Below are 113,807 nucleotides of genomic sequence, written 5' to 3' on the forward strand. Positions count from 1 at the left end.
CAACACGCCACGGTCCACACCCGGAATTCAGTCCTCAGACCACTCATCCGGGCCACTCAACAAGGGACCGCCACCTCACGAAAGATTGAGGTTAGACCGGCCGCTCGCCCTGGAGGAGTTGTGGACGATGTCAACGAAGCTCGAGGGCTCGGTGTTGGCGAGTACTGACAGGTCGTCGGCACGAACAGTCCGTCCAGACCGTTTCTTCCAATTATTTACAACTGCGCGAACGCCAGTGTTTGGGCTTCCGTAACGGGCGCGAATAGAGAAGATCGCATCGATCAATGCTGCCTCGATCTCGCCGGGCCAACCGCCTGGCCATTCGGCGAGGTCGTATCCAACATTCTCGGCAATGTACTTGTCGAGCATCGCCACTTTCGCAGTCATTCGGCGTCCAATCGTCAGTGGAGGGTGTTTTGAGGTATTTCGGCTCAGTCGTCGAACTGGGAAACCCAATTTCTGGTAGCTACGCGGAATCCGAGCTGTCGAGCAAGATCGGGATACTTCTGGGCGATCGCCTTGTGAATTGTTTTCGGCTGGCGGCCAGCGCTTCTGAGCTCCACTAGCTGGTTAAAAGCCAGCATCTCGAATGCAGCGGCGTCGACGTGGGGGACAACCTCGGTGTATCCGATGATGGCGTCCGCGCCGGTCTCTTTGCAGAACTGAGTCAACGAGCGCTCGCTGCTGTCTAGTGCACCGCACGCAGCGAGAAATACCACTCGCCCCGCGCACGCCTCCCGGAGCTTGGCGCGAAGTGAGTCGAGACCGAACATCTCTCCTCCGATGTCGAGCATCTCAGGTTCCCCGTGGAAGCCCAGGTAGAGGTATTCATAATCGCGGTACGCCCTCCCTGCCCAGTTCTCAAGATGCAATGCGAGCTCCGACCAGGTGTTGACATTCCGGTGGTGCAGCTGGAGCACTTGCATGCGCGCGAGATAGTCGAATACCGGCTCGACTGTCATTGGACTGGTTGGGTCGTCGTTCCAATCTCCTTCGAGGCACAGCACTCCGGGCAGCTTGTTCTTTGGCAATGACTTCTCCAACTGTATGTAGGATTCCCCTGTGTGATCGACGCCACCTCGTGAGGTGTTACCAATCTCCGCCGACGCCTGATTGACGAAACGGGGGAGATGGCCACTGGCTACCGGAACGGCTCCCACACCGCGTCTTGCCAGTCACGAGCGAAGGCCGAGAACAAACCAAGCTCAAGGCGCGCTGCGACAGTGATCGAACCTGTCGAACCAGTGCGGCACTTATGCACGATGATGTCGGCCTCATTCGAACGTGGATGGTCCGTGTATCGGAGGTCGGGTCGTTCCACTCCGATGACGGTGTCGGCGACTCGAGCGAGTGCGTCGAAGGCCGGGTCGTCGGGAAGAAGATTGGTGCCCGACGTGGCGATGATAGGCACATCGAGGCGCAGGGCGACCGCCTTCAGCGCCTGAGCGGCGTCGACGAGCTGCGTCGTGAGCAGTGGGGTACCGGCGAAGCTCGTCAGCGGATCGACGGCGATCAGCCGGGGAGCGCTGGGAGTTGGGCCGAGGCGTTCGACGTCGTCGATCAACTCGTGAAGACCGACGCACGAGGTTTCGATCCGAAGCGGCGCGTCGGCGTTCTGCTGTGTCCAGGCCGCTGCTCTGGGCCATTCCGCGTGATCGCATTCAGCGCTCAGGAGCACGCGCCAAGGCACTTTGGTCTGAGCGGCAACGATGTGGTTGGCAATATCACGCTCGGGTCGATCCGCGCAGTAGAGCGTTGTGGCCCGTCGTTCGCGAAAAACATTGCAGCGCAAGGATGTCAGAAGGAAGCTCGAAGTTCCAACGCCGGGCTCACCGCAGACGATTGTGACGCTGCCTGGCCGGTATCCGCCGAGCAGATTGTCGAGTTCATCGAAACCGGTTGCGAGTGGAGTGATGTTTGGTGTGCAGTTCGGATCGAGCGATGTGGTCCACCGGCGATCGGACGTTGCTCGATGCTCGCGGGGTGTCATGGCAGGAACGTAGCTGAGCGGTACGACATTGCCGATAAGCGAGGCGATCGTAGGCGAGGATGTTGTTCGGCGGTAGGAGGTCTGAGACGGCAGCGTAACTAACTTCGCAAGCGGACTTGAGTGCGCACAACGTAGATCGCTACACCGATCGCGAGCACCGCGACGCCGGAGACGACGGATGCACGCGGCAACGTGAAGGCGAGTACGACGCATCCGACGGCCCCGACAAGCGGAATCCAGCGTGCGGGTCGGCCTTCGGTGGGTGACAGGGTCCACGCGGAGGCGTTCGCGATGCAGTAGTAGGTAAGGACTCCGAATGAGGAGAAACCGATCGCACCGCGGAGGTCGACGGTGGCGGCGAGGACGGCAACAATCGCGCCGACGGCAACCTCGGCGCGGTGCGGGACACGGTATTTCGGGTGAACGGCCGCCAGCTGAGATGGGAGATGGTGATCGCGAGCCATGGCGAGGCCGGTGCGCGAGACGCCGAGGATGAGCGACAGCAGCGAGCCGAGCGCGGCGACCGCACCGCCGACGCCGACGATGACGACCATCGCGGGGACGCCGCTCGCCCTGGCCACGTCGGTCAGCGGTGCCACTGACGCTGCCATCTGCTCCGGACCCAACACCGCGAGCGATGTCGCCGCAACGATCGCGTACACCGCCAACGTCATCGCCAGCGCTATCGGGATGGCCCGGGGGATGGTGCGCGTCGGGTCGCGGACCTCCTCGCCGAGGGTGGCGATTCTGGCGTAGCCGGCAAACGCGAAGAACAGCAGCCCCGCGGCCTGCAGGACGCCGTAGGCCGAGAAGTCCGAGGAGATCGCCAGCCGATCCGAGTGCAGCGCACCGGAGCCCGCCGCCGAGACGACGAGCGCCGCCAAGACTGCGAGCACCGCGACGACAATCACCCGGGTCAGCAACGCCGACTTCTGAATCCCTCGGTAATTCACCGCAGTCACAGCGACAACTGCGGCGACCGCGACGGCTCGGGCGTACTCGGGCCACACGTACGCACCGACCGTGAGTGCCATCGCCGCGCAGGACGCGGTCTTGCCGACCACGAAGGCCCAGCCCGCGAGATATCCCCAGAACGGGCCGAGTCGTTCGCGGCCGTAGACGTAGGTGCCGCCCGACTGTGGATACCTGGCAGCCAGCCGTGCCGACGACATCGCGTTGCAGTACGCAACCACAGCAGCGATCGCCAGCCCGATCAGCAGTCCGGTACCTGCAGCCGCGGCCGCCGGCGCCAACGCCGCGAAGATGCCTGCGCCGATCATCGATCCCAAGCCGACGACGACCGCGTCACCGACCCCTAGCTTTCGTTGCAGCGTGGGCTGGTCCGCCATTCGTTCACTACCTCGATAGGTCCACTCCGACGCCCGCTACGATATTCGACCCCACCGGGATCGCAAGACGGGTATCAGCCCTCGTCACTCGCGGTGGCGGAGGACGACGGTCCGGCTGCATCGTCCGAGGATGAGGAGTCATCGGAGCCCTCGGCGTCAGAACTGCCGGACGGGGCGTCACCAACAGAACTGGTGGTCGACGTACCGGCACCGCCGCCGTGTGACGAAGAGGTGCTGCCGTCGGTTGCGGTTGAACCGTCAGCGCCGGATGACCCGGTCGATTCTGCTTCCCCGGAACCATATGAATCCCCGTCGGAAGACGTTGCTGTGCTCTCGGTTTCGCCACTCGAGTCACCGCCCGCTGTAGACGCCGACTCGCCGGTCGACGACGGCTCGGTCGTCGGGGCTGTGGCCACACCAGTGGCCGGCACATCCGCACCGGCGCGAGACTCGCCGACGCTGCCAGCCGTCGCCTCGGAGGCGTCTCCGGGCGTACCGGCTGAATCTGTGGAGTCGACCTCGGCCACCGCGGCCGACACCGAAGCGAGAAGAGCGTTGACGGTTGATGCGTCAACGGACGCGTCGGCGTCGGAGTCGTTGATCGTGGGGACGTCGATGCCGGCCAACGGAGGCCCTGAGAGGGTTGGTCGGAGCTGACGGAGGACTCTTCAGAGGCAATGATCGCGCTGGGTTCCTGTCGCCTGTCGCGGCGCGCTTGATTCCGTCCACCGAGGGTGTCGAGTTCGTCGACACGAGCCCAGTTCCGCGGCATCGCCCTCACGCAGCCATCAGAACTCCCACTTCGCCGGCCGGTCCACCGAGAACTCGCGCGATCGACGCTACGCCAAAGCACACGCCATACCGAGTGCCATCATTCGGTTCGCTGACATCAGCAACACGCAGACTCAGAGGGCATGCCACAAACGTCCTGATTCTGACCCGAATCGACTCGTTTCATGCCGAAACCGGCCGAGATCAGGACGTTTGATGTCGTAGGCGCTGGTGCTCGGCGCAGCCGGAATGGCTCTCGCGTTATTCCGAGTTAGTGGCCTTTTCCGGAATGACGGGGTTTGATGCCTGGTGGCTCCTGACCACGCCCCACGCGATGAGTCCCTGACCAAACGTGTACGTGGCCATGACCGCGGCGCTGCCGAGGGTGCCGGGGAGGAGGTCGGGGAGAAAGATCCGCACAGGATCGTGTCGGAGACGAGGAAGAAGACGCCGCCGGCCGCGATGATCGGTCCGCACCGGCTCGCGAATGCCGCGGTGCCGCCGAGCACCAACCCGTACACCGCGACCGGCCCTGCGAGACCACCCAGGTGCGGCCACAGCACGGCGACCATCGCGATCCACCACGCGATGTAGATGAGTGCCCAGCGTGGAAAGGGTTGCTGCTGTAGGTGTTTCGCGAACAGCCAGATGTAGAGGAGATGCGCGACTCCGAAACAGGCGAGCATGGGTGGCAACTCGTCGTCGAACGGGAAGAAGGTGGCGGCGCCGTCGCCCAGCCAGGAGAAGGCAATCGCGCCGAGCAGCAGCCAGGTCACCGCGGGTGCGAGCTCGTCCGCGGCCGGCTCATGGCTTGCGAGGGTAGTCGGATCAGTTACGGGCGGGCAGGTTTTCCCTTGCCCACGAAGCCAACTGGTTCAACGCGGGGATGAGGGCTTCGCCCCGCGGGGAGAGGCGGTAGGTCACCGACACCGGAGGGCCGTCGTCGAGGGTCCCGAGATCATGACGCTGCAGACCGACACCCACCGACCTGCGACTGCCGGTGCTCGACGAGCAGGGCAGGGCGACTCTGTTCTACGACGCACGCACGGCCAACAACTTCGCCGATACGCCGGTCACCGACGCCGAACTCGACGAGCTCTGGAACCTGGCGAAATGGCCGCCGACCGGGGCGAACACGCAGCCGCTGCGAGTGGTCTTCGTGCGCTCGGCCGAGGGCAAGACGCGGCTGCTGCCGCACATCAGCGAGGGCAACGTCGCGAAGGTGGAGTCCGCGCCGGCCACCGCGATCCTCGCGCTCGATACGCGCTTCCACGAGCACACCGCGGAAACCCTCCCGTTCCGGCCAGAGATGCAGGACATGCTCGAGGCCGACGAGCCGATGCGCCTGGCCATGGGTCAGTTATCGGCGACGCTGCAGGCCGGCTCCTTCATCATGGCCGCGCGGGCCGTGGGTCTCGCCGCCGGACCGATGGGCGGATTCGACAAGGACGGCGTCGATGCCGAGTTCTTCCCCGACGGCCGCTTCACCTCGCTGCTCGTGGTCAACCTCGGACACCCCGGTGAGAACCCCTGGTTCGATCGTCTGCCGCGGTTGCAGCACGACGACGCGGTCAGCTACGCCTGAGGCCGACGTCTCGTCAGGTCCCGCCCGTCCGGGACCGGGCGACGCGCCGCTCCCGACTGTGTGCGAGCGCCCGCGGGTAGCCGCTGGGCACCGGCAGGAGTCCGGCGGGCAGGTCCGCGGGCGGCGGAAGGGGCGGCGCCTTCAACGCCGCCGACAGGATCTCGACGCGTTGCTCGCCGGTGAGCAGGCCTGCTGAGAAAGCCTCGTCGACGGCGGGCAGCAGCTCGTCGGTGTACGGATAGGCGCTGAGCATCCGGACCGCGTACGCGGTGCGATCGGGATCGGCGAGTTGGGCGGTGAGGCTGCGGACCCCGGACGGCGTCTCCGCGATCAACGCCCCGGCAGCTGCGTCGCCGGTGATGATTCCGCGCGCGATCTCCACATGCCGCTGGACGTCGAGCCGCGACGGGTACGGCCCCTCGGCGTACACGCCGCGCGCGGTACGCAGAAAGGAGTCGCGCTCCTGGCCGTTGAGCGGCGCGAGGAGATCCGCGCACCAGATTTCGAGGAACTCGGTGAGCGATTCGGGGAGGCGGTGTCGGGGCAGGAGATGTCCTTCGGCTCGGAGTGCAACTCTCACAGGACGATCGATGTCATACCCTGCGGCCCTTGCGGTGCTCGGTCAGCAGCGCGGCTGCCGGTTTGGCGTATCCGCGCTGCGGGGCGGTCAGTTTCACGCCGTCGAGGTCGCGGTAGATCTTCTCGGTGAGGCTGGGGTGGACCCGGACGACTCGCTTCGTATCGATCCACAACAGTCCCGCGTCGAAGAGGTTGTGCACGTCGGCGCGCAGCAGCAGTCCGTTCTCCAGACGGTTGCGGTGGATGCTGTCGAAGTCGGCGATGTAGGCCGCCTGCAACAGCGAGGTCTCGGAGCTGCCGGTGATGGCGCAGCGAGAGTCATAGGCGCGCAACAGTTCATCGCGGAAGGCGAACTCGCCCTGGCGTGCGGACAGGGCGATGCCGTGGCGGAGCCGGCCTGCCGCGCCGGGGCCGTCGGAGATGCCCGCGGTGGGTGCGAGCTTCCGGAGGCCCCGCACCTCGGTGGCGTTGAGGAGATACGGGCTGCGGCGCAACGGGCTCTCGATGATCTCGGGCTGATCGGTCATCGACGCGAGGCGCCGGCTGATGGCCCAATCGAACTGGATGCCGTAGGTCCAGATACGTTCGCTGCCGTCCTGCCCGGAGAACTCCAACGGCGACACCACCTCGCCGTACCCGACGAATCTGCCCACGGGATTGCCCTCGTAGATCCACACCCGATCGCCGAGGCCGAAGCCCCGGCGCCGCATGTTGATGCTGAGACGCTGCTCGGTACGCGGGGCGTCGAGGAAGTACTCGGTCGGGGAGACGTCGAACGGCCACGACGGACGGTCGGGGTGCACATAGTGTGCGTAGTCCGTCATCGCGGTGGCCTCGCTTCCTCGCAACCTTCTCGGGTCGCGACGCGCGACGCCGCGTCAATTACACCCCGTCTAGCTCAGCAGACTAGCGAGCGGTACCGAATCGTCGGCGAGTTTCTCCACATCGACGGCCTGTTTCGCGACGATGAGCTTCTTGATGTCGTCGAGTTGATCCCAGATGTTGACCTGCATCCCGGCCAGGACGTGCTTGTCGTCGTCGAGCCAGAGGACGACGAATTCGCGTTTGCCGACGTCGCCGCGGAAGACCACGGAGCTGTATCCCGTTGAGAGACCGGCATATTCCATCCCGAGGTCATACTGGTCGGTGAAGAAGTAGGGGAGATTGTCGTACTCCTCGCTGCCGCCGAGCAAGTTGGCCGCGGCGACGGCGGGCTGATTGAGCGCGTTCGCCCAGTGCTCGGTGCGGACGCGCCCGCCGAGGATCGGGTGCTCGGCGTTGGCGATGTCCCCGACGACGTAGATGTCGGGATCGCTGCTCCGCAGACCCGCGGAGACGAGGACGCCGCCGCCGTCGATATCGAGACCGGCGGACTCGGCGACCTCCAGGTTGCCCACCGCGCCCGCGGCGACGAGGACGACGTCCGCGTCGACGGTGAGCTCGCCGTCGAGATCGAGGCCGGTGGCCTTGCCGCCGTCGGTGAGGATGCCGTTGACGCCGATGCCGGTGTGGAACGTGACACCGTGCTCCTTGTGTAGGTCGAAGAAGACCTGCGCGACCTCGTCGCCGAGGACATGGCCGAGGGGAAGATCGGAGCGTTCGACGACGGTGACCTCGGCGCCGCGCTCGCGGGCGCTCGCCGCGACCTCCAGGCCGATCCAGCCGCCGCCGACGATCGCGACCCGGGTGCCCTCACCGATGGCGTCGCGCAACTTCTCCGCGTCGTCGATGGAGCGCAGGTAATGGACACCCTCGGCGTCGGAGCCGGGGATGTCGAGGTGGCGCGATCGGGAGCCGGTGGCGAGCAGGAGTTTGTCGTAGGAGACGGTCGAGTTGTCCGGCAGGGTCACCGTCTTCGACGACGAGTCGACGCCGATCACCTCGGTGCCGGGGCGCAGGTCGATCTTGTTGTCGCGGTACCAGTCATTGTCGTGGACGGTGAAGTCCTCGAGCGACTTCTTCCCCTGGAGGAAGTCCTTGGAAAGGGGCGGGCGCTCATACGGCAGGTGGTTCTCCGTGCCGAACAAGACGATGTCGCCGTCGAAGTCCTTCTCCCGCAACGCTTCTGCGGCCTTGGCTCCGGCGAGTCCGCCGCCGATGATCACGATGGTTGGCATATGTGCCTCCCTGATTGCGTGGTGACCCGCGCCCTGGACTCGATCGCGGGGAAATCCGTGCGTGTTCCCCACCCTACGCGCGCCGATTTCCTACCATGTGACCCAGCGCACAAGCTCAGTGTACGGTTGTGCACAGATGGGAGGAGGCCCGTGAACCTACTCAAATGGAGCAAGCGGCCGGCGGAGGGCGTGGAGGCCAAGAAGCCGCAGGTGAACATCGTGCGAGGACTCATCGCCCGAGCCACCACCCCGTTGCTGCCCGACGACTATCTGCACCTCGTCAATCCGCTGTGGAGCGCGCGTGAACTGCGCGGGCAGGTGGAGGACGTGGTCCGCGAGACCGAGGACTCCGCCACCGTCCGCATCCGTACCGGCTGGGGCTTCCCCGACTCGTACAAGCCCGGACAGTACGTCGGCATCGGCCTGCAGGTCGACGGCCGCTGGCATTGGCGCTCGTACTCGTTGACGTCGATCGGCGATCAGGAGAACAGCGTCATCACCGTCACGGTGAAGGCCAACCCGGACGGCTTCCTCTCCACCCACCTCGTCGACGGCGTCCAGCCGGGCACCATCATCCGCCTCGCCGCACCCAAGGGCGACTTCCACCTGCCCGAGCCGGTCCCGGACTCCATCCTCTTCCTCACCGCAGGCAGCGGCATCACCCCGGTGATGGCGATGCTCCGGCATCTGAAAAACGCGACACCGCATCCGGATATCGTGCACATCCACTCCGCGCCGACCCGGGAGGACGTCATCTTCCTCGACGAGTTGGAGTCGCTGGCCCAGGAGTTGCCCACCTACGATCTGCACCTGCGTCTGACGCGCCAGGACGGCAAGTTCGATCTCGCCGACCTCGACGCGGAGGTCCCCGGCTGGCGGGAACGGGCCTGCTGGGCGTGTGGACCGGTCGCCATGCTCGACGACGTCGAAGAGCGATTCGACGACGCCGGGATCCGGGATCACCTGCACATCGAACGCTTCGCGATCGCCCGCACCGACGTGGGTGGTGAAGGCGGCACCGTCACGTTCACGCGATCGGACAAGACTGCCGAGCTCGACGGAGCCACCACGCTCCTGGAAGCCGGTGAAGATCTGGGCATCGCGATGCCCTTCGGATGCCGCATGGGCATCTGCCAAACCTGTGTCGTCGAGCTCACCGGCGGCTACGTCCGCGACCTGCGGAACGGAAACGAACATCGAGAAGGGGACCGCATCCAGACCTGCATCAGCGCCGTCTCCGGCGAATGCACCCTCGACCTCTAGGAGATTCATGGCCATCACCGATATCGACGAGTACGCCCACCTGACCTACGCAGACGTCGAGGCCCTCGGCGCCGAACTCGACGCCATCCGCCGCGACATCGAGGAATCCCGCGGCGCCGCCGACGCGAAGTACATCCGGCGCACGATCACCTTTCAACGGTCCATGGCCGCCGGCGGCCGTCTGGCGCTGATGTTCAGCAACCGAAAGCCGATGTGGCTCTTGGGGACAACGATGCTCTCGGTCGCGAAGATCGTCGAGAACATGGAACTCGGCCACAATGTCATGCACGGCCAGTGGGACTGGATGAACGATCCGGAGATCCACTCCTCGGATTGGGAATGGGACACCAACTGCCCGTCGGTGCAGTGGAAGCACTCGCACAACTTTGTCCACCACAAGTACACCAACGTCGTCGGGATGGACGACGACGTGGGCTACGGCATCCTGCGGGTCACGCGCGATCAGCCGTGGGAGTGGTGGAACATCGGCAACTCGGTCTACAACCTGCTGCTGGGCACCTTCTTCGAAACCGGTGTGGCACTGCATCATCTGGAGACGGAGAAGCTGCGCAACGGGGAGAAGAGCTACGCGCAGGCGGCGAAGGACCTGAGGGTGATCGGCCGCAAGATGGGCAAACAGGCGGCCAAGGATTACCTGATCTTCCCAGCCCTCGCCGGCCCGAACTGGAAGACGACGCTGACGGCGAACTTCACCTCGAACATCGTGCGCAACTACTGGGCGTACATGGTCATCTTCTGCGGACACTTCCCCGACGGTGCGGAGAAGTTCACCGTCGACGAGTACGAGAACGAGGATCAGCCCCGCTGGTATCTGCGACAGATGTTGGGATCAGCCAACTTTCGGGCCGGACCGGTGATGCGGTTCATGAGTGGCAACCTCAGCCACCAGATCGAGCATCATCTCTTCCCGGATCTCCCCAGCAACCGGTACGAGGAGATCGGGGTGCGGGTGCGGCAACTGTGCCAGAAGTACGATCTGCCCTACACCACCGGGTCGATCCTGCATCAGTACGCGCAGTCCTTTCGGACCATCGCGAAACTCTCGGCGCCCAACGCCATGCTGAAGGCCACCTCCGACGACGCCCCGGAGACGGCGTCGGAGTTGCGGTTCAACGTGCGCGATGGCATGGCCAATCACTTCGGCGTCGACCCGGCGACGGGCAAGCGCCGTGGCCTGCGGACCGCACTGCGCGAGCTGCGCGAGAGCAAGGTGAGGGCCGCCTGAGCAGTACAGACACCCCAAAGTGGTGTGTTTGCGCTGAGGGTTACCGCCACCGCAGCAACTCCAGCGCGGCGGCGATGTCGACGAGGTTGTCCGCGAGGGGGCGGGGGAGCAGTTCGTCGGCGCGCGCGAGCCGGCGGATGACCGTGTTGCGGTGGGTGTAGAGCACTTCGGCGGTCCGGGAGGTGTTGCACTGCAGCGAGATCCACGTGCGGATGGTGGTGATGAGCTCATCGCCGGCGTCGGCGAAGTCGCCGAGGGTGTCGGTGAGGAAGTCGTCGGCGGCTCCGGGATCGCTGGTGAGCAGGGAGACGAGGCGGATCTCGTCGTAGTGCGCCACGTGGTGTGTCTCGGACAGACGAGACATCAGGCGCTGCGTCGTCAACGCCTGAAAGTGGCTGCTGCGGAATCCGTCCACGCCCTCACCGGGGCGGCCGACCGCGATGCGGACGCCCGGGTAGGGGTGCCGGCTGGGGTCGTCGACGGTCGGGTCGTCGAATGTTGTTGTCGGCAGCCACATCCAGCGGGAGCCGGCGCTGGAGACGATGGTGAGCGGGCGGCTGCTGCCGTTGCCGCGGGTGATCTCGTCGACGGCGGCGTCGAGGTGACCGGCGGCATCGGCCTCGTGACTCCACACCACCAGCGCGAGGTGCGATCCGACGAGCCGGTAGCCGAGCTGCACTTCCGCGCGGGCGAGCGGGATGGGTGCGCCCTCGAGGATGAGGGCCACGGCTTCTCGTCGTTCGGCGTGGGTGCCGCGTTCGAGCTCGTCGCGCTCGGCGTACATCTGCGCGGACATGCCGTCGACGGCGTCGTCGATGAACAGCGACATGGATCGTGCGGTGATGCCGAGGAGATCGCGGAGTTCCGACGCGTCGTCGGTGAGGGTGAAGCAGATCTCCATCCAGCGCTGCCACGCGATGGCCTGGCCGGTACGGAAGGCGTCGAGGGCCGCTTGATCGAGGCCGCGGCGCACGAGGTCCCGGGCGGTGCCGAGGATCTCCGACGACGCCTCGAAGGTGACGCGTTCACCGGGCCGGCTGATGTTGGCGACGGTCCAGTGCAGGGCGTTCGCGAGGTTCGTGGTGCGGATGCCGTCGGCGAGGACCGGGTCGTCGTTGATGGCGCTCATCCGGACACCGGCCAGTGAGGCGTCGTGCAGGTCGTCCTGCCACCCGGCTGCGTTGGCCAGCGCCACCTCGGCGGCTTCCCTGATCAGCTCACGGATGCGGGGTGAGGGTGTCGGCCAGGGAGCGGTCATGTGGTGCAGTATGCACCATCCTGTCCTTCATAAGGGGGCGTATCGTTGCTGGCATTGATCGACTGCGTCGAGCATTCTGGATGACAACGCGACAACGCTCGTTGACACACAGTTGGCGAGCCCCGGAAGACCAGCCCAGGAGGCGACCATGTCCGCTGCTACCGCTCCCGTCGAGGAAGTCGACGTCCTGATCATCGGTGCAGGCATCTCCGGCATCGGCGCCGGGCGCTACCTCACCACCGAACTCCCGCAGAAGACCTTCACCATCGTGGAGGCGCGCGACGTCTCCGGCGGCACCTGGGAGCTGTTCAAGTACCCCGGCATCCGCTCGGACAGCGATCTGCACACCTTCGGCTACGAGTTCAAGCCGTGGACCGACCGGCAATCCATCGCCGACGCCCCGCGCATCCTCGACTATCTCCACGAGACGATCGCGGAGAACGGCCTCACCGACAAGATCCGGTACGGGCACAAGGTGATCTCGGCGAACTGGTCGTCGGCGGGCGCGCGTTGGACCGTCGAGATCGACCGCGCCGACGGTGAGCGCATCCAGATCACGGCGTCGTGGATCTTCAGCGGCGCGGGCTATTACAACTACGACGAGGGATTCACGCCGGAGTTCGCCGGCCGTGATGACTTCACCGGGCAGATCATCCACCCGCAGCACTGGCCGGAGGATCTCGATTACACCGGCAAGAAGGTCGTCGTGATCGGTAGTGGCGCAACGGCTGTCACGATTCTGCCGTCGATGGCCGCGAAGGCCGGGCATGTCACCATGCTGCAGCGCACCCCGACCTACATCATGCCCATCCCACGCGAGGATCCGTTCGCGAACCTGATGCGCCGCATCCTGCCGGAGAAGCCGGCGTACGCGATCTCCCGGGAGAAGAACATCGCCCAGCAGCGGCTCGTCTACGAGTTCGCGCAGCGCTTCCCGACGCTCGCCCGCAAGGCGATCCGCACCGTCAACAAGAAGTTCCTGCCCAAGGGCTACGCGGTGGACGAGCACTTCAACCCGCCGTACAACCCGTGGGATCAGCGCCTGTGCGCGGTGCCCAACGGTGACCTGTTCAAGACGCTGCGTGAGGGATCGACGTCGATCGTCACCGATCGGATCACGAGGTTCACCGAGAAGGGCATCCTGCTCGAGAGCGGCAACGAGCTCGAGGCCGACATCATCGTCACCGCAACGGGTCTCAACATCCAGCTGCTCGGCGGGATGGATCTCTACCGCGACGGCGAGAAGATCGACATGACCAAGAACGTCGCCTTCCGGGGCCTGATGTTCTCCGGTGTGCCGAACCTGGCGATCGCCATCGGCTACACCAACTCCTCGTGGACGCTGAAGGTCGGACTCCTCTGCGAGTACTTCTGCCGCGTCCTGGCCTACATGGACGCCAACGGGTACGACGCCGTGGAACCCGTTGCGCCCGAAGGGATGCAGACGCGTCCGCTGCTCGACTTCGGAGCCGGCTACGTCAAGCGTGCGCTGGACCGGCTGCCGCAGCAGGGTGTCGACGAGCCGTGGACGATGTCGATGAATTACTACGCCGACCGCAAATCGCTGCGGAAGGTCGCCGTCGACGAGTCCGAGCTGCACTACAGCACGAGCGCCGGTGCCTCGGAGAAGAAGCCGACGCTGACGGCTGTCGGGGCCTGATCCCGTCAGCTCCCCGACGTCACCACGGTGCGGCGGAGTCGCTGCAGCACCGGATCGGGTAGCGGCACCGCCTCCACCAGCCGGCGCGTGTAGGTGTGCGCCGGCGCGGTGAGAGTGATGGTGGCATCGCCGGATTCGACGACACGACCGTTGCGGAGTACGACGACGCGGTCGGCGACGCGTTCGATGACGGCGAGATCGTGGCTGATGAACACCGCCGCGAACCCGAACTGCTGCTGCAGGTCGGAGAACAGTTCCAACACCCGCGCCTGCACGGACACGTCCAGCGCGCTGGTCGGCTCATCCGCGATCAGCAGCGCCGGATCCACCGACAGCGCACGCGCGAGGGCGACCCGCTGACGCTGCCCGCCGGAGAGCTCATGGGGGAGTCGGGTGGAGAACGATCGGGGAAGGTGTACCGCGTCGAGGAGTTCGTCGATGCGGTGGGCCTTGTCCTCACTGCTGCCGATGTTCTGGATCTCGAGGGGTTCGCGGATGGATTCGCCCACGGTGAACCGCGGGTCGAGAGACGCCGTCGGGTCCTGCGGGACAAACGCGAGTCGACGACGGGTGCGGCGGAGTTCGGCCCTCGACGCACGCTCGAGATCCTGGCCGTCGACGTAGATGTGCCCGGCCTGCAGCGGGAGCAGTCCGCCGATGGCGCGGCCGAGAGTTGTCTTGCCGGAACCGGATTCACCGACGACGCCCAGCACCTCGCCGGGCGAGACCGCCAGCGATACATCGTCGAGCGCCACATGTGCCCGCGCGCCGTGGCGGCCGGGATGGGAGACGGTGACGTTCTCGACCAGCAGGATCGGTGAGGGGGCGGGCTCGCCCGAAGCGGTGGGCTCGGCGTCGTCGAGGATGACCGGTTCGAGTCCGGACGCGTCGCGCGCAGCGGCGTCGTCGAGGGTGGGGAGCTTGGGGACCGCCGCGAGGAGCTGACGCGTGTACGGCGCCTGCGGGTTGCTGAAGAGGGTGAAGACCTCGCCGGTCTCGACCACCTCGCCGAGCTGCACCACGACGACGCGATCGGCGATGTCGGCGACCACCCCGAGGTTATGGGTGATGAGCAGGATCCCGGCGTTCGTCCGATCCCGCAGGCGCAGCAGCAGATCCAGGATCTCGCGTTGCACGGAGACGTCGAGGGCCGTCGTCGGCTCATCGGCCAACAGGAGTTCGGGTTCACCGGCGAGTGCCAGGGCGATCACGACTCGCTGCTTCTGGCCACCGGAGAGTTGGTGCGGGTAATAGTCGACGCGGCTCTGTGGATCGGGGATCTCCACGAGGCGCAGGAGTTCGACGGCGCGCTCGCGGGCGGCCTTTCGGGAGATGCGTCCGTGTGCCCGAAGTGCCTGATGCAGTTGCCATCCGATCGTGCGAACCGGATTCAGCGCGGTCTGTGGTTCCTGGAAGACCATCGCGACGTGGGAGCCGCGGATACGGGTGAGTTCCGCCTCGTCGAGGACGAGGACCTCGCGGCCGTCGACGCGCACCGACCCGGTGGCCTTCGCCGTCGACGGCAGCAGGCCGATGGCCGCCAGCGCCGTCATCGTCTTGCCGGAGCCGGACTCGCCGACCAGGGCGACGATCTCACCGCGGTCGACCTGCAGACTGATGCCGGCGACGGCCGGGCGCGGATAGTCGAAGGAGACGTGCAGATCGTCGACGACGAGCGCGGGTGTGGTTGTGTCGCTGGACATGTCACTGCCTCCGGGCTCGGGAGATGGACTGGGCGATGAGATAGAAGCCGAGGACCAATGCGGAGATCGCGATGAGCGGGCCGACCGAGAACCACGGATTGGTTTCCAGGTAGCCGTTGCCGGAGGCGAGGATCGATCCCAGCGACGGCGTCGGCGCGGTGATGCCGATGCCGATGTAGCTCATCGCGCCCTCGATGAAGACCGCGAGCGACAGGGACAGCGCGAGCTGGACCCCGAGGGCCTCCACGGAGTTGGGCAGCACGTGCTTGCGCAGGATGCGCCAGTTGGTGGCGCCGGCGACGCGGGCGGCCTCCACATACGGCATTTCCCGGACCTTCAGGACCGAGACGCGGGTGAGGCGGCCGAACACCGGGATCTCGGCGAGGACGATGACGACACCGATGGTGAGCGCGCCGGGACCGAGGATCGCGGTCAGCGCGATGCCCAGGACCAGCGCCGGGAAGGCGAGCACGACGTCGAAGATGCGTTGGGTGACAACGTCACTCACGCTGTGCGAGACGGAGATCAAACCGGCCAGCGTGCCCAGGAGGGCGCCGATGGGCACGGCGAGGAACACGATCAGGACATCGACGCGGATGCCGTAGAGGACGCGGCTGAAGACGTCGCGGTTGACCTCGTCGGTGCCGAACCAGTGGGTGCTGCTCGGCGGCAGCAGATATGCGCCGTCGATCTGTTGATCGGGGGCGAACGGTGCGAGCAGCGGCGCGGCGATGCCGGCCACGACGACGATACCGACGAGGATGAGTCCGGCGAGACCCTGTCCGCGAACGAGGCTGCGCCACAGCGGGATACGTCGGGTCTTGGCGAACCGGTCGTCGGGACTCTCCGGGATGAGGCCCGGAGTGATGTCGTCGCCGAGGGTCGTGTCGGTGCCGCGGGTGTCGGCTGCGGAGACGCCATGTCATTTACCTGCCAATCGGATACGCGGGTCGAGCCAGGCATGCACCACGTCGGCAGCCAACTGCACGACGACGAACACCGTCACCGACAGCAGGATGAGGACCTGGACGAGGGGATAGTCACGGGTGAAGATGCCCTGCTCGGTGAGCAGTCCCAGACCGGGCCAGCCGAAGATCGCCTCGACGAGGATGGCACCGCCGAGCAGTGATCCGACGATCAACCCGAAGGCGGTGAGCGTGGGCGGCAACGCATTACGCAGCGCGTGACGGAGCACGATCTCCGTATGCGAGATGCCCAGCGAGCGTGCGGTGGTGACGTAGGGCTGGCGCAGTTCGGTCTGCAACGCCTCGGTGAGGAAGCGCGCGAGCATCGCCCCGGCGGGTAGCCCCAGGGTGATGGCGGGGAGCAGTGCGTACTGCGCGGAGATCTGCAGGCTGTCGGTGAAGCCGTGCGGCGGGGTACCGCCGGCGGGCAGCAAACGCAGGTGCACACCGAAGACGAAGATCAGGACGGTCCCGACGACGAAGGTCGGTAGCGCGATGGCCGCCGCGTTGACACCGGTGACCAGTGCGTTGAGCTTCGGACTACGACCGATGGTGACCGTCAGCGACAACACCAGCGCGACGATGATCGCGACGACCAACGCCGATAGCGTCAGCACCAGCGTGTTCACGAGTCCGTACCCGATGAGATCGGAGATGGAGCCGCCCACCTGATAGCTCTGCCCGAAGTCGAGGGTGACGACGCCGCCGATCCAGGCGGCGTACTGGGCGAGGAAACCCTTGTCGAGGCCGAGGTCATGCCGAATCGCCTGCAGCTGTTCGGGAGTGGCGTCGGGACCGGCGAGGGCGGACTCGGGACCGCCGGGGATGAGCCGGAGGATCGCGAAGATCAACACCGACGCGATGAACAGCACCACCAGGGCGGTCGGGATTCTGCGCAGCAGATAGCGGGTCATGGATCAGTCCTTCGTTCCGGTGCTGCTCAGGTACGTCTCGCCGAAGTGCAACTGATTGCGGCGATCCCACTCGACGTTGCCGACGGCGGGGCTGGTGGCCACCTTCTGGAAGACGACGCCGATCTCCACGAGGAACAGATCACGCAGCAGGACGTCGGAGAGCCGTCGGTACGCCTCCTTCGCGGGGGGCGAGTCACCTCCGGGTGCGGTCCAGCCGGCGGTCGCGGCGGCGGTGTACTCGTCGTTCTGTTAGTTGGAGGAGTTCTTCGTCGCGTTGAACGGGTAGGCGGAGACGGCCAGCGTCGACGGGGTGAACTGGGCGAACCCGTGCTGCAGCAGCCACAGTCCCTCGAACTTGCCGCCGATCAGCTTCTCCGACTGCTGGGTGTTGTCGTTGGGGACGAGGCGGGTGGGGATGCCGATGTCGCGCAGATTGGATTGCACGATCTCCGCGATGACCCGGTCATTGCCGAGGGTGGAGTAATCGATGGTCAGCTCGGGCACCTCACCGACCTGTGCGACAAGCGCTTTGCCCTTCTCGACGTCGCGCCGGTAGGTGCTGTTCGCGGCGTCGTCGTAGGCCGGGGACCATTTGGGCCACGGCAGGTTCACGACGTAGCCGCTGCCGCGGAAGACGTCGTTGATGATGCGCGGGCGGTCCAGTGCGAAGGCGATGGCCTGCCGGACGCGCACATCCTTCAGCGCCGGGTTGGCGACGTTGAGGCCGAGGTACTCCTGCGATTCGGCTCCGGTGAGGGTGACGTCGCGGAAACCGTAGCGTTCGGTGGCGAGTTGCTCGTCGTGATAGCCGAGGCCCTCGGCGACGTCGAGTTGCCCGGTGCGCAGCCGCGTGTACAGCGACTGCTTGTCGGTGGCGATGGAGAACGTCACCGTGTCGAGTGGCGCCCGCGTGCCCCAGTAGGAGTCGTTGCGGACCAACGAGACCGACGAGTTGGGTGTCCACTCGCCGAAGCGGAACGGGCCGGTGCCGTTGAACTCGGTGCCCGCCTTGAGCTGCGGGAGGGTCTGCGGATCGATGATCGGGGCCGAGTCGAGGAGATCGAAGATGTTGCTGAGCGGATGCTCGAAGAAGAGAACCACCCGGTGCGGATCGGTGGTGTCGTAGCCGGTGATCGCGGCGGCGGTGCGCTTGAACTGCGGCGTCCAGGGACCGCTGAGATAGGCCTTGATGGAGCCTTCCACGTCCGACGACACGAACTCCCGGCCGTCGTGATACCTCACGCCCTTGCGCAGATCCAGCGTCAGGGACCGGGCATCGGGCGCGAGCTGCCACGCGGTGGCCAATCCGGGTTCGACGGTCAGATCGTCTTTCGCGTAGTGGGTCAGGGTGTCATAGACATTCGCGACGACGTGCCCGTTGAGGGCGCCGGTGCCGATCTGCAGGAAGGTCTTGGGGGAGAGATCCCGCAGGACGCCGACGCGCAGGTTGCCGCCGGTGGGTACGGAGTCGCCGGATCGCAGCGTCGTCGACGATGCCTCGCGTTGTTGGGACACCGCCGACTGACAGCCGGTCGCGGCCAGCACGGTGAGAACCGTGAGGACGAGAACGGCGAGGGGATGACGACGGTGTGACCGGCGCATGGAGAGATCCTCCGATGGTCGGGGGGGATGGGCGGAGTTCAATCTAACGGCGCTGCTGCACGGAGTATCGGGATAGATTCAGCAAGCCTTTAACCGGTTTTGCGCACGACGATCGGAAGTGTTGAACAGTGCGATCGGGCACCGCGAAGGTGGGGAGAAGCCCGCTCGCAAAGGCTATGTCTCGTAAAGGAACCCGATGCCGTCTGACAGCCAACCCCACGCCACCACCCCGCCGCCGTACGCGCGCGGGTACGAGGAGTTCGGTGGGACGGTGGGGCGGACGAGTTCGGTCTCCCAACCGTGGTGGCCGCAGGAGCCGACGGCGCGTCGGGGAGCGCCCAACGTCGTCGTCGTCCTGGTCGACGACATGGGCTTCTCCGACGTCTCCCCGTTCGGCGCCGAGATCGACACGCCCAACATCGATCGTCTGGCGCGCAATGGATTACGGCTCTCGAACTATCACACGACGCCGGTCTGCTCGCCGGCGCGGGCGGCGCTGCTCACCGGGCTCAATCCGCACCGGGCGGGGTACGGGAGTGTCGCGAACTCCGATCCGGGCTTCCCCGGGTTGCGGCTGCAGCTCGCCGACGATGTGCTCACCCTCCCGGAGATCCTGCGGGACAACGGATATGCGACGTATGCCGTCGGGAAGTGGCACCTGGTCCGCGATGCGGACATGGGGCCCGGCCGCACCCGCGCGTCCTGGCCGCTGCAACGTGGATTCGACAGCTACTACGGATCGCTGGAAGGGCTCAACTCCTTCTTCGCGCCGAATCAGCTGATCGCCGACAACTCCGTCGTCGACGTCGACTCCTACCCCGACGACTACTACGTCACCGACGAACTCACCGATCGTGCCATCGGCCAGATCAAGGCGTTGCGGGCGCAGGATCAGGACAAGCCGTTCTTCCTCTACTTCGCGCACATCGCGATGCACGGGCCGCATCAGGTCAAGGAGGCCGACCTCGCCAAGTACCGCGGCAGATATGAGGCGGGATGGGATGAGATCCGGCGGGAGCGGTTCGCGCGGCAGGTCGAGGCGGGCCTCTTCGATCCGGGCACGCCGATCGCCGAGCGCAATACCGAGCCCGGCTACGACGCCCCGCCGTGGGACTCACTGGAACCCGAAGAGCAGCAACGCTTTGCGCGGTATCAGGAGGTCTACGCGGCGATGGTGGACAGCGTCGACCAGAGTGTCGGGCGGATCGTCAACACGCTGGAGGAACTCGGCGAGCTGGATAACACCATCATCGTGTTCACCTCGGATAACGGGGGCACCGCGGAGGGTGGGCCGGTCGGCACCCGCTCCTATTTCGCGCAGTTCGTGCACAGCCCGGTCCCCGAGGACTGGGAGCGCGACGTCCCGCACGACGAGGAACTGATCGGGTCGTCGACGCTGGGTGTCCACTATCCGCGCGGGTGGGGCCAGACGTCGAACACGCCGTTCCGCTTCTACAAAGGGCAGACCTTCGCCGGCGGGGTGCGGGTGCCGTTCATCATCTCGTGGCCCGAGGGCATCGCGCGTGCCGACGACGACAACGGCGTTCGACGACAATTCGCCTACGTCACCGATCTCGCGCCGACGCTGCTCGATCTCATCGGCGCGCAGACGCCGACGCACCGCCACGGACGACCGGCGCAGGAACGAGACGGGGTGAGCATTGCCTCGGTGCTCGCGGATGCATCGGCCGAGTCACCGCGTCGGGAACAGTACGCGGAGTTCGGTGGGCATCGCGGGTTCTATCGGGACGGGTGGAAGCTGTTGTCCCGCAGCGAGAATCCTGCGCAGGTCGACGATCCGCGGTGGGAACTCTACGACGTCCGGTCCGATCCGGCGGAGACGCGCGACGTGGCGTCCGAGCACCCGGACCTCGTCGCTGAACTCGCTGCGGGGTGGGAGGAGGCGGCGTGGCGGAACACGGTGTTCCCGCTGTTCGACTCGCCCGCCGATCAGGCCCGACGCCGCCCGGATGAGGATCGCTACAGCGATCCGGTCCGGTTGCTCGCCGGCACACCGACGTTGGAGCGGTACCGGTCATCGCGGTTGATCGCGTACCGCGACTTCGAGGTGATCGCGGAGTTCGACGAGTGGGATGGCGCCGTCGCCGCGGGTGCGGCGGAAGGGGTCGTCGTCGCACATGGGGATCCGCAGGGCGGGTATCTGCTCGCGGTGGAGGACGGCGCCGTCGTCCTGGTGTACAACGCGTATGGCCGGGTCCAGCGGGTCAGCGCCGAGTTGCCGGCTCATGTCTCGCGGATCACGTTGCACGCCAGTGCTTCTGCGGATGCCCGGTGGGATTTCACGGTGTCGGTGACGACGGTGGACGGCGGGGCGTCGGTGGTGGCGAAGCTGGATCGGCAGGTGCAGTTGGTGGGTATGGCGCCGTGGACCGGGATCTCGGTGGGACTCGACGCGCGGGGCCCGGTCGATGCGGAGCTGCGGCGTCGTCGAGGTGTTTTCCGCTTCGGCTCCGCTCTGCGTGCCGTCACCTACCGCCCCGGCGACGTCCGCGTCCCCGCCGCCGCCCGCCGCGCCATCGACGCCGAGGCGGAGGCGTTGGCCGACTGACACCCACTCAGGGTATTTCTCAGCGTGAGGAATACCCTCGCGAGTCGAAAAGTCCAGTGGTGCACTGGGTTCGAACGATCTATACAGCCACCGCACGAATCGTACGAACAAGGAGAACCACATGACGCTGGCACAGGTGGAGGCACGGACGGACCGGGAGGCCCGGGCGCAGCAGGTGTACCGGGAGGCCGGGATCATCGTGGACAAGCTGTCGGAGAACATCGGTGCGCGCATCGGAGGAGTCACGTTGGGCGGCAATGTGCCGCTCGAGCAGGTCGAGGCGATCCGTTTGGCGCTCGCGGTGAACAAGGTCATCGCGTTCAGCGATCAGGGTCATCTCGACGACGGTGCGCAGTACGCATTCGCGTCGTTGCTGGGCGAGCCGACGGCTCCGCATCCCACGGTGACCTCGCGCGGCGATCAGCTGCTGACGATCGAGGGCGCGGCCAACAGCTGGCACAGCGACGTGACCTTCGTCGACCGGATTCCGAAGGCGTCGATCCTGCGTGCCATCACGCTGCCCTCCTACGGCGGTGCCACCACCTGGGCGTCGACCGTCGCCGCCTACGAGCAGCTGCCGGAACCGCTGCGCGCATTGGCCGAGGAGCTGTGGGCCACCCACACCAACCTGTACGACTATGTGTCGCAGAAGGAACCGTCGGGCGGCGTCGACGTCGCGGACAAGGCCGAGCACTACAGGGAGTTCACCAGCGACGAGTACCGCACGCTGCATCCGGTGGTGCGGGTGCATCCGGAGACCGGTGAGCGCAGCCTGCTGCTCGGGCATTTCGCCAAGGAGTTCAAGGACCTGAAGAGCTCGGAGTTCCAGTACCTCTACGATCTCCTGCAGGCGCGGATCATCAAGCTGGAGAACACGGTTCGCTGGAACTGGAGCCTGGGCGACGTCGTCATCTGGGATAGCCGCGCGACCCAGCACTACGGCATCGCGGACTTCGGCAACCAGAAGCGTCAGCTGCACCGCATCACACTCGCCGGCGACATCCCCGTCGATGTCGGGGGCCGGACGAGCCAGGTGCTGCAGGGAGACGCCGCACACTACTCCGGCATCGAGGCCTCCCGTCGCCTCGCGGTCTACGCCGACTGACGTCGCGCCTGCGCGCGGTGATCAGCTCAGCTGACCATCGCGCGCAGTGCCGGATCGCACCACGCATGCAGGAGCCGACGGAGATCGTCGTCGTCGCGTGTCGCTTCGGTGAAGAGCACGACCGACACGGCGAGCAGCGTCGTCAGCTCCGCGATGTCGTCCATGTGATCGGCGAGGCTCGGCTCGAGGTCGGCGATGGGCGTGAGCATCTCCCGGGTGACAGGTAGCGCGCGCGCCATCATGCCGTCGTCGAAGAGGGGATTGGCGGTCTGGTCGTGGAGGAGGGTGGACAGCGTCGGGTCACCGCGGGCGATGGCCCGGCCGGCGACGATCAGTTCGACGACGTAATCGGCCGGGGTACTCATGCCCGAAAGTCGCTCGCGGAGTTGATCCATCATGCCCAGGGTCAATTCGACGAAGGCCTGCGAGACCATGTCCTCGCGGGTACCGAAGATGGAGTAGACCGTCTGCCGGGAGACGTGCGCCTTCTCGGCGACGGCGGCAATCGTGATTCCCTCGAACCCGCTGTCGGCAATGAGATCGAGCGTCGCAGTCAAGATGCGGGTCCGTGATCTCATGCCCCTCATTATGGCTGTCGCCTAGGGTGGGTGAGGACGAACGAGAACACGCCCGCCACCCGAGAGGTCTGACATGTCTCCGCCGGCCATCGCGATCGACGGTCTCACCAAACGTTTCGGCTCGGTCACCGCCGTAGACGATCTGTCCTTCACCGTCGCCCCCGGCCGGGTCACCGGTTTCCTCGGTCCCAACGGCTCCGGCAAGACGACCACCCTGCGGATGCTGCTCGGGCTGGTCGCGCCGACGGCCGGTACCGCCCTCATCGGCGGGCAGCCGTACGCATCCATTCGCCAACCGGCACAGATCGTCGGGGCGGCGCTCGAGGCGTCGAGCTTCCACCCCGGCCGTACCGCGATCGGTCACCTCCGTGTGCTGGCACCGCAGGTCGGGGTCACCGATGCGCGGTGCCGCGAGGTCCTCGACTTCGTCGGACTCTCCGACGCCGTGGAACGCCGCATCGGTGGCTTCTCCATGGGTATGCGCCAGCGCCTCGGGCTCGCGACGGCGTTGCTCGGCGACCCGGACATCGTCGTCCTCGACGAACCGGCCAACGGACTCGATCCGCAGGGCATCGTCTGGCTTCGGCATCTGCTGCGCTCCATCGCCGCCTCGGGACGCACCGTCCTCGTCTCGAGCCACGTCCTCGGGGAGGTGCGCCACACCGTCGACGACGTGGTCGTGATCAGCGCCGGGCGCCTCATCCACGCGTCGTCGTTGCAGCAGTTCGAGTCGATGGCCGAGCGTGGCGTCGGTGTCCGGACGCCTGCCGGAGGAGGGTTTCGACGGCTCGCCGTCGAGCAGGGATGGCGGATCGCGCCGGGTGCCGATCCGGCGACGCTGCCGCCGGGGATCGAGGACATCTACGTCGCCGACGTCGCGCCCGCGCAGGTCGGCGCGGCCGCCTTCGCGGCGGGCATCGAACTGCACGAACTCACCGAGCGCGGCGCCGATCTGGAGACGGTCTTCCTGCGTCTCACCGCGCCGGCGGCAGGGGTGGCGGCAGCGGGGGTGCCCGCATGACGAGCGCACTGATCGCGGAGTACCGCAAGTTCTTTTCGACGCGGATGTGGTGGGTGCTGCTGCTCGCCATGGTCGCGTATCTCGGATTCATGGCGCTGGTCATGTCGTTCTCGATGACCTCGGAGATGCCCGGCGAACAGGGGCCACAACTGTCCGGGGCCGATGCGGCCCGCACCGTCTACTCGCTGACCTCACCCATCGGCTACGTCTTCGCGTTGGTCGTGGGCAGCCTCGCGGTCACCAACGAGTTCCGCCACAAGACTATTACGACGACGCTGCTCGTCGGCCCCGATCGCAATCAGCTGATCGGCGCCAAACTCATCTCGTCGATCCCGATGGGACTCGCCTACGGCATCGTCGCGACGGCGGCGGTGGTGGGCATCGGCGCGCCGATGCTGAGCTTCCTCGGCGACGGCGCGTTCCTCGGTGAGGGCGAGACCATCACGCTGCTGCTGTTCTCGGTGGTGGTATTCGTCCTGTGGACGGCGATGGGCGTCGCCTTCGGGACAATGGTGCCGAATCAGGTCGCGGCGATCGTGATTCTGCTGGCCTTCACGCAATTCGTGGAACCGATCGCCCGCGTCGGACTCGGTTCCTTCGACGCGACGTCGTCGATCGCGAAATTCCTGCCCGGGGCCGCGGCCGACGCCACGCTGGGCACCAGTTTCTACGGCGCAATCGGCGGGACGAGTGGTGATTTGCTATCTCGACCGACTGGTGTGCTGGTGATGATTGTCTACATTCTACTGTTCGCCACAATTGGCAGAATGACCACGTTCCGGCGAGATATTGCATGATTTCGCACCGAATCTAATCCCAAAAGAGGGAATTCCCTCACCCGAACAGCTCGTACTTGGACATCGAATGTGTACGTGATACATCATCGATATATGACTTCAGCGAATGTGGGGCCAGCTGAAGCAGTCATCCGGGTCGGGGTGGTCGACGATCACGAGTCGATCATCAGGGGAGTGCGCACGCTGGTCGACGAACAATCGGACATGCGATGTTCCGCGTGGGCGACGACGGTGGCGAGCCTGATCGACACCGGCGCACCCATTGACATCGCGGTCCTCGACCTGCGTCTCGAGGACGGATCGTCGCCCGAACAGAACGTCGAGGCGCTGCGCGAGGCAGGTGTCCCGACGCTGGTGTACACCTCCGGGGACGAGCCGTACCTGGTGCGTGCCGCGGCATCGGCGGGTGTGCTGGGGGTGCTGCGCAAGAACATGAAGGAACGCGAACTCGTCGACGCGCTGCGGCAGGCGGCGGCGGGCGAGCCCGTCCCGACGATGGACTGGGCCGCCGCGATCGACGCCGATCCCGGTTTCGTCGACCTCTCACCCCAGCTGCGACGGGTGCTGGAACTGTATGCGGCCGGCGAGTCCACCGCGGGTGTGGCCGCCGCACTCGGGCTCTCCCGGGAGACGGTGAGCGACTACGTGAACCGCATCCGGGCGAAGTACAGCGCGGTCGGGCGTGCGGCGCCGACGAAAGCGGATCTCTACAAGCGGGCGATCGAGGACGGATGGCTGCCGATTCCACGCCGCTTCCGTCGCTGAACAGCGGACCGATCCCGGCACTCAGCGAGACCGGCACGATCTCGTCGTTGACCGCCGTCGCCGAGCGGCTCGACGAGACGGCCGGTCGCAAACTCATGCGGCAGGCGTCGGTGTTCATGGGGATCGGCTACCTGACCTTCGCCCTGCTGCTCATCCCGACCATCCGCTCGTCCTTCGCGGTGATGGACGCATGGTGGAACGTTGTCGCCATCCCGTTGGTCTTCGGGACGGGAATCGCGATGGCGGCGTTCGGGTTCCGCGGTTCGGTGCGCACCATCAGGATCGTCGCCGCGATCGCGGTGATGGGGTATCTGATCTCGATCGCGCTGTGGTGGTTCGGCTGGAACGGCGTGCAGATCGACCTGAGCTCGGGGATCTGGCTGGGACAGCTGCCCGGGCTGATCGGTGTGGTCGCGGCAATCGGACTGAACCGGCCGATCCTGATCTTCGGCCTGCTGTGCGTGATGATCGTCGCCACCGACGGCATCAATCAGGTGGTGCGCACGCCGGCCATGAACATCCCGATGCTGCCCGATGTCGTGTGGTCGGTCGCCTACTGTCTGGTCTACTTCGCGGCGGCGGTGATGGCACTGCGCACCATCGAGATCTTCGACAAGGAACGCTCCGACGCATTCGCGACCATCCGGGAGACCGCGGCCGCATCGGCCCGCGCCGATGAACGACGACGCTTCGATCAGCTCACCCATGAGGCGGTCATGGCGACCCTGCTCGCCGCCGCGCGGCAGGGCCGCACCCCATATCTCGCGCTGCGTGCGCGTAGCGCGCTCGACGACATCGACTGGCTCGCCCGAGGCAACGCGGCCGAGCACCATCCGATCCCGGTGGGCATAGCCGTCGCCCAGATCCGTGCCGCTGTCACGATGCTGCTCCCACGCCTGAAGTTCGCCACCGACGTCCATCCCGACGACGCGTCGTCGCAGTTCCCGGTGGGTGTCATCCGCACGATCACCGCCGCCGCCGCCGAGGCGGTCCGCAACAGCAAACGGCATGCGGGACCGGATGCGACGGTGGTCGTGTCGGCGCACGCGGTCGCAGGGAATCTGCGTGTCGAGATCGCCGACAACGGTGCCGGATTCGATGTCTCCGCACTTCCGGGTGACCGGATGGGTGTGCTCGGGTCCATCCGCGGTCGCATGGACCAGTTGGCCGGCGCGGAGGCCGAGATCATCTCGGTGATCGGGCGGGGCACCGTCGTGCGGCTGTCCTGGACGGCGCCGTCATGACCGCCGGACCGGCCCGAATCCGGGACGCGCCGTGCGCGCCGGTGCCGCAGTCGCCGTCGAACCTGCTGGACCTGGTCGGGATGCGGTCCCGCGGGCTCTGGATGATCATCGGGTTCTTCTCCGTGGCGCTGGTCATCGTGGCGGTGGCGATGAGCCAGACGACGGTGCAACTCGTGGTGGCATTGGCGGCCGCCGGGATGCTGACCATCGCGGGGGTCATGCTGGTGATGATCCACGACGACCCGCTGCCGGTCTGGGCGACGACGCTGGTGGCGGTGACCGGACCGGTCGCCAGCGCGATGGTGCTCGCGGTCTCGGCCTATCCGGTGGGCTCGATGATGGTGTCCTGGGTGCACGGTGCGGGCACGGCGATGTGCTTCTTTCTCAGTGTGCGGGGCCGACGCGCGGCGCCCTGGTTGGGCTTCGCGGGGATGGTGGTGGTCTACGGGATCGCCGCCGTCGTCGTCGACGGTCGCTCGTTCCTGCACGGCGCGGGGCTGCTCGCCCCCGACGCGGCACCGCTGATCATGGGCATCTTTCTGGCCCACACGATCCGGCCCACCGCGGCGTCGGTCTTCTCGCTGCGGGAGAAGGCCACCGCGCGCATCGCCGACGCCTCCGCGGAGGAGGCCGCCGCCGACGAGCGGGGCAAACAGCTCCACGATCTCGATCAGCTCGCGCGGCCGATGCTCGTGCGGATCGCCGAGGGCGGTGATCTCACGGACGCCGAACGGTTCGAGAGTGCACTGCTCGAAGCGCACCTGCGCGACCGGCTGCGGGCGCCGATTCTTGCCACCTCCGAGGTGGAGGAGGCCGCGTACGCGGCGCGATCACGGGGTGTCGAGGTCGTCTTCCTCGACGACGGCGGACTGGGGGATCTACGCCCTGACGTGCCCGAACTGTTGACGGCGATCCGTGGTGTGGCCACCGACGCGCTCTCTGCGGCGACGTCGGGGCGGGTGTGCGTGCGGGTGTTGCCGCCCGGAAGAAAAATTGTCGCCTCTGTTCTCAGCGAGGATGACGGTGGTAGCGTGCGGCTGGAGGTCAGTGGGGAAGGTCTCGTTCACCGAACCATTTCGTTTGGCTAACTATGCCCCCCATGTGGATGGCACAGTAACTTGCGGCTGGCTGCACGACACAGAGTGTTCTAAGTTTTCTGGTAGCGGGGAGCGATCTGCACTATCGGAAAGGTTCACAGCTGTGACACTGATGAACATCGAGGAGCCGTTGGAGGCTGCCTCAGTTGTCGGGTCCATGGTGCCGGGAGGACATGTAGACGAGGTCGACAAGACCTCAACTCCCGAGCTCAGCGCCCGCGAGATCGAGATCCTCACCACCTGGCTGATCTGCGACACCAAGAGCGAGGTGGCCACGCGTCTGTTTGTCACGGGCGCGACGGTGCGCACGCATCTGGCCCGGATCCGCGTCAAGTACCGCGATGCCGGCCGCCCCGCGAACACCAAGATCGCGCTGCTGATCCGCGCGATCGAGGATGGCTACTGCACCCTTGACGGCATCGCGCGGAAGCTGGACTTCCATGCCGACCCCGAGGCGCCGACGGAGTCGGTGCGGCAGGTGACGCGTCCGGTGATCAGCGTGGTGCAGCAGCCCTGAGGCCCTCCGGGTCCACAGTGCCCGGTACCGGGCGGCTCACCCCGGTTCGTTTTGCCGCGGTTCGTCGAGCTGCAGTTCGTCGCGCAGTTGCGCGGCGAGGCGCACCGATGCCTCGATCTCGGTGCGTCGGTTCGACACGCTCTCCACGTTGAAGCCGAACGGTACGCCGAGGCGGCGGCAGAAGGCGATCAGTTCCCGTGCGATGACCAGCGCGTTGTCCAAGGACTCGGCGAGCGTGTCCGCGGCGTGCCGCAGATCGTTCTCCAGCCAGCGCGGCACGTCCACACCGAGCCAGCGCAGAAACTCCAGCGTCTTCATCGAGCCGCACACCGAGAGCGTGAAGATGACAGGCGCCGGGCGATGGCCGCGGGCGAGACATTCGTAGTGATAATCCGACACCAGGGTCTTGGCGGCGTCGACGTCGTAGATCACCTGGGTGATGAAGAACGAGGCCCCGGCCGACTCCTTCGCGAGGAGCCGCTCGTGCTCGTCGCCGTTGCGGGAGTGGCGCTCGGGGATGGCGACGCCGCCCATCAACAGGTCCGGCTTGATCTGCTCCCGAAGTTGTTGTGCCCGAGGCAGAGTCACATCGACGGCCTTCTCGGATGACGATGCGCCGACGAAGACGGTGAGGGCTCGAGAAGGGTCTTGCCGCTGCAGCCAGGTGGTGAGCGCCGGCTCGGCGTACTTGCCCACCGAGCGGTAGATCACGACGGGCGTGTGCCACGCGTCGAGGTGCTGGGCCAGGAAGTCCGCCGGGTCCATGGTGGGCAGGAAGGGAAACGGGCGCTCGTCGGGGTTGCGGTCGCTCTCGTCGTCGATGTCGTAGAGGACCAGGCCGTCGAGGTCCAGTCCGTCCAGCCGCGCGATGGTGGCAGCGGCGATCTCCGCAGCCTTCTCCTGGGCGGTGGCGAGGCGGGGCGGAGTGAGCGCGAACAGCAGGATGCCACTCCGCCGATCGCTGATCTGTTGCTGCAGAGTCACTCTCGAGACCCTACACGGCCTCGGGTATGCCAGAAACGTCCTGATTTCCGGCCGTTCTTCCTCGAAAACGCGCGACAGCGCCGATTTTCAGGACGATCCTGGCGTGCCGTGATGGATCGTCGGCCCCGCGCTCAGGCGTGCGCGGCGGCGCGTGCGACCTCGACGATGATGGTGGCGTCGAACGCCGCCAGATCATCGGGTTTGCGGCTGGTGATCAGGACGTTGCTGCCGTTGCGGTCCACCACGACCTCCTCGTCGACCCAGGTGCCGCCGGCGTTGACGATGTCGGTGTGCACGCTCGGCCAGGAGGTGAGGGTGCGCCCCTTGACGACGTCGGCCTCCACCAGCGTCCAGGGGGCGTGGCAGATCGCGGCGACGGGTTTCCCGGCGTCGAAGAACTCCTTGATGAAGCGCACCGCTGTGTCATCGGTGCGCAGGGCGTCGGGATTGGCGACCCCACCCGGAAGGACGAGGGCGTCGAAATCGACGATCGAGGCGTCGCCCACGGTGACATCCACGGGAAACGTGTCGGCCTTGTCGAGGTGATGGAAGGCCTGCACGGTGCCGGGCTCCGTGGAGACGAGACGCGGTGTGCCGCCGACGGATTCGACGGCCTGCCAGGGTTCGGTGAGTTCGACCTGTTCGATGCCCTCGGGTGCGACCAGAAATGCGACCGTCAGTCCGGTGAGTTCCTCTGCCATGGTGCTGGTTCCTCTCGTCGTCGAGATGACCCCCGTGACTCGACTGTACGCCGAAAGCTCAGGATGTCGACCGGCCGAGTTGCGCCTCGGGTTCGAAACCGTCGGCTACGACGCCGTCGACGACGGTCCTCGCCAGCGCCTCGCCGAGCACCGGCGCATGCTTGAAGAGGTTATGACCGGCGAGGGCGACGACATTCCCCGACTGCCAGATGCCCACGCCGTCGTCGCCCCACGGCAGCGTCGTGACCCAGCAGTGCACGATGTCGTGGGGTGTGGGATCGAGTCCGGGGAGTGCGGCGCGGACGTACTCGACGGCCTGCTCGGCGAACCGCGGGAGTGCGTCGGGATCGGTGAGCGCACCATCCTCGTGCGCTGCAACCCAATCCGAGGTTCCCAGACCATAGCCGGAGTCGTCGGGGTAGGCGGCAGCGTAGATGCCGGAGAACCCGAAGGCGTTGCTGCCGTCCTGCAGGGTGGGGAGTGTCGGCGTGGCTGGTGGCGGCGGTGATGCCGGCGCGAGTCGGTCGAATGAGACGCGTACGTGGGCGCCGAGGGTGACCGGGATGTCGACACCGAGACCGCGCATGAGGGGTGCGGTGCCCCGTCCGGCGCAGACGACGACCGCGTCATGAGTATTCATAGTTGTGGGGCAACGGATTTCGACGCCGGTCGGGACCTCACGGAGCGAGATGACCTGCTCGGTGACGATGTTCTCGGCGAAGCGCCCGGCGATGGCACTGATCGCGGCGCGGGTGAAGATCGACCCGCCGTCGGGATCGTGGACGGCCTCGCCGTCGTAGGGGGCGAGGGCGGGTAAGAGGTGCGCGAGCTCGTCGGGGGTAACGGGGCGCGCGCGGAGTTCGGGATGCTGCTCGAGGATCGCGAGACGGTTGATGGCGCTGGTGCCCAACGCTATTCCTCCTGCGCAGGACAGCAGCGGTACGTCGTAGAACTCCTCCCACGCCAGCCACTGCCGGCGGGCGCGGATGGCCAGATCGACCAGGCGCGGGTCGTCGTGGGCGTGGCGGAAGATCCGCGATTGCCCGGCCGATTGACCGAAGCCCGGTTGCCCGGTCTCGTAGATGGTGACGGTGCATCCCTGCTCGGCCAGGTGATGGGCGGCGGCCAGGCCCACGATGCCGGCTCCGATGACGGCGACGCGGGCAGAGCCTGCGGGTGAGGTGGACATACACCCGACGCTACGCGCGGAGCGTGCCCAGAGGTGGGGTGGGTTGGGGTCAGGGGTCAGGGGTCAGGGGGCGGTGTCGAGCCAGTCGTGGAAGCCGGACGGGTCGTGGCGGCCGAGGGCGAAGTGCTCGAAGAGGCCCCACCCCTCGCGGGTGGTGCCATCCGATTCGCGGCAGGTGGCGCGGCCGACGTGATCGACGGCGCCGAAGGCGATGCGGCCGGCGACGGCCGGATCGTCGAGCTGATAGGTGAGACGCTCGGTGAAGCCGTCGCCCTTCCACATGCCGTGCAGCCAGTCCGGATCGCCGCCGTAGCCGCCGCCGACGTGGATCGGGACGGCGCGTCGCGATTCCACCTCGATGCGCACGGGTGCGCCGTGGGAGGCCGTCGCGTCGATGGTCGCACCGGTGGGAATCCTTGTGCCGGAACGATAGTGGATGTCGATGCGTGGCCACCCCAGCTGTTCGATGCGGCCGTCCTTCCAGATGCGGGTGCAGTCGTTGAGAGAGCGGAACCCATCCGGGGATTCCTGCATGATGAGGACGAGCTGGAAATCGTCGAACGCCATCGGGATGTAGAGCCACCACATGCCGTCGAACGGCGGATCCGCGGGTCGGCCGGGTGGCTCGGCTTCACCGATGGGCCGGATGCCCCAGGAGCGATCGCGGCTGCCGATCCACGTGGACGGATTCACCTCAATCTGCTCGTCGTCGACGATGATGGTGCCGCGCCACGTGCCGACCTGGGCGAAGCGCTGGGCGTCGAGGGTGATGCGGGTGCCGGTGCGCATCACGTGGGGTTGCTCGAGCAGGGGATCGAAGAGTCCGTCCCAGGTGAGGTCCAGAGCGATCCCTTCGGTCTCGTCCATGACGATCCGCAGTGAGCGCAGCGGGTCGGTGACCTCGACGCGATATCCGTTGACGTGCTGATGCATTCGATCCTGATCGATGCCGTCGGACAGATGGATCGCGGTCTGGGTGGGCGCGCCGTCGACGTCACGGGAGAGCAGGACGAAGGCGTCCTTCACACCGAGGTTCGGGTAATAGCCGATCCCGGTGATGAGGAACAGGTTGCCGGTGCGGTCATGGGCGTTGAAATAGGAGCGGTCGTAGAAGTTCCGATCCGAACTTCCCGGCCAGGCAATGGGTTGGGGGAGTTGATGAATCGGGAACTCGTCCATGGGTCCGAGCATGGCTAGGCTTCCTCCGTGATCAGGCGTTCGAGTAGGGAGCGGTGATAGAAGAGGGTCGCGTCGAGATCGTCGGGACGCTCGAGTTCACCGAAGTGGATGCGGCGCGCCCCCGTCCGCAGGAAGACGCAGCACCAGATGACCCCGGCGTAGACGTGGAACCAGCGGAGATCACCCAGCTCGATGCCGGTGAGTTCGCTGTAGGTGGCGCGGACGTCCTCCTCGCGGAGGAAGTCGGGCATGCCGGGGAGATCGGCGAGTCCGCAGAGTTCCTGGAAGACGTTGTGGGCAAAGATGATCCACGAGACATCGAGTTCTCGGGGGCCGAGGGTGGCCATCTCCCAGTCGAGCACACCGACCGGGGTGAAGTCCTGATACAGCACATTGCCGATGCGGGAATCACCCCAGCACAACACCGACGGCGTGGCGGCGACGTCGTCGGGGAAATGGGTTTCCAGCCAGGTGAGGGCGCGGTCGACGAGGGCCGAACCGCCGATGCCCTGTTGGCAGTAGACGTACCACTCCTGTAGCCAGTTCAGGCGGCGGCGCAGTGCAGTCCCGGGGGTGGTGCCGGGTTCGGTGGGGTCGTCGAGGAAGGCGAACACCTGCTCGGCGTCGGGGATGGAGTGCAGCGCCGCGATGATGCCGACCGTCGAATCCTGCAGTGAGCGTTGCCGTTCGGGAGGGGCGTCGGCCAGCCAGTTGCCGCCGAAGGTGTAGGGCATCACGTCGGGCGGGACGAGGCCGTCGACATGATCCATCACGAAGAACGGTTGTCCGAGGACGTCTCCGGTGGGTTCGAGCCAGCGGACGGCGGGGATCGGGACGTCGGTGTGCTCGGCGGCGAGCCGCATGACGTCGAACTGATGATCCATGCGGTAGCTGCCGAAGACCGGGACGTCGTCGACGCCGGGGGCCATGCGCACGACCCACTTGCGCTCGACCTGCTTGCTGCCCTCGGTGAGGTGTGCGGTGACGATGATCGTCTCCGACGACATGCCGTTGGCGTCGACGCCGGCGTCGACGGTGATGTCGGGGGCGGTGTGATCGGGCAGGACCTCGGCGAGCCAGGCGGCGAGGGCGTCGGGGAGGGACGCGGTGTCGCGGCTGGATCGTTGGAGGTGATCGATCTGGCTGATCGGCGAGTCGGTGGTCATCGGGACTCCTCTGTCCGAGTATCGATACGGAGCGTAGCGATATGTCGGAGAGGCTATAACAGAAGACATGTCCACGGGGGCGGGTCGGCCAAGAGACCAGAACATAGATGCGGCGGTACTCGCCGCGGTGCGCGAGGAGTTGCTCGCGGTCGGTTACGCGGCGCTGACGATCGGTGCGGTCGCGCAGCGGGCGGGGACGGCGAAGACGACGCTGTACCGGCGCTGGTCGGGCAAGGCGGAACTGGTGCACGCCGCGACGTTCTCGACGGTGACCTCGATGGCGGCGCCGACCGGCGACATCGCCGAGGACATCGCGGCGATGGTCGCGCTGGCCCGCGACGTCTTCGCCGACCCGGTCACGCGCGCCGCACTGCCCGGTCTGATCGCCGACACCTCCAGCGACGAGGATCTCTCGGCACGGGTCCACGGGAGATTCGCCGAGGTGTTCGCGGAGGTGCGGGCGCGGTTGGTGACGGCCGTCGAGCAGGGTGAGGTCCATGAGGACGTCGACCCGGATCGGCTCATCGAGGCGCTCGGCGGCGCGGCGATGCTGCGATCGCTACTCATCCCGCCCGGCGTCGATGCCACCGACGTCTTCGACGACGACTGGGTGGATCACATGACGGAGTTGCTGCTGCACGGAATCGGGGTTGATCGGGGGTGAGTGCGGCGTTCGATGGGAATCTGCGGTGCGCTCAGGACTGCCCGTCGAGCCCCAACTTGCCGGCGAGTTCGAGGGTGGCCTCCGCGCGCGCCAGGTTGGGCAGGTCGCTGCCGTCGTAGACGCTCGCACCGTCGCCGAGACGTTCGACGACGCCGCGTGCTGCGGAGATCTCGTCCGGGGACGGGCTCAGCAGGTTGTTGATCGTCTCCGCGTGGCCGAGGTCCAGGCACAGGCGCGCGGACATGCCCATCGACTTGGCGACCGCGCAGTCGCGGGCGAGGCGTCGGGTGTTGGTCCGCAGCGTCGGGCCGTCGATCGGCGGGGGCAACTCCGCCGCGCGGCTCGAGATGACCAGCCGGGAGCGGGCGTAGGCCAGCGCCATCGGGTCGTCGGAGATGCCGGTGTCGCGGCGGAAATCGCCGACGCCGAAGGCAAGCCGTGAGCAGCGCGACGAGCGGGCGATGTCGGTGGCGTCCTCGAGGCCGCGCGCGGACTCGATGAGCGCGATGATCGGGATGTGCGCGGGCAGATGTGCGGCGGTCGCGACGACGTGATCGGGGGACTCGGTCTTCGCGAGCACCACACCGTCGAGGCCGGGCGTGGAGCCGATGGCGGCCAGATCGGCGGCCCACGTGTCCGACGTGATGTCGCCGATGCGGACCCACGCATGATGCTGCTGCAGCCACTGCGCCGCGGCGGCACGACCGGCATCCTTGTGCGGTGCGGGCAGGCCGTCTTCGAGATCGAGGATCACCACGTCGACGGGAGATGCTGCGGCACGGGCGAACCGGTCGTCGGCGTCGGGGAGAGCCGGCTGCAGGAACCAGGTGCGGGCGACGGTCCAGTGCGGGCGGATGAGTCGGGATGTCATCGAGCGCCTTTCCTCGGGGCTTGCGATGATCGTCGTCGGTCGGATGCGGTAAGCCAAGGTTGTGCACATATTGTTCATGTCGCACCGAGTGGGCGCGTGTCAGTGCTGAGTGGGCGCAGGGGTCGTTGTCGACGTCGGGTTCGGTTCTGACGGCGCTCCCGCGACGAGATCTTCCAGATCCAAACCCCAACGGCCATAACGCTTGTCGACGATCTGCGCGCGCGTCCGGGCCCGCGCGACCTTCTCCGGTGAATACCAGCGTCGTGCCCAGCCCGACGTCGGCCGGGCCAGCCGCACCGCCCCGACCCACGCGACGGGCGGAATGAATGCGCCGACGGCCGCCATCGAGTATTTGCCCTTGTAGACGCAGGCCAGCACGACGCAGAGGTGAATCGGGAGGGTCACGGCGAAGAAGATCCAGCCGGTGCCCGCGTCGTCGTGCAGGGGATTGAAACCCAGCGCGACCAACCCGATGATGGCGCTCGCGAGGAACACCACCTGGACCGACAGTTGCCCCTGCCGCGACCAATAGACGTCCTGCATGTGCAGGATCAGGGCGAACTCGTCGAGCACCAGCGAAGCGCCGACACCGATCAGCACCGCGGCGATCTCCAGCGCCGGCGAGCGTCCCGTCGACGCCACCGACAGCACCGCACCGGAGATGAGCAGGACGATGCCCGGCACCGCGTGGTGGATGTGGACGCCGCCGCGCACGTTGTTCTTGAACGGTCCCCGGCCCGCACGGATCAGCCGGGTGATGCTGCGGGTGATCAGGAACGTGATGAGGAAGGCGGCGAGGAGCAGGCTCGTCGGGAGCGCGGCGTCGGCGTGGATGTCGATGTCGGTGTCCACGTGACTCACCCCGGGGCGATGCCGGTGCGACGTTGCTCGATGATCAGGCAGCGATCCTCCACATACAGCAGCCCGGCATCCTCGGCGATGCGTCGTGCCTCGGCGGAGACGATGCCCAGCTGCAGCCACAGCGCCGACGCCCCGGCCGCCACTGCCGCACGCGCCACCTCCGGTGCATCGGCGGCGGGACGGAAGACGTCGACGAGGCCGACCTGCTCGGGGATGTCGCCGAGGGTCCGGTAGACGCGTTCACCCACGATCTCGTCGGCATGCGGATTGACCGGGATGATGCGCCACCCGCGCGCCTGCATGTACGCGGGGACCTCATTGGCGGCTTTCGACGGGTTGGCGCTCGCCCCGACCACGGTGATCGTGTCGTAGGTCCGCAGGATCTGCTCAACGGTCGCGTCGGTGGCTGACATGCTGTTCACCCTACGACTTGACCCCGCAGCACGACGCCTACCTGGTCATGGCACCGTGGACGCATGAGTTTTTGGGAGGCCGTGGCGATCCTGGCCGCGGGCATGGGTGCGGGTGCGATCAACACGCTCGTCGGCAGCGGCACCCTGATCACGTTCCCGACCCTGGTCAGTTTCGGGTATCCGCCGGTCACCGCCACGATCTCGAACGCGATCGGGTTGGTCGCCGGTGGGGTGTCCGGCACGTGGGGATACCGCCGTGAGCTGCGCGGTCAGTGGCGACAGTTGCGGTGGCAGATACCGGCGTCGTTTCTTGGCGCGATCGTCGGGTGCGCCCTGCTGTTGAACCTGCCCGAGACGGTTTTCGAGGCAGTGGTTCCGGTGCTGTTGATCGCGGCGCTGATCCTGGTGGTGGCTCAGCCGCGCCTGCAGCGCTGGGTGGCCCGCCGTACCGGATTCGCACCCGGAACCACTGTCGAACGACTCCCGATGACCCCGCTGCGCATCTTCGCCATGGTCACCGCGACCTTCCTCATCGGTATCTACGGCGGCTACTTCACGGCCGCGCAGGGCATCATGCTGATCGCGGCGCTCGGCATCATCGTGCCCGACGATCTGCAGCGCATGAATGCCGCGAAGAATCTGCTGTCGTTGATCGTGAATGTCGTTGCGGCCGTCACCTATACGATCGTCGCCTTCGACCGGATCAGCTGGGCCGCGGCCGGGCTGATCGCCGTCGGATCGCTCGTCGGCGGGGTGCTGGGGGCACGGTACGGTCGTCGACTCTCCCCGACCGCATTGCGTGCGGTGATCGTCGTCGTCGGCATCATCGGGTTGGTTCGGTTGCTGGCGTCGTAGCTGGGTGGCGGTTTGTAGCCTGGTGGTTCGTAGGGATTGCTCCCAATTTCCGCCCTGGGGAGAGGCGTCGGGTCGGTATTCGACGGTGGGTGTGTCCCGGAGGGTGGTTATTGGGCGGGTGAGTGCAGGTCGAACGCGTCCCGCACGTGGGTCATGAAGGCATCGACGACGGGGGATATCGGTTCGGCCCACACGAATCCGAGGGTGGCGTGCGTGGTGAGGCCGCGGATCGGCAAGCCGGTGACCTGGCGGTCTGTTGCGTCGGCGATCGACCGACTGAGGATGCCGATGCCGATCCCCGCGTCGACGAGGGCAAGGATGGCGTCGGGTGACGACGCCTCGAGCGCGACGCGCGGCGAGCCGGTCGCCTGATCGAATACGGCGCGGATGCCGGCCCCGCGGGGGAGGCAGATCAGGTCGTGGCGGAGTAGTTCCGCGGTGCTGATGGCGTCGCGGCGGGCGAGGCGGTGATCATCGCGGACGACGGCCACGACGGGTTCGGTGATGACCGGGAGTGATCCCAGTGCGGCGGGGAGTGCGCCCGACCACCCGGTGAGCGCGACGTCGAGGGTGGCGCGGGAGGTGTCGTCGAGCATCGTGTGCGACGCATTCTCCGCGAGGGTGAGTTCGACGCCGGGGTGTGCCTGCCGGAAGGTTCCCAGCGCGTCGAACAGCGGCGCGACGCTGCATCCCTCGACCATCCCGACCGCAAGCCTGCCCGTCAGCACCTTGGTGACGTCGGCGACGGACGCGGCGACCGACGACGCGGCGACGAGTGCGGCCCGGGCCCGGGGGAGTGCGGCCTGGCCGGCGGTGGTCAGGGAGACCGTCCGGCCGCTGCGGTGGAAGAGTGGCGCGCCCAATTCCTTTTCCAGAGAACGGATCTGGGCGCTGATATTCGGCTGGGTGGTGTGCAGCGAATCGGCGGCGGCGGTGAACCCGGAGAGGGTGGCGACGGCGACGAAGTACTCGAGCTGGCGTAACTCCATGCGTCGATTATCCATAAATACTGGTTATGTGTGGAAGAAGAACAAGTGCTTGGACTTCTGCTCTGGCGGGTCGCAGACTCGGAGATACGCACGAAGAGACCGATCAGAAGGAGAGACCATGACTCACACGACCGCACAGACACCGGAAGACATCACCGCGCTGTTCGTTCAGTTCTCCAACGACGGCGACGCGGATGCCGTGGCGTCGCTCTACGACGAGGACGCCACGATGGGCTACCCCGCGGGCCAGGTCACGCAGGGTAGGGAAGCGATCCGTGAGCTCTGGGCGCAGGTGCTGGCGCATCGGCCGACGTTCGCGGCAGAGGATCCGCTGCCCACGCTGTATTACGGCGAGGACCTGGCACTGACGTCGACGGCGCCCCGCGACGGTGCCGGCGCGCGGGCACAGGTGGTCCGGAAGCAGGCCGACGGCTCGTGGGTGCGGATCATCGACATGCCGGAGTTCGCGCCGGTCGAGGAGTAGGGCCGAATTGCGCCCGGTCAGTGCTGAGACGCGCCACTCAGTGCATGGCCGGGCGGGGGCCGGGGTGGGAGGGGCTAAGGTTCGAGTGAAGGGTCGGCGAACGAGGAGGTTGGACGTGGTCGCGTGGGTCGTCATCGGTGTGGCGGTGCTGGTGGGTCTGTTCATCCTCGTCGGGGTCGCCTGGTTCGCGTGGGATTCGGATAAGCGGGTGCGGAAGTTCGCGCACTCCACCGACCTGATTCCGGGTAAGCCCGCACGGGCGCCGGAAGAGTGGGCTCGGGCCAACACGCCGGAGGCCCTGTTGCACCGAAGGATTCGGTACGCGATCGCCGACGTGCACCAGAATCCGGCGATCCCCCGCGATGAGTCGTTGGTCGCGGCGCGGGACCGGCTCGACGACGCGGTGTTCGACCTCGACGACAAGCTGATCGCCGCGGCGTCGTTGACCGGCGATGAGCACGATGCGGCGATCGATCACGTCGAGACGGCGATTCATGCGCTCGAGGTGTTGCCCACCAGGCTGTGGGAGGCGCCGAAGGAGCAGCAACTCGAGGATCTCGAGGCCACGACATCGGCGTTGCGTCGGTGAGCTGACCCGCCACCCGCTACGAGTCGTCGGCGAGCTCGATGAGCTTGCGGATGGTGCGCAGGTTGCGGCCGGTCCCGGTGACTCCGAGGCCCTTGGCGATCATCGGTGCGGTCAGTGTCGATTGGCCGGCACCGTTGGCGTAGCGGATGTGCAGATCCTTGCCGACGACGCGTAACTCGTCGTCGCCGAAATCGCGGTCCTCGAAAGCCGCGGCCCTCTTGGCATCTGGTGTTCCGGTCAGAGCGTAGATGTAGCTGAACCTGTCGTCGTCGATCGTGAATGGGTGCGCCTGCAGCGCGCCGCGCAACTCGTCGACGTCGCGGCTGATGACCTCGCGAAAGAATCCGAACCGGTTCTCGATGGCCTGCTCGAGGGCGCGGTCGAAGGAGTCCGTGTCCTTCGGAGGTGTGCAGATCAGGTTGCCGGACGCGATGTAGGTTGAGATATCTTCGGCACCAAGGTCTTTCGCGATCTCCCGGAGATCAGCCATGGGGAGCTTGGCGCCGCCGACGTTGATGGCGCGGATGAGGACGACGCGTCGGGCCATCAGACGATCGTGTCAGATCACCGTCGGTCGGGGGAGCGGATCCGGTTGCGGCGGGCCCGGTTGCGGACTCGGCACCGGTTCGGGGCCGGGCTGCGGGATCGGTTCCGGTTCGGGAACCGGCATCGGAGGTTCCGGCGGAGGCTCGGGAATCGGGGCGGGAGCAGGTGTGGGCTGCGGTCCCGGCGGCGGGGGTGTGACAGGCTGGCTCATGATGTCTCCCATCGGTTCTGTGCCTGTGGAGAACGTGCCTGTGTCCGACGCTACACCTTGGTCAGATCGGTGGCCACGAGCATGACGTTGTAGTCGTCCGAGCGCGACACCACGAAATACAGCGTGGAACCGGTCGACGCCGGATGGATGTAGGGCGTGTACAGACCGCTCTGCTTCGGTGAGATCAGCATCTTCTCCGGGCTAGTGAGTATGTCAGGCGCGCGTGGCGACGGCGAAGGTCCGCCGGAACGGCAGCACCGTGCCGTACGGCCGTGCGGGGTAGGACGTGCGCAGGCGGGCCTTGAGGTCGTCGACGAACTCTCCGCGCAGATCGTCGGGCAGGGCGTCGAGGTAGGGGCGGGCACCGGTGCCGGAGATCCAGTCGAAGACCGGATCGGGGCCGGCGAGGATGTGACGGTAGGTGGTACTCCACGCGTTGACCGAGTAGCCGCGCTCGGCGAAGAACTCCAGGTAGGCCTCCGGCTCGACGGCGGGCAGGCGTCGCGCGTTCTCCAGATGCTCGGCGAAGCGTGCGTCGCGGGACAGCTCGAGGAGGCTGAGGTGACTCGGCGCGTCGGCGTTGTTGGGCACCTGCACGGCGAAGACGCCGCCGTCGGCGAGGCTGCCGAGCAGTCGTTCGATGACGTCGAACTGATCGGGCACCCACTGGAACACCGCATTGGACACCATCAGGTCCGCGGTGGTGGGGGGCTCCCAGGTGCGCAGGTCGGCGACGTCGTAGTTGGCGTGCGGATCGGAGTTCTCCCGGATGGCGGTGTCGATCATCGCCTCCGACGAGTCGACGCCCAGAATGGTGGCCTCGGGCCAGATCGAGCGCATCGGGCGGGTGAGCTGGCCGGGGCCGCAGCCCAGGTCGATGATGGACTTCGGTGCGATGGGTACCTGCGCGAGAAGATCGAAAAACGGGCGGGCACGGTCGTCGGCGAACTGAAGGTATCGGGCGGGATCCCAGGTCGGCATAGACCCCAGGGTACGCTGCCATCCGTGACCGATGTTGATTCCGGCCAGGGAGATCCCGTGGCTTCCGACGCACCGAGCGTCGTCGAAATATCTACTGACGGTGCATGTCTCGGTAATCCAGGGCCCGGTGGCTGGGGTGCGATCATGCGGTATCGCGGTGTGGAGAAACGCATCTCGGGCGGCGAGCGCGACACCACCAACAACAAGATGGAACTGCGCGCGGCCATCGAGGGACTTGCGGCGCTGACGCGACCGTCGACGGTCGTCCTCTACACCGATTCCAGCTATGTCCGTAACGGCATCATGAAGTGGGTCAAAGGCTGGCAATCCAATGGTTGGAAGACGGCTGACAAAAAGCCGGTGAAGAACGTCGACCTGTGGCAGCGTCTGGTGGAGGAAGAGAAGCGGCACGACGTGACCTGGAAGTGGGTCAAGGGCCACAACGGTGATCACTACAACGAGATCGCCGACGAACTGGCCACCTCGGCCGCGCGGGAGATTGCGGAGGCGGGTTGATGACCGAACTGCTGGTGGCGCTCGAACCGGTCCGTGACGAGCACATCGCCGCGGCGATCGAGGGGGCCGGCGGGCGGATCGTGGGGATCGACGAGGCGCGGGTGCTCGTCTGGATCGAGGGTCCGGCCGGATTCCCGGACCTGCCCGACTCCGTCGAGTGGGTGGCCCTCAAGACCGCCGGCATCGAGGGGTTCGTCTCGGCGGGAGTCCTCGACGACAAGCGACTGTGGACCAACGCGTCGGGCTTCTACGCCGAGAACGTCGCCGAGCACGCGCTGGCGTTACTGCTCGCCGGATTACGCCAGATCAACACCTCCGTGCTGCGCGGCTGGGACAAGGACCCGATCGACACCGCGGTGCGTTCCCTGCACGGATCGACGGTTGCGATCGTCGGTGCCGGTGGCATCGGGGCGTCGTTGACACCGCGACTGAAGGCCGGCGGCGCGCGGGTCATCGCGGTGAACCGGTCGGGACGACCCGTCGACGGTGCCGACGAGACACTCACCTCCGATCGACTCGAGGACGTGTGGGCCGCGACCGATCACGTCGTGCTGGCCGCGCCGGATACCCCCGAGACGCGGCACATGATCAACAAGCAGAGCCTCGCGGCATTGCCGTCGCATGCGTGGATCGTGAACGTCGCCCGCGGCCCGCTGGTGAATCAGGCCGATCTGTACGAGGCGCTGGTCGCCGGTGAAATCGCCGGTGCCGCACTGGATGTCACAGATCCGGAGCCGCCGTCACCCGACGATCCGCTGTGGTCGTTGCCGAACGTCATCATCACCCCGCACATCGCGAACCCGTCGTCGGGGTTGACGCGGGTGCTCGCCCCGTACGTGGCGGAGAACATCCGACGGTTCGTCGCGGGTGAGGAACTGTTGTCGCGGGTGGACACATCGCGGGATTACTGAGTTCGCTCTGATCCGGCGGGGTCGCCCGGCTGGTACTTCGCTGGTCTGAGCTCTTGCGTTGGAGTGCGCTCCAACCCGTAGCGTCTGTCCCATGAGTTCAGAGCAACTGATGGCCAAGGCGCTGGCGGCGCTCGGTGAGGTCGACGGTCCATTGTCGGTGGAGGTGATCCACAGCCTCGTCGATGCGCCGTCGATCGAGGAACCGTTGAGCGTCGCCGAGGCGGCGGATCTGCTCGACATGTCGCCGCACACGTTGCGGTACTACGAGCGGATCGGCCTCGTCACCGTGCCGCGCGACGGCGTCGGTAACCGGATCTACGACGACGCCGCGATCCGTCGGCTCGTGTTTCTCTCGCGAATGCGATTGTCGGGCATGGCGGTCCGGGATCTGCAGCACTACGTCGAGCTGGTGGATGAGGGCGAAGAAACGGTGCCGGAACGCCTCGAGATGCTGCTTGAGCACCGGGACACCGTGCGTCGCCAGATCGCCGAACTCACCCTGTCGCTCGCCGCGACGGAATACAAGATCGCCACCTATGGAGGAAGGACGCAGCCGTGACTGTTCACCACAACACCATCGCCCACCGAAAGATCGGAGGCCTTGAGGTCTCTGCGCTCGGATTGGGTTGCATGGGAATGAGTTTCGCCTACGGCCCCGCCGATCAGGACGAGGCGACCGCAACTCTGCATCACGCCCTCGACCAGGGGGTGAATCTGCTCGACACCGCTGACATGTACGGCGGCGGGGACAACGAGCGGTTGCTCGCGGGGGTGCTGAAGGATCGTCCCGACGAGGTGGTGCTGGCAACAAAATTCGGCATCGTCACCGATCCGGAGACCGGTTTTCCCAACGGCACGAACGGATCACCGGAGTATCTGCGCAAGGCCGTCGACGATTCCTTGCAGCGCCTTGGTGTCGATGTGATCGACCTGTATTACCTGCATCGCGTCGATCCGACTCGTCCCATCGAGGAGACTGTCGAAGCAATGGCGGAACTCGTTGTGGCAGGCAAGGTTCGCGACGACGTGGTGCCGATTCCGGGCACCAAGCGGCGGACTTATCTCGACGAGAACATCGGGGCGCTGAACGTCGTGCTCAGTACCGAGCAACTCGCCCGGCTCTCGGCGTTGCGCGCCGTCGGAGATCGGACCCCGGACATGGCGTGGGTCGCGGGGCGGTCGGCGTAAAGCCGGCGGTCGTCTGTGCCCACTCGGTGCTGGGGCTTGCTAGTCACGATTTCTAGAACACGTTCTATTTCCGGGTGTTTTCTGGCATGCTCGGGGCGTGATTCTCGACAGGTTCCGGATCGATGACAAGGTTGCGATCGTCACCGGCGCGGGGCGGGGGCTGGGCGCGGCAATTGCCCTGGCCTTCGCCGACGCCGGTGCCGATGTGGTGATCGCGGCGCGCAGCAAGGATCAGCTCGATGAGGTGGCCGAGCAGGTGGCGGCACGGGGGCGCCGCGCGCAGGTGGTGAGCGCAGATCTGTCCGACCTCGACGCGGTGGCGGCGCTCGCGCAGACCGCGGTGGACACGTTCGGGCGGCTGGACATCGTCGTGAACAACGTCGGCGGCGCGATGCCGCGGGCGTTCATGGACACCAAGCCGCATCATCTTGACGCCGCGTTCAGCTTCAACGTGACCAGTGCGCACGCATTGAGCCGGGCGGCGGTGCCGCATCTGCTGCAGGCGCCGGACGGTGGATCGATCATCAACATCACCTCCACCATGGGCCGTGTGTCGGGACGCGGAATGGCCGCCTACGGGACGGCGAAGGGAGCGCTCGCCCAGTACACCCGCTTGGCCGCAATGGATGTGAGCCCGAGGATTCGGGTCAACGGGATCGCGCCCGGATCGATTCACACCTCGGCCCTCGACATCGTCGCCGGCGACGACGGGATGCGGACGGCCGTCGAGGATGCCACCCCGCTGCACCGGCTCGGCGAACCCGACGACATCGCGGCGGCCGCGCTCTATCTCGCGTCGCCCGCGTCGTCGTATATGACGGGGAAGATCCTGGAGGTCGACGGCGGATTGATCGCGCCGAATCTGGATCTGCCGATTCCGGATCTGTGAGTTCGCCGCGTCAGCCCGGCCGCTGATCGCGGGCGGCCTGCTCGGCGATGGTCGCGATGCGTTTGGCCTTGGTCTCGGGGCGTTTGGCCAGGGCGATTTGGGTGAGAGCGAACTTGCGGGTGCTCGGCGGGAAGGCGTCCCAGTGGGCGCGGGCGGCGGGGTCGGCGTCGAGTGCGGTGGTGAGATCGGGGTGCTCGATGAGTGCCTCGGCGTCGTCGAGGAGGGTCCAGAGGCCGCGGGCCTTGGCGTCGTCGATGACGGCCTGCCCGGGTGGCTGCATGCGCCCCTGATCGACGAGTTCTGCGACGCGCTTCTTGTTGGACGCGGCCCACGCGCTGTTGCGGCCGCGGCGGGTGAACCACATGCCGCGACGATGATCGTCGATGGTGCGGGTGTGTCCGTCGATCCAGCCCCAGCAGAGGGCTGCCCTGACCGCTTCGTCATAATCGAGTGGATTGCGCCCGGAACCGTTGCGCCAGAACACCAGCCATACCCCGCCGGATGTTGCGTGGTGCTGTGCGAGCCATACGTTCCACTCGTCGATGGTGTCGACGGACAGGTGCGGCGCAGTGGGGTCGGCCATGGGCTTCAGGGTAGTGCGGCGGTGGTGAACCAGGCCGTACGCTGGATCGTGTGGACCAGATCCTGTCCTTCGCATCAAACAATTGGTGGCTGATCTTCCCGGTCGGCGCGGCCGTCGGCGGCTGGGCCGGCTCGGTGGCCAAGTACAACGAGCGCCGACGCCGGGACAAGATCGAGCTGGCCCGTATCAAGGCGAATGCGCAGGTGTCTCAGGTGCAGACCCAGACGGCCGGGGCGTCGCAGATCGCCAAGGTCATCGCGATGCACGATCAGGTCGACGACCGCTGGATGGCCTACGAACTCGACCTCGCGACGCTCATCGAGTTCCCGCTGATGATCGACATGCGCGAACCGTTGACGCAGGCGTTCCATGCGGCGCGGGCACGAGCCGACGGTCTGCGTCCGGCAGGCGACGGCGCCGACGTGGATCCGGTCGCTTTCGAGAAGTACTGGGACGCAGTCATCGAATACCGCGCGGCCTTCGACGCCGCCGAGCGGGAGGCGCGTCGTCGTAAGGACAGCGGCTTCACCCCGGACGAACGCGAGGCGCTCGCCCGTGCGGGCAAGCTGGTCAACGTCGCATCGGACGAGACGGCCACGCCGGCGGAGCGGCAGCTCGCGTATCAGCGGGCTCGGTCAGAGCTCGCCGGATTGATCGACGTGCCCGCACCGGCCGGGGAGCAGTTGGAGCGTCGGATTCGGTTGGCCATCGAGGGCGGCTAGGGGCAGGGTCAGGTGTTCCCGACCGGCCCCACGAACTGGCTGTTGTAGAGCCGGCAGTACGCGCCCTGGGCTGCCAGGAGTTGATCGTGATTCCCCTGTTCGACGATGTGGCCGTCCTCCATCACGACGATGAGATCGGCGTCGCGGATCGTCGAGAGTCGGTGGGCGATCACGAAACTGGTGCGGTCGGCGCGGAGATTGGCCATCGCCTTCTGGATCAGCAGTTCGGTGCGGGTGTCGACGGAGCTGGTGGCCTCGTCGAGGATCAGGATCGTGGGTTTGGCGAGGAAGGCGCGGGCGATGGTGATCAGCTGGCGCTCACCGGCGCTGACGCCGCCGCCCTCGTCGTCGAGCCGGGTGTCGTAGCCGTCGGGCAGGGCGCGCACGAAATGGTCGACGTGGCTCAGGCGCGCGGCCTCGATCACGTCCTCGCGGGAGGCGGTCGGATCACCGTAGGCGATGTTCTCGTAGATGGTGCCGCCGAAGAGCCAGGTGTCCTGCAGCACCATCCCGGTGCGCTCCCGCAGATCGTCGCGGGTCATCCGCTGGGCGTCGACGCCGTCGACGGAGATGGTGCCGGAGTCGACGTCGTAGAACCGCATGATGAGGTTGACCAGGGTCGTCTTGCCCGCACCGGTCGGCCCGACGATGGCGACCATGTGGCCGGGCCGCGCGATCAGCGACAGATGCTCGATCAACGGCTGCTCCGGGACGTACCGGAACGAGACGTCGTCGAACTCGATTCGTCCGTGGTTCTCGCTGGGCGTCAACGGATTCGGATCGTCGGGCGTCTGTTCGTCGGCGTCGAGGATGTCGAAGATTCGTTCCGCCGACGCCACACCGCTCTGCATCAGGTTCATCATCGAGCCGATCTGGGTGAGCGGCTGGGAGAACTGTCGGGAGTACTGGATGAAAGCCTGCACCTCGCCGAGGCTCAACGCGCCCGACGCCACGCGCAGCCCGCCGACGACGGCCACCGCCACGTAATTCAGGTTCCCGAGGAACATGATGACCGGCATGATGGCGCCGGAGATGAACTGCGCCCGCCACGACGATTGGTAGAGCTGCTCGTTGCGCTCGTCGAAGGCGGCCTCCACCTCGCGCTGCCTGCCGAAGGCCTTGACCAGTTCATGTCCGGTGAAGGCCTCCTCCACCTGGGCGTTGAGCTTTCCGGTGGAGGACCACTGGGACAGGAAGTGCGGCTTGGATTGTCGGGCGATGAGGGCGGTGGCGCCGAGGGCCAGCGGGATCGTCACCACGGCGATGCTCGCCAGCAGCGGCGAGATGATGATCATCATGACGAGCAGCGCTATCACGGTCATGATCGAATTCAGGAACTGAGAGATGGTCTGCTGCAGGCTCTGTGACAGATTGTCGAGATCGTTGGTCACCCGGCTGAGAAGATCGCCACGGGCCTGCGCGTCGAAGTAGCTCAGCGGCAGCCGGTGGATCTTCTCCTCGACGTCGGAGCGGAGACCGCGGATGGTGCCGACCACCACGATGTTCAACAGGTAGGCGGCGATCCATGCGAGCAACGACGACCCGACGTAGAGCAGCAACGTGATCAGCAGGGTGCGGCCGACGTCGGAGAATTCCACGCCCACACCGGGAGTCACGTCCATCGACGACACCATGTCCGCGAACGTGTTGTTGCCGGACGCGCGGATGCCGTCCACCGCTTGCTCTTTGGTGATTCCGGCGGGAAGCCGCGCACCGATGACACCGTTGAAGATCAGGTCGGTGGCATGGCCGAGGACGCGCGGCGCGATGGCCATCAGGATCACCGATCCCACCAGCGAGGTGAGGATCGTGATCATGTACAGCCGGTACTCCATCAGCAGCCGGATGAGTCGCTTGATGGACGGCTTGAACGAGCGCGCCTTCTCCTGGGGTCCCGCCATCATCGGCCCGCGTGGCCCGGTCATGACACATCCTCGACGGCGCGCTGCGATTCGGCGATCTCGGCGTAGGTGGGGCAGGTGGCCAGCAACTCGTCGTGGCGGCCGATGCCCGCGACCCGGCCGCGGTCGAGCACCACGATCTGATCGGCGGAGGTGATGGTGGAGATGCGTTGCGCCACCACGATGACCGCGGACTCACCGGTCGCGGGGGCGAGTGCGGCGCGGAGCCGGGCGTCGGTTGTCAGATCGAGGGCGGAGAACGAGTCGTCGAAGAGATAGACGGCGGGCCGTCGGACGAGTGCTCGCGCGATGGCCAGGCGTTGACGCTGGCCGCCGGAGACGGTGGTGCCGCCCTGGGAGATCGGGGTGTCGAGGCCGTCGGGCATCTCCGCGACGAAATCCTCGGCCTGCGCGATGCGCAACGCCTCCCAGATCTCCGCGTCGGTGGCGTCGGGTTTGCCGTAGCGGATGTTGGAGGCGACGGTGCCGGAGAACAGGTACGGCCGTTGCGGCACAAGGCCGATGGCGCCGCGCAGCACGTCGGGATCGAGGGTGCGCACGTCGGTGCCGCCGACGCGCACGGTGCCGGCCGTGGCGTCGATGAGTCGGGGGACCAGGCCGATCAGGGTCGTCTTGCCGGAGCCGGTGGACCCGACGATCGCGGTGGTGGTGCCCGGCTCGACGCGGAACGAGATGTGGGAGAGGACCGGATCGTCGGCGCCGGGGTAGCGGAACTCGGCGTCGTCGAACTCGACGGTGCCGGGATGCCCGGCGAAACCGACGGGGCTGAGGGGCGGTTCGACGGAGGTGTGGGTGTCGAGCACCTCGAAGATGCGTTCGGCGCAGACCGCGGCGCGCGGGGCCATCATCGCCAGGAACGACGCCATCATGACCGACATCATGATCTGCATGACGTAACTCATCATCGCGGTCAGCGCACCGATCTCGACGTCGCCGTCGGAGACGGCCCGCCCGCCGAACCAGATGATCGCGACGATGGTGACATTGGTGATCAGCATGACCGCCGGGAACATCAGCGCCATCATCCGGCCGACCCGCAGCGTCGTATCGGCGAGATCGTCGTTGGCGCCGGCGAAACGCTTCACCTCATAGCGTTCCCGCACGAACGCGCGGACCACCCGAATACCCGTGATCTGTTCGCGCAGAACGCGGTTCACCGTGTCTATCCGTTCCTGCATGGCGCGGAAACCGGGGATCATCCGGGCGATGATGAGGGCCATCGTCAGGGCCAGGACCGGGACGGCGATGGCCAGCACCCAGGACAGGCCGGGTGCGACGTGCAGACCCATGATGATGCCGCCGATGCACATGATCGGCGCCATGACGAGGATGGAGGTGCTCATCACGATGAGCAACTGCACCTGCTGGACGTCGTTGGTGGTGCGGGTGATCAACGACGGCGCGCCGAACAGTTTCACCTCGCGGGCGGAGAACGTGTCGACGCGGTGCATCAGATCGTGCCGGATGTCGCGGCCGGCACCGAGCGCGGCGCGGGAGCCGAAGAACTGGGCGGTGATGCTGACGATCACCTGGATGAAGCTGATCGCCAGCATGATCGCGCCGACCCGCAGGATGTAGGCGGTATCGCCGGTGGCCACACCGTTGTCGATGATGTCGGCGTTGAGCGTGGGCAGATAGAGCATGGCGCCGGTCGCGATCAACTGGAAGACGATCACGGCGATCATGTTCGGCTTGTACCGCGCCAGATAGGTGCGGATGAGGCGGATCAGCATGACGGGCTCACCCGCTCGACGCTAGCAAGGAAGCAGCGTCGACGGCGACGGAATATCTCGCGCGGACGCGGCCGGCGACGCTCAGGCGCTGCCCTGATAGGTCAGCGGAACCGCGGCCTCCGGGGTGAACGCCAGGAACGTGAAGGACTCCTGGAAGTACAGGTTCACCGAGTCGGCGTCGTGCGAGTCGTAGCCGATCGACACGTCCTGGCCGATGGTCAACTCGAAATCGCCGCCGCGCGTGCTGATCAGGAACGCGCCGGTGATCGCGGGGGCCCACACGATCTCGCCGTCGAGCAGACGCTGCAGGTGCTGGCGGATCGGGTAACCGTGATTCGACGTCTCGTTCACCAGCGAGTACACGTCGGCCGACAGGGCCAGCGAGTACGGGCCGTCGACCGATTCCAGACGCAACTGGTTGAGCGCCTGCGAGACGGCCTCGGGGTAATCGCGCACATCCTCGGGCAGCGGGATCGGCGTGGCCGACGCCTCGTTTCGGATGCCGGTGATGCCGGCGGCGGCGTAGCCCTCGAAGATCGCGCGATCCTCGGCCAGCGCCAGTTCACTGGCGGCATCGACGACCGGATCCCAATCGGAATCCTTCGCGCCGCGATCGACGTCGTCGATGGCCTCGCGGGTCACCGAGAACGGCACCTTCAGTTCGACGAGGGACTGCGTGTGGCGGGTGAACGCGTGGATGCCGTCGGCGGGCGAATCGATCTTGCTGCGGTGACCGAGGGTGACCGACGCGGTGTCGAGGCCGAGCGGGCCCTTCACGTCGACGAGGCGTCGGCCGGCACTGTTGCGCTTGAAGGAGCGGGTCGCCTCCTCCTCGATCTCGGCCCAGGCGGCCTCCGAGATGGGGGCGAGTTCGCGATGCAGATTGCTCATGGCAGGTCTCCTAGGTGATCAGTCGGTGGGTCGTCGTCGGTGTCAGTGCAGTGAGCCGATGCCGAGGGAGCCGTCGGCGGGACGGGTGCGGGTGGGTGGTGCTGCTTCGGGAGTGGGCTCGACGGGCGTCTCGGTCGGGGTGGGTGCGGCACCTGAGTCCTCGGTCTCGTCGTCGACGGTGCCCGCGGCGGTCGGTGCCGGCGGCGGGGCGGCAAGGAAGTCGGTGGTCGGCGCGAAGAACTGCACGCCGGAGACGGCGGTGGTGAAGTCGAGGAGGCGATCGTAGTTGCCGGGCGGATCGCCGAGGAACATGTTCCGCAGCATCGCGTCGGTCACGTCGGGGCCGGCGGAGTAGGCGATGTAGAAGGTGCCCGTCTCGCCGCTCACCGATGCGTCGCCGTAGGGCATGTTGTCGCGGACGACGTCGATCTCGTTGCCGTCGGCATCCTCGATCACGTTGAGCGCGATATGCGAATTGGCCGGTTTGACGGCGTCGGACATCTCGATGTTGTCGAGTTTGGTCCGGCCGATCGCCGCTTCCTGCTCTTCGACGGTCAGCGACTCCCAGTCGGCGAAGTCGGTGACGTAGCGCTGCGTCGCGACATAACTGCCGCCGGCGAAGTAGCTGTCCTCGTCGCCGACGGTGATCGCGTCGATCGCGTCCTGGCCGGTGGGATTCTCGGTGCCGTCGACGAAGCCGATGAGATCGCGCAGATCGAAATAGCGGAAACCGTGCACCTCCTCGACGACGGTCACCGCATCGCCGAGGGCGCCGGTTGCCTTGCGGCCCAACTCATAGCAGAGATCGAACTGATCCGATTTCAGATGCAGCAGCAGATCTCCGGACGTCGCCGGCGCGCTGTGCACGGGACCCTCGAGCGGGGTGAACGGGCGCAGCAGACGTGGGCGCGGGCCGTCGAAGAGACGGTCCCAGGCGTCCGACGCGATACCGACGATCCCGGCGAGGGCCTGATCGGGAGCGCGCGACGAGACGGCGCTGATCAGTCCGGCGAAGTCGGGCAGGAAGTCACGCACCGCCTCCTCGCCACCGTCGTTGATGGTGAGGACGAGGAATAGTGCGTACTTCGTCTTCCTGGTGAGGATGGTCTGTGGTGTCGCCACGATCAACAGCCTAGCGACAGTGTCGCGGGCAGCGTGGGCAAAGGATCACCTTGGTTTGGCCAGGCTGGCCCAACCGCGGCGCACCTCAACCGCGGGCGACGGCCCGCCCCGCAGCACGTCCGGAGAAGATGCAGCCGCCGAGGAACGTGCCCTCCAGCGCGTTGTAGCCGTGCACGCCACCGCCGCCGAACCCGGCGACCTCGCCGGCCGCATACAGGCCGTCGAACTGCCTGCCGTCGGGCCGCATGACCGCCGAGTCGAGATTGGTTTCCAAGCCGCCCAACGTCTTTCGGGTCAGGATGTTGAGCCGGACGGCGATCAGTGGTCCGTGCTCCGGGTCGAGCAGGCGATGTGGTTTGGCGACGCGGACGAGTTTGTCACCGAGGTACTGGCGCGCGTTGGTGATCGCCATCAGCTGCGCGTCCTTGGAGTACTTGTTCTCGATCTGGGCGTCGCGGGCGGAGATGATGCGTTCGACCTGTGCCAGATCGAGTTTCGGCCCCCGGGCGATGGTGTTCATCCCGGCCACCAGATCGGGCAGATTGTCGCTGACGACGAAATCGACGCCGCGGTTCTTGAATGCGTCGACGGGTCCGGGTGCTCCCTTCGCCAGGCGGCTCTTCGCGGCGAACTTCAGATCCTTGCCGGTGAGGTCGGGGTTCTGCTCGGAGCCGGAGAGCGCGAACTCCTTTTCGATGATCGACTGGGTGAGGATGAACCACGAGTAGTCATGCCCCGTGGACAGGATCGCCTTCATCGTCGAATTGGTGTCGAAACCCGGGAAATTCGGTGGGGCCAAACGGTTTCCGTTGGCGTCGAGCCATAACGACGACGGCCCGGGGATGATGCGGATGGCGTGATCGGGCCAGATCGGATCCCAATTGATGATGCCCTCGGTGTAGTTCCACATGCGGTCGCGGTTGACCAGGCTCGCGCCGGCGCCCTCGGCGATGGCGAGCATCCGGCCGTCGACGTAGGCGGGGACACCGGAGATCATCGTCTCCGGCGCCGGGCCGAGTCGGTCGACGGGCCAGTTCTTACGGATGAGGTCGTGATTGTGGCCGATGCCGCCGGTGGTGACGATGACGGCGTTGCCGCGGATCTCGAATTCGCCTGTCACATCACGATTCGACGCCACGCCGCGCTCGGCGTCGTCGTCGGCGAGGGTCGCCCCGCGCACGCCCACCGCGGCGTCGTTCTCGACGATGATCTCGTCGACGCGATGCCGGAACCGGAACTCGACGAGTCCCCGCTTCTCCGCCTCGAGGACGGGTTCGGCGAAGACGCGGACCACCTCGGGTCCGGTGCCCCAGGTGAGATGGAACCGCGGCACCGAATTGCCGTGCCCGTCGGCGAATCCGCCGCCGCGCTCGGCCCAGCCTATGACGGGCGTGATGCGCAGCCCGAGATCGTGCAGATACTGACGCTTCTCGCCGGCCGCGAACTCGACATAGGCACGGGCCCACTGGCGCGGCCAGTAATCCTCGTCGTCGCGGTCGAAGGCGGCCGAACCCATCCAGTCCTGCAGTGCGAGCTCGGCGGAATCCTTGATACCGAGCCGACGTTGCTCGGGGGTGTCGACGAGGAACAGCCCGCCCAGCGACCAGAGCGCCTGCCCGCCGAGATTGCTGCGATTCTCCTGATCGACGACGATGACCTTGCGGCCCGCCTGCGTCAGTTCATAGGTCGCGACAAGACCTGCGAGTCCGGATCCGACGACGACGGCGTCGACGTGCTGCTGAGTCAACGGGGGCTCCTTCCACCACGTGACCGGGGCGCATGATTTCCCCTGCCCCCGATCGGTCTGACGATACTCCCAGCGAGCGCGGTCACTATGGGCCGTAATACCCGGATGTCTCGGTCCACCCTGGCTACACCGCGATGTCGTCGTAATGGTGCGCCCACGGCGCCGCCTGCTCGAGTTGGGCGGCGAGCGCGAGCAGATCACCGTCGGCGCCGAGGCGCCCGACGAACTGCACCCCGAGGGGCAGGCCGGGCGCCGTCCAATGCGTCGGCACGCTGATCGCCGGGCGTCCGGTGAGATTGGCGAGCTGGGTGTAGGGAACCCAGCCGAGGTTCTGCTCGATCAGGTCGTCGATGATGCCGGTGCGCGCGAGGATCGAGCCGGCGTGCACCTTCGACATGAATCGCGAAGCCTGTTGCAGCGGTTTGGGAGTCGTGATCTCACCGACGCGCAGCGGTGGCTTGGCGAGGGTGGGGGTGAGCAGATAGTCGAAGGTGGTGTGGAATTCGGCCAGCCCGAGGACGTAGTTGTTCACACGCTCCAACGCGCCGAACGCGGCCACCACACCCGCGCTGCGTCCGAGTTCGGCGACGGCGAGGGTATCGGCCTCGAAATCCTTGTCCTGCGCGCCGCGCCCGCGCGCGTCGTCGACCTGGGCGGCGACCTTCGCGAACCAGATGGTGAGGAAATCGCGGGCCAACGCGGCGTCGTCGTAGGGCTGGGCGACCTCATGGACCTCGTGACCGAGATCGGTGAGGATCTGCGCCGTCCGCTCGACGGCGGCGATGGCCTCGGGGTCGGGGGAGGACGTGATCGCCGAGGCGGTGGAGTAACCGATCTTCAGCCGTTGCGGCAGGCGTTGGATCTGCTCGGTGAACGGAACGGTCGGTGTGGGTGTCGGATAGACGGAGCCGGGGGTGGGGCCGACGATCGCGTCGTAGAGGCCCGCGGCGTCGCGCACGGTGCGGCTCAGGACGCCCTGCACGGCCATGCCGAACATCGCCTCGCCCTCGGCCGGACCGAACGGACACAGACCGCGCGTGGGCTTGAGTCCGACGAGACCGTTGCAGGCGGCCGGGATGCGAATCGAGCCACCGCCGTCGTTCGCCGCGGCCGCGGGCACGATGCCGGCCGCCACCGCCGCACCCGACCCGCCCGACGATCCGCCGGGCGTGTGATCGGGGTTCCACGGACTGCGCGCCGGACCCCAGAGTTCCGACTCGGTGATGCCCTTCGCGCCGAACTCGGGCGTGTTGGTCTTGCCGAAGATGACGAGTCCCGCGTCGAGGTAGCGCTGCACGATATTCGACGTCTCGGTGGCGACGACCGTGGCGAGTGACCGCGATCCCCACGACGTCGGGTATCCCTTGTAATCCTGGGCGAGATCCTTGAGCAGGAACGGGACGCCCGCGAAGGGGCCGGTGAGTTCGCCGGCGACGCGCTCGTCCGCGGCGGCGTCGGTACGGCGGACGATCGCGTTGAGGGTGGGATCGACGTCGTCGGCGCGGCGCCGGGCGAGGGCGAGCAGTTCCGCCGCGGTGACCTCGCCGGAGGAGACGAGTCGGGCGAGGTCGGTGGCGTCGTGGCGCAGGTACTCGGTGAGGTCCATGGCAGAAGGGTATGCGGCCCTCGATGGCCGGGTCACCGTTTGCCGAGCAAACGGGTAACGCCGGGATATCGCCCGAGTTCAGGCCGTGCCGGGAGTTCGCAGGTGATTGTGACCTAGCCCACGCGTGACTCGTGTCACCGCAGTTCAACGGCGTGTCGAAGTCGCTGACGTGCGACGAATCGGGCCGCCGGGTCCTGGCGTTGCCTTTGCCCGAGCGTTATCGAGCCGTTACAGTGACTCGCGGTGGGGACACCCGTAAACAATTGGGCTCTAGACTCCCCAAGGAAAATCCCGAAACGACCGAGGCCGCTTGCGGTCAAGATCTTCTGAAGGACAACAGCATGTTCACTCGCGCTCGCAAGCGCTTGGTCGCCGGTGCAGTGGCCCTCGCGGCAATCGCCTCCGGTGGCGCCGTGGTCGCCTCGCCGACAGCCCATGCGGCCGGCACCACGGAAAGCGTCTACTCGGCCGCCATGGGCCGCAGCATTCCGGTCCGCATCATCGACGGTGGCGGTAGTGGCGCCAAGCCCACGCTTTACCTCCTCGACGGTCTGCGTGCCCCCAACAACAACAGCGGTTGGCTGATCAACACCAACGTCGACGACTTCATGGTCGGCAAGGGCACCAACGTCGCCATCCCGTTCGGCGGCGGTGGTTCGTTCTACGCCGACTGGGAGCAGCGCGACCCGAAGCTCGGTGTGCAGAAGTGGGAGACCTTCCTGACCCGCGAGCTGCCCGCCTACATGAAGCGCAAGCACAACAGCGACAACCGCCGCAACGGCATCGCCGGCCTGTCGATGTCGGGCACCTCGGCGCTGAACCTCGCATCGAAGCACCCCGGTTTCTACAAGGCCGTCGCGTCCTACAGCGGCTACCCGACAGTCACCATGCCCGGCTTCAACCAGGGCATCCAGGCGTCGGTCATCGAGATGGGCGGCAACCCGGTCAACATGTGGGGCGTCTGGCCTGCCGGCGAATGGGCCGCCAACGACCCGTTCCTGACAGCGGGCAACCTGGCGGGCAAGCGGGTGTACGTCTCGGCGGGCACCGGTGTGGGCAGCCGCTACGACTCGACCCTCACCCCGGGCAGCGCCGGCTTCGATCCGGTCAAGTTCGCGCAGATGATTCCGCTCGAGGTTGCCGCGTCGACCAGCAGCCAGCTCTACATCGCCCGTCTGGCCACCGTGCCGGGCGTGCGGCTGACCACCCGCATCACCGCGGATGGTTCGCACTGGTGGGACTACTGGCAGCGCGACTTCAAGGAGTCGTGGGCCACGACCTTCCGCCCGGCGTTCTTCTGATCGTCTGACGGGACGTCCACAGCAACACACATAGACAGGAGCCGGTGACCTCGGGGTCACCGGCTCCTGTCGTCGGTATCGGGGAGACCCGGCCGCGGCCCCCTGTGCCGTAGATCTGTTCCAGTATGTGGTCCGGATCTACGGCGGAGGCAGAGGCGGAGGCGGACAGGACGGGCACCGGAGGACCTCGCCGCCCCACCCGCCGGAGCTCAAGACCGCCGCGACCTTGCGGGCTGTGCTGCATGGCCGGTCGAAGACCTGTCCCCATCCCAGGCGCAGGGAGCGTCGGTGTGCCCCGACAGCGGCGTCGAGGTCGCGCTCCAGATCCCGATCACGCGCGAGGGGGCCGTCGTGCGCGAGCCTGCCGTCGAGCTCGACGACGACACCCCAGTCGTCATAGTCCACATCGCGGAATCCGCGCCGGCCCGCCGTGGTGGGCGCCTGGCGGATCGGTGTCGGAAGCCCGTGGGCGCGTTCGACTTGTGTCAGGTACCCGTGTTCGAGGACGGAGCAGGTGCCCGTCCGTACATCCGCGAGGACGCCTTCGATGAAGGCACGCCGTCGACACCGCAGGCGTTTGCGCACCGCGTCGAGGAGCCGCTTCGCGGTGGTCGTGCGTGAGGACACCGCATCGGCCAGGACCGCCACGGCGCGCCCTTCAGATGCTGCGCCGGATGCCAGGTCGAGCACGGCCTCCTCCACCCGCAGCCGTGGTGGGCTGGTGTTCTGTACCAGCGTCTCGTCGAATCGGGAACGGTAATGCACGACGACGCCGGGGCGGCGGGTCACACGACGCTGCCGGTCCACCACGATGTGGATGGGCTCCTCATCCGACGAGCCCGCGTCGGCGAGTGCGGATGCGTGGCTCAGTGCCGCCGGTGACGCGTCGAGTACCGCGGCCCAGGCACGCTGTCGCCACGTGAGGGGTCCGGTGTGGGTGACGTACACGCCGGGATACACCGCCACCCACTCGCGGCGCCGGAGGTTGCGGCGGATCAGCGCCGTCGACCGGCCGGATTCCAGGATCTGTCCGCGTGCGATCACACCGTCCTGGACGTCGAGCAACTCGTCAAAGGAATCCATGCCGCACAGTCTGTGGCCGGACGGCGCCGTGCGGCCGTATCCATCCACAGGTGCCCGAGGGAGTGCGCTATCTCCAGGTGGTCAGCTCTTGGTCGGCTGATCCGGGTTCTCGGGGTTGTCCGGGTAGCCCGGATCGTCCTCGACGCGCGGGATCTGCTCGGTGGGGCGCTCCCACGGATCGAGTCCCGATGCGGGGGTGTCGGTCTGCGGATCGATGGCCGTCGTCTCCGCGGCGTCGGCCTCGGGGGTGTTGAACCGGGTCGTCGCGGCAGCAATGGCAGAGGCGGTGGTCGCCGCCGCGGAATGCCGGGGGGTGCGCCCACCGTCGACGGTGGTCTGGGTGTCGTCGGGGTCGACGCGGTCGTCGTCGACTGCGGAGAAACTGTCGTCGGTGTCATCGGCGCGACGACGACGCAGCACCGTCCACAGCCAGGCGGCGAGGAGCAGCACGCCGAGGATGCCCAGGGCCAGCGGCAGCCAGACGTCACCCATCTTCAGCAGCCCGCGGTAATGATCGGCCTTGCTGGTCTGCAGGGAGACGGTGGAGTCCTCCCACTTGAACGTGGCCTTGAGCGCGTCGAACCGGAAGTCACGGACGGCGGCGGCGTTCGAGTCGCTCTGATCCGGTGACTTGAAGTACTGGTGCTGCTCTTCCTTGCCGTCGACGATCGTGCCGGTCTCGGGCTCCACCCACACGTACCGCGTCGCCGAGGCGTAGCGGTGCATGGTGATCTTGTCGTTGGGACGCACGCCGCGGCCGGTGATGCCCCACCACTTGGCGGGCATGGTCAGCATGGTGCCCAGTGCCGCCTCACCCTGCGGGTTGGGCAGGCTCGACAGATCGGTCTCGGGGACCTCGCTGACGAAGCCGTAGACCTTCACGCCGTCGATCGTCTTCTCCTCGAAGAACTTGGCGGCGTTGTCGGTGCGGGTGTTGAGGTCGTAGTAGAGGTAATCGCGCTTCTTGACGTTGAAGCCGAACTTGTACTGGAAGCCCTTGCGGTTGTCGAGGCGCACCGAGACATCCTTGACGTCGACACCCTCGGGGGCGGCCTCGAGCTGGATGTAGCTGACGGTGCCGTTCGGTACCGACGTCTTGCGGTTCACCGACACGTGATCGATGCTCGCGGTGAGCAGACCGTCATTGCAGGTGCGCTCGGCATCGGCGGCAGCCATCGTCGGGTCGGTCTCTTTGCCGTCGGCGTCGCGCAGCTTGTCGATCTGCACCGTCTGCGCGGACTGCAGCGTCGCCTGATGGCTGTCGGAGGGGTCGACGATGATCGACCGGCGCTGCTGCGTCAGATGCGCCGAGTACTGCTTGGCCTTGGCCTGCGAGACAGAGCAGCGATCGAAGATCGTGGCAGGCACGCTGTCGGCGGCGGATCCGTCTTCCGGGATCGACGCCGCGTTCGACGTGATGTCGAGGTCCAGCGGGACGACGCGCAGATTCGGCACCAGGAACAGTGGAATGGCGATCGCCGCGGTGACGCATGCGACACCGAAGAACGCCAGCAGAGCCGGCCAGAAACGTCTCATTTGTGACTCCTGTGATTACGCGACGCTGTAAGAGTAGCCGTGCGGATATCGGCTCGTGGCATCCGCATCATCGGCGCGCCCGATCGGCGCGGCGGTCGCGCTCGGCCTCTTTCATGATCCCGGCCATGTAGCCGTAGATCTCTTTGTCCGACATGGCCTTCCACCGTGGGGCCAGCAACTTCATGTACTTCTCCACGTACAGCAGCTGCTTGCCCACCAGGACCAGCTCGCGGGGCAGCCGGGCGTCGTGTGCTTTGGCGACCGCGGCCATCTGGCGGCCGAGGTCGCCGTAGGACATCGACCCGAGATCCGTCGTGGACAGCGGCATCGTGACCTTCTTGAGGTCCTCGGCGCCCTTGCTGGTGGAGCCGGGATTGTGGACCGCGCCGAGCAGGAAGATGGCGCGTCCGGCCGATTCGTAATCGCCCTTGACGATGAGATCGACGACGAGTTGCCGCAGGATACGGCGGGTGCGTGGGGTGAATCGGCCGGTGATGCCGAAGTCGATCAGGACGAGGGTGCCGGTCTCGTCGACCATGACGTTGCCCGCGTGCAGATCACCGTGGAACAGGCCGCCGTGGAAGGCCGATTCGAGCAGGGACAGCAGGAGGTTGCGGCACAGCGCGACGCCGTCGTGGCCGGCGGCGCGCACCGCGGCCGCGTCGTCGATGCGGACGGCGTAGATCCGTTCCATGGTGAGGACGCGTGCGGTGGTGAAGGCGTCGTGGACGTCGGGCACCCGCACCCGGTCGCCGAACGGGCCGTCGCGCAGGCACTCGTACCACTCACGCATCGTCGAGGCCTCGTTGCGGAAGTCGAGTTCGGCGTCGAGTCCGTCGGCGAAATCCTCGACGACGTGCCGTGCGCTGAGCATGCGGCCGTACTCGGAGATCTCGGCGAGCCCGGCGAGCCGCTCGAGGATCGCGACATCGGGGGCGAGGCGGTCGGCGATGCCGGGCCGCTGGATCTTGACGACGACATCCTCGCCGGTCGGCAGCGTCGCGGTGTGCACCTGGGCGATCGACGCCGAGGCGATGGGCTGCGGATCGAAGGTGGCGAAGACATCCTCGGGTGGCTTGCCGAACTCCTCGATGAACAGGGTTCGCACGGTGTCTGGATCGGCGGGCGGGACGCGGTCGAGCAGTGACTCGAACTCGCCGGCGAGGGTCTCCCCGAAGACACCGGGGCTCGAGGCGATGAGCTGGCCGAGCTTCACGTAGGTGGGACCGAGGTGCTCGAAGGTCGCGCGGATCTCGTGCGCCACCTGCCGGGTGCTGGGCCCGTGCAGGCGCAGGGCGCCGAGCGCGGTGTGGACGACGAACCGGCCGACACCTGCGACCGCGTGTGCCGCCGTGGTGCCGAAGCGGGTGATCTCGGCTACCGGGGACACCGCGGGCAGAGTCGATCGCTCGGAATCGTCCACGTCTCTAGTAGTCACCGCCCGACAGTGTAACGAGAACCGGTTCCGGGACGGCCCGGGTGGACCCGATCAGTCGTGGCCGGGTTCGCCGGTGAGCCGGTGATCGGCGTGATTGAGCCCTTCGTGCACCAGGCGGGCGACGTGACCGTCGCGGATCGAGTAGACGATGCGTCGGCCGTCTCGGCGTGTGTCGACCAGACCGGTGAACCGGAGTTTCGCGAGATGTTGGCTGACGGCGGTGCGCGACGCCCCGACCTCGTCGGTGAGCGCCGAGACATCGGATTCTCCCTGGGTGAGCAGCCACAGCAGATGCAGGCGGGTCGGATCGGCGAGCATCGCGAAGACGGAGGTCGCGGTCTGCAGGTGATCGGGATCGGGCTGGACGCGGTGATCCAGGCTCGGGGTGTGCGCATGCGGCGTGTGGGCTGTCGGCGGATGATCGACCACGATGCGGACTCCAGTCATGCGGGGATTCACGTCAGCGTAGTGCGTGGGCGGTCGGTTCGGAGGCGGCACGCGCGGTGGTGTGGAGCCAGACGGTGTCGTCGGTGCGGTGCTCGCCGCGGCGCCACTGGGTCCAGGCGACGATCCCACCGAGGACCGCGAGTCCGCTGAGGGCTGCCGGCGCGAGCCACAGCGCCTCGACCATGGCGAGCAGGCCGGTGAGGGGATAGCAGACCAGATAGGCCGCGTGCGATGCGGAGAACTGGGCGGTGACGACGTCGTCGATGGTGGTGGCGTCGGTGTGATCGCGGATGATCCGGCCCGCGGAGGTGTTCACCAGCGAGGTGCCGAGCCCGAGGACGGCCCAGCAGCCGAGCAGCGCGCCCGGTGTGGGTGCCACGACCAGTGCGGCGGTGACCGCGGCGAGGGTCAGCAGGCACAGGGCGGCCCCGGTCGCGGCGATGTGTTTCGGCGACGTCAGCCGTGCCGCGCGCGGGAACCCGACGGCACCGGTCAGCGAGCCGGCCCCGAAGGCCCCGAGGGCTACGGCGAGCATCGTCGCATCGAGGCCGAATGCTGTCCGGATGTAGAACACGCTGCCCACCAGAACCAGTGCGGTGGCTGCGGCGGCGCTCAGATTGACCGCGATGAGTCCGCAAAACACCTTGTGCGCGAGCATGATCCGGAATCCCTGGGTGCTGCGGACCAGGAACGACGACGACGTGTCCACGCCGGCGACCCGGTGCGGCAACCGTGCGCCGACGACGAGCAGCGCGGAGACGGCGAAGCCTACCGAGGTGAGCAGGAACAGGCCGGAGTACGGGATCACGGTCAGTAGCGCGGCGGCCAGCAGTGGACTCGCGAGTGCCTCGAGGTCGTAGGCGATACGCGTGGCCGAGACGGCGCGGGTGTAGTCGTCGGCGTTGCGCAGGATCTGCGGGATCGTGGCGGTGAAGGTCGGGGTAAAGGTGGCCGACGCGGTCTGCAGGGCGAACACCAGGACGTAGATCTGCCAGGTCTGCGAGACGAACGGCAGGACCGCGACCATGGACAACCGGACGAGATCGGAGCCGACGAGGACGGACCGGCGGGGGAAACGGTCGAGCGCGGCGCGCATGACCGGGGCCATCCCGACGTAGGCGATCATCTTGATGGCCAGGGCTATCCCGAGCACGCGTGCGGGGGCGTCGGGGGAGAGATCGTAGGCGAGCAGACCGAGGGCGACCGTGAGCAGTCCGGTGGCGATCAGGGAGATCACCTGCGCGGCGTAGAGGCGGCGAAACGCCGGATCGTCGAAGATCGACATGCCCCATTGCATCACATAGGTGCGCATATGCGCACATAAGTGACCTGGCATACATTCCGATCCGGCCGCAGACTTGAACAGGACGGGAAACCCACAACCGCTGAGGAGCTCATCATTTCCACCACGGTCAAGGCCTATGCCGCCACCGCAGCAGACCAGCCACTCGTCGCGACCACCATCGAGCGTCGCGACCTCGGCCCGCACGACGTCGCCATCGACATCGCCTTCGCGGGCATCTGCCACTCCGATATCCACACCGCACGCGGCGAATGGGGGCGGGCCAATTACCCGGTTGTACCCGGACATGAGATCGCCGGAATCGTCTCCGCCGTCGGCGACGAGGTCACCAAGCACGGTGTCGGGGATCGGGTAGGCGTCGGGTGTTTCGTCGACTCCTGCCGGGAATGCGAGGCATGTCTGGCCGGCGAGGAACAGTACTGCCGGCGTGGGATGACCGGCACCTACAACGCCGTCGGCCGTGACGGCGAGCCGACGCAGGGCGGGTACAGCCAGGCCGTCGTCGTCGACGAGAACTACGTCTGCCGCATCCCCGAGGGCATCGCGCTCGACGAGGCGGCACCGCTGCTCTGCGCGGGCATCACGCTCTACTCGCCGCTGCGGCACTGGGGCGCCGGTCCCGGCAAGAAGGTCGCGATCATCGGACTCGGTGGCCTCGGCCATGTCGGCGTGAAGATCGCGCATGCGATGGGTGCCGAGGTGACGGTGCTCTCGCAGTCGCTGAAGAAGATGGAGGACGGTCTGCGTCTGGGCGCCGATCACTACTACGCGACCAGCGACCCCGATACCTTTCGCTCGTTGCGCGACACCTTCGACCTGATCATCAACACCGTCTCGGTGAATCTCGACATGGCCGACTACATGGGCATGCTGGGCATCAACGGCACCCTCGTCGAACTGGGGCTGCCCGAGCATCCGATCGAGGTCCCGGCCTTCGCCCTGACCCGCAACCGGCGCAGCCTGGCGGGATCGATGATCGGCGGCATCGCCGAGACACAGGAGATGCTCGACTTCTGTGCCGAGCACGGCATCGGTGCGGAGATCGAGATCATCTCCGCCGATTACGTCAACGACGCCTACGACCGGGTGGTGAGCAGCGATGTGCGGTACCGCTTCGTGATCGATACCGCCACGTTGTGAGCACTCGGTTCCGGTTCGCCGACGTTCGCGGAACCCGTCTCGCGTGGACGCAGACGGGTTCCGGCTTGCCGGTGATCTGGGCGCACGGACTGACGTCGCAGGCCGAGGAGCAGGAGGCCGCCGGACAGTTCGACTGGTCGCCGGTGGCTTTGTCGCACAGGCTGATTCGCTATGACGCGCGCGGTCATGGACGCTCCGGCGGGGATGCCGTCGCGCAGGAGTACACCTGGCCCGAGCTCGCCGCCGATCTGCTCGGGTTGCTCGACGAGATCGTGCCGGGTCAACAGGTCAGTGGGATCGGATCGTCGATGGGGGCGGCCACCCTGCTCTATGCGGTGCTCGCCGACCCGGACCGGTTCGAGCGACTCGTGCTCGCCACACCGCCGACGATGGGCGAGACGAGGCGCGCTCAGGTGCCGATCCGATTGGCGTCGGCCGACGTCGTCGAACGGGACGGTAAGGCGGCGTTGGAAGCCCTCAGCGTCGACGAACCGGCGTCGCCCGCTCTCGCCGAGGCGCGCACGTTTGTCACGCCCATCTGCATTCGCGAGGAGATCCTGCCCGCGGTGATGCGGGGATCGGCGATCACCGACGGCCCGTCCGCCGAGCAACTCGCGACGATCGCCACGCCCACCCTGGTGCTCAGCTGGACCGGCGACGCCACCCATCCCGTGAGCGTCGGGGAGATGCTGGCCGCCACCATGCCCGACGCGACGCTGAACGTGGCGGCGACGCCGGCACAGCTGAGGGCGTGGCCGGGGCTGGTGGCGGAGTTCCTCCGGGCAGCGTGACCATCGGGCGTAGCCGGGCGCCATACAGCGGAGTAGAGTTTTCGACTGAGGATCGAAAACCGACCGGAGGTGGGTGCGATGACCGGCACCGAGCATGGCGATCGCGACGTCACGCGCGCCGATTTCGTGGTGGTGGGCGCGGGGATCGCGGGCCTGACGGCCGCCATCCGGGCCGTCGAGGCGGGTCTGGACGTGGTCATCCTGAACAAGGGGCCGCACTGGGAATCCGGCCGGGCCGAACAGTCGACGTCGACGTTCTATGCCCAGGGCGGGGTTGCCGTCGTGACCGTCGACGATCCCCATGATCCCGGCGATCCGACGGACTCTGTCGATCTCCACCTGCGGGACACCCTCGCGGCGGGTGCGGGATTGACCGATCCGCGCAGCGCCCGGCCGATCCTCTCCGACGGGTTTGCCGCGGTATCCGGGCTGATCAGCTGGGGTGCCGAGTTCGATCGCCGACCCGACGGTCGCCTGTCGCGCACCCGCGAGGGCGGGCACAGCGTGCGCCGCATCATCCACGCGGGTGGCGACGCGACCGGCGCGCGCATCCAGCAGGCGCTCGGCGCCGCGGTGACCGAACTCGGTGGGCGACGCGGATCGTCGACGTTGGTCTGTCACGACGACGCAATCGCGACGCAGGTCCTGCTCGACGGTGACCGGGCCGTCGGTGTCGCCTATCGGAAGGGCGGCAGGGAACGCGTCGTTCTTGCTCCGACGGTGCTGTTGGCGACCGGGGGCGCCGGGCACCTGTACGCCGCCACCACCAACCCGTCCGGCGCGACGGCCGACGGCGTGGCGCTCGCGCTGCGAGCCGGTGCGTCGGTCGCCGACCTCGAGTTCATCCAGTTCCATCCGACGATGCTCCACACCGACGGCGGCCGTGGGCGGCGCACACTGATCAGCGAGGCGGTCCGTGGGGAGGGCGGCCGCCTGGTGGATGTCGACGGTCGATCGGTGACCGCCGGCGTTCACCCGCTCGGTGATCTCGCGCCACGCAACGTGGTGGCCAACGCGGTGGAGGCGGCGATCGAGAACACCGGTCATCCCTGCGTCTACCTCGACGTGACCGGCGTCGACGACTTCACCACGCGTTTCCCGACCGTCACCGCGGGCATCGTCGCGGCGGGGCTCGACCCGGCCGACGGTCGCATTCCGGTGGTGCCCGGCGCGCATTACCTGTGCGGCGGTGTCGTCACCGATGCCCACGGCCGTACCGCGGTGCCCGGTCTCCTCGCCGCCGGCGAAGTGGCCCGCACCGGGCTCCACGGGGCCAACCGGCTCGCCTCCAACAGTCTGCTCGAAGGAGTGGTGATGGGTCGACGGACGGCCGCGGTGGCCGAATCACGGCGGGCCGAGCGTGTCGTGGAGGTGGTGCCGGGTTCGGTTGCGGTGCCGGTCATCGAGCGGAAGATCCTGCAGGACAGCATGTCTCGCCACGTCGCCCTGCGTCGCGATGCGGCAGGCCTGGACGCGGTGGCCGAACTGCTCGACGATCCCGAGATGCCGTCGGTGAACGCATCGACGGTCAGTGACATCGAGGACAGCGGGCTGAGGGTGGTGGCGCGCGCCGTGGTCGCCGCGGCGAGCGCCCGCACCGAGTCGCGCGGTTCGCACGTGCGCCTGGATCATCCGGAGACGGATGCGCACGGTATCTCGCGCGAGTTCCGGCTGGTGGACGGACGGATCGTCGACGACGTCGTGGCGGCGGCCCGGTAGCCGGAGCCTGAAGCTCGACCTGAGCGTCACACCAGGGTTCCACCGTACCCTCGCGACGGTGTCCGACTTCGTGTCAGACTGACCTCGGCATGTGCCCGATCGGGTCGGGTACCTCGCTGTCCGCTGGCGCCCGCACGCGCCGGGTCCCTAGACTTACTCCGCAGTAGTACGGGGCCCAGTGCATGTCATGCCAGAGGCTGCGTGAGGTGATGGGAGTCAGCGTGACCGACGAATTCTTCGAGATCAACGGGCACCAGTTCCGTGTGCCCGGGTCGACGTCGAATGGCCATCACGACTCCCTCAACGGCTTCGCGTCCACGAAAGGCTATACCGCACAGTATGGTTCGACGGATTCGCTGCCGCCCGCCGACGAGAACCGCTACCGCGGCGGACGCCGGTCGACGAACCAGCCGCCACCCGAACAGCCGTCCCCGGGCAGTTCCAGTCGGCATCTGCTGCCCGAGTCCGCACCGCGCGTCGACGACGGACTCGACACCTATTTCGGCTTGCCGGGGGAGACCCGTCGAGCGGATCCGCTGAATGATCCGCTCGCCGTCGATCCGTACTCCGACCCGTTCGCCGCGGACTCGCTGTTGAATCGACGCCCGGTCGGTGCGCAGGACCCGATGCCACCGGCGGAGGACCTCTCCTCTCCCCGATCGTGGGCGGCTCAGCAGGCTCCGCCCGTCACACCGCCCGTCACGCCGCCGGTGACACCGCCGTCTACCGCTGCGCCGGTCGCGGGGGTACCGGGGAATCAGCAGTACGTCGGGCGGCCGCCGTCGGACGGCCGTGCCCCGGTGCCGCCCGCCTCCGGGCGGCCGCCGCTGTCGACCGCTCCGCCGTCGGGTGGGCTGCGCGCACCGGCGTACCCGCCACCGGGACCCCGCGTGCAGCCCGGGCCTCCTGTCCAGCCCGGGCCGCGTGTTCAGTCCGGACCGCTGTCGGGCGCTCGGACATACCCACCCGCGACGTCGCCGAACCCGGATCTCGCGCAGGTCGCCGCGGCGCTCGACGACATCTCCCGGTCGCTCGCCCGGATCGCCGACGCGATCCGCCCGAAGTAGCGGATCATTCCGCCGTCGCCGGGCCGATACTTGCCGTGGACATACCATAGGGGGGTATGGTGTTGAGGAAGGTATGAACGAGAGGTCGACCATGGCGGAGAGTCCGCACGAGCACGCGCAGCACGGATACATCGGACGCAAGGACGACTACCTGCGCCGATTGCGGCGTATCGAAGGCCAGTCGCGGGGTCTGCAGCGGATGGTGGAGGAAGAGGCGTACTGCATCGACATCCTGACGCAGCTCTCGGCCATGACCAAGGCGCTCGAGGCCGTGGGATTGGGGTTGCTCGAGGAGCACATGAATCACTGTGTGATGCACGCGGCGCAGGAAAGCGACGCCGCGGGTAAGGAAAAGATCGATGAGGCGATGGCCGCGATCGCGCGGCTCGTCAAGAGTTGATCGTCGGAGTTGAGAGGAAATCATGTCTGTTACGACCACCTACACCGTCGACGGGATGACCTGCGGACACTGCGCGGCATCTGTTCGTGAGGAGATCTCGGAGATCCCCGGCGTGGAGAACGTCGATGTCACCGTCGACACCGGAGCCGTCGTCGTGACGAGTTCGGCTGCACTGGAACGGGATTCGGTCTCGGACGCGGTGACCGAGGCGGGGTACACACTGCGATGATCCGCAAGCTCGGCGACCTGTCCGCAGCGACGACGATCCTGCTGTTCCTCGTCGCCATGGCGGTCGTCTTCGGCGTGGCCTTCGGGATAGGTCGAGCGGTGGGTCCCGACGTCGAGGTCACCGATCACGGGCCGACGCACTCGATGACTCACGAAGGAGGATCATGACCACGCCCGCAGCGGTCGACCTCGACATCGAGGGGATGACCTGCGCGTCGTGTGCGAACCGCATCGAGCGCAAGCTGAACAAGCTCGACGGTGTCAGCGCGACGGTCAATTACGCGACCGAACAGGCACACGTCGAGTTTCCGACGACGCTGCAGGCCGACGATCTGATCGACGTGGTGCGGGCCGCGGGGTACGACGCCGCGCCGATCCCGGTGCCCGGTGGCCCCGGCGGCGACACCTCCGACGACACTTCGGCCGTTCCCGATCGTGCGGAACGGGAGTTGGAGAGTCTGCGTCAGCGGCTCATCGTCTGCGCGCTGCTCTCGATTCCGGTGATCGTGTTGGCGATGGTGCCGGCCTGGCAGTTCACCTACTGGCAGTGGCTGTCGTTGACGTTGGCCGCGCCGGTCATCGTGTGGGGGGCGTATCCGTTCCACCGTGCCGCCGCGATCAACCTGCGGTACGGGGCCACCACCATGGACACGCTCGTGTCCGTGGGGACCCTGGCGGCGTTCGGATGGTCGCTGTACGCGCTGTTCCTCGGCACCGCCGGCGAGCCGGGGATGACCCACGGCTTCGAGCTGATCCCACAGCGGACCGACGGGGCGTCGAACATCTATCTGGAGGCGGCCGCGGGCGTCACCGCTTTCCTGCTCGCCGGCCGATATTTCGAGAAGCGATCCAAGCGACGTGCCGGTGAGGCGTTGCGGGCGCTGCTCGAGTTGGGCGCGAAAGATGTTGCGGTACTTCGCGATGGCGTCGAGCGTCGGGTGCCGATCGATCAGCTCGCCGTAGGTGACGAGTTCGTCGTCCGGCCGGGTGAGAAGATCGCGACCGACGGTGTGGTGGTGAGCGGGGCGTCGGCGGTGGACGCGTCGATGGTCACCGGCGAATCGGTCCCGGTCGAGGTCACCGAGGGTGACGAGGTCATCGGCGCGACGGTGAACGCCAGCGGGCGGATCATCGCACGGGCGACCCATGTCGGCTCGGACACGGCGCTGGCGCAGATGGCCAGGATGGTCAACGACGCGCAGGCGGGTAAGGCCGAGGTGCAGCGGCTCGCCGACCGCATCTCGGCATTCTTCGTGCCAGCGGTGATCCTGATCGCGGTGGGCACCCTGGGATTCTGGTTGGGCAGTGGAACAGGCTCCGGCGGAATCACTTTCGCGTTCACGGCAGCCGTCTCCGTGTTGATCATCGCATGCCCCTGTGCGCTGGGACTGGCGACGCCGACGGCGCTGATGGTGGGCACCGGGCGAGGGGCGCAACTCGGCATCCTGCTGAAGGGACCTGAAGTCCTGGAGTCCACCAAGCGCGTGGACACCATCGTCCTGGACAAGACCGGAACCGTCACCACCGGCGACATGGCGCTCGAATCCGTCAGTGCCACCGAGGGATTCGACGACGCCGAGGTGCTGTCCGCTGCTGCCGCCGTGGAGCAGGCATCCGAACATCCCATCGCGACGGCCATCGTCGCCGGTGCGCGGGGCCGTGGACTGGCGATCGCCGAGGTCACCGATTTCGCCGCCGTCGACGGGGCCGGGGTGACCGGGGCCGTGGCCGGACGGGTCGTCGCGGTGCACAGTCCGCGCTCGGTGTCCGCGGCGCTACCGGCATCGGTGAGTGCCGCGGTGGACGTGGCTCAACAGCGGGGCGCGACCGCGGTGATCGTGACGATCGATGATGTGGTGGCCGGTGCCGTGGTGGTGTCGGACACGATCAAGGCGTCGTCGGCGTCGGCTATCGCGGAACTCAAGCGCATGGGTCTGCGGCCGGTGCTGCTGACCGGGGACAACGAGGGCGCTGCCCGCTGGGTCGCCGGTGAGGTGGGAATCGACGAGGTCATCGCCGGGGTCCGGCCCGCCGACAAGGTCGCGACGATCACGTCGCTGCAGGCGCAGGGGCATGTGGTCGCGATGGTCGGTGACGGCATCAACGACGCCGGCGCGTTGGCTCAGGCGGATCTGGGTCTGGCGATGGGTACCGGCACCGACGTGGCGATCGAGGCCGGGGACCTCACCGTCGTCAGTGGTGACCTGTGGGCTGTCGTGGATGCCATTCGGCTGTCGCGCAGGACGTTACGGACCATCAAGGGCAATCTGTTCTGGGCGTTCGCCTATAACGTCGCGGCGATTCCGCTGGCCGCCGCCGGGCTTCTCAATCCGATGATCGCCGGGCTGGCGATGGCGTTGTCGTCGGTGTTCGTGGTGGCGAACAGTCTGCGGTTGCGGGGGTTTCGGTCGGTTCGACGGTGAGCGGGTCTCGATACGCTCACTCCCTCGCCGTGTGCTATTCGACCCGCCGGTTGGCGGCGTGGCGGCCGGCCCGCCGGCCGAAGTAGGAGCCCTCACCGAGTTGGACGCCGCTCGCATATCCCTTGCAGTCCTGGGCGATGTTCGCGGCGCTGGCGCCCGCCGCGTAGAGGCCGCGGATGACGGTGCCGTCGGCGGTGAGGACCTCGCCGTCGACGGAGGTGGCCAGGCCACCCATCGTGAAGCCCGCGTAGATGGCCTTGCCGAGGGAGAGATCGTAGGCGGCCCACGGTCCGGTGTTCTGCGGCTCGAGCCAGTCCGCGGACTTGTGGAAGTCGGGATCCTCGCCGCGCGCGGCGTTCTCGTTGTAGCGCTCCATTGTCGCCACGAGCCGGCCGGCCGGGATGCCGAGATCGGACTCCATCTCCTCGATGGTCTCCCAGCCGTCGATCAGTTTCACCAGATAGTTGCGGGACGGGTTCATATGCGACTCGTCGACGATGAGGAATGCCGTCGAATCATCTTGTTCCAGAACGAATCCCGAAGTGCGGGCGTGGTAGGAGTCCTCGGCGACGAAGCGGTCGCCGTTCTTGTTGACGATGAGGCCGGTGACCATGCTGCCCGGCGGGTAGATCGGGGCGGTGATGAAGGCCTCGGTCATGTGGCGCAGCTCCCCGCCGACGGATGCGCCCATCCGCAGGCCTAGACCGTCGTCGTAGGTGTTGCCCAGGACGAACGGTTTGGACGCGAGATGGGGGACATTCTCGGCGACCATGTCCGGATTCATCACGAAGCCGCCGGCGGCGATGATGACCGATTGTGCCCTGATGACGCCCTCGGCGCCGGGACGCTTCCACGCGACTCCGACGACCGCACCGTCGTCGTCGACGACGAGGTGACGGGCACCGGTGTCATACCGGACCTCGGCACCGAGTTCGGCGAGACGCTTCTCGAGGAGATCGATGACCAGCGACGCGCCGCCGGTGTCACCCTCGACCGGCACCTTGTGTCCGCGCGGGGCGGGTACCGCCATGTTCTTGTACGGCCAGACCTTCTCGTTGCCGGTGAACATCAGGCATTCGGTGCCGGGGGAGATGACGGCCTTCTCGCCGTAGAAACTCCGCTCGAACTGGAAGCCGAGATCTTCGAGCCAGGTGAAGTGATCGACACTGTCGGTGCAGTAGGCGTGGATCTTGTCGATCTCGGGATCGACGGACGTGGCGATGAGGTACTTCTCCATCTCCTCCACCGAGTCGTCGAATCCGGTGGCCTGCTGTACGGCGGTGCCGCCGCCCAGATAGAAGAAGCCGCCGGCCATCGACGTGGTGCCCCCGGCGCCCGCGGCCCGCTCGATCAACAGCACCCGCGCGCCGTTCGCTGCGGCCTCGGCGGCGGCGCATCCGCCGGCGATGCCGAAGCCGACGACGAGAACGTCGACCTCATCGGTGACCTCGGACACCTCGGAGAGGGAGATGGTGTCGGGGATGTCGGTACCTGCCATGGGCATACGATAGCCGAACCACTAGAACATGTTCTATTTTTCCTCTCGGATGGGACGCATCTCAAGGAATGGTTCATCGATGCGCGTCAAGAGGTTAGTGACCTACCCGACTGACTGGGGTATCGGCACTTAGTGCATGTTAAGGTCGTCGCACATTGTGACCCGGGCGACAGCTGAAGCTGTCGCCCAACGCGTTGCATCGGCGGGGTTGCCTCTTGAATCCCCAGGATTCTCCCCCTGGCGACCGGCCGACTCGCAGGCGACGCGAACCAGAACAAGGTGAGAAACATGAGTGTGGGTGTCGTGCGCGAAACGGCTGAGGGGGAGCGCCGCGTGGCGCTGGTCCCCAAGGTGGTCGCTTCGCTGGTAGGCAAGGGCGTCGACGTCATCGTCGAGGCCGGAGCCGGACTCGGGGCGTTGATCCCCGACGATCAATATGTGGATGCGGGAGCCACCATCGGCGATCCGTATGCCGCGGACGTCGTGGTGCGGGTCGCCCCGCCCACCGAGGCGGAGATCGGCGCACTGCGATCGGGGCAGAAGCTGATCGGCTTCCTCGCCCCGCGCAACGCGGACAATCCGATCGCCGCACTGCGGGCCGCCGGTGTCGAGGCGTACGCCGTGGAAGCGATCCCGCGTATCTCGCGTGCCCAGGTGATGGATGCGCTGAGCTCGCAGGCCAACGTCGGCGGCTACAAGTCCGTCATCGTCGCCGCCGATCTCTCGACACGCTTCTTCCCGATGCTGACGACGGCCGCGGGCACCGTGAAGCCGGCGACCGTACTGGTCCTCGGGGTGGGCGTCGCCGGTCTGCAGGCGCTGGCCACCGCCAAGCGCCTCGGCGGGCGTACCACGGGATACGACGTGCGACCCGAGGTGGCCGAGCAGGTCCGCTCGGTGGGCGCGCAGTGGCTGGACCTGGGCATCGACGCTGCCGGTGAGGGTGGGTACGCCCGCGAACTCACCGACGAGGAGCGCGCGCAGCAGCAGCAGGCACTCGAGGAGGCCATCAAGGGCTTCGACGTGGTCATCACCACCGCGCTCGTCCCGGGTCGCCCGGCGCCGCGCCTGGTCACCGCCGCCGCGGTCGAGGGGATGAAGGCCGGCAGCGTCGTCGTCGATCTCGCCGGTGAGACCGGTGGCAACTGCGAGCTGACCGAGCCCGGGCAGACCGTTGTCAAACACGACGTCACCATCACCTCGCCGCTCAATCTGCCCGCGACCATGCCCGAGCATGCGAGCGAGCTGTACTCCAAGAACCTGTTGGCGCTGATCGAGCTGATGCTCGACGACTCGGGTGCCATCAACCCCGATTTCGACGACGAGGTGCTGGCCGCCGCGTGTGTCACACGTGAGAAGGAGGCGACCGCCTGATGTACACCGGTCTGCTGGCGAACATCGCGATCCTGGTCCTGGCCGGGTTCGTGGGCTTCGCCGTGATCTCCAAGGTACCCAACACCCTGCACACCCCGCTGATGTCGGGCACCAACGCCATCCACGGCATCGTCGTGCTCGGTGCGCTGGTCGTGCTCGGCAAGCTGCCCGCCGACGCCAGTTGGGGCATCCGCATCATCGCGTTCGTCGCGCTGGTGTTCGGCACGCTCAACGTCATCGGTGGCTTCGCCGTCACCGACCGCATGCTGGGCATGTTCAAGGGTAAGAAGGAGGCCGCCAAGTGAGCACCCTTCTGTTGGCGCATTCCGCGGAGAACGCGCACACCCCGAGCCAGGGCATCTCCTACCTGGTGATGGCCCTCTACATCGCCTCGTTCTCGCTGTTCATCTACGGCCTGATGGGTCTGACCGGCCCCAAGACCGCGGTGCGCGGCAACTGGATCGCCGCCTCGGGTATGGCGCTCGCGGTGGCCGCGACGCTGCTCTACGTGTGGAATGCCGGTGCCGCCAGCGCCGACGGACACTCCACCGAGAGCGTCCCGACGATCAACTGGATTCTCATCGCGATCGGTCTGATCCTCGGCGTGGTGCTGGGTATCCCGCCGGCCCTCAAGACCAAGATGACGGCGATGCCGCAGCTGGTCGCGCTGTTCAACGGTGTGGGTGGCGGCACCGTCGCACTCATCGCGTGGGCCGAGTTCCTCGAGACCGGTGGCTTCGCGAACTTCCACAACACCGAGCCCACCTCACCGCTGGTGACCGGCTCGCTGATCGCCGCGATCATCGGTTCGATCTCGTTCTGGGGTTCGCTGGTCGCGTTCTCCAAGCTGCAGGAGATCATGCCGAAGGGCCTGGAGAAGGCTTTCGTCAAGAACGCCAAGCTGTTCCAGCTCGCGAACATCGTCCTGCTGATCGTCGCCGTCGGCATCGCCATCTACCTGGGCATCAACGCCGCCAACGGCGGCGGGGCGTCGGGCTGGTGGATGCTGGCGCTGCTCATCGCGGCCGGTGTCATGGGCCTGTTCGTGGTGTTCCCGATTGGTGGCGCGGACATGCCCGTCGTCATCTCGCTGCTCAACGCCATGACCGGTCTGTCCGCGGCCGCCGCGGGTATCGCGCTGGACAACACCGCGCTGATCGTCGCCGGCATGATCGTCGGTGCGTCCGGATCGATCCTGACCAACCTCATGGCCAAGGCGATGAACCGGTCCATCCCGGCGATCGTCTTCGGTTCCTTCGGTGGCGGCGACGCCGCTGCCGGGGGTCCGGCAGGTGCCGCGGGCGGCACGGTGAAGGCCACGTCCGCCGCCGACGCCGCGATCCAGATGGCGTACGCCAATCAGGTCATCGTCGTGCCGGGTTACGGTCTGGCCGTCGCCCAGGCGCAGCACGCCGTCAAGGAGATGGCGTCGTTGCTCGAGTCGAAGGGCGTCGAGGTCAAGTACGCGATCCATCCGGTCGCCGGTCGTATGCCCGGCCACATGAACGTGCTGCTCGCCGAGGCGGACGTGCCGTATGAGGCGATGAAGGAAATGGACGACATCAACGGTGAATTCAACCGCACCGACGTCTCCATCGTCATCGGCGCCAACGACGTCACCAACCCCGCGGCCCGCAACGACCCGGGATCACCGATCCACGGCATGCCGATCCTCAACGTCGACGAATCGCGCAGTGTCATCGTGCTGAAGCGCTCGATGAGCAGCGGCTATGCCGGTATCGAGAATCCGCTCTTCTTCGCCGATCAGACTTCTATGCTGTTCGGCGACGCCAAGAAGTCGGTCGATTCGGTGGTCGAGGAGCTCAAGGCGCTGTAACCACACTCCAGAGGAGGCACACGGTGCGGCTCATCGGGTCACGAATCCTGTTCGTACTCGGCACCGTGTGCCTCCTCTGTGGTCTGTTCGCCGGGGTCGCGAATCGGGAGGTTGTCGACAGCGATCACTTCGCCGGGCATGTCGACTCGATGCGCCAGGACCCGGAGGTGGCCCGTCAGCTGGGGCTCATCGTCTCCGACCGGCTCATCGACGAGGCGCCGGACCTGGTCGCTCTGCGGCCACTCATCGAATCGGTGACGACGTCGACGATCTCGTCGCCGGCGGCGAGCGGTGTGATCCGCACGGCCACCATCCCGCTGCATCACGCCGTCATCACCGGGGAGAGCGGCAACGTCACCGTGCTGCGGATCGCCGACGTCGCGGCCGTGGCGATCGCCGCGCTCAAGACGGTCGCGCCCGACGTCGCCGCTCGCCTGCCCGCCGACATCGACGTCCAACTCGCGCAGATCGGCGCCACCGACTTCGACAGTCGGATCGTCGGACTGGTGCACTGGGTCACGATCCTCGCGTGGCTGTTACCCCTTCTCGCTCTGCTGGCATTGATCGCGTCGGCGCTGCTGCGCGACGGCATTCATCCGGTCTCGCCCCGCGGCGTGGGTCGCACGGTCGGCTCCGCGCTGATCTGGAATGCCGGCATCCTCGCCGGCATCGTGCTCGTACTCACCGTCATCGCCGCGATCTTCCCGACCGATAACCTGCGCGGTGCGCTCATCGTGGCGGGCTGGCATGAGATCGACGGCAGGCTGTGGATCTTCGCGGGGCTCGCTCTGCTCGGCGGACTGGTGCTGCACGCGATCAGCGGGGTGCACGCCATTCCCGAAGACGCGTCGGAGTGGAAGACCCTCGGTCAACGGTTCACCGCCCGACCCCACTCGCCCACGATGCTCGCCGCCCGGGGTGGAGTACTGGTGGCGATCGGCGCGCTGACCGCGGTGCGGCCGCTGGCCGTGTTGGCCTTCGCGGCGACGGCGATCGGGGTGGGGCTGCTGGTGTACGGCGCCCGGGACGTGCTGTTCGCGGTCCTGAGATGGTGGCGGTCGGATAGTCGGCGGGTGCAGGTGGAGCGGGTGTATCGGCCGGTGATCGCCGTCGGTGTGGTCGTCGTGCTGGCCGGTACCTTCGCCTATCTGGCGTGGCCGCGCGGGCAGGTGCTCACCGCGTTGACGGGGGCGTCGTCGGGAGATCCGGACGGCTGCAACGGATATGTCGAACTGTGCGACCGGCCCTACAACGAGGTCGCATTCCCGGCGACGCACAATTCGATGTCGGCGCAGGACGCGCCGGGCTGGTTCATCGGGGAACAGCCGACCGGGGTGATGGGTCAGCTGCGCGATGGCGTGCGGGTCTTTCTGGTGGACAGCTGGTTCGGTCAGATGTCGAACCGTCCGCCGATCGTGGCCAATACCGCCGACGGGCATGCCGAAGCACTGGCCGCCGCCGAGGAGACCTACGGCAAGGAAGTCGTCGCGAGCGCGTTGCGGCTGCGCAACGCCGCCGATCTGGATCCGGTCGGCCCGGTGAAACCGTATCTGTGCCACGAACTCTGCGAGCTCGGCTCCACCGAGTGGCTGCCGCTGATGAAGCAGGTACGGCAGTGGATGGACGAGCATCCGCGCGAGGTCGTCACCTTCTTCGTCCAGGACAAGGTGCCGCCGGCCGATGTGGAGAAGCTGTTGCGCGAGGCGGGACTCTATGACCGGCTCTACACCCCGACGCGTGGTGAGCCGTGGCCGACGCTGCAGCAGATGATCGACAGCAAACGGCAGCTCGTCTGGCTGCACGAGAACGTCGGCGGCGGCGCCGAACGGCCCTGGCTGCTCGACGGCAACGAGTGGGTGCAGGACACGCCCTACGAGTTCAAGACCGCCGAACAGTTCACGTGCGCCGCGAACCGCGGACCCGCCGATGCGCCGCTCTTCCTCGTGAATCATTGGCTGAGCAACTTCTCGCGTCGCATAGCGGACGCCCACATCGTCAATGCCGAGGGCGTGTTGCTGCCGCGACTGGAGAAGTGCCGGGAGGAACGCGGGCAGATCCCGAATTATGTTGCGGTGGATAACTATTCAATTGGCGACTTGTTTGAATCGGTCGACCGACTCAATGGTGTCGGGTCGTAGGGCCGCGTGACCGTGCCCACAGCAACGGGGCAAATCGGACAACTCTCACACGGGTGAATTCGGGTCCGGAAACCTCCTGTCAACCTTTGATCGCTACCGTTCACTGCATGACAAAGTTTGGGGGAACGACCTTGCTCCGCTACGACGTCCCGGCGTCGTTGGTGGTTTTTCTTGTGGCACTGCCACTTTCGTTGGGTATCGCGGTCGCCTCGGATGCGCCCGTGATGGCCGGACTGATCGCCGCGGTGATCGGTGGGGTGGTGGCCGGTGCGGTGGGTGGCTCTCCGTTGCAGGTCTCCGGACCGGCCGCGGGGCTCACCGTGGTGGTCGCGGAACTGGTCGCGAACTTCGGGTGGAAGGTCACCTGCCTGATCACGGTGGGCGCGGGCATTCTGCAGGTCATCTTCGGCCTCAGCCGAATCGCGGTGGCCGCGTTGGCGATTGCGCCGGTCGTGGTGCACGCGATGCTCGCCGGGATCGGCATCACCATCGCCCTGCAGCAGATTCACGTGCTGCTGGGTGGTGCGTCGGCGAGTTCGGCGTGGGCCAACCTCACCGAGTTGCCCGGGCGGATCGTCGATCTGCACTGGCCGGATGTGATCATCGGCGGGCTCGTCATCGCGATCATGCTGGCGTGGACGTCGGCTCCGGTGGCGGTGCGCAGGATTCCCGGGCCCCTGGTGGCGATTGCCGCGGCGACGGCCGTCGCCGTGATACTGCGCCTCGACGTGGACCGGATCACGTTGGACGGCAACTTCTTCGACGCGATCGCGCTGCCGGAGATGCCGACCGGCAACTGGGGCGCGGTCGCCCTCGGCATGCTTACCGTCGCGCTGATCGCGAGCGTCGAATCGCTGCTGTCGGCGGTCGCCGTGGACAAGATGCACGACGGCCCGCGCAGCGACTTCAACCGCGAACTGCTCGGGCAGGGCAGCGCGAACATCGCGTCGGGCCTGGTCGGTGGACTGCCGGTGACCGGTGTCATCGTCCGCAGCTCCACCAATGTCGCCAGCGGTGCCAAGACGCGGGCTTCGGCTGTGCTGCACGGGATCTGGGTGTTGGTCTTCGCGGTGCTGCTGACCCCGCTGGTCGAGCAGATCCCGCTGGCCGCACTGGCCGGCCTGCTCGTGGTGATCGGTCTGCAACTGGTGAAGCTCGCTCACCTGCGCAGTGCGCGCAACACCGGCGACCTGTGGGTGTACGGCGTCACAGTGACCGCGGTCGTCTTCCTGAATCTGCTCGAGGGCGTGGGGATCGGGCTGTTCCTGGCGATCGCGTTGGTCGTGTACCGCGTGGTGCGCGCCGACATCAGTGCCGAGGCGTTCGGCACCGAGGGATCCCGCCAGTGGACTGTGCGGGTGCGGGGCTCGCTGAGCTTCCTGGCGCTGCCCGCCCTGAACAAGACGCTGCGCTCGGTGCCCGACGCTGCTCATGTGACCCTGGACCTCGACACCGACTTCCTCGATCACGCCGCCCAGGAGATGATCGTCGACTGGGTACGTGCCCATGAGGCAGGTGGCGGAACGGTGCTGGTCAACGAGCACGGTAGTGCCCACCTGGCGGATGCGCCGGTCGCTCCGCCGCGACGCCACACGGGCGTGTTGCCCGCCGGTCTCACGCCGTGGCGGCACCGACGGGCTCAGGTGGCCGACGCCGTCGAGGTGGAGGCCTCGCCGACGACACGCTCGATCTTCCGTGGCACCATCCTGCGCGGGATCTCGGAGTATCACCGCGATCACGCCGAGCGGCTGCGCGCCACCACGCGGGATGTGACCGACGAGCAGGAACCGGACTCGCTGTTCCTCACGTGCGCGGACTCGCGCATCCTGCCCAACGTCATCACCTCCAGCGGACCCGGCGATCTGTTCACCATCCGTAACGTCGGGAACTTCGTGCCGGCGTGCGGATCGTCGGATCAATCCGTCGACGCCGCACTGGGATTCGCCGTCGATGAACTCGGCGTGACGTCGGTCGTCGTGTGCGGGCACTCGTCGTGCGGCGCGATGCGGGCGCTGCTCGCCGACACGGACCCGGCCGATGCGTCGTCGACGGATCCGGTGCGGGCGTGGCTGCGGCACGGGGTGTCGAGCGTCGTCGCGTTGCGGCTCGGCCATCCCGCCGGGCGTGCGGCCGCGGAGGCGGGTCTCGCCGAGGCCGATCAGCTCGCGGTCGTCAATGTCGCCAAGCAGATCGAGACATTGATGCGCCATCCCGTCGTCGGTCGTGCCGCGGCCGATGGCCGATTGCGGGTCATCGGCCTGTACTTCGACATCTCCTCGGCCCAGGTCTACGAGGTGACCGCCACCGGGCTGCGTCCGGCGGGCCCTGCCGCAGCGGCGGAGCGGATGCTGGCGGGGTCGGCGACGGCGTCGGTGGATGGGTCGGCGGTGGCGACGGCGTCGACGGTGGAGTAGTGCTGCGCGCACCTGCCATAGTGGCGGTATGAGTTCACTGCAGCGCAAGGTCTCCAACACCATCGCCGACGTGATGCAGCGACGGACGCTGCTCCCCGGTGCGGTCGCGACCATTGTCGACGGCAAAGGTCGTGACCTGCGAGGACTGCGGATCGTGGTGACCGGGGCGTCGGCGGGTATCGGGCGCGAGGCAGTACGTCAGCTGACCGCGGCCGGCGTCAGTGTGATCGCGGTGGCGCGTCGTGAGGAGGAGTTGCGCTCGCTCGCGGAGGAGACCGGCTGCTGCTACCGCGTCTGCGACCTGTCGTCGGAGGCGGAGATCGACAAGCTCGTCGCGGCGCTGGCCGGTGAGCGGATCGATGCGCTCGTCAACAACGCGGGCCGGTCGATCCGGCGCCCGATCATCGAGTCCACCGATCGTCTGCACGACTATCAGCGGACCATGCAGCTCAACTACTTCGCCGCCGTTCAACTGACGCTGGGCCTGCTGCCGGGCATGGTGGAACGCGGACGCGGACAGATCGTGAACGTGTGCACCTGGGGCCTGATGGCCAACACCTTCCCGCGGTTCTCGGCGTACGCGGCGTCGAAGAACGCGCTGGCGATCTTCGGTCGTAGCCTCAACGCGGAGCGCCCTCACCCGGACGTCAAGGCGACGAACGTCTACTTTCCGCTGGTGCGGACCGAGATGATCTCGCCCACAGCCGAATACGACGAGGCTCCGGCGCTCGACGTCGAGGAGGCCGGGCGGTGGATCGTGCGGGCCGTCACTCATCAGCAGACCTCGGTGGCACCCGCCGCGCTACGCGCGGTCCTGCCGGTGATCGATTACGTCGCGCCCAGCGCCTCGGATCGCGCGATCGCGTCGCTCACGTAGTGGGTCGGCTGCGCAGAGCGGGGGAAGAACCGTCCCGCGCGGCGTCGGCTCCAGGGTGCGCCCCGATCCTCCCGGACGGCCCGCAGTTCGGCCTGCGGTGCGCGGACGTAATCGCATCGGCAGATCCCTCGATCCGGGTGATCGGACTGGTCGCCGAGGATGCGGCCCTGCGAGTCATGGCCGGCTAGAACATCACCGCACGGAAATGGGTGGTGAGCCGCTCGTCGTCGAGGATGTGGAAGGCGATGCCGGGTGGCTGGCCGCGGTTGACGATGTCCTTGCCCTCGAAGGGGAGGTTCAACGTCGACGACACGCCCGGCGCCAGGCACAGGGGGCGGCCGGCGAAGGTGGTGACCGCGCCGGTGTGCGCGTGTCCGCAGAGGAACGCGACGATGTTGGGGTGCCGCGCCACGAGGTCGACGAGGCGCTCCTCGCCGGTCTGCCGGATGGTGTCCATGAACGCCATGTGCAGGATGACCGGCGGATGGTGGAAGGCGACGAAGACGGGGACATCCGGACCGGCGCGCTGGATCTGGATGTCGAGCCACTCGATGCTGGTGTCCTCGATGAAGCCGTCGTTGCGCCCGGGGATCGACGAATCGACCAGACAGAACAGCACGCCGTCGATGATCTGTGACCAGTTCACCGGCTGTGATCCGGGAGTGCCGAGGAGTCCGGCGTTGAATCGCTCGCGGTTGTCGTGATTGCCCGCGGTGATCAGCATCGGCAGTGGTGAATCGAGGACGCCGAAGGCCTCGCGGTACTCCGCCTCCGTGCCTTCGTCGGCGATGTCACCGGTGATGACGAGCGCATTGATGCCATCGGCGCGAGCGTTGATGTAGCTCAGCGTCGACTCGATGCGACTGCGATTGAACCGCGTGCCATTGAAATGCAGGTCGCTGATGTGGGCGACGACGAACATTCGAGTCACCCTAGTCGGGCGCGATGGCCGCGGCGAGGCGAGGGGTGCAGTCGAGAGCGCATTCACAGATCCCCGGGCAACTTGTCGCGTCGAATGCCACGCCAGCTGGGGTGACGCAGATGACCCGTCGACGTCCAATCCATGAACCGCACCTCACCGACCAACTTCGGCAGCACCCAGACCGCCGTCGAGGCCACCGGCCGGTCCAGCGCCTCGACGAACGGTGATCGTGTGATCTCCAGCGGATGCAGTTCCTCGGCGAGGGCTTTCAATTGAGCCTCGGTGAAGCCGGTCCCGACGCGGCCGACGTACCGCAGCCCGGTCTCCTCGGGAAGCCCGAGGATCAGCGATCCGATGGTGTCGGAGCGGTTGCCCCGCCCCGGCCGATAGCCGCCGATGACGACCTCGATGTCGCTCCAGTTCTTGTGCTTCAACCACGACGTCGCCCGTCGCCCCTGCTGATAGGTCGACGACCGGCGTTTGGCGACGACTCCCTCGAAGTCGTGTTCCCGGCTGTAGGCGACGGCCGCCGACCCCGGCCCGGGCAGCAGCGGCGGGATCTCGACGTAGCGGGAGCCACGGAAAGCGGGCGCGAGCTCGTCGAGGAGTTCCCGCCTCGACGACCACGGTGTCCCGACCAACGACGTGCCGTTGAGGTAGAGAATGTCGAACAGGTAGAGCTTCAACTCATACGGCTCGGTGGTGGTGTTGCGCGCGGTCAGCAGGGAGAAGTTGGTGCGGCCGGTGGAGTCGATCGCCACGACCTCGCCGTCGAGCACGACGTCGAGAAGTCCCAGATCATCTGCGACGCTGCGCAATTCGGGAAAGTCCTCCGTCATGATGATGCCGGATCGGGAGGTGAGGCGGAACTCGCCGTCGATGTAGCGCACCAGGATTCGGTACCCGTCCCACTTACCCTCGAAGGCCCAGTCCTTGCCGTTCAGCTTGTCGATGCTCTCGTCGGTGGCGAGCATCGGCCGCGGATCGGCGAGCGTGTCGGCGCGAATAGGCCGGGCTTCGTCGGCCATGAGATGAGCCAGCCAGTTCTTCTCGCCGGTGCGGATCAGCGCGTAGCGGCCCTGTACCCGGTCGCCGTGCAGCCGGACGATGATCTCCTTGCTGCGCCACTTCTCGAGTTCGTAGGTACCGCGATCCCAGATCTCGACGTGGCCGCCGCCGTACTCGCCCGCCGGGATGTCGCCGGCGAAATCGGCGTACTTCATCGGATGATCCTCGGTCTGGATCGCCAGCCGATTCTGATCGGGATCATCGGGCAGGTTCTTGGGAATCGCCCAGGACACCAGGACACCGTCGTGCTCGAGGCGGAAGTCGTAATGCAGCCGTCGCGCGTGGTGCTCCTGGATGACGAAGATCGGGCCGGCGGGCGGCTCGGGGATGTCGTCGGGTTCGTCGTCCTCGTCGTCGGTGAGATCCTCCTCGGCGACCGCCGGTTCCGGAGTCTTCGACGAGTCGCGTTTGCGTCGGTACTCCCGAAGGTCGACGACGGGCCGCGGTGTCGGCTCGGGTTGTGAGTCGGCAGCAGGTTCGTCGTCGCGCCGGTCACCGTCCGCCACCTCATCGTCGAGTCCCGCCAGCAGATCGCCATACTCCTCGGCACGGTGCAGGACATCGGTGTAGAGGAGTTGGGCGAGCTCCGGGTCGTCGAGTTCCTCCCAGGTACGCGGCGCCGCGACCCAGGGTTGCTCACGGCCGCGCAGTGAGTAGGGCGCGAGGGTCGTCTTGGATCCGCTGTTCTGGCTCCAGTCGATGAACACCTTGCTCTCTCGCACCGTCTTGGCCATCGACGCGGTGATCTCGTCGGGGGATTCGGTGGCGAGGCCCGTGGCGATCTGTTTCGCGACCCGCCGGGCGGCATCCGGCGACACGGGTTGCGGGAAACGGGCATACACGTGGATGCCCTTGCCGCCGCTGGTCACCGGATACGACGACAGGCCCGCCGACGCGAGCATGTCGCGGATGCGCAGCGCGACCCGCGCGCATTGATGCAGTGGCACGTCGGGGCCCGGATCCAGATCGAGCACAAGACGATTGGCCTTCGGCGGAGCCGATGGATCGTCGGGGACCCGCCACTGCGGGGTGTGCAGTTCCAGCGCAGCCATCTGGGCGAGCCAGATCAGCGCGGCACGGTCGGTGGCCATGGCGTAGGAGATGACCCGTTTGCTGTGCTCGATGCCGTAGCGCGGCAACCAGTCCGGCGCGCCGGCGGGGAGATCCTTCTCGAAGAACGGGGTGGAATCGACGCCGTTGGGCCACCGTTTGCGGGTGATGATGCGCCCGGCGAGATGGGGGAGCATGACGCCGGCGATGGTGTTGTAGTAATCGATGACGTCGAATTTGCGTGTGCCGGTGGCCGGATACAGCACCTTTCCGAGGTTCGTCACGGCAATCCGCCGACCATTCACCTCGAGGACCTCACCAGCCATGAACACAATTGTAAAAGTCCTGTCGCCGCGCTCGCCCCAGTCCGCGCACTGCGATGGCACAATGGCCCCATGCGCTCGATCTGGAAGGGTGATCTGAGCTTTGGCCTGGTGAACGTGCCGGTCAAGGTGTACTCGGCGACGGAGAGTCACGACCGCAAGTCGCATCAGGTCGATTCCGCCGACGGCACCCGGATCCGCTATCGGCGTGTTCGTGAGGGCACCGACACCGAGGTGGACTTCGCCAACATCGCCAACGCGTACGAATCCGACAGCGGTGAGACGGTCATCCTGACCAAGGATGATCTGGCCGAGATGCCGGTGCAGCGCAGCCCGGAGATCTCCATTCTGGAGTTCGTGCCGGTGGATCAGGTCGACCCGATCTACTTCGACAAGCCGTATTACCTGGAACCGTCGTCGAAGTCGCCGAAGGCCTACGTGCTGCTCGCGAAGGCCTTGGAGAAGACCGAGCGGCTGGCCATCGCCAGCTTCACCCTGCGCAACCGCACCCGGTTGGCGGCGCTGCGCGTCGTCGACGGGGTGATGACACTGCAGACCCTGCTGTGGCCCGACGAGGTCCGCCAGCCCGACTTCGGGTTCCTCGGTGAGGACGTCGAGGTGCGTCCGCAGGAACTCGACATGGCGTCGTCGTTGATCGAGACGATGGCCAAGGACTTCGATCCGACCGACTTCGAGGACACCTATCAGCTCGAACTGAACAAGCTGATCGAGTCGAAAGCCGAAGGGACCGAGGCCTTTCCGACCCCGGACAGCGCCGACGACGACACCGACGACTCGGAGGTCGCCGATCTGCTGGCGGCATTGCGCGCGTCGGTGAAGGACCGGGGTTCCGACGACTCGGCCGACGATAAAGCGCCCGCGAAGAAGTCCCCCGCCAAGAAGGCGCCGGCCAAGAAGGCTGCCGCGAAGAAGGCTCCGGCCAAGAAGGCCGCCGCGAAGAAGGCTCCGGCGAAGAAGGCCGCCAGCTGACGGAATTCATTGGCGGCCCGGCCCGGTTGTGCGGCAAGCTCACTATGTGAGTCCTCTGCCCCGCGCGCTGCGCCCCTTCGAGACCAAGCAGTACCGCCTGCTGGTGGGCGGTTTGGCTCTGGCGATGTTCAGCGACGGTGTGTGGTTGATCGCGATCGTCTGGCAGGTCATCGCGCTGGGCGGTGGACCGGGGCAGGTGTCACTGGTCTCGGGTATCGCGGCCGTCGGCATGGTGGTGTCCACCCTGGCCGGAGGTGTGCTGGCCGATCGCGTGTCCCAGCGGCTGATCATGATCGGCCTCGAGACCGCGAAGCTCGTGGTGTTCGCGGTGGTGGGTATCGCTTCGGTGACCGGGACGCTCGCGCTGTTGCACCTGGTGTGTGCGGCATTGATCATCGGTGTCACCACAGGCATGTACTACCCCGCGTACTCGGCGATGCTGCCCAGCATCGTGGCGGCCGCACAACTGCAGGCCGCCAACGGAATCGAGGGTTTCCTGCGGCCGGTGATCTATCAGGCGAGCGGTCCGATGCTTGCCGGAGTCATCATCGGTGCACTGAATCCCGGTGCCGCGATTCTCCTTGCCGGCGTCGCATCGGCCCTCTCCGCGCTCTGCTATGTCGCGATGAAACCCGTTGCGCTGCGCCGTGATATCACCAACCTCGACGCGCATCCGGTGCGTGCCGTGGTCTCGGATCTGTCCGAGGGGTTCGTCTACATGTGGCGGACGCCGTGGCTGTGGGCGACGCTGTTCTACGCCTGCATCCTGGTGCTGCTGACGATGGGGCCGATCGAGGTGCTGGTGCCGTTCGCGTTGCGGGAGCGCGCCGGCGGCGACGCGTCGGATCATTCGTTCGTCCTTGCCGCGTTCGGCGTCGGGGCGGCCCTCGGCGCGTTCATCTTCGCGTCGATCAGGATGGCGCGCCGCTACCTGACGGTCATGTTCACGTTGTGGGCGGTCTGCGCGGTGCCGTTCGTGATCATGGGGTTCGCACGGTCCACATGGTTGTTCGTGCTGGCCGGTTTCCTCATCGGGATAGCCTTCGACGGCCCGATGGTGCTGTGGGGGACGCTGCTGCAGCGCCGCGTGCCACCGGCACTGCTCGGCCGGGTCTCGAGTCTGGACTTCTTCGTGTCCGCGGCGCTGATGCCGGTGTCGATGGCGATTGCCGCGCCGGTCGCCGAGGCGATCGGTTTCACCGCGACCTTCGTGCTGGCCGGACTGTTGCCGATCCCGTGCGCGATCGCCTTTTATGTCGCGGCACGACTATGGCGTGACGAGATCGCACATCCGCTCGCAACCGAGCACACAGAAGTGGACCCGGTGGCGACGGTGCCGGTGACGGCGACCGGAGTGACGCAGCAGCCGATGGACAACATGAAGAACAGCTAATGATCCATCAGAAACATTCGCTGTACTTCAGGTTGGTGCGGTTCCTAGCGTTGGAGGCATGACCACGTACCTCCTCCCCGCAATCGCGGGATTACTCACCGGCGCCGGGTTGATCATCGCGATCGGCCCGCAGAACGTCTTCGTCCTGCGGCAGGGCGTGCGAGGTGAACACGTGGCGGCGATCGTGGCGGTCTGCGCCGTCTCCGACATCGTGCTGATCGTCGCGGGTGTCGCCGGACTCGGCGCGCTGGTTGCCGCTCATCCGGGGTTCGTGACGGTCGCGACGGTGGCCGGTGGGGCCTACATCATCGCGCTCGGCGTGCTGGCGGCGCGGCGCGCGCTGCGCAGCAACGACGCCATCGTGCTCGACTCCCACGAGGCGATGACGCCGAGTCGCTGGGCGGCGATCGGCACCGCCCTGGCGTTGACCTGGCTGAATCCGCATGTCTATCTCGACACCGTGGTCACGATGGGAGCCATCGCGAACAGTCACGGAAACGCCAAGTGGGCCTTCGCCATCGGCGCCTGCATCGCCAGCATCCTGTGGTTCTCCGCGCTCGGTGGCGGTGCCGGGAAACTGTCGCGGGTCTTTGCGACGCCGCGCGCCTGGCGCATCCTCGACGGTGTCGTCGCGGTGATCATGATCGCGCTCGGTGCTGGACTGATCCTCACGATGTAGTCCTACGCGGGGCTGGGCACCGCGTCCGGCTCGGCGTCGGGCTCCGGTTCGATGGGGATCTCGCGGATCGCGGTGCCCTCGATGTCCACGTTGGGGATGATCTTGTCGAGCCACGCGGGCAGCTTCCATGCGGTGTCGCCCATCATCGTGATGACCGCCGGCACCACCACCATGCGGATGATGAAGGCGTCGAAGAAGACTGCTGCGGCGAGCGCGAATCCCATCATCTTGGCGGTGGTATCCGGCATCAGCATGAAGGACAAGAAGACCGAGATCATGATGATCGCGGCCGACGCGACGACGCGCGCGCCGTGCTGATAGCCGACGATCACCGAATCCTTCGCGGACACGCCGTGGACGTACTCCTCCCGCATGCGCGTCACGAGGAAGACCTGATAGTCCATCGCCAGGCCGAACACCACTCCCACCAGGAAGATGGGCAGGAACGAGATTATCGGTTTGGTGTGATCGATGAATCCGAGGGCGCCGTCCTGGAAGACCGCCACCGTCGCACCGAAGGTGGCGCACACCGAGAACAGGAAACCGATGGTCGCGGTGAGCGGCACCAGGATCGAGCGGAAGACGATCATCAGGATGATGAACGCCAACCCGACGACGACGATGAGGAACGGGATGAGGGCGTCGCCGAGCTTGGTGGAGATGTCGGACATGATCGCCGTCTGCCCGCCGACGTGGACCTCCGCGCCATCAGGATGGGTGGCGCCGTAATCGCGCAGGGATGTCATGAGGTCGTGGGTTTCCGACCCGCTCGGTGACTTCGTCGGGATCACCGTGATGAGCGCTGCAGTGGCGCCGGCCTGGGTATCGGCCGGGTTCGACCCGTTGCCGACCCAGGTGAGGGCCGCGGTGTTGGCGATATTCGGCAGGGTTTTCGCATGGGCGACAACATTGTTCGCGGCAGCGGTGACGTCACCACCGTCCGGGGTGTTGACCACGACGAGCAGCGGCCCGTTGACACCCTCACCGAAGCCGCGCTTGAGGAGCTGGGTGGCCTGATACTCGGCGTCGGTCGTCGATTCCATACCCAGTTTCATGTGGGTCATCGGGATGGCGGCGACGACCAGGATCGCGAGCCCGATGATGGCGATCGGCGCCGGGTACCTCGTGATGAACCGGGCGAACCGGAGGCCGTTGGAGGGTTGGGAATCCGGCTCGTCCCCGTGATGCAGACCCGGCAGGCGTGGCTTGAAGGTGGCGCCCTTGAACGCACCGAGCAGGGCCGGGATCAGTGTGATCGCCCCGAGGACCGCAACGACGACGGCCATCGCCGCCGTGATACCCATCTGGGTGACAAAGGGGATGCCGACGACGGCCAGCGCCGCGACGGCGATCACCACCGTCAGCCCGGCGAACACCACCGCCGATCCGGCGGTGCCGACCGCTCGGCCCGCGGCCGCCTGCCGGGTGCCGCCGAGGTTCAACTCGGAGCGATAGCGGGACACGATGAACAGCGCGTAGTCGATGGCGACGGCGAGGCCGAGCATCGAGGTGATGGTGATGACGGTCTGTTGGACGTCGAAGATCTTGGCGCTCAACACCACCAACATCAGGGTGATGCCGACGCCGACAAGAGCCGTGACGATCGGGATGAAGGCGGCCACGATCGCGCCGAACGCCACGATCATCACGATGAAGGCGAAGGCGAGTGCGATCATCTCGGCCTTGCCGTCCTGAGCGAAGACCTGCATCAGCGCGCCCGTGCCCTCGACCTGCAGGCCATCACCGCGGTAGTCGGCGAGCAGCTCCTTGAACTGCTCCATGTCCGCGGCGGTCAGGTCGTTGAGATTGATGTTCTGACGGACCTGGATGAGGCCGACCTTGCCGCCGTCACCGAGAACCTGTGCGCCCATCGCAGGATTCTGCTGCGCGACGGTCACCGGATTGACGATCGTCTGCGGTTCGATCACCTCGGGCAGTGCGCGCGCGGCCGCCACGATCTCGTCGATCTGGGCGCTGTGGGCGGCGAGGCCGTCATCGGCGGCGACGAGAATGCTGGTTGTCGCCTTGAGCTGCTGATCGTTGACCGCCGGGAAGTTCTCGCTCATCACGCTCATCGCACGGTCCGAGTCGGTCCCGGGCAGCGAGAAACTCGACGAGAACTTCGGCTGCAGGCCGGCGACGAGTGCGCCGAGCGCGATGGCGATCACCAGCCACGCGGCGATGACGTACCAGCAGCGGTGATACGCCGCCTGGCCGAGACGATAGAGCCACAACGCCACAACAAGCCCCTCCGGAGTTGAACACCGTCGCCCGACAGCCTACCTAGGATGACTCTCATGACGACCACCACGAGCCCCGGTATCGGGCGTATCCGGCAGAACGAGATCTACACCGCGGGCATCCACGGGCGGGTTCCACGGGTCCCCACCGATCATGGTGAACTCGAACGACGCGCCAAGAAGGTGATGTCGCAGCGGGCGTGGGCCTACATCGCCGGTGGCGCCGGTGAAGGCTCGACGATGAGTGCGAACCGCGCCGCGCTGGACCGCTGGGCGATCGTGCCGCGGGTGCTGCGGGACGTGTCGAACAGATCATTGGAGATCGAGTTGTTCGGCGACACCCTGCCCGCGCCCGTGCTGTTCTCACCGGTGGGTGCGGGCGCGTTGGCCGCGCGCGACGCCGACATCCACATCGGCCATGCCGCTGCTGAACTCGGGGTGCCCTACATCTTCTCCAATCAGGGTTGCGCACCGATGGAAGATGTTGCGGCCGAGATGGATCGGGTGTCGGCGGGCGCGCCGCGCTGGTTTCAGCTGTACTGGTCGACCGATGAGGATCTCGTCGACAGCCTGCTCGACCGCGCGGCGATGATGGGTGCGTCGGCCATCGCCGTCACCCTCGACACCACGATGCTCGGCTGGCGGCCACAGGATCTCAACATCGGGTCGCTGCCGTTCGCGCAGGGCGAGGGCATCGATCAGTACACCTCCGACCCGCGATTCACCGAGATCGTCGCCGAACGCATCCGGTCGGCGGCGACCGCCGAGAAACCGGAGATCTCCCTCGGTGCGATCAAGACACTGTTGTCCATCTCGCGCAATGCTCCCGGTCGCCTGCTGGACAACCTTCGACGACCCGAGCCGCGCGTCGCGGTGCAGACCTTCCTCGACATCTACTCGCGGCCGTCGCTCAACTGGGATGACATCGCCGGCCTGCGGGACCGCACGTCGCTGCCGATCGTGCTCAAGGGCGTCCTGCATCCCGATGACGCCCGGCGCGCCGTCGATGTCGGCGTCGACGGCATCATCGTGTCCAATCACGGTGGCCGCCAGGTCGACGGATCGATCGGATCCATCGACGCGCTCGTCGACATCGCGCCCGCCGTCGACGGCCGGATCAAGGTCCTCGTCGATTCCGGAATCCACACCGGGGCAGATGTTTTCAAGGCGTTGGCGCTCGGGGCAGACGCCGCCTGCATCGGACGTCCACACATGTACGGGCTGGCATTGGCCGGTGCCGAGGGCGCCCGCGACGTGGTCGCGAACATCATCGCCGAGCTGGATCTGACGCTCGGACTCTCCGGCCATACCTGCGTCGGCGAGTTGAATCGTGATGCGCTGAAACAGATCTAGCGCAGGCCTGGATCAGCTGCGGTTAGATCAGGGGACGCCCGGTCCGGATCCGCCAGCGCACGTCGGCGAGCAGGACGTTGAACGGGAAGGCGCGCACCGGCTCCGGGGCGTGGGTGATGATGGCGCGGGCGATCCGGTTGTGCACGGTGAAGATGACCCGCTGCCAGAGCGCGAAGCGCACCCCCATCTTGTCCCGGAAGTTCTGCGGCAGGAAGCCGATGGTGAAGATATCGGTGTACCACCCGAACAGCCGGGAGAAGAGCGGTCCCATGAATTCGGCGCGCGCGATGGACATCAGGTGCTCGCGGATCACCGGATCGATGTCAAGGCCTTCGACGGTCTCGTTCCAGTAGACCTCGAAATCCGCGCGGGTGGCCGGCCACATCTCCCGCGGCATCTGCAGGGTGGTGCCGAGCACCGCGGCCTTCTGGTACTTCTCCTCGGTGATCGACGACGGATCGCCGAAGATGCGGACCATGTCCTCGGTGCCCTTGTACAGGCAGGCCGCGACCCACAACTGCAGCTTCGGATCGAAGGCGTTGTAGGTCACCGGGGACGACTCGGTCGAGCGGACCTGCGCATGCGCCTTGCCGACGGCGCGGCGGTAGGCCTTGCGGTCGGCGGGGGTGCCGTTGGCGGCCACCGAGAGGTAACTCAGTGTGGTGCGGGTGCGCTTGATGGGGTGTTTGAAGAGGGCGCCGGATTCGACCTTCGACTCGTAGACGCCATAGCCGACGGCGGGCAGCGCGAGTTGCATGATCACATTGGCGGCACCCGAGAGCACGCCGATCCCCAGCATCGGCAGGTCATTGGGGAGTTCGTCGAGTTCGGCGCGGGAGAGTTTTGCCGCGGGCGGCAGATACTCGGTGTCCGGGCGCAGCTGGGCCAGGTGGGCCTGCACCGATTCGGCGCTGCCCGGGGCGTCGACGATGTCATGGGGAGAGCCGGGATGGAGTGTCACCCGAGATCCTTCGCTGGTCCGTATTTCTGAGAACAACCGTTGTCTGTTTCATTGTCGGATGGCGCCATCGGTGATGTCAAGGACGGGATCTCTTCGGTTACGTCGCCCGGGATGACCGGGCCGGATGACAAGATGGACGTGTGACCTCCCCGCAACCCGCCGACCCCGACGATGATCCCGGTGCCCTCCGGTCGTATGGCGGTGAGGCCGGTGCCGATCGAGTCGCTCGACGACGGGCCGCGCTGATCGACGCCGCGCTGGAATTGCTCGGTGGCGAAGGAGCGGCCGGCGCGGTCACCGTGCGCGGGGTGTGCCGGCAGGCCGGCCTGACCGCCCGCTACTTCTACGAGAGCTTCCCGTCCGCTGAGGACCTGGTCGCCAAGACCTTCGACACCGTCATCGCCGAGATCGCGACCGGCGGGCTGGCCGCCTTCGAGACCGGCGTCGACGTCGAGGACAAGGTCGGGCTCGCCGTCGGGGCGATCGTCGACGTCATCGACGCGGATCGTCGAAAAGGGCGGTTGCTGTTCTCCCAGTCACTGCAATCGCCGACCGTCGCGGTCAAACGCATGGAGTCGACGGCCCTGTTCGCCATGCTCACGCTGCAGACGGCATCGGGCATCTTCGACGTCGAGCCAGGGCCGGAGGCGTTGGCGGCCGTGCATTTCCAGGTCGGCGGGCTGGCCAGATTGCTCGCCGCCTGGCTCGAGGGCGAGTTCGAGATGGAGCGTGACGCGGTCGTCGCGACCAGCGTGCGATTGCTGCTCGCCGTCGGCGATCTGGTGGCGCGTCACGAACCGGGATTCAACCCGACGCCGGGACCGAACGATGTTTGACGCTATGTTGGACGCATGAGCAGCGGGGTTGGCGAGGTAGGCGTGCGTGGCACGCAGGACGGCCCGGGCAGCTGGCGGGATTACGGCGAGCCGGAACTCCCCGTCCCACTGGCCGCGGCGCTGGCCGCCTTTGCCGAGCACGGCTATCACGGCACGTCGGTGCGGGAGATCGCCGCACGCGCCAATCTGTCGGTCCCCGGTCTGTATCACCACTATCCGTCGAAGCAGTCGTTGCTCCAGGGGCTGCTCGAGCGGACGATGAGCGATCTGCTGGCCCGGTCGGAGCAGGCGATCGCCGAGGCCGGCGATGAACCCGTCGATCAGTTCGACGCCGTCGTCGAGTCGCTGTTGCGGTTCCACATGTATCGCCGTGAGCAGGCATTTGTCGGTTCCACCGAGATCCGCAGCCTCGACGACAGTTACCGCAACACCTACATCGGGCACCGCGATCGGCAGCAGCGGATGGTCGACGAGATCGTCTTCGCCGGCGTCGACGCGGGCGATTTCGCGACGCAGTTCCCCAAGGATGCCGCACGGGCCGTCGCCACGATGTGCGTCGGTGTCTCCACCTGGTTCAAGCTCGACGGCGAACTGAGCGCCGACGAGCTGATTTCGCGGAATCTGCTCATCGCCCGCGACATCGTCGGGTATTCCGGTCAGTAGCCGGTACAGCGGCCCGGTCACGGACTTCTTCGTGCGGACTGCTTGACGCGGGCGCGGTGCACTGGCATGGTGTGGATGCCGAACGATCGCTCGGTCGGCCGGCCGAGCCCAGGAGAGTGCAATGCCCGTAGACCTGACCTACGCACCCGAGGTCATCGACCTCATCGACAACACCCGACGCTTCGTCCGGGACGAGATCCTGCCGATCGAGGACGAGTTCCGCGGCGACATCACCGCCGCCGGCGGCGACGAACGTCGTCGGGAGATGAACGACAAGGCGAAGGCCGCGGGCGTATTCGCGCCGCATGCGCCGATCGAGTACGGCGGGCTGGGCCTGAACATGTCGGACCGCACGCCGGTCTTCGAGGCTGCCGGCTACTCCACCTTCGGGCCGGTCGCGCTGCACATCGGGGCGCCCGATGAAGGCAACGTGCACATGCTCGCCCACATCGCCACCGATGATCAGAAGTTGAAGTATCTCGGCCCGCTGGCCTCCGGTGAGGTGCGCTCGGCGTTCGCGATGACCGAGCCGTCGCCGGGTGCGGGCAGCGACCCCAATGCGTTGCGAACGGCTGCCACCAAGGTCGACGGTGGCTGGAAGATCAACGGCGACAAGCGATTCATCACCGGTGCCGAGGGTGCGGGATTCTTCATCATCATGGCGCGCACCGCGGGTGCGCCCGGTGACCGCGGCGGCGCGACGATGTTCCTCGCCCCCGGTGACACTGCCGGGATCACCGTCGAGCGGCATATCGACACCATCGACAAGGCGATGATCGGCGGTCACTGCGAGGTGAGCTTCCGTGACGTCTTCATCCCCGACGAGGACATCCTCGGCGAGGTCGACGAGGGCTACCGCTACGCGCAGGTGCGACTCGGTCCGGCCCGCATGACCCACGTGATGCGGTGGCTGGGCGCGGCCACCCGATGCCACGACGTCGCCGTCGACTATGTCTCGCGGCGTGAGGGTTTCGGTGGCACGCTCGGCGATCTCGGCATGATCCAGCAGATGGTCGCCGACAACGAGATCGACCTCGCGGCGACCCGCGCCCTGTTGATCAAGGCGTGCCATGAACTCGACCTGGGTCATCACGCGTCCGACGAGACGTCGATCGCGAAGACCTTTGCCGCCGAAGCATATTCGCGAGTAGCCGATCGCAGCATTCAGATGTGCGGCGGACTCGGCGTCTCCGCTGATCTGCCACTGGCACGACTCGCGAACGAACTGCGACCCTTCCGGATCTACGACGGTCCGTCCGAGGTGCACCGCTGGGCGATCGCCCGCCGGGCTATCGGCCGCGCACGCAAGGCCCGCGCATGAGTGCGCATCCGGCGCTCGACGCCGCGGTACTGCGTGCCTTCCTCGTCGACTCCGGGGTGGACGTCGTCGGCGATCTGGACGTGACGCTGATCAGTGGCGGCAAGTCGAATCTGACGTTCTCGGTGACCGACGACGTGTCGCGCTGGGTCGTCCGACGTCCGCCGACCGGCGGGTTGACGCCGTCCGCGCATGACATGAATCGTGAGTGGTCGGTGACCAAAGCCCTGCAGGACACCGATGTTCCGGTTGCCGCGACCGTGGCGGTGGACCCCGACGGCGAGGTGCTCGGTGCGCCGTTCACCGTCGTCGAGTTCATCGACGGGCGGGTGATCCGCACGGCAGCTGATCTCGAGGAACTCTCCGACGATGAGGTGGCCCGCAACAGCACCGCCCTGATCGACACCCTCGCCGCGCTGCATGCGGTGGATTACGAAGCGGTGGGACTCGGGAGCTTCGGGCGGCCCGACGGATTCGCGGCCCGCCAGGTCAAGCTGTGGGCGCGTCAGTGGGGGCACGTCAAGACGCGGGAACTCGACGACGTCGAGAAGCTCGCCGCCGCGCTGACCGAGCGGCTGCCGGCCACCTCGCGCAACACCATCGTGCACGGGGATTACCGCGTCGACAACACGATCCTCGCCGCCGACGACCCGGGAGTGGTTGCGGCGGTGGTGGATTGGGAGATGTCGACGTTGGGTGATCCGATCACCGACGTGGCCCTGATGTGCGTCTACCGCGCCCCGGTCTTCGACAAGGTCCTCGGCTTCGACGCCGCATGGACCAGTGATCGGTACCCGAAGGCCGACGAGATGGCCCAGCGCTACGCCGCCGTCACCGGCCGCGATCTGGGCGACTGGGACTTCTATCTCGGTCTGGCGAATCTGAAACTCGGCGTCATCGCCGAGGGCATCACGCACCGCGCGCTGGCCGGTGCATCATCGGGCGACGGTGCGGAGAACGCCGCCGCGACGACAGCCGAGTTCATCGCCGCCGGCCTGGCGGCACTGAAGGGGAATAGTTGATGAGTGATATCCCGTTGGGGGGCAACCGCACCGCGCTGATCACCGGCGCATCGCGGGGGATCGGGGCGGCGATCGCCGAGCGGTTCGCCAAGTCCGGGTGGGATCTGACGATCAGTGCGCGCGGGGTCGAGGCGCTGGAGGAGACGGCGCATCACCTGCGGGAGTTCGCCGGGCGGGTGGAGGTCGTGCCCGCCGATATGGCCGACCCGGAGGCGGTGACGGCGCTCGCGGCCGCCCACCGAAGGGCGTTCGGGCGGTGTGATGCCCTGATCATCAACGCGGGCATGGGATCCAAGGGTGCGATGGCCGAGTTCCCGGTCCGACGTTTCGACAAGCTGTATCAGATCAATGTGCGGGCGCCGTATGTGTTGTTGCAGGATTTGCTGCCGACGCTGCGCGCGACCGCTGCGCACGCGGACTCCGCGAAAGTGATTGCCGTGGCGTCGATTACGGGGGTCTACCCGGAGCCGGAGCTCGCCGCCTATGGTGCGACGAAGGCGGCACTGATCTCCCTGTGTGAGACCTTCAATCTGGAGGAATCCGAGGCCGGTGTGAGCGCGACGACGATCGCACCGGGATACGTCGACACCGACATGTCGGAGTGGACCCCGATCCCGCAGGAGGAGATGATCACCGCCGCGGATGTCGCAACGCTGGTCCATTCGATCACCGAGCTGTCGCGCTGGGCCGTCGTGCCCAACATCGTGATCACGCGGCCGGGGGCGAATCTGCATCGGGCCTAGGTGCTGCTCAGCGGAAGGTCGCGACCCCACCATCGCGGTCGGCGAGGTGAGCGTGCTCGTTGACCGACACCACGGTCACGCCACTGCGTCCGACGAGGAGTTTGGTCACCGAGGCGTTGACCATGGTCCGGGACATGACCGGCCACTGCTCGTCGGGCACCTTCCAGAGCTGCGCGAGGAGCTGGGTGATGGATCCGGCCGAGGACACCACGAGCACCGTCTGACCGGAGCCGGCGAGCTCGGTGGCGCGGGCCGCGGCGTCGGCGATCCGGCTGCGGAACTCGGCGTAGGTTTCCCCGCCGACCGTCTCGCCGCTGTGGGTGATCCACTCGGCCAGCCCGGCATCGAGGCGTTGCTGGTAGGCGCGGCCGTCGGCGTACTCCTGCGGCGAGGCCGTCCCGACGAGCGCGGGCAGCTCGTACTCATTCCATGCGGCGTCGACGATGGGGGTGGGTGCGTCGTCGAAGGCCGAAAGGACGTCGGCGAGGGTTTGCTGCTGGCGGGCGAGATCGCCGCTGATGGCGGCGGTGACGCGGCCGGTCAGTGACGAGAGGAGGGCGCCGGTGAGCTTGGCCTGCACGACGCCGAGGTCGGTGAGTCCGCCGGGGCCGTTGGGAGCGGGTGCGCCGGAATCGATGCCGTAGGCACCGGAGTCGGCCTGACCGTGACGCACGAGATAGATGACACCCATGCCACCACCTTAGGCGGCGAGCGATCATCGTCTCGGTATGCGTCGGGCTCGCCGCGCTCGCTCGTGTCGACTCGACCGGCGGGGTCGCGGACCGATGAGTTCGAGCTGTGTCGGCGGTCGATACCCACATGCTGTTCGTGAATCTTCCCGTTGCCGATGTGGCCGTGACGCGCGCATTCTTCGGCGCGCTCGGTTTCGGCTTCGATCGGATCTTTTGCGATGCGGGCACGCTGTGCATGGACGTCGACGTCCACACCAAGGTGATGCTCCACGACGAACGACGATTCGCCGGGTATGCGGCGAGCCGCGTCGCCGATCCGTTGCGGTGCCGCGAAGTGGTGCTCGCGATCTCGGCGGAGTCGCGCGCCGAGGTGGACCGTCGGGCGGATGCGGCACTGGCCCACGGCGGGGCGTTGTTGCGCGCCCCGGAGGATCTGGGGTTCATGTACAGCCGTAGCTTCTGCGATCCCGACGGGCATGCCTGGGAGGTCGTGTGGATGGACCCGTCGGCGTTGACGTGCGGTAACCCGTAGGCGGTCACCCCGTGGGGCTGCCGTCGGTGGCTCGTCAGTACGGGGTGGCGGGCAGCCCGAAGCGGGCGAAGTCCTCGGTCATGGTCTCGCTGAAGAAAGCGACGACGTGGGCGACGTGACCCGCGGCGTCGAGCTCGAGGACCTGCAGGTGGAACGGCCGGTGGATGCCGTCGGCCTCACGCATGTACAGGCCGAACGCCGGCTGACCGTTGGCTTGGGTCGGCAGGAGGATCTGATCGCCGTCTTTCTCCGCCGGGCAGTTCCGGCGGATGAGGGTGCCGATCGACTCCGCACCGCGGTACCAGCCGGTGAAGGGCGGCATCTCCCAGATGGAGGAGTCGGTGAACATCTCGACGATGGCGTCGACGTCATAACGCTCGAAGGCGGAGACGTAGCGCGCGAGCAGCTCCCGCTTGGCCTCGTCGGCGACGACGGCGGCCGAGTCGGCGGTACCGGCGGCGTCCGGGCGGGCATTCCTGAGGGTCTCGCGTGCCCGCTGCAAGAGGCTGTTGACGGTGGCCGTGGTGACACCGACGGTCTCGGCGACCTCGGCGGCCTTCCACTGCAGCACGTCACGCAGGATGAGGACCGCGCGTTGCCGTTCCGGCAGATGCTGCAGGGCGGCGATGAAGGCGAGCCGGATGGATTCACGGGCGCCGACGACATAGGCCGGATCGGCGTCGGCGGCGGGGGCGATCTCATCGACGGTGCCGCCGAACGGCTCGAGCCACGGGACCTCGTGATTCTGGAGGAGATCGTCGGTCGGATCGAAGGCGTCGGTACCCAGTCCCGACGGCAACGGACGGCGCTGCCCGCTCGACAGGGCGGTGAGACAGGTGTTGGTGGCGACCTTGTGCAACCAGGTACGGACCGACGAGCGGTGATCGAACTTCGCGTAGCCCCGCCAGGCCCGCAGATAGGTCTCCTGGGTGAGGTCCTCGGCGTCGTGGAAGGACCCCATCATGCGATAGCAATGCGCGAGGATCTCCCGTTTGAACGGCTCGGTGACCTCGAGGAACTCGGCGTTCGCGGTGGCTGTGGACATGGCAAAAGTTTAGGTGAGGGTACTGACAATGCCCACCGTTGAGATTTTTGCGCACGCTGGGCGCAACCAGACGCGGCGCGGATCGGGCGTGTTAGGTTGCAGCCCATGACGAGCATCATCCGCACCCCCGGCGAGGTAACCCATACCCTCACCGCCGCGTGCTGTCGTGAGATGACCCGTCATTCGTGTTGTTGCCGAATGCGCTGATCCGCCCCAGTTCTCGTATCGCTCATTCCCATTTCGCTGCCCTGTCCGCACGTTCGTGCGGGTCACAGATGTGCGCGACGTGGCCGTTTCATCCCAGGGACAACTCTCATGACCAGTACTCTCGATCATCGTCAGACAACAGCTGTGCGCCGCCGCCCGGTGGCCGCGAACGTGCCCGTGTCGCAGGGCCGTCCGCTCGCCTACGGGTCGCGGATCCGTGGTCCGGTCCGGATTTCGGCGTCGACGCCCAGCACGACAGGGAAGGGGGTCGGTCCGATCCACGTCGCGACCCCACACCTCCAGTTGCCCAGCAAGCCCGCCGGGCTGGTGCTGCGCGCCGCGCGACTGTCCGGCCCCGTGTTCCGCGACGACGTCGCCGCGCAGACCGGGCTGTCCATCTCGACGGTCAACCGTCAGGTCTCGGCGCTCCTCAAATCCGGGCTCATCCGGGAACGCGCCGACCTGGCACCGGCGGGCGCCATCGGCCGGCCGCGTCTTCCGTTCGAACTGAACGTCACCGACTTCCTGACCGTGGGCATCCACATCGGTTACAAGGTCACCGCGATCACCACCTATGACCTGCTGCACCGGGTCGTCGGTGCGATACAGATCCCGACGCCGGTCGCCGACACCCCCGAGCAGGTGCTCGCCGCGATCGGTTCCAGCGCACGACGATTCGTCGGTCGCTGGACGGGGCGTCGGGTGTTGTGGGCGGGTGTGGCGCTCGGCGGCAAGGTGAGCGCCGGCGGCTTCGTCGATCATCCGCGGCTGGGCTGGGATCAGGCTCCCGTCGGACGTGTCATCGCCGAATCCCTCGGACTTCCGGTCTCGGTGGCATCGCACGTCGAGGCGATGGCCGCCGCCGAACTGGCCGTGAACCCCGATCCGAAGCGATCGAGCTTCCTCTACTTCTACGCCCGCGAGATGGTGGGCATCGCGTTCAGCGTCGACGGCACGGTGTACACGCCCGCCGCCGGCCCGCCGGTCATCGGGCACTTCCCGGTCGGCGGGACGACGCTGCTCGATCCGGCCAACACCGGCCAGCTCGAGGCGTCGGTCAGCGACACCGGCATCGTGGATGCCGCTCTGGCGCAGGGACTTCCGGTGGAGGAGGTCGAGGATGTGCACGAGCTGGCGCGCGGCGGCAACGAGATCGCCACCGCGCTGCTCGCCGAACGCGCCGAGGTGCTCGGCCGGACCATTGCGCTGATCTCCGACATCTTCAATCCGGATCACGTCATCCTCGGCGGCCAGGCGTTCACCGATTTCCCGGCGACGCTCTCGACGCTGGCCGAGGCCGTGCGCGACACCTCGGCGTCCGATCACCGCGATGTGCGGGTGTCGCGCGCCGGCACCACGGTGCAGCAGCAGGCCGCCGGTGCCGTCTCGCTGGACGCGATCTTCAGTGATCCACTCGAGGCGCTCGCCCGGACCCAGTAACCCCTCGGGGAATCTGCCCGGGGTTGGGGTGAGGGGTGGGGGTCAGTCGGTGGTGCGCTTGCGGTAGGCCAGCAGCGCGAACGGCGCGAAGATCAGCGTCAGCGCGACGGCCCAGATCAGCGTGCTGAGCACCGGGTGCTGCAGCGGCAGGGCGGCGTCGGTCATGTCCGGCCCGTTGCCCCAGAGCACGCGCAGCGCCTGGACGAGGGAGGACATCGGATTCCACTCGGCGATCGTCTCCAACCAGTCCGGCATGGGATCGGTGGGGACGAAGGCGTTGGAGAGGAACGTGATCGGGAACAGCGTGGAGAACATGAAGCCGTTCACGGCCTCCACCGACTTCAGCCACGAGCCGACGAGGATGCCGAACCAGATCATCGCGAAGCCGAAGAGGAGCAGCAGGAGGAAGCCGAGTGCTCCCTCGGCGATGTTGGTGCGAATCCGCCAGCCGATCGCCAGACCGGTCACCGCCATCACGACGATGCCGATCGACGAGTGCATGACGCTCGCGATGCTGCGGCCGATGAGCACCGACGCCCGGTTGATGGGCAGTGACCGGAAGCGGTCGATGATGCCCTTCTCCAGGTCTCCGGTGATGCCGCCGGCCACGATGAACGCGGTGAACACGATGGTCTGGCCCATGATGCCGGGCAGCAGGAATTCCTTGTAGTTGACGCCCGGGATGTTGATCGCCGCGCCGAAGACGTAGGCGAACAGCAGCACGAACATCACCGGCTGGATGGTCACATCCGAGAGCATCTCCGGCATGCGTTTGGTGTGGATCATGTTGCGCCACACCATGATCATCGACTGGTGGAGCAATCCGGTGGGATGGGTCTCGGGCCGCGACGACAGGCTCGCGGTGGTGGCGGTCTCGGTGGTCATCGGGAGATCTCCTTGAGGTCGGCGTCGGCGTCGGAGGACTCGTCCTCGGCGCGATGCCCGGTGAGTGAGAGGAACACGTCGTCGAGGCTCGGGCGGGCCAGGCCGATATCGTCGAGAGCGATACGGCTCTCGGCGAAGCGCCCGACGGTGGTGGTGAGATCGTCGAGTCCCTCGGCGGCCGTCGAGAGGCGCCGTGCGCCGCGGTCGATGAAGACCTCGTTGCCGGCACGTGCGAGGAGGGCCTCGGCAGCCGCGATGTCCTCGGCGTCGGACACGGTCAGCACGAGGCTCGCCGAGCCGGCCTGCTCCTTGAGTTGCTGCGGGGTGCCGTGGGCGATGATGCGACCGCGGTCGATCACGACGATGTCGTCGGCGAGTTGATCGGCCTCCTCGAGATACTGCGTCGTCAGCAGCAGCGTCGTGCCGCCGGAGACCAAGCTGCGCAACACATCCCACAGTTCGGAACGGCTGCGCGGGTCCAGGCCGGTGGTCGGTTCGTCGAGAAACAGCACCGGGGGTGCGGCGATGAGGCTGACGGCGAGATCGAGTCGGCGGCGCATGCCGCCGGAGTACGACTTCACCGTCTTGTCGCCGGCGTCGGTGAGCGAGAACTGTTCGAGCAGTTCGTCCCCGCGCCGGGCCAACTGTTTGCGGCCGACCCCGTACAGACCACCGATCATCCGGATGTTCTCCCGGCCGGTCAGCAACTCGTCGACGGTGGCTGCCTGGCCGGTGAGGCCCATGTTGCGGCGCACCATCTCCGGGTGCTCGGAGACGTCATAACCCGCGATGCGGGCGGTGCCGCTGGTCGGGGCGGACAGGGTCGTCATCATGCGGACGGTGGTCGTCTTGCCGGCGCCGTTGGGGCCGAGCAGACCGAGGACCTTGCCGGACTCGACGGTGAAGCTCACCCCGTCGACGGCGGTGAAATCGTCAAATCTCTTGACCAGGTCGATGGCTTCGATCGCGACGGATGAATTCATGTTTCCTCACGTTATCGGTGGAACAGGGTGCTGGGCGAGTGGTTTTTTGCGCTGGGTTTCAGAGGTGGACCGACGTCGTCGTCAAAACTCATCGGTCGATCTCGTAGAACCGCGTATGCGGCGTCCGATGGATCAGAACGACGCATCAGCGGTTAGGATGCTCCACATGTCCGGCATTCGGGTCCGTGATGCAGCGGATCTCCTCGGCGTCAGCGACGACACGATCCGGCGCTGGATCGCGGCGGGGTCGCTGCCATCGACCTCGGCAGACGGCCTTCTGACCGTCGACGGCGCGGCCCTGGCCGCACTCGCGCACGAGCGTGCGGGCACGCCTCCCGATGATGGCTCCGGCGTGCTGCGTTCGGCGCGTAACCGATTCACCGGCCTGGTGACCGAGGTGCGGATGGACGGCGTGATGGCGCAGGTCGTCATGCAGTGCGGTCCGTTCGAGGTGACCTCGCTGATGAGTGCCGACGCCGCCGAGGAACTCGGGCTCGAGACCGGCGTGGTGGCGACGGCGGTGGTCAAGGCGACGACGGTCATCGTCGAACGAACGAAAAACGACGGGTAGCGATGAGATGGGTGATCTGATGATGCGACGTGTAGGTGTGACCGTGGGTGTGCTGATCGTGGCCGCCGGACTGACCGCGGGATGTTCGAGCGGCGACGACTCCGACGGTAAGCGGGTCCTCGATGTGTACGCGGCGGCGTCGCTGAAGAAGACCTTCACCGAGATCGAGAAACAGTACGAGAAGGTCCATACCGACGTCGACGTGAAGCTGACGTTCGACGGATCCTCGGCGCTGGTGAATCAGATCCAGCAGGGCGCGAGTGTGGACGTCCTCGCCACCGCGGATGAACAGACGATGGACAAGGTCGCCGACAAGGTGGCCGACCCGGTGCCGTTTGCGACCAACACCCTCGTCATCGTCACGGCAGCGGGAAATCCCAAGGGCATCACCAACTTCGCCGATCTGAACCGAGGCGGCATCAGCACCGTCGTGTGTGCGGTGGAGGTGCCGTGCGGTGCGGCGACGGCACAGGTCGAGAAGAACACCGGGGTGACGCTGGCGCCGGTCAGCGAGGAGTCCTCGGTGACGGCGGTGCTCGCCAAGGTCACCTCGGGGCAGGCCGACGCCGGTCTCGTCTACGTCACCGACGCGAAGGGTGCCGGCGACAAGGTCGCGACCGTCACGGACCCGGCGTTCGCGGCGGTCGTCAACAAGTATCCGATCGGCGTCCTGAAAGACACCGACGACTCCGAGGACGCAGCGATGTTCAAGGGCATGGTGCTCGGCGAGACCGGCGCGGACATCCTGGAGCAGGCCGGGTTCGGTCCGGCCAACGCAGGCTGAGTCCCACCGTTCGTGAGCACCGCGCAGTTCTCCATCCCGGTTCCCCGGTGGGTGCTGCTGCCCGCGGTGCTCGGTATCGCGTTCATCCTCATCGGGCCGATCGCGATCGTCGTGCGGATGCCGTGGGGCGACTTCTGGGAGTCGGTGACCTCGCAGGCGTCGCTGGACGCACTGCGTCTCGGACTGCTGACCGCGGTGGCGAGCACGCTTGCGTGCATCGTGCTGGGTGTGCCGATGGCGTTGCTGTTCGCGCGGGTCGACAACGCCCTGATGCGGGTTCTGCGCGCAATGGTGTTGCTGCCGTTGGTGTTACCGCCGGTGGTGGGCGGCCTCGCGCTGCTCTATGCGTTCGGGCGGCGCGGAATCGTGGGGCAGTATCTGGAGGTGGCGGGCATCTCCATCGCGTTCACCACCATCGCGGTGATCCTCGCGCAGACCTTTGTGGCGCTGCCGTTCCTGGTGATCAGTGTGGAAGGTGCGCTGCGGTCGTCGATCGGTGATTACGGTGAGGTCGCCGCGACGCTCGGCGCGGGTCCCACGCACACACTGCGCACGGTGACCCTGCCGCTGATCGCGCCGGCGCTGATCTCCGGTGTGGTGCTGGCCTTCGCGCGGGCGCTGGGCGAGTTCGGTGCGACCATCACCTTCGCCGGCAACCGACCGGGAACGACGCAGACCGCTCCCCTCAAGATCTACCTCGATGCGATCAACGATCCCGAACAGGCGCTGCCCCTGGCGCTGGTACTCATGGTGATTGCGATGGCGGTCGTCGTCGCGGTGCATCTGCGGACCCGTCGGGTGGCGGTATGACCGACCTGCATGCGCACCTGCGCTCGCGGGTCCCCGCGCTCGATGTCGAACTCGACGTGCCCGGGGGTCGGACGCTGGGGGTCATCGGCCCCAACGGTGCCGGCAAGTCGACGCTGCTGAACGTTCTCGCCGGGCTGCTACCCGGGCCGGGATCGGAGATCCGTGTCGGCGATCGGATCATCGCAGATGGGGAGACATCCGTTCCGCCGCATCGACGTTCGATCGCACTCCTGACCCAGAAACCGCGACTGTTCCCCCACCTGAGCGTGGCGCAGAACGTGGCTTACGGGCCGCGGGCATCGGGGATACGACGGCGCGAGGCCGAGGCCATCGCGGCGGATTGGATGACGCGGACGGGTGTCACCGCCTTCGCCGATCGGCGCCCCGCACAACTCTCCGGCGGGCAGCAGCAGCGGGTGGCGATCGCGCGGGCGCTCGCCGTCGATCCGCAGGTGCTGCTGCTCGACGAGCCGTTCGCCGCGCTGGATGTGGCTGTTGCCCAGGAGATCCGGGGTCTGACCCGCGAGGTGATCGGGAGCCGCGACGGCGCGACCCTGGTGGTGACCCACGATCTGATCGACGTGGTGACCCTCGCCGACGAGGTACTCGTCCTCGAGCACGGCCGCGCGGTGGATCACGGAGCGACCGGTGAGGTCATCAGTCGTCCGGGTCACCCGTTCACCGCGTCGCTCTCGGGTTTGAATTTCCTCGTGGGAGTGTCGGGATCGAGTGAGGCGGGGGCGTCGGTGACGACGCCCGAGGGCATCACGGTGATCGGTTCCGCGGAGGAGGGTCTCGCCGATGGGCGGCGGGCGGCGGCCGCGTTCTCGCCGCGCGCCGTCGCGATCTACCGCGACGACGTGCCCGGAAGCCCGCGAAACAGGTTGGCGGGCACCGTGACCGAGATCGCGCCGCGCGGCGAACACGCCGTCGTCGGTGTGCGCGTCGGCGGCGACACCATCGACGCCGAGATCACCTGGGCCGCGATCGCCGACCTGGGAATCGGGCCGGGCATCGGGGTAATCCTCGTCGTCAAGGCGACCGAGATCCGGGTGTACGGGCTCGCCGGCGCCGCGGGGTGAGTGCTACGGGGTGGCCTGCTCGGGGGTCGAGTCCGTCGAGATGGCCCCCTCGGAGGTGGGCGGCTCGTAATACTTGTTGGCGTCCAACGTCTTTGCCTTCAGTTTGCGGTATCCGCGGACGCTGAGGGTGGGGATGCTCTTGAGATAGAAGCGCTCGTCGTCGGCGAGATCCTCGGCGAGTTCGTCGTCGACGAGAGTGGTTCCCGGGCGCGCGGATCCGCAGAGGCGCGCGGCGATGTTCACCGGCTCGCCGAAGACATCGCCGAGTCGGGTGAGTATCTGACCGCGGGCCAGGCCGACCCGCACCTCGGGGATGATCTCCTCGGCCACGAGATGATGGATGCCGAGCGCAGCCTGCGCCGCGTTGCCCGGGTCGTCGAAGAGGAACATGACAGCATCGCCGAGGGTCTTGACGACGAAACCGCCTGCGTCGCTGACGACATCGTGGGTGGATTCCTCGAAGTTCTCGATGAGCTGCTCGAGTTCATCCATGGCGATGCGCCGCGAGAGGCTGGTGTAGCCGACGATGTCGGCGAATCCGACGATCCGATCGAGGTGGACGTCGGCATCGTGGGCGATATCGCGGCGCATGACGAGATCCAGGTGCCGTCGCCAGATCAGGTTCTGCACCTGACCGAAGGACGCCGCCATCTGATCGGCCGTCCAGGGGACGTCGGGGTTGCGGTCGAGTTCGCGGATCTGATCGGCCTGCCAGTCGGCCAGGCGCGCCATCGTCTGACCGATGGCGCGGGCGCTGGCGAGCTGCGCGGTCATCGGCATCGTCTCCTCTGCGGACGCGAACAGCTTGAGGGCGTCGACGTCGGTCTGCGAGAAGATCTTGTCGCCGGTGTTGCGGTGTGCGAAACCGAAGGCGTTCCACATCTTTTCCGCGTACTCCGGGGAGACGCCGAGCGCTGCGATCAGCTCCTCGCGTGTGTACTGCGGTTCGTGTGGATTCATCGTCTCAGACTCCCAGAACGCCCTTCATGAGGAAAGCCATCTGCGCGGGGAACTCGGGGCGCGCCGCGCCACGGCCCATGCGCACCGCGTCGTTGACGATCGACAGCGACGCGTGCACGGCGATCGCCGCCTGAGCCCGGGACAGGTCGGGATGAACCGCGATGAGCAGATCGATCCACCGCGCGACGTAACGCCGCTGGACGTCGAGCAACTCGGTGGCGGCGGGTTGCCCGGCGAGCACGCTCGACGAGTTGAACGCCACCGACAGATCGGTGCTGCTGGTGATGGTCAGGACGTACGAATCCACCAGCAGGGACAGGAGTTTCGCCGGATCGGTCGTCGTCGAATAGGCGGCCATGGCGCCGGCCTCCAACCGCATCGCCGAGCGTTGCCCGATGCCGACGAGGATCGCCAACTTCGACGGAAAGTGCTTGTACACGCTGGGGCCGGTGATACCGACGGCCGCGCCGATGTCGTCCACGCCGACGTCGGCGTAGCCCCGTCGAGCGAAGAGTTGGCCCGCGGCGTCGAGGATGTCGTCGCGTCGGGTCTGCGTCGACGTCGCCATCGACGGTGGCGCGACGAGCGGCGGGGCGTCGTCGGGATCGAGGGAGATGAGACGCTCCATGGCCGCACGCAACTCCGCGCGCGCCTTCGCGGGGGACAGGCGGGTGTGATGCACCGACATGCTGCCGGAGACGCTGAGCGCGGCCCACGCCAGCCGTACCGAGTTCCGATCGCTGATGTCGGGGCGGTGCGCGGCGATGGCCTGTGCCCACCGGCTCAGGGTCGCGCGGGTGCGCACGACGACCTCGTGGTTCTGTTCCGGCGTCAGGTAGGTGCTGTTCCACCGCCACAGCGAGGTGGTCGCGGGCCGAGCGACGCCCATGGTGCACAGCGCGTCGAGCAGATCGCCGTAGCCGCCCGAGCGATTCGTCGACACCCGTAGTGCGCGGTCGGTGCAGGCCTCCAGATCGTCGACCCCGGAGAGGACGGCCGCGGCGAGCAACGCCTGCTTGTCGTCGAAGTGGCGGTACACCGAGGGTGCGGTGACGCCGGCCGCCCGGGCGACGTCGGCGACCGACACATGCGGGTAGCCACGATCGGCGAACAGGGTGACGGCTCGGTCGACGAGCTGCCGCTTCCGGTCGGCCGGGCGGGCGCGCCGGGCGGGGTTCTGGTCAGGCATGGTGAATCGACCATAGCGCACTTTCGGGGATGTTCAATTGCCATTGACCATTGGGTATAGCCAAACAAGTGATTCCGCGTTAGCCTGGGTGGGTAACCAACTGGTGGTTCATGTGAAAGGAACACTTCGTGCCTGATCAAGCATTCATCTACGAGGCCCTCCGTACGCCTCGTGGTAAGCAGCGGGGTGGCTCGCTGCACAGCGTGAAGCCGGTCGACCTGGCCAGCGGCATCATCAACGAGGTCCTGGCCCGTCACGGCAGCCTCGATCCCACCGAGATCAACGACGTCATCCTCGGTGTCGTGTCCCCCGTCGGCGAGCAGGGCGGCGTCATCGCCCGCACCGCGGCCCTCAACAGCGGCCTCGGGGAGAGCGTTCCCGGTACCCAGATCGACCGCTTCTGCGCGTCGGGCCTGGAGGCCACCAACCTCGCCGCGGCCAAGGTCGCGTCGGGCTTCGACGACCTGGTGATCGCCGGTGGTGTGGAGTCGATGTCGCGCGTGCCGATGGGCAGCGATGGCGGCGCACTCTTCATGGACCCGATCACCGCGTACAACAACTACATCACCCCGCAGGGCATCGGTGCCGATACCATCGCCACCATCGAGGGCTTCTCCCGCGAGGACGTCGACGCCTTCGCCGTCGAGTCGCAGAACCGTGCCGAGAAGGCTTGGACCAGTGGCTATTTCGCCAAGTCGGTCGTTCCCGTGCGTGACCTCAACGGCGTCATCCTCCTCGATCACGACGAGCATCGTCGCCCCGGCAGCACCGTCGAGAGCCTCGGCAAGCTGAAGCCGGCCTTCGCCGCGCTCGCCGAGATGGCCGGGTTCGACGACGTCATCATGCAGCGTTACCCGGAGCTCGAGCGCATCAACCATGTGCACACCGGCGGTAACAGCTCCGGCATCGTCGACGGCGCAGCCGCCATCCTGATCGGTAGCGAGGCAGCGGGCAAGCGCAACGGACTGACCCCGCGCGGCCGCATCGTCGCATTCGCCGAGATCGGCTCCGAGCCGTCGATCATGCTCACCGGCCCCACCCCGGCGACCGAACTGGCCCTGAAGAAGGCCGGTCTGACCGTCGACGACATCGACGTCTTCGAGCTGAACGAGGCGTTCGCTTCGGTCGTCATGAAGTGGATGAAGGATCTGAAGATCCCGCACGAGAAGGTCAACGTCAACGGCGGCGCCATCGCCATGGGCCATCCCCTCGGCGCCACCGGCGCCATGATCCTGGGCACCGCACTCGACGAGCTCGAGCGCACCGGCGGTCGTTACGGCCTGGTCACCCTGTGTATCGGCGGCGGCATGGGCGTCGCGACCATCATCGAGCGCGTCTGATCCCGGCCTCCACGACAGAAAGATCTTTGAATAACCATGAGTGAGAACATGATCAATTGGGAGAAGGACGCCGACGGCGTCGTCATCCTGACCATGGACGATACGAACCAGGGCGCGAACACCATGAACCAGCTGTTCATGGATTCGATCGCGGCCACCGTCGATCGTCTCGAGGCCGAGAAGGATGACATCTCCGGTGTCGTGCTGACCTCCGCGAAGAAGACCTTCTTCGCCGGCGGCGACCTCAAGGACATGACCGCCGAGCGGACCGAGTCGAAGGAAGCGATCGCCACCGCGATCACCGAGCGCACCAACGGCATGAAGAAGGTGCTGCGCCGCCTGGAGACCCTGGGTAAGCCCGTCGTCTCCGCGATCAACGGTGCCGCCCTCGGCGGTGGACTCGAGCTCACCCTCCACACCCACTACCGCATCGCCGCGGACGTGAAGGGCAGTCAGCTCGGCCTGCCCGAGGTCACCCTCGGCCTGCTGCCCGGTGGCGGCGGTGTCGTGCGTACCGTGCGTCTGCTGGGTTTCCAGAGCGCCCTGATGAACGTGCTGCTGCAGGGCCCGCGCCTCAAGCCCGCCAAGGCCAAGGAACTCGGCCTCATCGATGAGGTCGTCGGCTCCGTCGAGGAACTGCTGCCCGCCGCCAAGGCGTGGATCGCCGCCAATCCCGAGGCCGCTCAGCCGTGGGATGTCAAGGGCTACAAGATGCCCGGTGGTGCTGTCACCAACCCGTCGGTCGCCGCGAACCTCCCGGCATTCCCGGCCCTGCTGCGCAAGCAGATCAAGGGTGCCAACATGCCTGCGCCGCGCAACATCCTGGCCGCGGCCATCGAGGGTGCCTACGTCGACGTCGACACTGCTGATCTCATCGAGACGCGCTACTTCGTGAATCTCGTGACCGGTCAGGTCGCGCAGAACATGATCAAGGCGTTCTTCTTCGACCTGCAGCACATCAACAACGGCGGCTCGCGTCCCGAGGGCTACCCGAAGTACCAGGCAAAGAAGGTCGGCGTCATCGGCGCCGGCATGATGGGCGCGGCCATCGCGTATGTCTCCGCCAAGGCGGGCATCGAGGTCGTCCTCAAGGACGTGTCCCTCGAGAACGCCGAGCGCGGTAAGGGTTACGCGGTCAAGCTCGAGGAGAAGGCACTCTCCCGCGGCAAGACCACGCAGGAGAAGAGCGACGCGCTCCTCGCCCTGATCACCCCGACGGCCGACGCCGCCGACTTCAAGGGTGTCGACCTCGTCATCGAGGCCGCCTTCGAGTCGGTCGAGGTGAAGAACAAGGTGTTCCAGGAGATCGAGGACGTCGTCGAACCCGACGCCATCCTGGGCTCGAACACCTCGACGCTGCCGATCACCATCCTCGCCGAGGGCGTCAAGCGCTCCGAGGACTTCATCGGTATCCACTTCTTCTCGCCGGTCGACAAGATGCCGCTCGTGGAGATCATCAAGGGCGCCAAGACCTCCGACGCCGTGCTGGCCAAGGTCATCGACTACACCCTGCAGATCCGTAAGACGCCGATCGTCGTCAACGACAGCCGCGGCTTCTTCACCAGCCGTGTCATCGGCACCTTCATCAACGAGGCCATCGCGGCCGTCGGTGAGGGCGTCGAGCCGGCCTTCATCGAGCATGCGGGCACCCAGGCCGGTTACCCGGCCGCGCCGCTGCAGCTCTCCGATGAGCTCAACCTCGTCCTGATGCAGAAGATCCGCAAGGAGACCGAGGAAGCCGCCAAGGCCGAGGGCAAGGACGTGCCGGATCACGGTTCGTACGCCGTCATCGACTGGTTGGTCGAGCAGGGACGTCCGGGCAAGAAGGACGGCGCGGGCTTCTACGAGTACGACGAGGCCGGCAAGCGCGTCCAGCTGTGGCCGGGTCTGCGTGAGCACTTCAAGTCCGGCAGCGCGAAGATCTCGCTGGAGGACATGAAGGAGCGCATGCTCTTCGCCGAGGCGCTCGAGACCGCCAAGTGCATCGAGGAAGGCGTCATCACCTCGGTGCCCGACGCCAACATCGGTTCGATCTTCGGTATCGGCTTCCCCGCGTGGACCGGTGGCGTGGTGCAGTACATGAACCAGTACGAGGGCGGCCTGCAGGGCTTCGTCGACCGCGCGCGTGAGCTCGCGACGAAGTACGGTTCGCACTTCGAGCCGACCTCCTCGCTCGTCGAGAAGGCAGCCAAGGGCGAGAAGTACTGAGCTGATTCGGTACTGATCTGATCTGATCACACAGGGCCCCGGCCGGATGATTTCCGGCCGGGGCCCTGTGCCGTCTGCTGGGCGCTGTCAGCCCTCGGGCTGTCCCGTAGAAATTCCGTTGCACACGACGACGTGGTGGGGGAGAGTTACTCCTCGCGTCGGGAGAGCAGCCGAGTGCGGGGTACCGCAATCATGTTCTGCGCGTGATACTTCCGACGCTTCCCATGGCAAGGGTCTATCACCCCGAGGTTCGAGTCCTCACCCGGTCACCGTCCCCGGGACCCCGGACACCGACGATTCTGTGGATCGCGGCGCACGACGCAGGTCGTCGTCGACGATCCCCATCGCCGGGTCCGCCCGCGGGCGGTGACCCATGGGAGACAACCGAATACGACGACATGACATGTGCACACGAGACGAGAGGAGGATGCCATGTCCCTGTTCACGCGTTGGAAGCGTTACGTCACCAGTCCTGGGTTCGCCCAGTTGGAGTACCGCCACGGTCAGCTCGCGCGGATGATCCCCGCCGGGACCGCCTACCGGTCGCGGCCCGATGCGATCTACCGCAGTGTCGATCTGCGTGAGCGGCTGATTCCTGTTGCACCACAAGAGGTTCTGACCTCCGACGGTGTCTCGGTGCGTGTGTCGATGACGCTGCGCCTGATCGTCACCGATCCGGCACGCTTCGTCGAGACCGCCGATGAGCCGATCATGGGTGTCTACCTGGCCGCCCAGGTCGCGCTGCGCGAGATGTGCGCGCAGGTCGACGCCGAGACGCTGATGCGTCGGGCGGATATCGACGTCGCACCGATCCGCCGGGCGGCCATCGCCGCGGGTGCGTCGGTAGGTATCGAGGTGCAGGGTGTCCTGATTCGTGACGTCATCCTGCCCGGTGAGATCCGTGCCGCCTCGGTCGAGGTGATCACCGCCCGGGCGCGGGGGCTGGCGAAGCTGGAACAGGCACGCGCGGAAACCGCAGCGCTGCGGTCGCTGGCGAATGTGGGCCGGATGCTGGAGCAGTACCCGGCACTGGCACATTTGCGCCTGGTGCAGGAGATGCCGCACGGCTCGAGGGTCGTGCTTGCGGTTGGTGACGCCGAGCCGACCGTCGACTGAGGGCAGATTCCACCGAATCTGTCGATTCCGGAGGTAACAACCACCGGAGCTGACAGATTCGTTGGAATCTGCCGCAGGCGTCGCAGTCGGCGACGAATTGTGTTCGGCCATAACCGAACAGCCCCACACTCTCACGCTGCCTGCGGATGAGATAGGTACCTGGAGCAATTCCGGTGGCGCCGTGCTCGGGATGGATGAGATAGGCGGTCGACGACGCGTCGACGATTCCGAGAGCGAGGCGGTGTTCGTCGAAGATCGGAGTGGACCAGGTGCACGTCCGTTCATCGGCGGTGAGAGTGTGGGGATTGCCGCCCGCGGTGCTGCGCAGGAGTTCGACGCCATCACGCGGCACCGGCATCCGCTGATTCCAGCCCCGGCGGAGATCCCGCAGCGTCTCTGCGTCGATCATCGCCATCGGGATGACGAGGAGATCGCCTTGGGCCTGCAGGCCGCCGCTGATCGGGACGGAGATGCTGCGGTCGAGATGATCAAGGACGTCGAGGCCGGTGAGTTGGGTGAGGTCGGAGAGGGTGAGCAATGGGGTCATGGGTATCACCTGTGGTGTCGGGGGTTGATGGATTCGATGGATCATGCTGTGGGAGTTCATGTTCTGCGGGTCAGTGACGAATACTGTTCGCCGGTGAGCCCATAGGTCCAGCCGGCGGCGTCGAGGGCCGTCGGAATCCAGCCGGGGACCTGTAGCCCGTAGCGGCGTCGGGTTCCGTCGCGTTCCAGGGAGCCGTTCACGACGACGAGGAGCTGGGCGTTGGTACGCCATGCGCGGGGTGTCGAGTAGAGGCGCAGCGGATGGTCGGTGTTGGCGGGATCGGCCGATTGGTCGCGGAGGATGAGACCGGCCGCGTCGATGTAGTGATCCCATCCGATCCGCTCGATCGCGGTGCGGCGGATCTCGATGTTGCGTTCGCGGCCTATTCGTTCCACGGTGGGATCGGTGATGACCCAGTCCGGAACGATGGTTCCGTGCAGGACGTAAACGCCTGTGCCGTCGATGAACTGGACTGCGGGCCGGTCGGGGTGATGGAGGCGGCGTTGATTGTCCGGACTGTGCGGCGCCGGTTCGGTGTGGATCGCGTGGGGACGCTCGGACAGCACGGCAACGTCGTCGAACGGCCACCACCAGCCGGCGGACGTGGTGAGTGTGATGAGGATGTCGACGAGTTCGCGATCGTCGTCGGCGAGGGGGAGAAGGCCGAGGCGTAGTGCGATGTCGGCGACGGCGATCCGGTGTGCCTCGTGCTGGCCGTACCAGCCGACGATGCCCGGCAGGGGAAGGATCATGCTCCTGATGGCTGCCGCCACTCCGTCGAAGAGGCTGGTGCGGAGAGAGTTTCGCACTGCGATCAGCTCGGGCGCCCGGAGGCGTCGATCGATGTCGTGCCGCAGGCCGGTGAGTATCTGGGCGATTCCGCGGCCGACGGTGTCACGGTCGGGCAAGTTACGCGCTGACAGATCGTGGTCGGTGATGAACACGATGGCGGCCGATGGTGAGGGGAGCCAGCAGAACTGCGGTGGCGAGTGCCCGGCATGCCGATACAGCTGTGCGACAGCGGATTCCGTTGCCTGTCGGTCGGCGGGTTGAGTGCTCAGCACGTGGGCGAGCCACCGGTCGCGGCCTTGGGCGATGGTGTTGAGAGTGGTGGTGTTGAGAGTTGTGGTGCCGAGGTCATCGGGCCGAAGCCCGAGGCGACCCGCGCTCATGCGATGGAGGCGGAGTCCGCCTTTCTGATGATGATCATGGTGACCAAGGATGGCACCGCGGCGTTTACCGCGCAACCCTCGGCTTTGATCAACCGTCAACTATCAGGTCGAGGAAGAGGGGTTGCGTGTGTCAGCGTCTAGGTATATAGTCGAACGTATATTCGAAGTATGGCCGACGGGATTCCGGGGAGGGGTGACAGCAATGAGTGACAGCACCGACGACGCCGATGGCGCCGAGTCCACTCTGTGCGACACCCCCGACAATCCTGACGCTGGCGATGGTGCTGATGCCTCCGACGACGCGCACGAAGGTCCGGGTGCGTATGTGAATCCGTTCGATATCGACTTCACCTCTGCGGCCGGTGAGTTGGTCGCGAGGTTGCATGCGGTGTTGGATGAGTTGCAGGTGGTGGATCTGACGGGCTGCACCAATGAGGAACTCGTCGCGATCGCCGGCCGCA

The 113,807-nt window shown here is 66.9% G+C and carries 110 protein-coding genes; 57 read left to right on the top strand and 53 right to left on the bottom strand.

What is annotated here, in order from left to right:
• Positions 1-75: 75 nt before the first annotated feature.
• From ACZ4TW_RS17805 to ACZ4TW_RS17830, 6 genes are all read right to left on the bottom strand, one after another.
• The gene (locus tag ACZ4TW_RS17805; RefSeq protein WP_465544822.1) at positions 76-375 is read right to left on the bottom strand and encodes a hypothetical protein; all 300 of its coding nucleotides are present in this window, start codon (positions 373-375) and stop codon (positions 76-78) included.
• 56 nt (positions 376-431) lie between these two features.
• Complete coding sequence (locus ACZ4TW_RS17810) at positions 432-1,043, bottom strand: DUF6642 family protein (protein ID WP_465544824.1); 612 nt, start codon at positions 1,041-1,043, stop codon at positions 432-434.
• 98 nt (positions 1,044-1,141) lie between these two features.
• Complete coding sequence (locus ACZ4TW_RS17815; RefSeq protein ID WP_465544826.1) at positions 1,142-1,990, bottom strand: DnaB-like helicase C-terminal domain-containing protein; 849 nt, start codon at positions 1,988-1,990, stop codon at positions 1,142-1,144.
• Between the two features lie 98 nt (positions 1,991-2,088).
• Positions 2,089-3,339, bottom strand: a complete 1,251-nt coding sequence (locus ACZ4TW_RS17820) for an APC family permease (protein WP_465544827.1) — start codon at positions 3,337-3,339, stop codon at positions 2,089-2,091.
• 905 nt (positions 3,340-4,244) lie between these two features.
• Positions 4,245-4,886 carry a lysoplasmalogenase gene (locus ACZ4TW_RS17825; RefSeq protein ID WP_465544829.1) on the bottom strand — a complete coding sequence of 214 codons (642 nt, stop codon included), beginning with the start codon at positions 4,884-4,886 and terminating at the stop codon, positions 4,245-4,247.
• A 52-nt stretch (positions 4,887-4,938) separates the two neighbouring features.
• On the bottom strand, positions 4,939-5,094 hold the full coding sequence (locus ACZ4TW_RS17830) for a winged helix-turn-helix transcriptional regulator (RefSeq protein ID WP_465544831.1): 156 nt from the start codon (positions 5,092-5,094) through the stop codon (positions 4,939-4,941).
• Positions 5,095-5,110: 16 nt separating this feature from the next.
• Here ACZ4TW_RS17830 and ACZ4TW_RS17835 point away from each other — a divergent pair, with 16 nt between their 5' ends.
• A complete protein-coding gene (locus ACZ4TW_RS17835; RefSeq protein WP_465544833.1) occupies positions 5,111-5,695 on the top strand; it encodes a malonic semialdehyde reductase in 585 nt (194 codons plus the stop codon).
• A 13-nt stretch (positions 5,696-5,708) separates the two neighbouring features.
• On the opposite strand, the gene ACZ4TW_RS17840 is transcribed toward ACZ4TW_RS17835, so the two are convergent.
• The 3 genes from ACZ4TW_RS17840 to ACZ4TW_RS17850 all read right to left on the bottom strand — a co-directional run bounded on the left by ACZ4TW_RS17840 (position 5,709) and on the right by ACZ4TW_RS17850 (position 8,391).
• Positions 5,709-6,275 carry a hypothetical protein gene (locus ACZ4TW_RS17840; protein ID WP_465544835.1) on the bottom strand — a complete coding sequence of 189 codons (567 nt, stop codon included), beginning with the start codon at positions 6,273-6,275 and terminating at the stop codon, positions 5,709-5,711.
• A 13-nt stretch (positions 6,276-6,288) separates the two neighbouring features.
• Positions 6,289-7,098, bottom strand: coding sequence for an HNH endonuclease (locus ACZ4TW_RS17845; RefSeq protein ID WP_465544837.1), 810 nt, complete (start codon positions 7,096-7,098; stop codon positions 6,289-6,291).
• 69 nt (positions 7,099-7,167) lie between these two features.
• Positions 7,168-8,391: an NAD(P)/FAD-dependent oxidoreductase gene (locus ACZ4TW_RS17850; protein WP_465544839.1), complete on the bottom strand. Its 1,224-nt coding sequence runs from the start codon at positions 8,389-8,391 to the stop codon at positions 7,168-7,170.
• A 150-nt stretch (positions 8,392-8,541) separates the two neighbouring features.
• Here ACZ4TW_RS17850 and ACZ4TW_RS17855 point away from each other — a divergent pair, with 150 nt between their 5' ends.
• Entirely contained in the window at positions 8,542-9,654 is a 1,113-nt protein-coding gene (locus ACZ4TW_RS17855) for a ferredoxin reductase (RefSeq protein WP_465544841.1), read from the top strand.
• Positions 9,655-9,661: 7 nt separating this feature from the next.
• Complete coding sequence (locus ACZ4TW_RS17860; protein WP_465544843.1) at positions 9,662-10,900, top strand: fatty acid desaturase family protein; 1,239 nt, start codon at positions 9,662-9,664, stop codon at positions 10,898-10,900.
• Between the two features lie 40 nt (positions 10,901-10,940).
• Here ACZ4TW_RS17860 and ACZ4TW_RS17865 read toward each other — a convergent pair whose 3' ends face one another.
• Positions 10,941-12,158, bottom strand: coding sequence for a PucR family transcriptional regulator (locus tag ACZ4TW_RS17865; RefSeq protein ID WP_465544845.1), 1,218 nt, complete (start codon positions 12,156-12,158; stop codon positions 10,941-10,943).
• Between the two features lie 148 nt (positions 12,159-12,306).
• On the opposite strand from ACZ4TW_RS17865, the gene ACZ4TW_RS17870 reads away from it, so the two are divergent.
• Positions 12,307-13,818: a flavin-containing monooxygenase gene (locus ACZ4TW_RS17870; protein WP_465544847.1), complete on the top strand. Its 1,512-nt coding sequence runs from the start codon at positions 12,307-12,309 to the stop codon at positions 13,816-13,818.
• Positions 13,819-13,823: 5 nt separating this feature from the next.
• On the opposite strand, the gene ACZ4TW_RS17875 is transcribed toward ACZ4TW_RS17870, so the two are convergent.
• From ACZ4TW_RS17875 to ACZ4TW_RS17895, 5 genes are all read right to left on the bottom strand, one after another.
• A complete protein-coding gene (locus tag ACZ4TW_RS17875; RefSeq protein ID WP_465544849.1) occupies positions 13,824-15,521 on the bottom strand; it encodes a dipeptide ABC transporter ATP-binding protein in 1,698 nt (565 codons plus the stop codon).
• Position 15,522: 1 nt separating this feature from the next.
• Positions 15,523-16,389, bottom strand: coding sequence for an ABC transporter permease (locus ACZ4TW_RS17880; RefSeq protein ID WP_465545032.1), 867 nt, complete (start codon positions 16,387-16,389; stop codon positions 15,523-15,525).
• A 54-nt stretch (positions 16,390-16,443) separates the two neighbouring features.
• Entirely contained in the window at positions 16,444-17,400 is a 957-nt protein-coding gene (locus tag ACZ4TW_RS17885; RefSeq protein ID WP_465544851.1) for an ABC transporter permease, read from the bottom strand.
• A gap of 3 nt (positions 17,401-17,403) precedes the next feature.
• The gene (locus ACZ4TW_RS17890; RefSeq protein ID WP_465544853.1) at positions 17,404-17,529 is read right to left on the bottom strand and encodes a hypothetical protein; all 126 of its coding nucleotides are present in this window, start codon (positions 17,527-17,529) and stop codon (positions 17,404-17,406) included.
• A 120-nt stretch (positions 17,530-17,649) separates the two neighbouring features.
• Positions 17,650-19,002 (bottom strand): ABC transporter substrate-binding protein, encoded by a 1,353-nt coding sequence (locus ACZ4TW_RS17895; protein WP_465544855.1) that lies wholly within the window; start codon positions 19,000-19,002, stop codon positions 17,650-17,652.
• A 196-nt stretch (positions 19,003-19,198) separates the two neighbouring features.
• Between ACZ4TW_RS17895 and ACZ4TW_RS17900 the strand changes: the two genes are divergently transcribed.
• Positions 19,199-21,571: an arylsulfatase gene (locus tag ACZ4TW_RS17900; RefSeq protein WP_465544857.1), complete on the top strand. Its 2,373-nt coding sequence runs from the start codon at positions 19,199-19,201 to the stop codon at positions 21,569-21,571.
• Positions 21,572-21,692: 121 nt separating this feature from the next.
• Positions 21,693-22,676 (top strand): TauD/TfdA dioxygenase family protein, encoded by a 984-nt coding sequence (locus ACZ4TW_RS17905; RefSeq protein ID WP_465544858.1) that lies wholly within the window; start codon positions 21,693-21,695, stop codon positions 22,674-22,676.
• 26 nt (positions 22,677-22,702) lie between these two features.
• On the opposite strand, the gene ACZ4TW_RS17910 is transcribed toward ACZ4TW_RS17905, so the two are convergent.
• Positions 22,703-23,254 (bottom strand): TetR/AcrR family transcriptional regulator, encoded by a 552-nt coding sequence (locus ACZ4TW_RS17910; protein ID WP_465544860.1) that lies wholly within the window; start codon positions 23,252-23,254, stop codon positions 22,703-22,705.
• Positions 23,255-23,327: 73 nt separating this feature from the next.
• On the opposite strand from ACZ4TW_RS17910, the gene ACZ4TW_RS17915 reads away from it, so the two are divergent.
• The 6 genes from ACZ4TW_RS17915 (at position 23,328) to ACZ4TW_RS17940 (ending at position 28,695) form a co-directional block, all read left to right on the top strand.
• Positions 23,328-24,275 (top strand): ABC transporter ATP-binding protein, encoded by a 948-nt coding sequence (locus ACZ4TW_RS17915; protein ID WP_465544862.1) that lies wholly within the window; start codon positions 23,328-23,330, stop codon positions 24,273-24,275.
• Entirely contained in the window at positions 24,272-25,072 is an 801-nt protein-coding gene (locus ACZ4TW_RS17920; RefSeq protein WP_465544864.1) for an ABC transporter permease, read from the top strand. The genes ACZ4TW_RS17915 and ACZ4TW_RS17920 overlap by 4 nt, the downstream gene beginning before the upstream one ends.
• Before the next feature lie 93 nt (positions 25,073-25,165).
• On the top strand, positions 25,166-25,837 hold the full coding sequence (locus ACZ4TW_RS17925; protein ID WP_465544866.1) for a response regulator transcription factor: 672 nt from the start codon (positions 25,166-25,168) through the stop codon (positions 25,835-25,837).
• Complete coding sequence (locus ACZ4TW_RS17930; RefSeq protein ID WP_465544868.1) at positions 25,804-27,081, top strand: sensor histidine kinase; 1,278 nt, start codon at positions 25,804-25,806, stop codon at positions 27,079-27,081. Before ACZ4TW_RS17925 ends, ACZ4TW_RS17930 begins: the two co-directional genes overlap by 34 nt.
• Positions 27,078-28,169 carry a hypothetical protein gene (locus ACZ4TW_RS17935; protein WP_465544870.1) on the top strand — a complete coding sequence of 364 codons (1,092 nt, stop codon included), beginning with the start codon at positions 27,078-27,080 and terminating at the stop codon, positions 28,167-28,169. Before ACZ4TW_RS17930 ends, ACZ4TW_RS17935 begins: the two co-directional genes overlap by 4 nt.
• Positions 28,170-28,290: 121 nt before the next feature.
• Positions 28,291-28,695, top strand: coding sequence for a LuxR C-terminal-related transcriptional regulator (locus ACZ4TW_RS17940; RefSeq protein WP_465544872.1), 405 nt, complete (start codon positions 28,291-28,293; stop codon positions 28,693-28,695).
• Positions 28,696-28,731: 36 nt separating this feature from the next.
• Here the strand turns inward: ACZ4TW_RS17940 and ACZ4TW_RS17945 are convergent, their stop codons facing one another.
• From ACZ4TW_RS17945 to ACZ4TW_RS17965, 5 genes are all read right to left on the bottom strand, one after another.
• Positions 28,732-29,679 carry a methylenetetrahydrofolate reductase gene (locus tag ACZ4TW_RS17945; RefSeq protein ID WP_465544874.1) on the bottom strand — a complete coding sequence of 316 codons (948 nt, stop codon included), beginning with the start codon at positions 29,677-29,679 and terminating at the stop codon, positions 28,732-28,734.
• Between the two features lie 131 nt (positions 29,680-29,810).
• Entirely contained in the window at positions 29,811-30,380 is a 570-nt protein-coding gene (locus tag ACZ4TW_RS17950; RefSeq protein WP_465544876.1) for a type 1 glutamine amidotransferase domain-containing protein, read from the bottom strand.
• A 58-nt stretch (positions 30,381-30,438) separates the two neighbouring features.
• Positions 30,439-31,569, bottom strand: coding sequence for an NAD(P)/FAD-dependent oxidoreductase (locus tag ACZ4TW_RS17955; RefSeq protein ID WP_465544878.1), 1,131 nt, complete (start codon positions 31,567-31,569; stop codon positions 30,439-30,441).
• Positions 31,570-31,632: 63 nt separating this feature from the next.
• Positions 31,633-32,760: an Rv3169 family protein gene (locus ACZ4TW_RS17960; RefSeq protein WP_465544880.1), complete on the bottom strand. Its 1,128-nt coding sequence runs from the start codon at positions 32,758-32,760 to the stop codon at positions 31,633-31,635.
• Positions 32,761-32,762: 2 nt separating this feature from the next.
• Positions 32,763-33,914 carry a phosphotransferase family protein gene (locus ACZ4TW_RS17965; RefSeq protein WP_465544882.1) on the bottom strand — a complete coding sequence of 384 codons (1,152 nt, stop codon included), beginning with the start codon at positions 33,912-33,914 and terminating at the stop codon, positions 32,763-32,765.
• A gap of 67 nt (positions 33,915-33,981) precedes the next feature.
• Here ACZ4TW_RS17965 and ACZ4TW_RS17970 point away from each other — a divergent pair, with 67 nt between their 5' ends.
• On the top strand, positions 33,982-34,578 hold the full coding sequence (locus ACZ4TW_RS17970) for a TetR/AcrR family transcriptional regulator (RefSeq protein ID WP_465544884.1): 597 nt from the start codon (positions 33,982-33,984) through the stop codon (positions 34,576-34,578).
• A 31-nt stretch (positions 34,579-34,609) separates the two neighbouring features.
• On the opposite strand, the gene ACZ4TW_RS17975 is transcribed toward ACZ4TW_RS17970, so the two are convergent.
• The 3 genes from ACZ4TW_RS17975 to ACZ4TW_RS17985 form a co-directional block, all read right to left on the bottom strand.
• Entirely contained in the window at positions 34,610-35,449 is an 840-nt protein-coding gene (locus ACZ4TW_RS17975; protein ID WP_465544886.1) for an HpcH/HpaI aldolase/citrate lyase family protein, read from the bottom strand.
• A gap of 99 nt (positions 35,450-35,548) precedes the next feature.
• Positions 35,549-36,301, bottom strand: coding sequence for a hypothetical protein (locus ACZ4TW_RS17980; protein ID WP_465544888.1), 753 nt, complete (start codon positions 36,299-36,301; stop codon positions 35,549-35,551).
• A gap of 5 nt (positions 36,302-36,306) precedes the next feature.
• A complete protein-coding gene (locus tag ACZ4TW_RS17985; protein ID WP_465544890.1) occupies positions 36,307-36,723 on the bottom strand; it encodes a CoA-binding protein in 417 nt (138 codons plus the stop codon).
• Positions 36,724-36,786: 63 nt separating this feature from the next.
• Between ACZ4TW_RS17985 and ACZ4TW_RS17990 the strand changes: the two genes are divergently transcribed.
• On the top strand, positions 36,787-37,578 hold the full coding sequence (locus ACZ4TW_RS17990; RefSeq protein ID WP_465544891.1) for a sulfite exporter TauE/SafE family protein: 792 nt from the start codon (positions 36,787-36,789) through the stop codon (positions 37,576-37,578).
• Positions 37,579-37,685: 107 nt separating this feature from the next.
• Here ACZ4TW_RS17990 and ACZ4TW_RS17995 read toward each other — a convergent pair whose 3' ends face one another.
• Positions 37,686-38,567, bottom strand: a complete 882-nt coding sequence (locus ACZ4TW_RS17995; protein ID WP_465544893.1) for a LysR family transcriptional regulator — start codon at positions 38,565-38,567, stop codon at positions 37,686-37,688.
• A 118-nt stretch (positions 38,568-38,685) separates the two neighbouring features.
• Between ACZ4TW_RS17995 and ACZ4TW_RS18000 the strand changes: the two genes are divergently transcribed.
• Both ACZ4TW_RS18000 and ACZ4TW_RS18005 read left to right on the top strand, forming a co-directional pair.
• Positions 38,686-39,051: a YybH family protein gene (locus ACZ4TW_RS18000; RefSeq protein ID WP_465544895.1), complete on the top strand. Its 366-nt coding sequence runs from the start codon at positions 38,686-38,688 to the stop codon at positions 39,049-39,051.
• Positions 39,052-39,166: 115 nt separating this feature from the next.
• The gene (locus tag ACZ4TW_RS18005) at positions 39,167-39,640 is read left to right on the top strand and encodes a hypothetical protein (protein WP_465544897.1); all 474 of its coding nucleotides are present in this window, start codon (positions 39,167-39,169) and stop codon (positions 39,638-39,640) included.
• A 16-nt stretch (positions 39,641-39,656) separates the two neighbouring features.
• Here the strand turns inward: ACZ4TW_RS18005 and ACZ4TW_RS18010 are convergent, their stop codons facing one another.
• From ACZ4TW_RS18010 to ACZ4TW_RS18020, 3 genes are all read right to left on the bottom strand, one after another.
• Positions 39,657-40,187, bottom strand: a complete 531-nt coding sequence (locus tag ACZ4TW_RS18010; protein ID WP_465544899.1) for a DUF1697 domain-containing protein — start codon at positions 40,185-40,187, stop codon at positions 39,657-39,659.
• Between the two features lie 260 nt (positions 40,188-40,447).
• Positions 40,448-40,588 carry a hypothetical protein gene (locus ACZ4TW_RS18015; RefSeq protein WP_465544901.1) on the bottom strand — a complete coding sequence of 47 codons (141 nt, stop codon included), beginning with the start codon at positions 40,586-40,588 and terminating at the stop codon, positions 40,448-40,450.
• A gap of 22 nt (positions 40,589-40,610) precedes the next feature.
• Positions 40,611-41,378 carry a methyltransferase domain-containing protein gene (locus ACZ4TW_RS18020; RefSeq protein WP_465544903.1) on the bottom strand — a complete coding sequence of 256 codons (768 nt, stop codon included), beginning with the start codon at positions 41,376-41,378 and terminating at the stop codon, positions 40,611-40,613.
• 24 nt (positions 41,379-41,402) lie between these two features.
• On the opposite strand from ACZ4TW_RS18020, the gene rnhA reads away from it, so the two are divergent.
• The 5 genes from rnhA (at position 41,403) to ACZ4TW_RS18045 (ending at position 44,882) form a co-directional block, all read left to right on the top strand.
• On the top strand, positions 41,403-41,894 hold the full coding sequence (gene rnhA / locus ACZ4TW_RS18025) for a ribonuclease HI (RefSeq protein WP_465544905.1): 492 nt from the start codon (positions 41,403-41,405) through the stop codon (positions 41,892-41,894).
• Positions 41,894-42,805, top strand: a complete 912-nt coding sequence (locus ACZ4TW_RS18030) for a D-isomer specific 2-hydroxyacid dehydrogenase family protein (RefSeq protein ID WP_465544907.1) — start codon at positions 41,894-41,896, stop codon at positions 42,803-42,805. The genes rnhA and ACZ4TW_RS18030 overlap by 1 nt, the downstream gene beginning before the upstream one ends.
• A 91-nt stretch (positions 42,806-42,896) precedes the next feature.
• Entirely contained in the window at positions 42,897-43,364 is a 468-nt protein-coding gene (locus tag ACZ4TW_RS18035) for a MerR family transcriptional regulator (RefSeq protein WP_465544909.1), read from the top strand.
• The gene (locus ACZ4TW_RS18040; RefSeq protein WP_465544911.1) at positions 43,361-43,993 is read left to right on the top strand and encodes an aldo/keto reductase; all 633 of its coding nucleotides are present in this window, start codon (positions 43,361-43,363) and stop codon (positions 43,991-43,993) included. The genes ACZ4TW_RS18035 and ACZ4TW_RS18040 overlap by 4 nt, the downstream gene beginning before the upstream one ends.
• A 97-nt stretch (positions 43,994-44,090) precedes the next feature.
• Positions 44,091-44,882, top strand: coding sequence for an SDR family oxidoreductase (locus ACZ4TW_RS18045; protein ID WP_465544913.1), 792 nt, complete (start codon positions 44,091-44,093; stop codon positions 44,880-44,882).
• Positions 44,883-44,892: 10 nt separating this feature from the next.
• Here ACZ4TW_RS18045 and ACZ4TW_RS18050 read toward each other — a convergent pair whose 3' ends face one another.
• Entirely contained in the window at positions 44,893-45,465 is a 573-nt protein-coding gene (locus tag ACZ4TW_RS18050) for a YdeI/OmpD-associated family protein (protein WP_465544915.1), read from the bottom strand.
• A 50-nt stretch (positions 45,466-45,515) separates the two neighbouring features.
• Between ACZ4TW_RS18050 and ACZ4TW_RS18055 the strand changes: the two genes are divergently transcribed.
• A complete protein-coding gene (locus ACZ4TW_RS18055; protein WP_465544917.1) occupies positions 45,516-46,187 on the top strand; it encodes a hypothetical protein in 672 nt (223 codons plus the stop codon).
• 8 nt (positions 46,188-46,195) lie between these two features.
• On the opposite strand, the gene ACZ4TW_RS18060 is transcribed toward ACZ4TW_RS18055, so the two are convergent.
• From ACZ4TW_RS18060 to ACZ4TW_RS18085, 6 genes are all read right to left on the bottom strand, one after another.
• Entirely contained in the window at positions 46,196-48,112 is a 1,917-nt protein-coding gene (locus ACZ4TW_RS18060; protein ID WP_465544919.1) for an ABC transporter ATP-binding protein, read from the bottom strand.
• Positions 48,109-49,842, bottom strand: coding sequence for an ABC transporter ATP-binding protein (locus ACZ4TW_RS18065; RefSeq protein ID WP_465544920.1), 1,734 nt, complete (start codon positions 49,840-49,842; stop codon positions 48,109-48,111). The genes ACZ4TW_RS18060 and ACZ4TW_RS18065 overlap by 4 nt, the downstream gene beginning before the upstream one ends.
• A gap of 81 nt (positions 49,843-49,923) precedes the next feature.
• Positions 49,924-50,733, bottom strand: coding sequence for a family 1 encapsulin nanocompartment shell protein (locus ACZ4TW_RS18070; protein ID WP_465544922.1), 810 nt, complete (start codon positions 50,731-50,733; stop codon positions 49,924-49,926).
• Between the two features lie 42 nt (positions 50,734-50,775).
• Complete coding sequence (locus ACZ4TW_RS18075; RefSeq protein ID WP_465544924.1) at positions 50,776-51,855, bottom strand: Dyp-type peroxidase; 1,080 nt, start codon at positions 51,853-51,855, stop codon at positions 50,776-50,778.
• An 85-nt stretch (positions 51,856-51,940) separates the two neighbouring features.
• A complete protein-coding gene (locus tag ACZ4TW_RS18080) occupies positions 51,941-53,602 on the bottom strand; it encodes an FAD-binding dehydrogenase (RefSeq protein WP_465544926.1) in 1,662 nt (553 codons plus the stop codon).
• A 124-nt stretch (positions 53,603-53,726) separates the two neighbouring features.
• On the bottom strand, positions 53,727-55,208 hold the full coding sequence (locus ACZ4TW_RS18085) for an amidase (protein ID WP_465544928.1): 1,482 nt from the start codon (positions 55,206-55,208) through the stop codon (positions 53,727-53,729).
• Between the two features lie 131 nt (positions 55,209-55,339).
• Between ACZ4TW_RS18085 and ACZ4TW_RS18090 the strand changes: the two genes are divergently transcribed.
• Positions 55,340-56,509: an alpha/beta hydrolase gene (locus ACZ4TW_RS18090; RefSeq protein WP_465544930.1), complete on the top strand. Its 1,170-nt coding sequence runs from the start codon at positions 55,340-55,342 to the stop codon at positions 56,507-56,509.
• 138 nt (positions 56,510-56,647) lie between these two features.
• Here the strand turns inward: ACZ4TW_RS18090 and ACZ4TW_RS18095 are convergent, their stop codons facing one another.
• The 5 genes from ACZ4TW_RS18095 to ACZ4TW_RS18115 all read right to left on the bottom strand — a co-directional run bounded on the left by ACZ4TW_RS18095 (position 56,648) and on the right by ACZ4TW_RS18115 (position 62,298).
• Entirely contained in the window at positions 56,648-57,592 is a 945-nt protein-coding gene (locus ACZ4TW_RS18095; protein WP_465544932.1) for a type IV toxin-antitoxin system AbiEi family antitoxin domain-containing protein, read from the bottom strand.
• 81 nt (positions 57,593-57,673) lie between these two features.
• Positions 57,674-59,128, bottom strand: coding sequence for a cell envelope lipid trafficking protein PgfA (pgfA, locus tag ACZ4TW_RS18100; protein WP_465544934.1), 1,455 nt, complete (start codon positions 59,126-59,128; stop codon positions 57,674-57,676).
• Positions 59,129-59,195: 67 nt separating this feature from the next.
• Positions 59,196-60,518, bottom strand: coding sequence for an ABC1 kinase family protein (locus ACZ4TW_RS18105; RefSeq protein WP_465544936.1), 1,323 nt, complete (start codon positions 60,516-60,518; stop codon positions 59,196-59,198).
• 99 nt (positions 60,519-60,617) lie between these two features.
• Entirely contained in the window at positions 60,618-61,013 is a 396-nt protein-coding gene (locus tag ACZ4TW_RS18110; RefSeq protein WP_465544938.1) for an ArsR/SmtB family transcription factor, read from the bottom strand.
• A gap of 13 nt (positions 61,014-61,026) precedes the next feature.
• A complete protein-coding gene (locus ACZ4TW_RS18115; RefSeq protein WP_465544940.1) occupies positions 61,027-62,298 on the bottom strand; it encodes an MFS transporter in 1,272 nt (423 codons plus the stop codon).
• Positions 62,299-62,412: 114 nt separating this feature from the next.
• Between ACZ4TW_RS18115 and ACZ4TW_RS18120 the strand changes: the two genes are divergently transcribed.
• From ACZ4TW_RS18120 to ACZ4TW_RS18155, 8 genes are all read left to right on the top strand, one after another.
• On the top strand, positions 62,413-63,456 hold the full coding sequence (locus tag ACZ4TW_RS18120) for an NAD(P)-dependent alcohol dehydrogenase (RefSeq protein ID WP_465545034.1): 1,044 nt from the start codon (positions 62,413-62,415) through the stop codon (positions 63,454-63,456).
• The gene (locus ACZ4TW_RS18125; protein ID WP_465544942.1) at positions 63,453-64,247 is read left to right on the top strand and encodes an alpha/beta fold hydrolase; all 795 of its coding nucleotides are present in this window, start codon (positions 63,453-63,455) and stop codon (positions 64,245-64,247) included. The genes ACZ4TW_RS18120 and ACZ4TW_RS18125 overlap by 4 nt, the downstream gene beginning before the upstream one ends.
• Positions 64,248-64,325: 78 nt before the next feature.
• Entirely contained in the window at positions 64,326-65,966 is a 1,641-nt protein-coding gene (nadB, locus tag ACZ4TW_RS18130) for an L-aspartate oxidase (protein WP_465544944.1), read from the top strand.
• Positions 65,967-66,187: 221 nt separating this feature from the next.
• Complete coding sequence (locus tag ACZ4TW_RS18135; protein WP_465544946.1) at positions 66,188-67,033, top strand: hypothetical protein; 846 nt, start codon at positions 66,188-66,190, stop codon at positions 67,031-67,033.
• A 91-nt stretch (positions 67,034-67,124) separates the two neighbouring features.
• Positions 67,125-67,433, top strand: coding sequence for a metal-sensitive transcriptional regulator (locus ACZ4TW_RS18140; RefSeq protein ID WP_465544948.1), 309 nt, complete (start codon positions 67,125-67,127; stop codon positions 67,431-67,433).
• A gap of 22 nt (positions 67,434-67,455) precedes the next feature.
• Positions 67,456-67,662, top strand: a complete 207-nt coding sequence (locus ACZ4TW_RS18145) for a heavy-metal-associated domain-containing protein (protein WP_465544950.1) — start codon at positions 67,456-67,458, stop codon at positions 67,660-67,662.
• Complete coding sequence (locus ACZ4TW_RS18150; protein WP_465544952.1) at positions 67,659-67,829, top strand: hypothetical protein; 171 nt, start codon at positions 67,659-67,661, stop codon at positions 67,827-67,829. Before ACZ4TW_RS18145 ends, ACZ4TW_RS18150 begins: the two co-directional genes overlap by 4 nt.
• Positions 67,826-70,084, top strand: a complete 2,259-nt coding sequence (locus ACZ4TW_RS18155; RefSeq protein WP_465544954.1) for a heavy metal translocating P-type ATPase — start codon at positions 67,826-67,828, stop codon at positions 70,082-70,084. The genes ACZ4TW_RS18150 and ACZ4TW_RS18155 overlap by 4 nt, the downstream gene beginning before the upstream one ends.
• A 34-nt stretch (positions 70,085-70,118) precedes the next feature.
• On the opposite strand, the gene ACZ4TW_RS18160 is transcribed toward ACZ4TW_RS18155, so the two are convergent.
• The gene (locus ACZ4TW_RS18160) at positions 70,119-71,582 is read right to left on the bottom strand and encodes an FAD-binding protein (RefSeq protein ID WP_465544956.1); all 1,464 of its coding nucleotides are present in this window, start codon (positions 71,580-71,582) and stop codon (positions 70,119-70,121) included.
• Positions 71,583-71,870: 288 nt separating this feature from the next.
• Here ACZ4TW_RS18160 and ACZ4TW_RS18165 point away from each other — a divergent pair, with 288 nt between their 5' ends.
• Genes ACZ4TW_RS18165 through ACZ4TW_RS18175 form a run of 3 tightly spaced genes read left to right on the top strand, consistent with a single transcriptional unit; the run spans position 71,871 to position 74,793 of the window.
• Positions 71,871-72,956: a Re/Si-specific NAD(P)(+) transhydrogenase subunit alpha gene (locus ACZ4TW_RS18165; RefSeq protein WP_465544958.1), complete on the top strand. Its 1,086-nt coding sequence runs from the start codon at positions 71,871-71,873 to the stop codon at positions 72,954-72,956.
• Positions 72,956-73,261, top strand: coding sequence for an NAD(P) transhydrogenase subunit alpha part 2 (locus tag ACZ4TW_RS18170; RefSeq protein WP_465544960.1), 306 nt, complete (start codon positions 72,956-72,958; stop codon positions 73,259-73,261). Before ACZ4TW_RS18165 ends, ACZ4TW_RS18170 begins: the two co-directional genes overlap by 1 nt.
• Positions 73,258-74,793, top strand: coding sequence for an NAD(P)(+) transhydrogenase (Re/Si-specific) subunit beta (locus ACZ4TW_RS18175; RefSeq protein ID WP_465544962.1), 1,536 nt, complete (start codon positions 73,258-73,260; stop codon positions 74,791-74,793). Before ACZ4TW_RS18170 ends, ACZ4TW_RS18175 begins: the two co-directional genes overlap by 4 nt.
• Before the next feature lie 175 nt (positions 74,794-74,968).
• Here ACZ4TW_RS18175 and ACZ4TW_RS18180 read toward each other — a convergent pair whose 3' ends face one another.
• Positions 74,969-75,097, bottom strand: a complete 129-nt coding sequence (locus tag ACZ4TW_RS18180; protein WP_465544964.1) for a hypothetical protein — start codon at positions 75,095-75,097, stop codon at positions 74,969-74,971.
• A 55-nt stretch (positions 75,098-75,152) separates the two neighbouring features.
• On the opposite strand from ACZ4TW_RS18180, the gene ACZ4TW_RS18185 reads away from it, so the two are divergent.
• From ACZ4TW_RS18185 to ACZ4TW_RS18195, 3 genes are all read left to right on the top strand, one after another.
• Positions 75,153-76,931 carry a PI-PLC domain-containing protein gene (locus ACZ4TW_RS18185; protein ID WP_465544966.1) on the top strand — a complete coding sequence of 593 codons (1,779 nt, stop codon included), beginning with the start codon at positions 75,153-75,155 and terminating at the stop codon, positions 76,929-76,931.
• A 107-nt stretch (positions 76,932-77,038) separates the two neighbouring features.
• Entirely contained in the window at positions 77,039-79,345 is a 2,307-nt protein-coding gene (locus ACZ4TW_RS18190) for a SulP family inorganic anion transporter (RefSeq protein ID WP_465544968.1), read from the top strand.
• 28 nt (positions 79,346-79,373) lie between these two features.
• Positions 79,374-80,222, top strand: a complete 849-nt coding sequence (locus tag ACZ4TW_RS18195) for an SDR family NAD(P)-dependent oxidoreductase (protein WP_465544970.1) — start codon at positions 79,374-79,376, stop codon at positions 80,220-80,222.
• Between the two features lie 184 nt (positions 80,223-80,406).
• Here the strand turns inward: ACZ4TW_RS18195 and ACZ4TW_RS18200 are convergent, their stop codons facing one another.
• Positions 80,407-81,144 (bottom strand): metallophosphoesterase, encoded by a 738-nt coding sequence (locus tag ACZ4TW_RS18200; RefSeq protein ID WP_465544972.1) that lies wholly within the window; start codon positions 81,142-81,144, stop codon positions 80,407-80,409.
• Positions 81,145-81,206: 62 nt separating this feature from the next.
• On the bottom strand, positions 81,207-83,546 hold the full coding sequence (locus ACZ4TW_RS18205; protein ID WP_465544974.1) for an ATP-dependent DNA ligase: 2,340 nt from the start codon (positions 83,544-83,546) through the stop codon (positions 81,207-81,209).
• On the opposite strand from ACZ4TW_RS18205, the gene ku reads away from it, so the two are divergent.
• From ku to ACZ4TW_RS18220, 3 genes are all read left to right on the top strand, one after another.
• Positions 83,448-84,575 carry a non-homologous end joining protein Ku gene (gene ku, locus ACZ4TW_RS18210; protein WP_465544976.1) on the top strand — a complete coding sequence of 376 codons (1,128 nt, stop codon included), beginning with the start codon at positions 83,448-83,450 and terminating at the stop codon, positions 84,573-84,575. The two genes, ACZ4TW_RS18205 and ku, sit on opposite strands and share 99 nt — an antisense overlap.
• A 124-nt stretch (positions 84,576-84,699) precedes the next feature.
• On the top strand, positions 84,700-85,968 hold the full coding sequence (locus ACZ4TW_RS18215; RefSeq protein WP_465545036.1) for an MFS transporter: 1,269 nt from the start codon (positions 84,700-84,702) through the stop codon (positions 85,966-85,968).
• A gap of 109 nt (positions 85,969-86,077) precedes the next feature.
• Positions 86,078-86,647 (top strand): LysE/ArgO family amino acid transporter, encoded by a 570-nt coding sequence (locus ACZ4TW_RS18220; protein WP_465544978.1) that lies wholly within the window; start codon positions 86,078-86,080, stop codon positions 86,645-86,647.
• 2 nt (positions 86,648-86,649) lie between these two features.
• On the opposite strand, the gene ACZ4TW_RS18225 is transcribed toward ACZ4TW_RS18220, so the two are convergent.
• On the bottom strand, positions 86,650-88,887 hold the full coding sequence (locus tag ACZ4TW_RS18225; RefSeq protein WP_465544980.1) for an MMPL family transporter: 2,238 nt from the start codon (positions 88,885-88,887) through the stop codon (positions 86,650-86,652).
• Between the two features lie 57 nt (positions 88,888-88,944).
• Between ACZ4TW_RS18225 and ACZ4TW_RS18230 the strand changes: the two genes are divergently transcribed.
• On the top strand, positions 88,945-90,240 hold the full coding sequence (locus ACZ4TW_RS18230; protein WP_465544982.1) for an alpha-hydroxy-acid oxidizing protein: 1,296 nt from the start codon (positions 88,945-88,947) through the stop codon (positions 90,238-90,240).
• 22 nt (positions 90,241-90,262) lie between these two features.
• Here the strand turns inward: ACZ4TW_RS18230 and ACZ4TW_RS18235 are convergent, their stop codons facing one another.
• The gene (locus tag ACZ4TW_RS18235; protein ID WP_465544984.1) at positions 90,263-91,201 is read right to left on the bottom strand and encodes an oxygenase MpaB family protein; all 939 of its coding nucleotides are present in this window, start codon (positions 91,199-91,201) and stop codon (positions 90,263-90,265) included.
• A 140-nt stretch (positions 91,202-91,341) separates the two neighbouring features.
• On the opposite strand from ACZ4TW_RS18235, the gene ACZ4TW_RS18240 reads away from it, so the two are divergent.
• The 5 genes from ACZ4TW_RS18240 to ACZ4TW_RS18260 all read left to right on the top strand — a co-directional run bounded on the left by ACZ4TW_RS18240 (position 91,342) and on the right by ACZ4TW_RS18260 (position 95,783).
• The gene (locus ACZ4TW_RS18240; protein ID WP_465544986.1) at positions 91,342-92,037 is read left to right on the top strand and encodes a TetR/AcrR family transcriptional regulator; all 696 of its coding nucleotides are present in this window, start codon (positions 91,342-91,344) and stop codon (positions 92,035-92,037) included.
• Between the two features lie 15 nt (positions 92,038-92,052).
• Positions 92,053-92,700, top strand: a complete 648-nt coding sequence (locus ACZ4TW_RS18245; protein WP_465544988.1) for a TetR/AcrR family transcriptional regulator — start codon at positions 92,053-92,055, stop codon at positions 92,698-92,700.
• A 121-nt stretch (positions 92,701-92,821) separates the two neighbouring features.
• Positions 92,822-94,021, top strand: coding sequence for an acyl-CoA dehydrogenase family protein (locus ACZ4TW_RS18250; protein WP_465544990.1), 1,200 nt, complete (start codon positions 92,822-92,824; stop codon positions 94,019-94,021).
• Positions 94,018-95,040 carry a phosphotransferase family protein gene (locus ACZ4TW_RS18255; protein WP_465544992.1) on the top strand — a complete coding sequence of 341 codons (1,023 nt, stop codon included), beginning with the start codon at positions 94,018-94,020 and terminating at the stop codon, positions 95,038-95,040. The genes ACZ4TW_RS18250 and ACZ4TW_RS18255 overlap by 4 nt, the downstream gene beginning before the upstream one ends.
• Complete coding sequence (locus tag ACZ4TW_RS18260; RefSeq protein WP_465544994.1) at positions 95,040-95,783, top strand: SDR family NAD(P)-dependent oxidoreductase; 744 nt, start codon at positions 95,040-95,042, stop codon at positions 95,781-95,783. The genes ACZ4TW_RS18255 and ACZ4TW_RS18260 overlap by 1 nt, the downstream gene beginning before the upstream one ends.
• A 7-nt stretch (positions 95,784-95,790) precedes the next feature.
• Here ACZ4TW_RS18260 and ACZ4TW_RS18265 read toward each other — a convergent pair whose 3' ends face one another.
• Positions 95,791-96,474 (bottom strand): histidine phosphatase family protein, encoded by a 684-nt coding sequence (locus tag ACZ4TW_RS18265; RefSeq protein ID WP_465544996.1) that lies wholly within the window; start codon positions 96,472-96,474, stop codon positions 95,791-95,793.
• Between the two features lie 107 nt (positions 96,475-96,581).
• Between ACZ4TW_RS18265 and ACZ4TW_RS18270 the strand changes: the two genes are divergently transcribed.
• Positions 96,582-97,007, top strand: coding sequence for a VOC family protein (locus ACZ4TW_RS18270; protein WP_465544998.1), 426 nt, complete (start codon positions 96,582-96,584; stop codon positions 97,005-97,007).
• A gap of 34 nt (positions 97,008-97,041) precedes the next feature.
• Here ACZ4TW_RS18270 and ACZ4TW_RS18275 read toward each other — a convergent pair whose 3' ends face one another.
• Positions 97,042-98,052, bottom strand: coding sequence for a sigma-70 family RNA polymerase sigma factor (locus ACZ4TW_RS18275; protein ID WP_465545000.1), 1,011 nt, complete (start codon positions 98,050-98,052; stop codon positions 97,042-97,044).
• A 510-nt stretch (positions 98,053-98,562) separates the two neighbouring features.
• Between ACZ4TW_RS18275 and ACZ4TW_RS18280 the strand changes: the two genes are divergently transcribed.
• On the top strand, positions 98,563-99,699 hold the full coding sequence (locus tag ACZ4TW_RS18280) for an ROK family transcriptional regulator (protein WP_465545002.1): 1,137 nt from the start codon (positions 98,563-98,565) through the stop codon (positions 99,697-99,699).
• A gap of 42 nt (positions 99,700-99,741) precedes the next feature.
• On the opposite strand, the gene ACZ4TW_RS18285 is transcribed toward ACZ4TW_RS18280, so the two are convergent.
• Together ACZ4TW_RS18285 and ACZ4TW_RS18290 are read right to left on the bottom strand one after the other, a co-directional pair.
• Positions 99,742-100,584, bottom strand: coding sequence for an ABC transporter permease (locus tag ACZ4TW_RS18285; protein WP_465545004.1), 843 nt, complete (start codon positions 100,582-100,584; stop codon positions 99,742-99,744).
• Positions 100,581-101,567, bottom strand: a complete 987-nt coding sequence (locus tag ACZ4TW_RS18290) for an ATP-binding cassette domain-containing protein (RefSeq protein WP_465545006.1) — start codon at positions 101,565-101,567, stop codon at positions 100,581-100,583. Before ACZ4TW_RS18290 ends, ACZ4TW_RS18285 begins: the two co-directional genes overlap by 4 nt.
• A gap of 166 nt (positions 101,568-101,733) precedes the next feature.
• Here ACZ4TW_RS18290 and ACZ4TW_RS18295 point away from each other — a divergent pair, with 166 nt between their 5' ends.
• Genes ACZ4TW_RS18295 through ACZ4TW_RS18310 form a run of 4 tightly spaced genes read left to right on the top strand, consistent with a single transcriptional unit; the run spans position 101,734 to position 104,814 of the window.
• On the top strand, positions 101,734-102,138 hold the full coding sequence (locus ACZ4TW_RS18295) for a TOBE domain-containing protein (protein WP_465545008.1): 405 nt from the start codon (positions 101,734-101,736) through the stop codon (positions 102,136-102,138).
• 43 nt (positions 102,139-102,181) lie between these two features.
• Positions 102,182-102,922, top strand: a complete 741-nt coding sequence (modA, locus tag ACZ4TW_RS18300; RefSeq protein WP_465545010.1) for a molybdate ABC transporter substrate-binding protein — start codon at positions 102,182-102,184, stop codon at positions 102,920-102,922.
• A gap of 12 nt (positions 102,923-102,934) precedes the next feature.
• Positions 102,935-103,732, top strand: a complete 798-nt coding sequence (locus ACZ4TW_RS18305; RefSeq protein WP_465545012.1) for an ABC transporter permease — start codon at positions 102,935-102,937, stop codon at positions 103,730-103,732.
• Complete coding sequence (locus tag ACZ4TW_RS18310) at positions 103,729-104,814, top strand: sulfate/molybdate ABC transporter ATP-binding protein (RefSeq protein ID WP_465545014.1); 1,086 nt, start codon at positions 103,729-103,731, stop codon at positions 104,812-104,814. Before ACZ4TW_RS18305 ends, ACZ4TW_RS18310 begins: the two co-directional genes overlap by 4 nt.
• A 3-nt stretch (positions 104,815-104,817) precedes the next feature.
• On the opposite strand, the gene ACZ4TW_RS18315 is transcribed toward ACZ4TW_RS18310, so the two are convergent.
• Positions 104,818-105,774, bottom strand: coding sequence for an adenylate/guanylate cyclase domain-containing protein (locus ACZ4TW_RS18315; RefSeq protein ID WP_465545016.1), 957 nt, complete (start codon positions 105,772-105,774; stop codon positions 104,818-104,820).
• Between the two features lie 4 nt (positions 105,775-105,778).
• The gene (locus tag ACZ4TW_RS18320) at positions 105,779-106,963 is read right to left on the bottom strand and encodes a TetR/AcrR family transcriptional regulator (RefSeq protein WP_465545018.1); all 1,185 of its coding nucleotides are present in this window, start codon (positions 106,961-106,963) and stop codon (positions 105,779-105,781) included.
• Between the two features lie 128 nt (positions 106,964-107,091).
• On the opposite strand from ACZ4TW_RS18320, the gene ACZ4TW_RS18325 reads away from it, so the two are divergent.
• The 4 genes from ACZ4TW_RS18325 to ACZ4TW_RS18340 all read left to right on the top strand — a co-directional run bounded on the left by ACZ4TW_RS18325 (position 107,092) and on the right by ACZ4TW_RS18340 (position 112,279).
• The gene (locus ACZ4TW_RS18325; protein WP_465545020.1) at positions 107,092-108,303 is read left to right on the top strand and encodes an acetyl-CoA C-acetyltransferase; all 1,212 of its coding nucleotides are present in this window, start codon (positions 107,092-107,094) and stop codon (positions 108,301-108,303) included.
• Between the two features lie 36 nt (positions 108,304-108,339).
• Positions 108,340-110,511: a 3-hydroxyacyl-CoA dehydrogenase NAD-binding domain-containing protein gene (locus ACZ4TW_RS18330; protein WP_465545022.1), complete on the top strand. Its 2,172-nt coding sequence runs from the start codon at positions 108,340-108,342 to the stop codon at positions 110,509-110,511.
• A 432-nt stretch (positions 110,512-110,943) separates the two neighbouring features.
• Positions 110,944-111,627, top strand: coding sequence for a slipin family protein (locus ACZ4TW_RS18335; protein WP_465545024.1), 684 nt, complete (start codon positions 110,944-110,946; stop codon positions 111,625-111,627).
• Positions 111,628-111,808: 181 nt separating this feature from the next.
• Entirely contained in the window at positions 111,809-112,279 is a 471-nt protein-coding gene (locus ACZ4TW_RS18340; RefSeq protein ID WP_465545026.1) for a hypothetical protein, read from the top strand.
• Here the strand turns inward: ACZ4TW_RS18340 and ACZ4TW_RS18345 are convergent.
• The gene (locus ACZ4TW_RS18345; RefSeq protein ID WP_465545028.1) at positions 112,231-113,346 is read right to left on the bottom strand and encodes a DUF6745 domain-containing protein; all 1,116 of its coding nucleotides are present in this window, start codon (positions 113,344-113,346) and stop codon (positions 112,231-112,233) included. The two genes, ACZ4TW_RS18340 and ACZ4TW_RS18345, sit on opposite strands and share 49 nt — an antisense overlap.
• Positions 113,347-113,548: 202 nt before the next feature.
• Here ACZ4TW_RS18345 and ACZ4TW_RS18350 point away from each other — a divergent pair.
• Positions 113,549-113,807 (top strand): hypothetical protein (locus tag ACZ4TW_RS18350; protein WP_465545030.1); only part of this gene is annotated, 259 nt, incomplete at its 3' end.

The organism is Agromyces sp. NPDC029043, from assembly GCF_055564615.1.

Excerpts from the sequence above, each read along its gene's own strand:
- ACZ4TW_RS17860 (WP_465544843.1), top strand. The coding sequence starts at position 9,662 with ATGGCCATCACCGATATCGACGAGTACGCCCACCTGACCTACGCAGAC.
- ACZ4TW_RS18170 (WP_465544960.1), top strand. The coding sequence starts at position 72,956 with ATGTACACCGGTCTGCTGGCGAACATCGCGATCCTGGTCCTGGCCGGG.
- ACZ4TW_RS18230 (WP_465544982.1), top strand. The coding sequence starts at position 88,945 with ATGACGACCACCACGAGCCCCGGTATCGGGCGTATCCGGCAGAACGAG.
- ACZ4TW_RS17865 (WP_465544845.1), bottom strand. The coding sequence starts at position 12,158 with ATGACCGCTCCCTGGCCGACACCCTCACCCCGCATCCGTGAGCTGATC.
- ACZ4TW_RS17915 (WP_465544862.1), top strand. The coding sequence starts at position 23,328 with ATGTCTCCGCCGGCCATCGCGATCGACGGTCTCACCAAACGTTTCGGC.
- ACZ4TW_RS18000 (WP_465544895.1), top strand. The coding sequence starts at position 38,686 with ATGACTCACACGACCGCACAGACACCGGAAGACATCACCGCGCTGTTC.
- ACZ4TW_RS17895 (WP_465544855.1), bottom strand. The coding sequence starts at position 19,002 with ATGCGCCGGTCACACCGTCGTCATCCCCTCGCCGTTCTCGTCCTCACG.
- ACZ4TW_RS17875 (WP_465544849.1), bottom strand. The coding sequence starts at position 15,521 with ATGTCCAGCGACACAACCACACCCGCGCTCGTCGTCGACGATCTGCAC.
- ACZ4TW_RS17990 (WP_465544891.1), top strand. The coding sequence starts at position 36,787 with ATGAGTTTTTGGGAGGCCGTGGCGATCCTGGCCGCGGGCATGGGTGCG.
- ACZ4TW_RS18245 (WP_465544988.1), top strand. The coding sequence starts at position 92,053 with ATGAGCAGCGGGGTTGGCGAGGTAGGCGTGCGTGGCACGCAGGACGGC.
- ACZ4TW_RS17905 (WP_465544858.1), top strand. The coding sequence starts at position 21,693 with ATGACGCTGGCACAGGTGGAGGCACGGACGGACCGGGAGGCCCGGGCG.
- ACZ4TW_RS17960 (WP_465544880.1), bottom strand. The coding sequence starts at position 32,760 with ATGCTCGGACCCATGGACGAGTTCCCGATTCATCAACTCCCCCAACCC.
- ACZ4TW_RS18330 (WP_465545022.1), top strand. The coding sequence starts at position 108,340 with ATGAGTGAGAACATGATCAATTGGGAGAAGGACGCCGACGGCGTCGTC.
- ACZ4TW_RS18065 (WP_465544920.1), bottom strand. The coding sequence starts at position 49,842 with ATGCTGATCCGCCTCATCCGCACCTATCTGGCGCGGTACAAGCCGAAC.
- ACZ4TW_RS17920 (WP_465544864.1), top strand. The coding sequence starts at position 24,272 with ATGACGAGCGCACTGATCGCGGAGTACCGCAAGTTCTTTTCGACGCGG.
- ACZ4TW_RS18085 (WP_465544928.1), bottom strand. The coding sequence starts at position 55,208 with ATGGACCTCACCGAGTACCTGCGCCACGACGCCACCGACCTCGCCCGA.
- ku (WP_465544976.1), top strand. The coding sequence starts at position 83,448 with ATGGGGGAGCATGACGCCGGCGATGGTGTTGTAGTAATCGATGACGTC.
- ACZ4TW_RS17925 (WP_465544866.1), top strand. The coding sequence starts at position 25,166 with ATGACTTCAGCGAATGTGGGGCCAGCTGAAGCAGTCATCCGGGTCGGG.
- ACZ4TW_RS18140 (WP_465544948.1), top strand. The coding sequence starts at position 67,125 with ATGGCGGAGAGTCCGCACGAGCACGCGCAGCACGGATACATCGGACGC.
- ACZ4TW_RS18295 (WP_465545008.1), top strand. The coding sequence starts at position 101,734 with ATGTCCGGCATTCGGGTCCGTGATGCAGCGGATCTCCTCGGCGTCAGC.
- ACZ4TW_RS18015 (WP_465544901.1), bottom strand. The coding sequence starts at position 40,588 with ATGCTGATCTCACCGAAGCAGAGCGGTCTGTACACGCCCTACATCCAT.
- ACZ4TW_RS18115 (WP_465544940.1), bottom strand. The coding sequence starts at position 62,298 with ATGTCGATCTTCGACGATCCGGCGTTTCGCCGCCTCTACGCCGCGCAG.
- ACZ4TW_RS18165 (WP_465544958.1), top strand. The coding sequence starts at position 71,871 with ATGAGTGTGGGTGTCGTGCGCGAAACGGCTGAGGGGGAGCGCCGCGTG.
- ACZ4TW_RS18315 (WP_465545016.1), bottom strand. The coding sequence starts at position 105,774 with ATGAATCCACACGAACCGCAGTACACACGCGAGGAGCTGATCGCAGCG.
- ACZ4TW_RS17950 (WP_465544876.1), bottom strand. The coding sequence starts at position 30,380 with ATGGCAGAGGAACTCACCGGACTGACGGTCGCATTTCTGGTCGCACCC.
- ACZ4TW_RS17885 (WP_465544851.1), bottom strand. The coding sequence starts at position 17,400 with ATGACCCGCTATCTGCTGCGCAGAATCCCGACCGCCCTGGTGGTGCTG.
- nadB (WP_465544944.1), top strand. The coding sequence starts at position 64,326 with ATGACCGGCACCGAGCATGGCGATCGCGACGTCACGCGCGCCGATTTC.
- ACZ4TW_RS18215 (WP_465545036.1), top strand. The coding sequence starts at position 84,700 with ATGTTCAGCGACGGTGTGTGGTTGATCGCGATCGTCTGGCAGGTCATC.
- ACZ4TW_RS17845 (WP_465544837.1), bottom strand. The coding sequence starts at position 7,098 with ATGACGGACTACGCACACTATGTGCACCCCGACCGTCCGTCGTGGCCG.
- ACZ4TW_RS18260 (WP_465544994.1), top strand. The coding sequence starts at position 95,040 with ATGAGTGATATCCCGTTGGGGGGCAACCGCACCGCGCTGATCACCGGC.
- ACZ4TW_RS17900 (WP_465544857.1), top strand. The coding sequence starts at position 19,199 with ATGCCGTCTGACAGCCAACCCCACGCCACCACCCCGCCGCCGTACGCG.
- ACZ4TW_RS18285 (WP_465545004.1), bottom strand. The coding sequence starts at position 100,584 with ATGACCACCGAGACCGCCACCACCGCGAGCCTGTCGTCGCGGCCCGAG.
- ACZ4TW_RS17910 (WP_465544860.1), bottom strand. The coding sequence starts at position 23,254 with ATGAGATCACGGACCCGCATCTTGACTGCGACGCTCGATCTCATTGCC.
- ACZ4TW_RS18035 (WP_465544909.1), top strand. The coding sequence starts at position 42,897 with ATGAGTTCAGAGCAACTGATGGCCAAGGCGCTGGCGGCGCTCGGTGAG.
- ACZ4TW_RS18265 (WP_465544996.1), bottom strand. The coding sequence starts at position 96,474 with ATGGGTGTCATCTATCTCGTGCGTCACGGTCAGGCCGACTCCGGTGCC.
- ACZ4TW_RS17975 (WP_465544886.1), bottom strand. The coding sequence starts at position 35,449 with ATGACATCCCGACTCATCCGCCCGCACTGGACCGTCGCCCGCACCTGG.
- ACZ4TW_RS17935 (WP_465544870.1), top strand. The coding sequence starts at position 27,078 with ATGACCGCCGGACCGGCCCGAATCCGGGACGCGCCGTGCGCGCCGGTG.
- ACZ4TW_RS18310 (WP_465545014.1), top strand. The coding sequence starts at position 103,729 with ATGACCGACCTGCATGCGCACCTGCGCTCGCGGGTCCCCGCGCTCGAT.
- ACZ4TW_RS18320 (WP_465545018.1), bottom strand. The coding sequence starts at position 106,963 with ATGCCTGACCAGAACCCCGCCCGGCGCGCCCGCCCGGCCGACCGGAAG.
- ACZ4TW_RS17965 (WP_465544882.1), bottom strand. The coding sequence starts at position 33,914 with ATGACCACCGACTCGCCGATCAGCCAGATCGATCACCTCCAACGATCC.
- ACZ4TW_RS17850 (WP_465544839.1), bottom strand. The coding sequence starts at position 8,391 with ATGCCAACCATCGTGATCATCGGCGGCGGACTCGCCGGAGCCAAGGCC.
- ACZ4TW_RS18050 (WP_465544915.1), bottom strand. The coding sequence starts at position 45,465 with ATGGCCGACCCCACTGCGCCGCACCTGTCCGTCGACACCATCGACGAG.
- ACZ4TW_RS18145 (WP_465544950.1), top strand. The coding sequence starts at position 67,456 with ATGTCTGTTACGACCACCTACACCGTCGACGGGATGACCTGCGGACAC.
- ACZ4TW_RS18155 (WP_465544954.1), top strand. The coding sequence starts at position 67,826 with ATGACCACGCCCGCAGCGGTCGACCTCGACATCGAGGGGATGACCTGC.
- ACZ4TW_RS17995 (WP_465544893.1), bottom strand. The coding sequence starts at position 38,567 with ATGGAGTTACGCCAGCTCGAGTACTTCGTCGCCGTCGCCACCCTCTCC.
- ACZ4TW_RS18275 (WP_465545000.1), bottom strand. The coding sequence starts at position 98,052 with ATGTCCACAGCCACCGCGAACGCCGAGTTCCTCGAGGTCACCGAGCCG.
- ACZ4TW_RS18060 (WP_465544919.1), bottom strand. The coding sequence starts at position 48,112 with ATGACCGGGCCACGCGGGCCGATGATGGCGGGACCCCAGGAGAAGGCG.
- ACZ4TW_RS18195 (WP_465544970.1), top strand. The coding sequence starts at position 79,374 with ATGAGTTCACTGCAGCGCAAGGTCTCCAACACCATCGCCGACGTGATG.
- ACZ4TW_RS18020 (WP_465544903.1), bottom strand. The coding sequence starts at position 41,378 with ATGCCGACCTGGGATCCCGCCCGATACCTTCAGTTCGCCGACGACCGT.
- ACZ4TW_RS18335 (WP_465545024.1), top strand. The coding sequence starts at position 110,944 with ATGTCCCTGTTCACGCGTTGGAAGCGTTACGTCACCAGTCCTGGGTTC.
- ACZ4TW_RS18345 (WP_465545028.1), bottom strand. The coding sequence starts at position 113,346 with ATGAGCGCGGGTCGCCTCGGGCTTCGGCCCGATGACCTCGGCACCACA.
- pgfA (WP_465544934.1), bottom strand. The coding sequence starts at position 59,128 with ATGAGACGTTTCTGGCCGGCTCTGCTGGCGTTCTTCGGTGTCGCATGC.
- ACZ4TW_RS18250 (WP_465544990.1), top strand. The coding sequence starts at position 92,822 with ATGCCCGTAGACCTGACCTACGCACCCGAGGTCATCGACCTCATCGAC.
- ACZ4TW_RS17815 (WP_465544826.1), bottom strand. The coding sequence starts at position 1,990 with ATGACACCCCGCGAGCATCGAGCAACGTCCGATCGCCGGTGGACCACA.
- ACZ4TW_RS18070 (WP_465544922.1), bottom strand. The coding sequence starts at position 50,733 with ATGAGCAATCTGCATCGCGAACTCGCCCCCATCTCGGAGGCCGCCTGG.
- ACZ4TW_RS17955 (WP_465544878.1), bottom strand. The coding sequence starts at position 31,569 with ATGTCCACCTCACCCGCAGGCTCTGCCCGCGTCGCCGTCATCGGAGCC.
- ACZ4TW_RS17940 (WP_465544872.1), top strand. The coding sequence starts at position 28,291 with ATGAACATCGAGGAGCCGTTGGAGGCTGCCTCAGTTGTCGGGTCCATG.
- ACZ4TW_RS18190 (WP_465544968.1), top strand. The coding sequence starts at position 77,039 with ATGACAAAGTTTGGGGGAACGACCTTGCTCCGCTACGACGTCCCGGCG.
- ACZ4TW_RS18010 (WP_465544899.1), bottom strand. The coding sequence starts at position 40,187 with ATGGCCCGACGCGTCGTCCTCATCCGCGCCATCAACGTCGGCGGCGCC.
- ACZ4TW_RS17820 (WP_465544827.1), bottom strand. The coding sequence starts at position 3,339 with ATGGCGGACCAGCCCACGCTGCAACGAAAGCTAGGGGTCGGTGACGCG.
- ACZ4TW_RS18290 (WP_465545006.1), bottom strand. The coding sequence starts at position 101,567 with ATGAATTCATCCGTCGCGATCGAAGCCATCGACCTGGTCAAGAGATTT.
- ACZ4TW_RS17930 (WP_465544868.1), top strand. The coding sequence starts at position 25,804 with ATGGCTGCCGATTCCACGCCGCTTCCGTCGCTGAACAGCGGACCGATC.
- ACZ4TW_RS18150 (WP_465544952.1), top strand. The coding sequence starts at position 67,659 with ATGATCCGCAAGCTCGGCGACCTGTCCGCAGCGACGACGATCCTGCTG.
- ACZ4TW_RS18095 (WP_465544932.1), bottom strand. The coding sequence starts at position 57,592 with ATGGATTCCTTTGACGAGTTGCTCGACGTCCAGGACGGTGTGATCGCA.
- ACZ4TW_RS18030 (WP_465544907.1), top strand. The coding sequence starts at position 41,894 with ATGACCGAACTGCTGGTGGCGCTCGAACCGGTCCGTGACGAGCACATC.
- ACZ4TW_RS17870 (WP_465544847.1), top strand. The coding sequence starts at position 12,307 with ATGTCCGCTGCTACCGCTCCCGTCGAGGAAGTCGACGTCCTGATCATC.
- ACZ4TW_RS17985 (WP_465544890.1), bottom strand. The coding sequence starts at position 36,723 with ATGTCAGCCACCGACGCGACCGTTGAGCAGATCCTGCGGACCTACGAC.
- ACZ4TW_RS18200 (WP_465544972.1), bottom strand. The coding sequence starts at position 81,144 with ATGTTCGTCGTCGCCCACATCAGCGACCTGCATTTCAATGGCACGCGG.
- ACZ4TW_RS18110 (WP_465544938.1), bottom strand. The coding sequence starts at position 61,013 with ATGACTGGAGTCCGCATCGTGGTCGATCATCCGCCGACAGCCCACACG.
- ACZ4TW_RS17970 (WP_465544884.1), top strand. The coding sequence starts at position 33,982 with ATGTCCACGGGGGCGGGTCGGCCAAGAGACCAGAACATAGATGCGGCG.
- ACZ4TW_RS18255 (WP_465544992.1), top strand. The coding sequence starts at position 94,018 with ATGAGTGCGCATCCGGCGCTCGACGCCGCGGTACTGCGTGCCTTCCTC.
- ACZ4TW_RS18160 (WP_465544956.1), bottom strand. The coding sequence starts at position 71,582 with ATGGCAGGTACCGACATCCCCGACACCATCTCCCTCTCCGAGGTGTCC.